At 61.5% G+C, this 112,742-nt stretch carries 103 protein-coding genes, 3 pseudogenes and 1 riboswitch (1 of these 107 running past the window's edge); of the genes and pseudogenes, 47 read left to right on the forward strand and 59 right to left on the reverse strand.

Annotated features, from left to right (window positions below; all coding sequences use genetic code 11):
• The 5 genes and pseudogenes from HJB91_RS23880 to thiC form a co-directional block, all read right to left on the reverse strand.
• Positions 1-162: pseudogene (locus HJB91_RS23880) on the reverse strand (thiamine phosphate synthase); the annotation flags it as partial.
• Entirely contained in the window at positions 159-932 is a 774-nt protein-coding gene (locus HJB91_RS23885; RefSeq protein ID WP_210633789.1) for a thiazole synthase, read from the reverse strand. The gene HJB91_RS23885 and the pseudogene HJB91_RS23880, both read right to left, overlap by 4 nt.
• A gap of 1 nt (position 933) precedes the next feature.
• Positions 934-1,131 carry a sulfur carrier protein ThiS gene (gene thiS / locus HJB91_RS23890; protein WP_210633790.1) on the reverse strand — a complete coding sequence of 66 codons (198 nt, stop codon included), beginning with the start codon at positions 1,129-1,131 and terminating at the stop codon, positions 934-936.
• A complete protein-coding gene (gene thiO, locus HJB91_RS23895) occupies positions 1,128-2,114 on the reverse strand; it encodes a glycine oxidase ThiO (protein ID WP_210633791.1) in 987 nt (328 codons plus the stop codon). The genes thiS and thiO overlap by 4 nt, the downstream gene beginning before the upstream one ends.
• Positions 2,115-2,116: 2 nt before the next feature.
• Positions 2,117-3,949 carry a phosphomethylpyrimidine synthase ThiC gene (gene thiC, locus HJB91_RS23900; protein ID WP_210633792.1) on the reverse strand — a complete coding sequence of 611 codons (1,833 nt, stop codon included), beginning with the start codon at positions 3,947-3,949 and terminating at the stop codon, positions 2,117-2,119.
• Positions 3,950-4,043: 94 nt separating this feature from the next.
• A riboswitch (TPP riboswitch) is annotated at positions 4,044-4,175 on the reverse strand.
• A gap of 647 nt (positions 4,176-4,822) precedes the next feature.
• Between thiC and HJB91_RS23905 the strand changes: the two genes are divergently transcribed.
• The gene (locus HJB91_RS23905; RefSeq protein WP_210633793.1) at positions 4,823-6,862 is read left to right on the forward strand and encodes an SPFH domain-containing protein; all 2,040 of its coding nucleotides are present in this window, start codon (positions 4,823-4,825) and stop codon (positions 6,860-6,862) included.
• A gap of 47 nt (positions 6,863-6,909) precedes the next feature.
• Here the strand turns inward: HJB91_RS23905 and HJB91_RS23910 are convergent, their stop codons facing one another.
• Genes HJB91_RS23910 through HJB91_RS23935 form a run of 6 tightly spaced genes read right to left on the reverse strand, consistent with a single transcriptional unit; the run spans position 6,910 to position 11,953 of the window.
• Positions 6,910-7,218, reverse strand: a complete 309-nt coding sequence (locus HJB91_RS23910; protein ID WP_210633794.1) for a YciI family protein — start codon at positions 7,216-7,218, stop codon at positions 6,910-6,912.
• Positions 7,215-8,063, reverse strand: coding sequence for a dioxygenase (locus HJB91_RS23915; RefSeq protein WP_210633795.1), 849 nt, complete (start codon positions 8,061-8,063; stop codon positions 7,215-7,217). Before HJB91_RS23915 ends, HJB91_RS23910 begins: the two co-directional genes overlap by 4 nt.
• 19 nt (positions 8,064-8,082) lie before the next feature.
• Entirely contained in the window at positions 8,083-9,141 is a 1,059-nt protein-coding gene (locus HJB91_RS23920) for a maleylacetate reductase (RefSeq protein ID WP_221155993.1), read from the reverse strand.
• A gap of 1 nt (position 9,142) precedes the next feature.
• Positions 9,143-10,123, reverse strand: coding sequence for a gamma-resorcylate decarboxylase (gene tsdA, locus HJB91_RS23925; protein ID WP_210633551.1), 981 nt, complete (start codon positions 10,121-10,123; stop codon positions 9,143-9,145).
• Between the two features lie 47 nt (positions 10,124-10,170).
• A complete protein-coding gene (locus HJB91_RS23930; RefSeq protein WP_210633552.1) occupies positions 10,171-11,403 on the reverse strand; it encodes a flavin-dependent monooxygenase in 1,233 nt (410 codons plus the stop codon).
• Between the two features lie 10 nt (positions 11,404-11,413).
• Positions 11,414-11,953 (reverse strand): flavin reductase family protein, encoded by a 540-nt coding sequence (locus tag HJB91_RS23935; RefSeq protein ID WP_210633553.1) that lies wholly within the window; start codon positions 11,951-11,953, stop codon positions 11,414-11,416.
• 204 nt (positions 11,954-12,157) lie between these two features.
• Here HJB91_RS23935 and HJB91_RS23940 point away from each other — a divergent pair, with 204 nt between their 5' ends.
• Both HJB91_RS23940 and HJB91_RS23945 read left to right on the forward strand, forming a co-directional pair.
• A complete protein-coding gene (locus tag HJB91_RS23940; RefSeq protein ID WP_210633554.1) occupies positions 12,158-12,610 on the forward strand; it encodes a MarR family winged helix-turn-helix transcriptional regulator in 453 nt (150 codons plus the stop codon).
• A 181-nt stretch (positions 12,611-12,791) separates the two neighbouring features.
• Complete coding sequence (locus tag HJB91_RS23945) at positions 12,792-14,093, forward strand: aromatic acid/H+ symport family MFS transporter (protein ID WP_210633555.1); 1,302 nt, start codon at positions 12,792-12,794, stop codon at positions 14,091-14,093.
• 45 nt (positions 14,094-14,138) lie between these two features.
• On the opposite strand, the gene HJB91_RS23950 is transcribed toward HJB91_RS23945, so the two are convergent.
• On the reverse strand, positions 14,139-14,417 hold the full coding sequence (locus HJB91_RS23950) for a hypothetical protein (protein WP_210633556.1): 279 nt from the start codon (positions 14,415-14,417) through the stop codon (positions 14,139-14,141).
• Positions 14,418-14,564: 147 nt separating this feature from the next.
• Here HJB91_RS23950 and HJB91_RS23955 point away from each other — a divergent pair.
• The 3 genes and pseudogenes from HJB91_RS23955 to HJB91_RS23965 form a co-directional block, all read left to right on the forward strand.
• Positions 14,565-14,818, forward strand: a pseudogene (locus HJB91_RS23955) (flotillin family protein); the annotation flags it as partial.
• Positions 14,819-14,972: 154 nt separating this feature from the next.
• Complete coding sequence (locus HJB91_RS23960; RefSeq protein WP_210633557.1) at positions 14,973-16,241, forward strand: DNA repair exonuclease; 1,269 nt, start codon at positions 14,973-14,975, stop codon at positions 16,239-16,241.
• On the forward strand, positions 16,241-19,714 hold the full coding sequence (locus HJB91_RS23965; RefSeq protein ID WP_221155994.1) for an AAA family ATPase: 3,474 nt from the start codon (positions 16,241-16,243) through the stop codon (positions 19,712-19,714). The genes HJB91_RS23960 and HJB91_RS23965 overlap by 1 nt, the downstream gene beginning before the upstream one ends.
• Positions 19,715-19,761: 47 nt before the next feature.
• Here the strand turns inward: HJB91_RS23965 and HJB91_RS23970 are convergent, their stop codons facing one another.
• Together HJB91_RS23970 and HJB91_RS23975 are read right to left on the reverse strand one after the other, a co-directional pair.
• A complete protein-coding gene (locus tag HJB91_RS23970) occupies positions 19,762-20,184 on the reverse strand; it encodes a type II toxin-antitoxin system VapC family toxin (RefSeq protein WP_221155995.1) in 423 nt (140 codons plus the stop codon).
• Positions 20,181-20,435, reverse strand: coding sequence for a type II toxin-antitoxin system Phd/YefM family antitoxin (locus tag HJB91_RS23975; protein ID WP_184455494.1), 255 nt, complete (start codon positions 20,433-20,435; stop codon positions 20,181-20,183). The genes HJB91_RS23970 and HJB91_RS23975 overlap by 4 nt, the downstream gene beginning before the upstream one ends.
• 235 nt (positions 20,436-20,670) lie before the next feature.
• Between HJB91_RS23975 and HJB91_RS23980 the strand changes: the two genes are divergently transcribed.
• The gene (locus tag HJB91_RS23980) at positions 20,671-21,585 is read left to right on the forward strand and encodes an acetamidase/formamidase family protein (protein ID WP_210633560.1); all 915 of its coding nucleotides are present in this window, start codon (positions 20,671-20,673) and stop codon (positions 21,583-21,585) included.
• A 16-nt stretch (positions 21,586-21,601) separates the two neighbouring features.
• On the opposite strand, the gene HJB91_RS23985 is transcribed toward HJB91_RS23980, so the two are convergent.
• Together HJB91_RS23985 and HJB91_RS23990 are read right to left on the reverse strand one after the other, a co-directional pair.
• Positions 21,602-22,504 (reverse strand): proline iminopeptidase-family hydrolase, encoded by a 903-nt coding sequence (locus tag HJB91_RS23985; protein ID WP_210633561.1) that lies wholly within the window; start codon positions 22,502-22,504, stop codon positions 21,602-21,604.
• Between the two features lie 98 nt (positions 22,505-22,602).
• Entirely contained in the window at positions 22,603-23,361 is a 759-nt protein-coding gene (locus HJB91_RS23990; protein WP_210633562.1) for a LuxR family transcriptional regulator, read from the reverse strand.
• 129 nt (positions 23,362-23,490) lie between these two features.
• Between HJB91_RS23990 and HJB91_RS23995 the strand changes: the two genes are divergently transcribed.
• Genes HJB91_RS23995 through HJB91_RS24015 form a run of 5 tightly spaced genes read left to right on the forward strand, consistent with a single transcriptional unit; the run spans position 23,491 to position 29,448 of the window.
• The gene (locus tag HJB91_RS23995) at positions 23,491-24,381 is read left to right on the forward strand and encodes a proline iminopeptidase-family hydrolase (RefSeq protein ID WP_210633563.1); all 891 of its coding nucleotides are present in this window, start codon (positions 23,491-23,493) and stop codon (positions 24,379-24,381) included.
• Between the two features lie 51 nt (positions 24,382-24,432).
• Positions 24,433-25,371 (forward strand): ABC transporter permease, encoded by a 939-nt coding sequence (locus tag HJB91_RS24000; RefSeq protein WP_210633564.1) that lies wholly within the window; start codon positions 24,433-24,435, stop codon positions 25,369-25,371.
• Positions 25,368-26,216: an ABC transporter permease gene (locus tag HJB91_RS24005; protein ID WP_210633565.1), complete on the forward strand. Its 849-nt coding sequence runs from the start codon at positions 25,368-25,370 to the stop codon at positions 26,214-26,216. Before HJB91_RS24000 ends, HJB91_RS24005 begins: the two co-directional genes overlap by 4 nt.
• Entirely contained in the window at positions 26,213-27,934 is a 1,722-nt protein-coding gene (locus HJB91_RS24010; RefSeq protein WP_409078122.1) for a dipeptide ABC transporter ATP-binding protein, read from the forward strand. Before HJB91_RS24005 ends, HJB91_RS24010 begins: the two co-directional genes overlap by 4 nt.
• Positions 27,934-29,448 carry an ABC transporter substrate-binding protein gene (locus HJB91_RS24015; protein ID WP_221155996.1) on the forward strand — a complete coding sequence of 505 codons (1,515 nt, stop codon included), beginning with the start codon at positions 27,934-27,936 and terminating at the stop codon, positions 29,446-29,448. The genes HJB91_RS24010 and HJB91_RS24015 overlap by 1 nt, the downstream gene beginning before the upstream one ends.
• 84 nt (positions 29,449-29,532) lie before the next feature.
• Here the strand turns inward: HJB91_RS24015 and yghU are convergent, their stop codons facing one another.
• The 7 genes from yghU to HJB91_RS24050 all read right to left on the reverse strand — a co-directional run bounded on the left by yghU (position 29,533) and on the right by HJB91_RS24050 (position 35,871).
• The gene (gene yghU, locus HJB91_RS24020; RefSeq protein ID WP_210633567.1) at positions 29,533-30,408 is read right to left on the reverse strand and encodes a glutathione-dependent disulfide-bond oxidoreductase; all 876 of its coding nucleotides are present in this window, start codon (positions 30,406-30,408) and stop codon (positions 29,533-29,535) included.
• Between the two features lie 156 nt (positions 30,409-30,564).
• Positions 30,565-30,945, reverse strand: coding sequence for a cupin domain-containing protein (locus HJB91_RS24025; RefSeq protein ID WP_210633568.1), 381 nt, complete (start codon positions 30,943-30,945; stop codon positions 30,565-30,567).
• Positions 30,946-30,960: 15 nt separating this feature from the next.
• Entirely contained in the window at positions 30,961-32,052 is a 1,092-nt protein-coding gene (locus HJB91_RS24030) for a Gfo/Idh/MocA family protein (RefSeq protein WP_221155997.1), read from the reverse strand.
• 2 nt (positions 32,053-32,054) lie between these two features.
• Complete coding sequence (locus HJB91_RS24035) at positions 32,055-32,882, reverse strand: carbohydrate ABC transporter permease (RefSeq protein WP_221147510.1); 828 nt, start codon at positions 32,880-32,882, stop codon at positions 32,055-32,057.
• Entirely contained in the window at positions 32,879-33,814 is a 936-nt protein-coding gene (locus HJB91_RS24040; protein WP_221156041.1) for a carbohydrate ABC transporter permease, read from the reverse strand. Before HJB91_RS24040 ends, HJB91_RS24035 begins: the two co-directional genes overlap by 4 nt.
• 59 nt (positions 33,815-33,873) lie before the next feature.
• Positions 33,874-35,127 (reverse strand): extracellular solute-binding protein, encoded by a 1,254-nt coding sequence (locus tag HJB91_RS24045; protein WP_221124353.1) that lies wholly within the window; start codon positions 35,125-35,127, stop codon positions 33,874-33,876.
• Positions 35,128-35,205: 78 nt separating this feature from the next.
• Complete coding sequence (locus HJB91_RS24050; protein ID WP_221124352.1) at positions 35,206-35,871, reverse strand: GntR family transcriptional regulator; 666 nt, start codon at positions 35,869-35,871, stop codon at positions 35,206-35,208.
• Between the two features lie 130 nt (positions 35,872-36,001).
• On the opposite strand from HJB91_RS24050, the gene HJB91_RS24055 reads away from it, so the two are divergent.
• Entirely contained in the window at positions 36,002-37,198 is a 1,197-nt protein-coding gene (locus tag HJB91_RS24055) for a Tm-1-like ATP-binding domain-containing protein (RefSeq protein ID WP_210633573.1), read from the forward strand.
• Positions 37,191-38,033 (forward strand): phosphoenolpyruvate hydrolase family protein, encoded by an 843-nt coding sequence (locus HJB91_RS24060; RefSeq protein WP_210633574.1) that lies wholly within the window; start codon positions 37,191-37,193, stop codon positions 38,031-38,033. The genes HJB91_RS24055 and HJB91_RS24060 overlap by 8 nt, the downstream gene beginning before the upstream one ends.
• A 41-nt stretch (positions 38,034-38,074) precedes the next feature.
• Here HJB91_RS24060 and HJB91_RS24065 read toward each other — a convergent pair whose 3' ends face one another.
• A complete protein-coding gene (locus HJB91_RS24065) occupies positions 38,075-38,938 on the reverse strand; it encodes an NAD(P)-dependent oxidoreductase (RefSeq protein ID WP_210633575.1) in 864 nt (287 codons plus the stop codon).
• A gap of 209 nt (positions 38,939-39,147) precedes the next feature.
• Here HJB91_RS24065 and HJB91_RS24070 point away from each other — a divergent pair, with 209 nt between their 5' ends.
• From HJB91_RS24070 to HJB91_RS24080, 3 genes are all read left to right on the forward strand, one after another.
• Positions 39,148-39,615, forward strand: a complete 468-nt coding sequence (locus tag HJB91_RS24070) for a universal stress protein (RefSeq protein ID WP_210633576.1) — start codon at positions 39,148-39,150, stop codon at positions 39,613-39,615.
• A gap of 131 nt (positions 39,616-39,746) precedes the next feature.
• Positions 39,747-40,661 (forward strand): DnaJ C-terminal domain-containing protein, encoded by a 915-nt coding sequence (locus HJB91_RS24075; RefSeq protein ID WP_221124348.1) that lies wholly within the window; start codon positions 39,747-39,749, stop codon positions 40,659-40,661.
• 2 nt (positions 40,662-40,663) lie between these two features.
• Entirely contained in the window at positions 40,664-40,987 is a 324-nt protein-coding gene (locus HJB91_RS24080) for a chaperone modulator CbpM (protein ID WP_210633578.1), read from the forward strand.
• A 21-nt stretch (positions 40,988-41,008) separates the two neighbouring features.
• Here HJB91_RS24080 and HJB91_RS24085 read toward each other — a convergent pair whose 3' ends face one another.
• Both HJB91_RS24085 and HJB91_RS24090 read right to left on the reverse strand, forming a co-directional pair.
• The gene (locus tag HJB91_RS24085) at positions 41,009-41,938 is read right to left on the reverse strand and encodes a phosphatidate cytidylyltransferase (protein WP_210633579.1); all 930 of its coding nucleotides are present in this window, start codon (positions 41,936-41,938) and stop codon (positions 41,009-41,011) included.
• Positions 41,935-42,612 (reverse strand): 1-acyl-sn-glycerol-3-phosphate acyltransferase, encoded by a 678-nt coding sequence (locus tag HJB91_RS24090; protein WP_247241822.1) that lies wholly within the window; start codon positions 42,610-42,612, stop codon positions 41,935-41,937. Before HJB91_RS24090 ends, HJB91_RS24085 begins: the two co-directional genes overlap by 4 nt.
• A gap of 236 nt (positions 42,613-42,848) precedes the next feature.
• On the opposite strand from HJB91_RS24090, the gene HJB91_RS24095 reads away from it, so the two are divergent.
• Genes HJB91_RS24095 through HJB91_RS24120 form a run of 6 tightly spaced genes read left to right on the forward strand, consistent with a single transcriptional unit; the run spans position 42,849 to position 50,081 of the window.
• Positions 42,849-43,835, forward strand: coding sequence for a BMP family protein (locus HJB91_RS24095; protein WP_221155998.1), 987 nt, complete (start codon positions 42,849-42,851; stop codon positions 43,833-43,835).
• A gap of 8 nt (positions 43,836-43,843) precedes the next feature.
• Positions 43,844-45,256, forward strand: a complete 1,413-nt coding sequence (locus HJB91_RS24100) for an amidase (RefSeq protein ID WP_221155999.1) — start codon at positions 43,844-43,846, stop codon at positions 45,254-45,256.
• Positions 45,253-46,785 (forward strand): ABC transporter ATP-binding protein, encoded by a 1,533-nt coding sequence (locus tag HJB91_RS24105; RefSeq protein WP_221156000.1) that lies wholly within the window; start codon positions 45,253-45,255, stop codon positions 46,783-46,785. Before HJB91_RS24100 ends, HJB91_RS24105 begins: the two co-directional genes overlap by 4 nt.
• Positions 46,775-47,824, forward strand: a complete 1,050-nt coding sequence (locus HJB91_RS24110) for an ABC transporter permease (protein WP_221147515.1) — start codon at positions 46,775-46,777, stop codon at positions 47,822-47,824. Before HJB91_RS24105 ends, HJB91_RS24110 begins: the two co-directional genes overlap by 11 nt.
• A complete protein-coding gene (locus tag HJB91_RS24115) occupies positions 47,821-48,765 on the forward strand; it encodes an ABC transporter permease (protein ID WP_221147516.1) in 945 nt (314 codons plus the stop codon). The genes HJB91_RS24110 and HJB91_RS24115 overlap by 4 nt, the downstream gene beginning before the upstream one ends.
• A gap of 26 nt (positions 48,766-48,791) precedes the next feature.
• Entirely contained in the window at positions 48,792-50,081 is a 1,290-nt protein-coding gene (locus HJB91_RS24120; RefSeq protein WP_210633585.1) for an amidohydrolase family protein, read from the forward strand.
• A 20-nt stretch (positions 50,082-50,101) separates the two neighbouring features.
• Here the strand turns inward: HJB91_RS24120 and HJB91_RS24125 are convergent, their stop codons facing one another.
• Positions 50,102-50,881 carry a class I SAM-dependent methyltransferase gene (locus HJB91_RS24125; RefSeq protein WP_210633586.1) on the reverse strand — a complete coding sequence of 260 codons (780 nt, stop codon included), beginning with the start codon at positions 50,879-50,881 and terminating at the stop codon, positions 50,102-50,104.
• A gap of 130 nt (positions 50,882-51,011) precedes the next feature.
• On the opposite strand from HJB91_RS24125, the gene HJB91_RS24130 reads away from it, so the two are divergent.
• Positions 51,012-51,872: an alpha/beta fold hydrolase gene (locus tag HJB91_RS24130; protein WP_221156042.1), complete on the forward strand. Its 861-nt coding sequence runs from the start codon at positions 51,012-51,014 to the stop codon at positions 51,870-51,872.
• 69 nt (positions 51,873-51,941) lie between these two features.
• Here the strand turns inward: HJB91_RS24130 and msrA are convergent, their stop codons facing one another.
• From msrA to HJB91_RS24170, 8 genes are all read right to left on the reverse strand, one after another.
• Positions 51,942-52,451, reverse strand: coding sequence for a peptide-methionine (S)-S-oxide reductase MsrA (msrA, locus tag HJB91_RS24135; protein WP_210633589.1), 510 nt, complete (start codon positions 52,449-52,451; stop codon positions 51,942-51,944).
• Positions 52,452-52,529: 78 nt separating this feature from the next.
• Entirely contained in the window at positions 52,530-53,363 is an 834-nt protein-coding gene (locus tag HJB91_RS24140) for an inositol monophosphatase family protein (RefSeq protein ID WP_221147518.1), read from the reverse strand.
• A 106-nt stretch (positions 53,364-53,469) separates the two neighbouring features.
• Positions 53,470-54,546, reverse strand: a complete 1,077-nt coding sequence (locus tag HJB91_RS24145) for an ABC transporter ATP-binding protein (protein ID WP_221147519.1) — start codon at positions 54,544-54,546, stop codon at positions 53,470-53,472.
• A 61-nt stretch (positions 54,547-54,607) separates the two neighbouring features.
• Positions 54,608-55,495, reverse strand: a complete 888-nt coding sequence (locus HJB91_RS24150) for a carbohydrate ABC transporter permease (protein WP_210633594.1) — start codon at positions 55,493-55,495, stop codon at positions 54,608-54,610.
• A gap of 3 nt (positions 55,496-55,498) precedes the next feature.
• Positions 55,499-56,407: a carbohydrate ABC transporter permease gene (locus HJB91_RS24155; protein ID WP_210633596.1), complete on the reverse strand. Its 909-nt coding sequence runs from the start codon at positions 56,405-56,407 to the stop codon at positions 55,499-55,501.
• 66 nt (positions 56,408-56,473) lie between these two features.
• Positions 56,474-57,736, reverse strand: a complete 1,263-nt coding sequence (locus HJB91_RS24160; protein WP_011427579.1) for an ABC transporter substrate-binding protein — start codon at positions 57,734-57,736, stop codon at positions 56,474-56,476.
• Positions 57,737-57,842: 106 nt separating this feature from the next.
• The gene (locus HJB91_RS24165; protein WP_210633598.1) at positions 57,843-58,742 is read right to left on the reverse strand and encodes a sugar phosphate isomerase/epimerase; all 900 of its coding nucleotides are present in this window, start codon (positions 58,740-58,742) and stop codon (positions 57,843-57,845) included.
• 1 nt (position 58,743) lies between these two features.
• Positions 58,744-59,787, reverse strand: a complete 1,044-nt coding sequence (locus HJB91_RS24170) for a Gfo/Idh/MocA family protein (protein WP_210633600.1) — start codon at positions 59,785-59,787, stop codon at positions 58,744-58,746.
• A gap of 135 nt (positions 59,788-59,922) precedes the next feature.
• Here HJB91_RS24170 and HJB91_RS24175 point away from each other — a divergent pair, with 135 nt between their 5' ends.
• Positions 59,923-60,966 (forward strand): substrate-binding domain-containing protein, encoded by a 1,044-nt coding sequence (locus tag HJB91_RS24175; RefSeq protein ID WP_221156001.1) that lies wholly within the window; start codon positions 59,923-59,925, stop codon positions 60,964-60,966.
• A 134-nt stretch (positions 60,967-61,100) separates the two neighbouring features.
• Entirely contained in the window at positions 61,101-61,970 is an 870-nt protein-coding gene (locus HJB91_RS24180; protein WP_221156002.1) for a glycerophosphodiester phosphodiesterase family protein, read from the forward strand.
• On the opposite strand, the gene HJB91_RS24185 is transcribed toward HJB91_RS24180, so the two are convergent.
• The 7 genes from HJB91_RS24185 to HJB91_RS24215 all read right to left on the reverse strand — a co-directional run bounded on the left by HJB91_RS24185 (position 61,960) and on the right by HJB91_RS24215 (position 69,164).
• Positions 61,960-62,784, reverse strand: a complete 825-nt coding sequence (locus tag HJB91_RS24185) for an inositol monophosphatase family protein (protein ID WP_221156003.1) — start codon at positions 62,782-62,784, stop codon at positions 61,960-61,962. The two genes, HJB91_RS24180 and HJB91_RS24185, sit on opposite strands and share 11 nt — an antisense overlap.
• Entirely contained in the window at positions 62,784-63,788 is a 1,005-nt protein-coding gene (locus tag HJB91_RS24190) for a LacI family DNA-binding transcriptional regulator (protein ID WP_221156004.1), read from the reverse strand. The genes HJB91_RS24185 and HJB91_RS24190 overlap by 1 nt, the downstream gene beginning before the upstream one ends.
• Entirely contained in the window at positions 63,781-64,551 is a 771-nt protein-coding gene (locus HJB91_RS24195) for a glycerophosphodiester phosphodiesterase (RefSeq protein ID WP_210633609.1), read from the reverse strand. The genes HJB91_RS24190 and HJB91_RS24195 overlap by 8 nt, the downstream gene beginning before the upstream one ends.
• On the reverse strand, positions 64,551-65,606 hold the full coding sequence (locus tag HJB91_RS24200) for an ABC transporter ATP-binding protein (protein ID WP_221147524.1): 1,056 nt from the start codon (positions 65,604-65,606) through the stop codon (positions 64,551-64,553). The genes HJB91_RS24195 and HJB91_RS24200 overlap by 1 nt, the downstream gene beginning before the upstream one ends.
• Positions 65,606-66,448, reverse strand: coding sequence for a carbohydrate ABC transporter permease (locus HJB91_RS24205; protein ID WP_221147525.1), 843 nt, complete (start codon positions 66,446-66,448; stop codon positions 65,606-65,608). Before HJB91_RS24205 ends, HJB91_RS24200 begins: the two co-directional genes overlap by 1 nt.
• 2 nt (positions 66,449-66,450) lie before the next feature.
• Positions 66,451-67,752, reverse strand: a complete 1,302-nt coding sequence (locus HJB91_RS24210; protein WP_221156005.1) for a carbohydrate ABC transporter permease — start codon at positions 67,750-67,752, stop codon at positions 66,451-66,453.
• A 65-nt stretch (positions 67,753-67,817) separates the two neighbouring features.
• A complete protein-coding gene (locus tag HJB91_RS24215) occupies positions 67,818-69,164 on the reverse strand; it encodes an extracellular solute-binding protein (RefSeq protein ID WP_221156006.1) in 1,347 nt (448 codons plus the stop codon).
• Between the two features lie 247 nt (positions 69,165-69,411).
• On the opposite strand from HJB91_RS24215, the gene HJB91_RS24220 reads away from it, so the two are divergent.
• The gene (locus HJB91_RS24220) at positions 69,412-69,870 is read left to right on the forward strand and encodes a YbaK/EbsC family protein (protein ID WP_210633617.1); all 459 of its coding nucleotides are present in this window, start codon (positions 69,412-69,414) and stop codon (positions 69,868-69,870) included.
• A gap of 84 nt (positions 69,871-69,954) precedes the next feature.
• Complete coding sequence (locus HJB91_RS24225) at positions 69,955-70,968, forward strand: Tim44 domain-containing protein (protein ID WP_221156007.1); 1,014 nt, start codon at positions 69,955-69,957, stop codon at positions 70,966-70,968.
• 52 nt (positions 70,969-71,020) lie between these two features.
• Here HJB91_RS24225 and HJB91_RS24230 read toward each other — a convergent pair whose 3' ends face one another.
• Positions 71,021-72,052: a hydroxyacid dehydrogenase gene (locus HJB91_RS24230; protein WP_210633620.1), complete on the reverse strand. Its 1,032-nt coding sequence runs from the start codon at positions 72,050-72,052 to the stop codon at positions 71,021-71,023.
• Positions 72,053-72,326: 274 nt separating this feature from the next.
• Here HJB91_RS24230 and HJB91_RS24235 point away from each other — a divergent pair, with 274 nt between their 5' ends.
• From HJB91_RS24235 to cydX, 7 genes are all read left to right on the forward strand, one after another.
• The gene (locus HJB91_RS24235) at positions 72,327-72,926 is read left to right on the forward strand and encodes a HupE/UreJ family protein (RefSeq protein WP_210633622.1); all 600 of its coding nucleotides are present in this window, start codon (positions 72,327-72,329) and stop codon (positions 72,924-72,926) included.
• A gap of 275 nt (positions 72,927-73,201) precedes the next feature.
• On the forward strand, positions 73,202-73,780 hold the full coding sequence (locus HJB91_RS24240; RefSeq protein WP_210633624.1) for a GbsR/MarR family transcriptional regulator: 579 nt from the start codon (positions 73,202-73,204) through the stop codon (positions 73,778-73,780).
• 4 nt (positions 73,781-73,784) lie between these two features.
• A complete protein-coding gene (gene cydD, locus HJB91_RS24245; RefSeq protein WP_221156008.1) occupies positions 73,785-75,515 on the forward strand; it encodes a thiol reductant ABC exporter subunit CydD in 1,731 nt (576 codons plus the stop codon).
• Complete coding sequence (locus HJB91_RS24250) at positions 75,512-77,203, forward strand: amino acid ABC transporter ATP-binding/permease protein (RefSeq protein WP_221156009.1); 1,692 nt, start codon at positions 75,512-75,514, stop codon at positions 77,201-77,203. Before cydD ends, HJB91_RS24250 begins: the two co-directional genes overlap by 4 nt.
• A gap of 77 nt (positions 77,204-77,280) precedes the next feature.
• A complete protein-coding gene (locus HJB91_RS24255; protein WP_221156010.1) occupies positions 77,281-78,861 on the forward strand; it encodes a cytochrome ubiquinol oxidase subunit I in 1,581 nt (526 codons plus the stop codon).
• 6 nt (positions 78,862-78,867) lie between these two features.
• On the forward strand, positions 78,868-80,022 hold the full coding sequence (gene cydB, locus HJB91_RS24260) for a cytochrome d ubiquinol oxidase subunit II (RefSeq protein ID WP_210633631.1): 1,155 nt from the start codon (positions 78,868-78,870) through the stop codon (positions 80,020-80,022).
• A 13-nt stretch (positions 80,023-80,035) separates the two neighbouring features.
• Complete coding sequence (cydX, locus tag HJB91_RS24265; RefSeq protein WP_210633633.1) at positions 80,036-80,158, forward strand: cytochrome bd-I oxidase subunit CydX; 123 nt, start codon at positions 80,036-80,038, stop codon at positions 80,156-80,158.
• A 45-nt stretch (positions 80,159-80,203) separates the two neighbouring features.
• Here cydX and HJB91_RS24270 read toward each other — a convergent pair whose 3' ends face one another.
• From HJB91_RS24270 to HJB91_RS24290, 5 genes are all read right to left on the reverse strand, one after another.
• On the reverse strand, positions 80,204-82,207 hold the full coding sequence (locus tag HJB91_RS24270) for an aldo/keto reductase (RefSeq protein ID WP_221147531.1): 2,004 nt from the start codon (positions 82,205-82,207) through the stop codon (positions 80,204-80,206).
• 37 nt (positions 82,208-82,244) lie between these two features.
• Positions 82,245-83,327 (reverse strand): ABC transporter ATP-binding protein, encoded by a 1,083-nt coding sequence (locus HJB91_RS24275; RefSeq protein ID WP_210633636.1) that lies wholly within the window; start codon positions 83,325-83,327, stop codon positions 82,245-82,247.
• 13 nt (positions 83,328-83,340) lie between these two features.
• Positions 83,341-84,177, reverse strand: coding sequence for a carbohydrate ABC transporter permease (locus tag HJB91_RS24280; RefSeq protein WP_064806618.1), 837 nt, complete (start codon positions 84,175-84,177; stop codon positions 83,341-83,343).
• Positions 84,174-85,034: a carbohydrate ABC transporter permease gene (locus HJB91_RS24285; RefSeq protein WP_221147532.1), complete on the reverse strand. Its 861-nt coding sequence runs from the start codon at positions 85,032-85,034 to the stop codon at positions 84,174-84,176. The genes HJB91_RS24280 and HJB91_RS24285 overlap by 4 nt, the downstream gene beginning before the upstream one ends.
• Before the next feature lie 86 nt (positions 85,035-85,120).
• Positions 85,121-86,395 carry an extracellular solute-binding protein gene (locus HJB91_RS24290; protein ID WP_221156011.1) on the reverse strand — a complete coding sequence of 425 codons (1,275 nt, stop codon included), beginning with the start codon at positions 86,393-86,395 and terminating at the stop codon, positions 85,121-85,123.
• A gap of 86 nt (positions 86,396-86,481) precedes the next feature.
• Between HJB91_RS24290 and HJB91_RS24295 the strand changes: the two genes are divergently transcribed.
• Positions 86,482-87,402, forward strand: a complete 921-nt coding sequence (locus tag HJB91_RS24295; protein ID WP_210633642.1) for a helix-turn-helix domain-containing protein — start codon at positions 86,482-86,484, stop codon at positions 87,400-87,402.
• 68 nt (positions 87,403-87,470) lie between these two features.
• On the opposite strand, the gene HJB91_RS24300 is transcribed toward HJB91_RS24295, so the two are convergent.
• Positions 87,471-88,565: a Gfo/Idh/MocA family protein gene (locus HJB91_RS24300; protein WP_210633644.1), complete on the reverse strand. Its 1,095-nt coding sequence runs from the start codon at positions 88,563-88,565 to the stop codon at positions 87,471-87,473.
• Positions 88,566-88,575: 10 nt separating this feature from the next.
• Positions 88,576-89,586 (reverse strand): Gfo/Idh/MocA family protein, encoded by a 1,011-nt coding sequence (locus HJB91_RS24305; protein WP_221156012.1) that lies wholly within the window; start codon positions 89,584-89,586, stop codon positions 88,576-88,578.
• 366 nt (positions 89,587-89,952) lie between these two features.
• On the opposite strand from HJB91_RS24305, the gene HJB91_RS24310 reads away from it, so the two are divergent.
• Positions 89,953-91,113 (forward strand): fumarylacetoacetate hydrolase family protein, encoded by a 1,161-nt coding sequence (locus tag HJB91_RS24310; RefSeq protein WP_210633647.1) that lies wholly within the window; start codon positions 89,953-89,955, stop codon positions 91,111-91,113.
• Positions 91,114-91,158: 45 nt separating this feature from the next.
• Here HJB91_RS24310 and scpA read toward each other — a convergent pair whose 3' ends face one another.
• The 5 genes from scpA to HJB91_RS24335 all read right to left on the reverse strand — a co-directional run bounded on the left by scpA (position 91,159) and on the right by HJB91_RS24335 (position 97,554).
• Positions 91,159-93,297, reverse strand: a complete 2,139-nt coding sequence (gene scpA / locus HJB91_RS24315) for a methylmalonyl-CoA mutase (RefSeq protein WP_221156013.1) — start codon at positions 93,295-93,297, stop codon at positions 91,159-91,161.
• A 101-nt stretch (positions 93,298-93,398) separates the two neighbouring features.
• Entirely contained in the window at positions 93,399-94,052 is a 654-nt protein-coding gene (locus HJB91_RS24320) for a methionine ABC transporter permease (RefSeq protein WP_210633650.1), read from the reverse strand.
• Positions 94,033-95,121 carry a methionine ABC transporter ATP-binding protein gene (locus HJB91_RS24325; protein ID WP_221156014.1) on the reverse strand — a complete coding sequence of 363 codons (1,089 nt, stop codon included), beginning with the start codon at positions 95,119-95,121 and terminating at the stop codon, positions 94,033-94,035. Before HJB91_RS24325 ends, HJB91_RS24320 begins: the two co-directional genes overlap by 20 nt.
• An 89-nt stretch (positions 95,122-95,210) precedes the next feature.
• Complete coding sequence (locus tag HJB91_RS24330; RefSeq protein ID WP_210633654.1) at positions 95,211-96,050, reverse strand: MetQ/NlpA family lipoprotein; 840 nt, start codon at positions 96,048-96,050, stop codon at positions 95,211-95,213.
• Positions 96,051-96,351: 301 nt separating this feature from the next.
• Complete coding sequence (locus HJB91_RS24335) at positions 96,352-97,554, reverse strand: MFS transporter (RefSeq protein ID WP_210633656.1); 1,203 nt, start codon at positions 97,552-97,554, stop codon at positions 96,352-96,354.
• Positions 97,555-97,897: 343 nt separating this feature from the next.
• Between HJB91_RS24335 and HJB91_RS24340 the strand changes: the two genes are divergently transcribed.
• The 6 genes from HJB91_RS24340 to HJB91_RS24365 all read left to right on the forward strand — a co-directional run bounded on the left by HJB91_RS24340 (position 97,898) and on the right by HJB91_RS24365 (position 105,488).
• Entirely contained in the window at positions 97,898-98,350 is a 453-nt protein-coding gene (locus HJB91_RS24340; RefSeq protein ID WP_221147537.1) for a helix-turn-helix domain-containing protein, read from the forward strand.
• 395 nt (positions 98,351-98,745) lie between these two features.
• Positions 98,746-99,960: a plasmid partitioning protein RepA gene (gene repA / locus HJB91_RS24345; protein WP_210633659.1), complete on the forward strand. Its 1,215-nt coding sequence runs from the start codon at positions 98,746-98,748 to the stop codon at positions 99,958-99,960.
• Positions 99,961-100,002: 42 nt separating this feature from the next.
• The gene (repB, locus tag HJB91_RS24350) at positions 100,003-101,052 is read left to right on the forward strand and encodes a plasmid partitioning protein RepB (protein WP_210633661.1); all 1,050 of its coding nucleotides are present in this window, start codon (positions 100,003-100,005) and stop codon (positions 101,050-101,052) included.
• A gap of 149 nt (positions 101,053-101,201) precedes the next feature.
• Positions 101,202-102,494: a plasmid replication protein RepC gene (gene repC / locus HJB91_RS24355; protein WP_221156015.1), complete on the forward strand. Its 1,293-nt coding sequence runs from the start codon at positions 101,202-101,204 to the stop codon at positions 102,492-102,494.
• Between the two features lie 273 nt (positions 102,495-102,767).
• Positions 102,768-103,334 (forward strand): sugar transferase, encoded by a 567-nt coding sequence (locus tag HJB91_RS24360; RefSeq protein ID WP_221147539.1) that lies wholly within the window; start codon positions 102,768-102,770, stop codon positions 103,332-103,334.
• Positions 103,335-103,457: 123 nt separating this feature from the next.
• Positions 103,458-105,488 carry a nucleoside-diphosphate sugar epimerase/dehydratase gene (locus HJB91_RS24365; protein ID WP_210633667.1) on the forward strand — a complete coding sequence of 677 codons (2,031 nt, stop codon included), beginning with the start codon at positions 103,458-103,460 and terminating at the stop codon, positions 105,486-105,488.
• Here HJB91_RS24365 and HJB91_RS24370 read toward each other — a convergent pair.
• The 3 genes and pseudogenes from HJB91_RS24370 to HJB91_RS24375 all read right to left on the reverse strand — a co-directional run bounded on the left by HJB91_RS24370 (position 105,485) and on the right by HJB91_RS24375 (position 107,779).
• The gene (locus tag HJB91_RS24370) at positions 105,485-106,759 is read right to left on the reverse strand and encodes an O-antigen ligase (protein WP_221156043.1); all 1,275 of its coding nucleotides are present in this window, start codon (positions 106,757-106,759) and stop codon (positions 105,485-105,487) included. The two genes, HJB91_RS24365 and HJB91_RS24370, sit on opposite strands and share 4 nt — an antisense overlap.
• A 332-nt stretch (positions 106,760-107,091) precedes the next feature.
• Positions 107,092-107,341, reverse strand: a pseudogene (locus HJB91_RS30910) (hypothetical protein).
• Between the two features lie 36 nt (positions 107,342-107,377).
• Positions 107,378-107,779 (reverse strand): DUF2934 domain-containing protein, encoded by a 402-nt coding sequence (locus HJB91_RS24375; RefSeq protein ID WP_210633670.1) that lies wholly within the window; start codon positions 107,777-107,779, stop codon positions 107,378-107,380.
• A 188-nt stretch (positions 107,780-107,967) separates the two neighbouring features.
• Here HJB91_RS24375 and HJB91_RS24380 point away from each other — a divergent pair, with 188 nt between their 5' ends.
• Together HJB91_RS24380 and uxuA are read left to right on the forward strand one after the other, a co-directional pair.
• Positions 107,968-108,690 carry a GntR family transcriptional regulator gene (locus tag HJB91_RS24380; RefSeq protein ID WP_221156016.1) on the forward strand — a complete coding sequence of 241 codons (723 nt, stop codon included), beginning with the start codon at positions 107,968-107,970 and terminating at the stop codon, positions 108,688-108,690.
• 44 nt (positions 108,691-108,734) lie between these two features.
• Positions 108,735-109,922 (forward strand): mannonate dehydratase, encoded by a 1,188-nt coding sequence (gene uxuA, locus HJB91_RS24385; RefSeq protein ID WP_221147541.1) that lies wholly within the window; start codon positions 108,735-108,737, stop codon positions 109,920-109,922.
• 57 nt (positions 109,923-109,979) lie between these two features.
• Here uxuA and HJB91_RS24390 read toward each other — a convergent pair whose 3' ends face one another.
• Positions 109,980-110,627 carry a TetR/AcrR family transcriptional regulator gene (locus tag HJB91_RS24390; protein ID WP_210633676.1) on the reverse strand — a complete coding sequence of 216 codons (648 nt, stop codon included), beginning with the start codon at positions 110,625-110,627 and terminating at the stop codon, positions 109,980-109,982.
• A gap of 136 nt (positions 110,628-110,763) precedes the next feature.
• On the opposite strand from HJB91_RS24390, the gene HJB91_RS24395 reads away from it, so the two are divergent.
• Complete coding sequence (locus HJB91_RS24395) at positions 110,764-111,948, forward strand: HlyD family secretion protein (protein ID WP_221156017.1); 1,185 nt, start codon at positions 110,764-110,766, stop codon at positions 111,946-111,948.
• A gap of 24 nt (positions 111,949-111,972) precedes the next feature.
• Positions 111,973-112,742, forward strand: partial view of a DHA2 family efflux MFS transporter permease subunit gene (locus HJB91_RS24400; protein WP_210633680.1) — the 5' end (the start) only. Its footprint extends 814 nt past the window's final position; 770 of the gene's 1,584 nt are visible here — the first part of the coding sequence; it begins with the start codon at positions 111,973-111,975; its stop codon lies beyond the right edge, outside the window.

Below are 112,742 nucleotides of genomic sequence, written 5' to 3' on the forward strand. Positions count from 1 at the left end.
ACCCGCGGCCGCGCAGGCAGCCTTCGAACGCCGGATCTGCTCGCGAAGCACGGAGTCCGGGCAATCCTTGATGCGCAGCTGGACGAGTTTGACGCCGAGTGGCACGAGACGCTCGACCCATTCGGCGCTGTCGACGATGAGATAGAAGGGATCGAGCTTCATGAGAAGACGGCCTTGCCGATGACGGGCGTGGATGGGAAGGCGACGTCGCGTGGCTCCAGCGGTATGGCTCCATGCGCCAGGCGGCCGGCATCGATGGCAAGCGCGAAGGCCTCGGCAATGCTGGCGGGATCGCCTGCGCCGGCAACGGCGGTGTTGAGAAGGACGGCATCATAACCATATTCCATGACGGTGGCGGCATGAGACGGGCGGCCGATGCCGGCATCGATGATCAGCGGCACATCCGGAAAGTGCGCCCGGAACGATCGCAGCGCCATCGGGTTCAGCGGCCCCTGAGCGGACCCGATCGGCGCGCACCAGGGCATCAGCACGCGGCAGCCGGCTTCCAGCAGCCTTTCCGCGACGACAAGGTCGTCGGTCGTGTAGGGGAAGACCTGAAAGCCCTCGCCAGTGAGGATGCGGGCCGCCTCGACAAGGCCGAAGACGTCAGGCTGCAGCGTATCGTGATGTCCGATGACTTCGAGCTTGATCCAGTCGGTGCGGAAGACGTCGCGCGCCATTTTCGCCGTCAGCACGGCCTCCTGCACGCTGTGGCATCCGGCCGTATTCGGCAGCACGCGCACGCCAAGTTCGCGGATCAGATCGAAGAAGGCGCCGCCCGCTTTGCCGCCGACGGCTTCGCGGCGAAGCGAAACGGTGACGATCTCGGTCTTCGAGCGCTTGACCGCTTCTGCAAGGACAGCTGGAGACGGATAGCGGGCGGTCCCGAGTAGCAGTCGGGAGCGGACTTCAACATCATAAAGTTTCAGCATCTCAGCCTCCTTGCATGGGTGAGAGAATTTCGATGCGGTCGCGTTCGCCGAGCCTGAAATCGGCGCGGTCCTCGCGGTGCACCAGCTCGCCGTTGACTGCGGTTGCCAGCCATTCGCCTTCGTAGTCGAGAGCGAGGAGAAGATCTGCGAGCGTCGCGGCCGCGACCTCCTGTTCCTCACCATTGATGATGAAGGTCATGATGCCCTCCTTTCCGGTTGATTGCCTTCGCCAAGAAGAAGCCGCGCCACCTCGCCTGCCATGGCAGGCGCCAGCAGAAAACCGTGGCGGTAGAGACCATTGACATGGACTGTGCGCCCTTCCTGCGTCACACGCGGCAGATTGTCGGGATAAGCCGGCCGCACGCCTGCGCCCGTTTCCGTCACCCGTGCCTCGCCGAAGGCAGGATTGAGGGTGTAGGCGGCATTCAGCAACTCCATCAGCGAACGCGCGGTGATAGGGCCGGTATCGTCACTTTCGATCATCGTCGCCCCGATCATGAAACGATTTCTTTCGCGCGGCACGATATAGATCGGATAGCGCGGATGCAGCAGGCGAACGGGGCGAGAGAGAGTCACTTCGTTCGTTTCGACGCAGAGCATCTCTCCGCGAACGCCGCGCAGGCCGGGCAGAAGGCCGATCTGAGCAGCCCCGGTGCAGTCGATCACCCGATCGTAATGGGCAAGGTCAGCATCGCCCGTGGTGCCGAATGTGAGACGCATGCGGGCTTCTTCAAGTCCGGCGGCCAGCCCCGCGAGTGCCTGCCGTGGATCGAGATGCGCTTCCTGCGGAAAGAACAATGCCCTGCGGAAGCGGCCGGCGAGATCCGGTTCAAGAGCCGCGATCGCCTGCTCGTCCAGCCATTCCCATCCGCTTGTCCGGCGACAAAAGCGGTCGAGTTCGCCGGCATCGCGCCCGGCCGCCACGACAAGCGTTCCCCGACGATTGATATGGCCGGGTAGTGCTGCCTCCCACCAATCGGCGGCAAGACGGCCGAGCGCCAGGACCGGCTCCTCCGCGCTTTCCCTTTCGCACCATGGGGCCAGCATGCCGCCGGCAAAGCCGGAAGCGCCTGCACCGATCCGGTCGGCTTGATCAGCGACGCTGACCCGGAAACCATGTCGATAGAGCTGCCAGGCAACGGTGAGGCCGGCAACGCCGGCCCCCTTGACGAGAATATGCATCGTCATTCTCCGGCAGGCGTTTTCGCGGCCTCGGCGACCGGCATGTAGAGATCGCCGCCATCACGATACCTGGCAGCCATCGCTTCCAGTCCTTCTTTCTGAGCTTCGGCGCGAATGTCGTGGGAAATGCGCATGGAACAGAATTTCGGGCCGCACATCGAACAGAAATGCGCTACCTTGTGCGCCTCTTTCGGCAGGGTCTCGTCATGGAAGGAACGCGCCGTATCCGGGTCGAGCGAGAGGTTGAACTGGTCTTCCCAGCGAAATTCGAAGCGCGCCCGCGACAGTGCATCGTCACGGATGCGGGCGGCCGGATGGCCCTTGGCAAGGTCGGCGGCATGCGCGGCAATCTTGTAGGTGATGACACCGGTCTTGACGTCGCTGCGGTCGGGCAGGCCCAGATGCTCCTTCGGCGTGACGTAGCAGAGCATCGCCGTTCCGAACCAGCCGATCATTGCGGCTCCGATGCCGGAGGTGATGTGATCGTAGCCGGGGGCGATATCGGTCGTCAGCGGTCCGAGCGTATAGAAGGGAGCCTCGCCGCAGACCTTGAGCTGCTTGTCCATATTCTCCTTGATCTTGTGCATCGGCACGTGGCCGGGGCCTTCGATCATCACCTGGCAATCCCTGGCCCAGGCGATCTTGGTCAGTTCGCCGAGGGTTTCGAGCTCGGCAAATTGCGCGGCGTCGTTGGCATCGGCGATCGAGCCGGGGCGAAGACCATCTCCAAGCGAGAAGGATACGTCATAGGCGCGGCAGATGTCGCAGATTTCCTCGAAATGCTCATAGAGGAAGCTCTCCTTGTGGTGATGCAGACACCACTTGGCCATGATCGAACCGCCGCGTGAGACGATGCCGGTGACACGATTGACGGTGAGCGGGATATAGGCAAGCCGCACGCCCGCATGAATGGTGAAATAATCGACCCCCTGCTCGGCCTGTTCAATCAGCGTATCGCGATAGACTTCCCACGTGAGATCCTCGGCTATGCCGTTCACCTTTTCCAGCGCCTGGTAGAGCGGCACCGTTCCGATCGGAACCGGCGAATTGCGGATGATCCATTCCCGGATGTTGTGAATGTTGCGGCCGGTGGAAAGGTCCATGACCGTGTCGGCACCCCAGCGGATTGCCCAGACCATCTTCTCCACCTCTTCCGCCATCGACGAGGTAACGGCCGAGTTGCCGATATTGGCGTTGATCTTCACCAGGAAATTCCGGCCGATGATCATCGGTTCGGCCTCCGGATGGTTGATGTTGGCTGGAATGATCGCCCGGCCGGCTGCCACTTCCTGCCGCACGAATTCGGCCGTCACGAAATCGGGAACGTCAGCGCCAAAGCTCTCGCCGTCGCGAGCGAGCGCCTCCTTCGTGGCCTGCCGGCCAAGGTTTTCGCGGATGGCGATGAACTCCATTTCCGGCGTGACGATGCCGGCACGCGCATAGGCGAGCTGGGTGACGGCGCGGCCGGCCTTTGCCTTCAGCGGCGTGCTGCGAAGGGGGAATTCCGGCGTCAGCCGTTCGCCTGTGGCAAAACCATTGTCTTCAGGCTTCACCACACGGCCTTCATAGGCTTCGACGTCGCCCCGCGCCCTGATCCAGCTCTCGCGCAAACGCGGGAGCCCGGCGTCGATCGAGACCGTATGTGTCGGGTCGGTATAGGGGCCGGAGGAGTCATAGACCGTTACCGGCGGTTCGCCCGAGGTCGGGTGAAGGCTGATTTCGCGCATCGGCACGCGCAGATCCGGATAGAGCGTTCCGGGCTTGGCGATCTTGGTCGAGCCCGGAAGCGGGCCGGTGGTGACGACCGGAGTAAGCTTGGGTGCAACAATATTCATGGGTGAGGCTCCAAGGTTTGACGTTTGGAGACCCAGTTCCAGAGTTGGAATGATGAAAAGACGCCTCAAGCAACAAAGCGAAATCCGCCCGACAGCCGCAGCGTCCGCACCGTCCCTACGCCAGTATGAACTGGATCAGGTTCAACGGGTCACTGCGCCACAACAGGCAAAGCCGTATTGTTCAGCAGAATCTCAGCCCCTTGCCGGGACACCCCTGGTGAATGCTCGGCATCAAAGACCGGAGTGGCCCTGATGTCAAGCCGACCCTCACGCGTTCTCATCCGCCGGCTTTGAGTCCGCGGCAGACATCATTCCGCGTCCTCACGCGAGCTACGGCTCTCGCCAAAGGACTACCGTCAGCCGATCTCGGAAACTTGCGGCTTAGATAAGCGGGGATCGGTGTATCGACCCGACTGTACAAGAAATGCGCCACACCAACAGCAGACAAGACGTGGATAGCGAGCGTGCCTGACCTTGCAGAGGGCCTGCCAACGCAATTTTCCAGACCCCGGCTCAACGGCCCGGTATGTAAGTCAAGCGGCAATATTTATTCAGCTGAATTGAATGTTCGAAATAGCAAAATCACTGGAAGTACTTATCCGATTTCAGCATTGAACATCTTTACACCGATAGCTGTTGTCCTTACTTCCTCTATCGTTATGTCTAGCAAGGCAACACCGATGTGAGACCACTCACGACGCGCCGTCCCCCAGCGGGACTCGCGGTCATTCTCCCTGACAATCAGCAGCCTTAAGCGTTCGACAGGTTCTTAGCGCGTCGCGCAAAAAGGCGCGCCATTTCCCCGTCATATCAACCAACGCCAACCGGGCGGTCATCGGGTGGACGAACCCGTGCGCCTATGCGAGAGAAAAGATGGAAACCCTCCAATACCTTAGCCCGATGGGATGGAAGGCGATCGAAATCGCTGTCACCCTCATCATACTGGCCATGCTGTTCCGGTGGAGCGGAGTAATCCGCTATATCCCCAACGACAGGCTCGGCATCCTCGAAAAGCTGTGGAGCTTTCGCGGCTCCGTCGACAATGGCTTCATCGCGCTCTATGGCGAGGCCGGCTTTCAGCCGGATGTCGTGCGCGGCGGTCTGCATTTCTTCATGCCGTTCCAGTATTCGATGCATCGCGCCAACCTCGTGACCATTCCGCAGGGCCAGATCGGCTATGTCTTCGCCCGTGACGGCGAGCCGTTGCCGCCGACCCAGACGCTGGCCTCGAATATCGATGCCGATGATTTTCAGGATGTGCGCAGCTTTCTCACCAAGGGCGGCCAGAAGGGGCCGCAACGCAAGATCCTGCGCGAAGGCACATATGCCATCAATCTCGCGCAGTTCATCGTGTTGACCGCGCAATCAACTTATGCAGTCAACCTGAACGCGTCGGAACAAAGACTGTTTTCCGACATGTCCACTTTGATCACTGAGCGGAATGGCTTCGAGCCCGTCCTCATCCACGACGCCGAGGACCTGATCGGGATCGTCACCATCCATGACGGTCCGGCGCTGCCGGATGGCGAGATCATCGCGCCGACCGTTGCCAACAACCCGAAGGATCCGAACTTCCACAATAATTTCCAGGATCCGGAGAAGTTTCTCAATGCCGGCGGTTATCGCGGCCGGCAATTGCAGGTGCTTGCCGACGGCAGCTATTTCCTCAACCGCATCTTCGCGACCGTCGAACTGGTGGAAAAGACGATCATCGACGTCGGCACGGTGGGTGTCGTCGTCTCCTATACCGGCCGGCGAAGCGCGGATATTTCAGGTCAGTCTTATCGCCACGGCGAACTGGTCGAGACGGGCGCACGCGGTGTCTGGTCGACGCCGCTTCTGCCGGGCAAATATGCGTTCAACACCTATGCCGGCAATATCATCATCGTGCCGACCACAAACTTCGTGCTCAAATGGACGAAGGAACAGTTCGGCGAGCACCGGCTGGACGAAAACCTTTCAGAAGTGTCGCTGATCACCAGGGATGCGTTCGAACCGGTGCTGCCACTCTCGGTCGTCGTGCATATCGACTATATGAAGGCGCCGCTCGTCGTGCAGCGTTTCGGGGACATCAAACGGCTGGTCGAACAGACACTCGATCCGATGGTCTCGGCCTACTTCAAGAATATCGCTCAGACCAAGACCTTGATCGAACTGCTGCAGGAACGCAGCGAAATCCAGCGCAGATCCGGTGACGAAATGCGGGAGAAGTTTTCGTCGTATAGCCTCGAGCTGCAGGAGGTGCTGATCGGTACGCCTCGCGCCAGTAATGGCCAGAACAGCATCGAGCAGATCCTCATCCAGCTGCGCGAACGCCAGATCGCCGTCGAGAAGGTCGAGACTTATAAGTTGCAGGAAGCGGCGGCGATCCAGGAGCGCACATTGCGCGAGAAAGAAGCACTGGCCGAACAGCAGGCCAAGATCACGACGTCGGCGCTCACCATCGAGATCAGCGAGAACGAAGGCAAGGCGCAGCTCGCCCGCACCCGCCAGCAGGCCGAAACCATTCAGGTCACCGCCAAGGCAGAGGCCGAGAAGGTGCGCCTGGCCGGCCTCGGCGAAGCCGACCGGATCAAGGCGATCGCACTTGCAGATGCCGAGCGTATCAAGGCGACCGGCCTTGCCGATGCCCAGAAGGTACGCGCCGTCGGTCTGGCGGAAGCCGAGGCGACCGAGAAGAAGGTCGCGGCCTTCGGCGGTCCGGACTATCAGCTCCACTCGCAGGTGCTGATGCGCTTTGCCGAAGCGATCGAAAACGGCAAGCTGCCGCTCGTGCCGCAGATCCAGGTCGCCGGTGCCGGCGGCGACAAGGGCGGCGCCAACGGCCTGGTGGAAATGATGCTGTCGATGCTGGTCGCCGATCGGCTTGGACGACAGGGTGCCCCGGCTGTGGTGCCAGCGCCGGCCGAATAACATTGATTGTGGATGGGCCGGTCATGCCGGCCCATTTTTCTTCCTGCCTAAAACGCCGGTCGGAAACTCTCGCGCAGAATTCCGAAAGTGGGCCGCCATTCGAATAGATCGACGCTCGTGTAGACGCCGGAGCCAACGAAGGGATCTCCCGCGCTGAACGCCTCGAACTCGGCCAGCGTTTCGACTTCCGCAATTACGACGGCGGTAGAAGCCCTGCCCTCGGCCGGCGGTGCAGACGGGCCGGAAAGCATGATGCGGATCGTCGCGCCGCGCAGATAGGCCTTGTGTTCCTCGATCAATCGGGAACGTTCGGCCGCCTTGCCGGGGTCGCATACGGCATAGCGGACAACGATCATTGTTTATTCCAGATCGGCGTCAGCACGAAATCGAAATCGGAGCGCCAGACCGTCGGACGATCGATACGCTCGAAAGGCGCGACCAGGCTGTTTTTGACACCAAACACCGTATCGGATTCCAGATAGGGATCGTTGCCGACAAAAGTGTGGGTTACGAGCTTCTGATAACCTGGAGCCGTGATCAGGTAATGGGTATGGGCGGGACGGTAGGGATGGCGACCGAGCGAGGCCAGCATCTGGCCGACCGGACCGTCATCCGGGATCGGATAGGAGACCGGCTTGATGCCGACGAAGCTATAGGCGCCATCTGCACCGGTGATGAAAATGCCCCGGTTGTTCCATTTCGGCTGGATATCCGGCTGCTGGACGTCGTAGAAGCCATCGGCATTATCCGACCATACGTCGATCCGGGCTCCCTCGATCGGATGACCATCGAGATCCAGCACTCGCCCGATGAAGAGGCAAGTCTCACCCTTGCCGTCGAGCGAGATGTTTTCGCCCATCTGGCGGACGGGCGCCCCTTCGATGTGAAACGGTCCAAACACGGTATTTTCCGTGGCGCCCGGCGGACGCCGGTTGTTGATCGCATCCACCAGCATCGAGAAACCCAGCGTATCGCTGAGCAGGATGAATTCCTGTCGCTGGTCATGACAGCGATGACCGGTGCGGGTCAGGAAGCCTATGGCCAGCTCCCATTCCTCCTGGGTCAGGCTTATATCCTTGGCAAAGGCATGCAAATGCTTGACAAGCGACGCCATGACTTCGGCCAGACGTGGATTGATGTCCGGCCCCATCCGCGAATTGACGGCTTCCGCGGATCTCTCTTCGCTGAAATATTCAGGCACCTGGCCTCCTCCTAATGCGTTAACGCGGCCGTGCGCCCTCCCAGGCGCTCTGCAGCAAAGCCCGGATCACTTTTCCTTCGATCGGGCGCGGGTTCCAGTAGGGATTCCCAGCGGCAAGTTCTGCCGCATGATCCAGATCGGCTTCCTTCATACCCAGATCCCGCAGCGCCATCGGGGCACCGATCGAAGCGGCAAAATCATAAAGACCGCTGCCCAGCGAGCCGCCGAAAAGATCGGCAGCGGGCTTGAGCGCATCCGTTGCGGCTGCGGCGTTGTAGGCAGCGGAATGGGGCAGAATGACCGCATGGGTTTCTGCATGCGGCAGATCGAAGCTGCCGCCCAGCGTATGGCAAAGCTTGTGATGCAGGGCCATTCCAACGGCTCCGAGCACCGTGCCGCACAGCCAGGAGCCGTAAAGCGCTTCGCTTCGGGGTTCGATGTCCCTCGGGGCATTGACGATTTGCGGCAAAGCCTGCTTCAGCGCGCGCAAGCCCTCGACCGCCATCATCGACGAAATGGGATTGCGATCCTGCGCATAGAGCCCTTCGACCGCATGCGCCATGGCATTGAGCCCGCTGCTGACGCTGATGTTGACCGGCAATCCCAATGTCAATTCAGGATCGTAGATCACCACCTCAGGCAGGATGCCGGGGCCGCGGACCGTGGTCTTCTGTCCGTTCTCCGTCTGGCCGAGGATCGGTGTAACCTCCGATCCAGCATAGGTCGTCGCCACCACGATCTGTGGTGCGTCGTTGCGATAGGCGATGGCCTTGCCGAGACCGATCGTCGATCCACCGCCGATCGCGACCACGCAATCGGCACCGGCCTTCTCGTATGCCGCGATCGCGCGCTCGGTCACATCGACCGGCGTGTGCATGACAGCACCGTCGAATAGTCCCGCCGCAAGCGGGCCGAGGGAAGCAGCGATGCGCTGAGCGTCGGCTTTCTGGTGCGGGGTCGAAAGGATCAGGGCGCGCTTGCCGCCCTGCCCTGTAATCGCCTCGGCGAGGCGACTCACCGAGCCGCTCCCGAAGATGACCTGGGCTGCGCTGACCGTGTATCTGAAAGGTGCGACCATGTTATCGATCGAGCTTGAACAGTGAAACTGCATTGGTGCGACCGATTTTCAGACGGTCGGCTTCGGAGATGGTGGCGCTGTCGAACCAGTTTGCAGCGTGGTCGACGTTTTCGAATGGCCAGTCTGTCGAAAACAGAATTCTGTCCGCGCCGATTTCCAGCATAGCATCGATCAGCGATTGCGTGCGGAAATTCCCCGACGTCGTAATGTAGAAATTCTCGTTGAAATAATCGGCAATCCGGCGTTTGGCCGGATAGTTCTTTTCCACCCTGACCCACGCATTCCGGTGGTCGATGCGCCACATCATGTACGGCAGTCCCTCGCCCATATGACCGACGATGATCCGCAAAGCCGGGTGCTCGTCAAACAGGCCGGATCCCATCAGGCGCAGCGCATGCACAGCGGTCTCCTGCGCGAACGCCCATGTCGGACCCATCAGCCAGGAATGGCCGGCATAGATCCGGCTGTCCTGCGGCAGCGGGTTGCGCGGGTGCAGATAGAAAGGAATGTTGAGTTTTTCGACTTCGGCCCAGAACGGACGGTATTGCGGCAGATCGTAGTAGAGCGGCGTTGTTCCGTCGCCTTCCTGCGAGAAGCCGTTGACCAATGCGCCGACGAAACCCATCGTCGTCACGCAGCGCTGCAATTCCTGCGCAGCGGCATCCGGATCCTGCAGCGGCAAAGCTGCAAATCCCAGGAAACGGTTCGGGTTTTTAGCGCATTGCTCGGCCAGAAAGTCGTTGGCGCGTCGGGAAATCTCCAGGGCCTTGGCCTTGTCCGGGATCGCTTGCACGGCTGGTGCGTTCAGCGACAGGATCATTTTCTCGATGCCGTGAGCATCCATCAGCCGCAGACGCTTGTCCTGGATATCCAGAAGACGGGCGGACAGTTCCGTCCAGTAGTCGCCCGGCACGAATCCGGCCGAATCCTGCAGCGTCTCGGGAATGGCGAAATGTTCTTCAAGCGCGATCTTGCCTTGCACGATATGCTCTCTTTCCTGTCTTCAATCGAAATAATGAGGATGGCGGATCAGAATTGTCCCTTGGGCGGAAGACCGAGCAGTTGCTGGCCGACCATGGTTCCGACGGCATCCCAGTTCATGGAAATGTGGCGCCCGACGGCATTTGCATCGCGCCATGCCCGCTGCACGGGATTGGACATCTGGAGGCCGAGGCCGCCGGTCGATGCATTGAGTGCTTCGACGGCCCGAAGCGCCAGGCTGACCGCAAAAGACTGGCTGCGGCGGGCAAGAATCCGATCTTCCTCGGTGATCTCGCCGGTGCCATCCGCGCGGGCCTGGGCCAGTTGCTGCGCCCTGGCAATATCGCGCAGAATGATTTCGCGGGCAGCATCCACGGATGCGGAGGCTTCCGCCACGCGGAGCTGGATCGTCGGAAATTCGGCGATCTTGTTGTTGCCGCCGGCAACCGCACCCCGTGTCACCCTGGTGCCGATGTGGTCGATATAGCTATCCAATGCGCCCTTCGCCGCACCGACGGCCGCGCTGCCGAGGCAGAACGGAATTCCCATAAGGAGCGGCATGTTGAAAAGGCCGACACCCTTATAGAAGCGCCCGCCCGGCGTTCTGCCTGAGGTCGCGTCCGGAAAGCTCAGTATGCGATATTGTGGAACGAAGACATCCTTGAGGATCAGGCTTTTTGAGCCGGTACCCGCAAGGCCGACCACATCCCAGGTCTCGGCAATGGTATAATCGCTGGCGGGAACCAGAAGGAACGCCGGCATAGGACGCTCCTCCTCGCCGTTTGGTGGAATGATCGCCGCACAGAGGGCCCACTGGGCATTTTCGCATCCGCTCGCAAAGGCCCAATCGCCGGATATACGGAAACCGCCCTCGACGCGTTCAGCCATTCGGACCGGCGCGTAGGAACCGCAGAGCAGCGCATCCGGATTGCTGCCCCACACGTCCTGCTGGACCCTTTCCTCGAACATGGCGAGGAGCCATTGATGTGCGGAAAGGAGGCCGGCGACCCAGCCGGTGGAGGCACAGGCCGCCGACAGTACGATATTTGCATCGACAAGCTCGGCAAACGATCCTTCGTTGCCGCCGAAACGGGCGGGCTTGACGATATCGAAATAGCCGGCGGAGCGCAGCAGATCGATATTGCGCGCCGGCACGCGACCGGATTTTTCGGTGTCGCGGGCGCCGGCACGGATTTCGTCCAGCACCGAGGCGATGCGATCTGCAAGACATGCGTTCTCGACCCGCGTTGCGGCGGGAAACAGGGCAGCTGTATTGTTCATGGAACGACCTTCAGTTCTGGGATGTGGGAAGCGCGTGCTGTGGTGCGCAATATTTCGAGTTTTCGTACATCAGCGGGATCGTGTCTTGGGAAAGGCGTGTATCCACCACCTGCCCGATGAAGATCGTGTGCGTCCCGTAGGGAACCGCACCCATGCGGCGGCAGACAACCGAGGCATGAGCGGAATCAAGCACCATCATGCCGCGCTCATGGCGAACCCAATCGGCAGCCTCGAACCGACGTTCAGGCGCAATCTTGCCGCTGAAACCTTCCGACAGGGCGACCTGCCTGTCGGTCAGAATGCTGACTGCAAATTCCGGCACCTCAAGCAGCATGCCATGCAGGTAGGTACGATTGTTCAGGCAGATGAGGAGAGATGGCGGATCCATCGAAAGTGATGTGACGGCAGTTGCCGTCATTCCATGGTCCGTACCGTTGCGGCAGGCGGAAATGATCGTCACTGTCGCCGGGAAACGGCGCATGGTCGATCGAAACGCATCGCTGATCGGTGCAGGGGCCGGCACTATGCCGAGAGCAGCAGTGGCAGACATGATTTCCTCCCGTGTTTCCCGCTGCCAAATTATTGCATCTGCAACTGTTGTCAACGCAAATCTATAAGTCAGGCGGGAAAAATGTTTGATCTACCCCGCCATTGTCGGCGGCTGAAAGCCAATCATGTTGTCATCCCGGTCATTTAGGTGCATGTCGGAGAGAACGTTCAGCAAGCGCCCCGAATCCCGCCAGCAGACAGAGATATGTACAAACTTACCGATTCCGTTCCGTATCTTCTCAATCGCGCCGGCGTGCGGATAGCCGAGGTGTTCGCGCAGAGAATTGCCGAAGATGATCTCAGCGTGGCGATGTACAGGGTTCTGGCGATGCTCAAGGAGCGCCGGGAAAGCACCCTGGGGGATCTCGCCGACGTCGTATCTGTCGAGATTTCGACGCTTTCGCGCCTGGTCGGCACGCTGGCCAAGCGCAAGCTGGTGTCGAGAACACGTCCGGAAGACAATGGCCGGATCGTCATCGTCAGGCTGACCCCGCAGGGCGAGGCGCTGACGGAAAGGCTCATGCCGCTTGCCGTGGAGCTTGAAAGCACCGCGGTTCAGGGCATGTCGGCCGAGGAAGTCGCAGCCCTGAAGAATGCGCTGCGCCGCATGCACAGCAACCTGCCGGCAATATCCGCAAAGGGAAAAGTTGCCGGCTGAGAAGTTTGCAGTTGCAAATATTTTATTCGCAAGTATTTAATGGCGTGTCATCGTTGTCTTGACATCGCCCGCTCGCGGGTGAGTCTGGCGCTGGGAGGAACCTCGCCGGCAATGATCCAGGAGGATTTGTACATGGATCGGTGCGGGCCTGCCGCTGGCAGGAGCGTGCTTCCTGTACTCAATGTATGGGGAGGGAAAATTGGCCATACAAGATCTCGCTATTATCAACGAACGTGTTCGCAGCCCGAATATCATCATCGCCCTTTGCGGTCTGCTGATCCTGTTTGACGGTTATGATCTGATCGTTTACGGGGCAGTCGCGCCGGCGCTGCTCGGTGAAGCAAGCTGGGGCCTGACGCCCGGCATGGTCGGACGAGCTGCTTCCATCACCCTGTTCGGCATGCTGCTCGGCGCGCTCGTTGCAGGAACACTCGCCGACAGGATAGGCCGTCGCAAGGTCATCATCGGCAGCCTGCTGAGTTTCTCCGTTATGATGATCGGCAGCGGTCTGGCGCCCAACTTTCTCGTTTTCGAGGCAACCCGCTTTCTCGCCGGTCTGGGCCTTGGCGCTCTTTTTCCGACAGTAACCGCATTGATCATCGAGTTTTCCGCGCCGAGACGGAAGGCGATCGCCTATTCGATTGCTCTTCTCGGTTATCTCGCCGGCGGCATCATCTCGGGTATGCTCGGAATGTTGCTGATACAGAAATACGGATGGCGTCCATTGATGATCATCGGCGGCGCACCGATCCTGCTTCTGCCTTTCTTTATCCACCTCATCCCGGAGTCCCCCGAATGGCTGGCAACGAAAAACCGCCAGGCCGAAGCCAACCATTTCGCAAACCAGTACAGACTGCCCAATCCCCTAGCCAGGCCCGTTGGACAACGCCAGGTCGGCATCCGGTCACTGTTTTCCGAAGGTCGCCTGCTGCCGACCTTGAACGCATGGGGCATCCACTTTTGTTCGCTTCTGCTGACATTCGGAATGGTCAACTGGCTCCCGACCATTATGAACAAGTTGGGCTACGACCTCGGTTCTGCCCTGCTCTTCTCCGTGACGCTCAATCTCGGAGCCGCAGTCGGCCTGCTGATTGGCGCAAGGATTGCCGACCGTGGAAATGTCAAAATCGTCGTGGCAGGTCTGTTTCTTCTTGGAGCCTGCTCGATCTGGTTGCTGACGCAGGTGGATCAGGGACTCCAGGTTTACGCTCTCGTCGCACTTGCCGGGACGGGAACGATCGGCACGCAGATCCTCGCCAATATTCTCGTTGGAAACCTCTATCCGGTCGAGATCCGCGGAACCGGCCTTGGCTTCTCGCTCGGCATCGGCCGTATCGGAGGCATGATAGGACCGGCCATCGGCGGTGCGGTTCTGGGTGCGGGCCTTGCTCCGCAGTGGAACTTCTACATCTTCGCTTCGGTCGGTGCCCTGGGATGCGTCCTCGCACTCATGACATTGCTGTATCGCAAAAAGGCTGAGTGATGCCGGATTGTCGGCAGGTTCCCCATCCGGAACCTGCCGACAATACTAATGAACCATTCCAGGTTTCGCCCTGTTGGCGAACTGGTGGACGAGCATGATGCCCTGCTCAAGCAGCAGTTCGGCCGCCCGCAGATTGTGTGGCGCAAGCTCCCCCGAAAGTCCGCGGATCGTATTGGCGATGCAGACGGAGTTGACGACGAAACGGGCGTCGCCCTCCTCTTCGGCCTCCTCGGCGGTCGCCTCCAAGGCGTCGGCGACAGTGTCGAGCAGGCTCGACCGTTCAACAAGCGTCATGTCGTTCAGAGTCTTCGAAATACCGTTCATGATTGTCTCCTCGCGCGAGCCCGAGGCGGGCCACAGCGCCGATTTTCTCGATGTGCGTCAGATGGCTGTGACTGTCAGATGGAGATCCATGTCTTCAGAAGCAACGCATGGCTGCCGCGCGCTTCACGCATGCGTGCAGCGCGGCTCAAGGCCCCCGAGAAGAAGGTGGCGGCCTTTGGCGGGCCGGACTATCAGCTCGATTCGCAGATCCTCATGCGCTTTGCCGAAGCGATCGAAAACGGCCGGCTGCCGCTCGTGCCGCAAATCCAGGTCGGCGGCGCCGGCGCCGAAAAAGGCGTCACCATGGTCTTGTGGAAATGATGCTGTCGATGCTGGTCGCCGATCGGCCTGGTCAGCAGCGGGCGCCGGCTGCAGTGCCGGCGCCGATCGAGCAGCATTGATTGTGGATGGGCCGGTTCCGCCGGCCCATTTTACTCGCCAGGACGCTGCCGCCATGCTCTGAATATTTCATGTTTCGCTGACGGGCGATAACGTCCGTTTATTTGTCAGACGGCGCCTGCTGGATCACTCTATCGCAACACCATTCTTGCATTCATGGCCTATCGTTTCGTCCACACTGCCGATCTCCATCTCGACTCTCCCCTGCGCTCTCTCGCGCTTCGCAACGCAGAGCTGGCCGACCTCGTGAGTGACGCCAGCCGGCAGGCGCTGGTCGCGATCGTCGATCTTTGCCTTGAGGAACAGGTCGACGCGCTTGTCATCGCCGGCGATCTCTACGACGGCGAGCAGACGTCGATGAAGACGGCGCGCTTCCTGGCAGGAGAGCTCGAACGGCTGCACCGAGCGGGCATCTCAGTCTTCAAGATCCGGGGCAATCATGATGCGATGTCGAAGATCGCCAGGGAACTGGTGATGCCCCATACGGTGAAGATCTTCGGCGGCCATGCCGAGATTGTGGAGGCCACGAAGGGCAGCTTGTCGGTCGCGATCCACGGCCTGAGCTTTGCGAAACCGCAGGCCCCGGACCCGCTGCTGCCGAAGTTCAAGCCGCCGGTAACGGATGCCGTCAATATCGGCATCATGCATACGAGCCTGGCCGGATCGGTCGGACATGATGTCTATGCGCCCTGCAACGTGCTCGACCTGCATGCCTCGGGTTTCGATTATTGGGCACTCGGGCATCTCCACCAGCGCAGCCAGTATCCCGGCACGGCGACGGTCGTCATGCCCGGCATGCCTCAGGGCCGCGACATCAATGAAGCGGGCGTCAAGACCGTGTCGCTTGTGACCGTGGCGGACGACCGGACCGTGACGGTTGAGGAGCGGCGCACCAGCATCGCGCAGTTCGAGCGCGTCAATGTCGACCTCACTGGTGTCGATGATTGGCGTGAGGCGGCCATGCTGGTCGAGACGGCGCTGATGGCGCAGCGCGACCGCACGGCTTCGCCCCATCTTGTCGCACGCCTCAGGCTTTCCGGCCGCACGCCGCTCTCCTGGCAGCTCCGGCGCGATGTTGACCTCATGCAGGCGGAAGCCGAGCGGCGCAGCGACCTGATCGGCTGTACCTGGATCGAGAAGCTGGAACTCGCCTTCGAAGCGCCCTCGATGCCCGCAGACGCGTCCGCCGCCGATCCCGTCATCGAACTCGGCACGCTGATGCGGGACGAGGTCATCGCGCGTAGCGGATTTCGCGACGATGTCAGGGAGATGATCCGGGACCTGCTCGCCGACCTGCCGCCCGAGAGCCGGGCATTTGCCGGTGATAACGAGGCGGGTTTTGAACGCTTCATCGACAGCCTTCTCGCCGATGGCGCCGAGGACATCGCCGCCCGGATGAAGGCGGTGGATCGGGGAGACAGCTGATGCGTCTGCGCCGCCTCGATCTCACCCGTTATGGCAAGTTCACCGATCACTCCATCGATTTCGGCGCGGCCCGTCAAGGTTCGCCGGACTTGCACATTGTTTATGGCCTGAACGAAGCGGGCAAGTCGACCACCTTCGCCGCCTACCTTGATCTGCTCTACGGCATTGGTGAGCGCAGCACCTATAATTTCCTGCATCCCTACAATACGATGAAGGTCGGTGCGCGATTGGAATTTGGTGGCTCGGAATACGAGCTCGCGCGGCTCAAGCTGCGGACCGGCAGCCTTGTCGATGATCGGGGACAAGCTGTGAACGAGGCGCTCCTGGCCGGCGCCCTTGGAGGCGTCGGTCGCGAGGCCTATCGCACCATGTTCTCGCTCGACGATCAATCGCTCAAGGAAGGCGGCAACGCCATCATACAAAGCAAGGGCGAACTCGGCGAATTGCTGTTCTCGGCCAGCTCGGGTCTGGCAGGCCTGAGCCGTTCGCTGGTGACCGCGGCCGACGAAGCCAACGCAATCTACAAGAAGCGGTCGTCGAGCACCAAGCTCGCGGAACTCAAGCGTTCGCTCGAAGCGCTCAAGGCCGAGCGCAATGCCATCGACACGCTTGCTTCGGCCTATGCGGGCCTGAAATCGACCCATGAGCAGGCCGAGCGCGCCTATGGCACGACCACACGGGAATTGGCCGAGGCCAAGTCGCGGTATCAGGAGCTGACCCGCCTTCTCGGCGCCTTGCCTGCAGCGCTGGAGCTCCGGCGGCTGGATGCAGATGCAGCCGCCATGAGCGATCTGCCGCGGCCGCCGTCCGAATGGTTCGCGCTCCTGCCCCAGCTTTCGCGCGACGAGACGCGGCTGCAGGCGCTTGTCGAGACCGCCGACCGCACGCTGCGCCAGCTTGCGGACCAGATCGAGGCGATCGCGATCGACGACAAGGCTCTGGCAGTCGCCGCGCATATGGACCTGCTGGATCAGGGTCGGGCGCGCTATCTTGCGGCTGAGAGCGATCTGCCGAAGCGCCGGCTGGCGCTGGCCGAACAGGAGGGTGAGTTGGTCCGACTGCTGGCCGATCTCGAACAGCCCGGCCATGCGAAACCCGAGGCCCTGCTGCTGCCCGCTTCGCTGATCGGCATCATCCGCGATCTTATCGAACGGCGTTCCGGCGTCGAGGCGAAACTGGCAGCCGCTGATCGGGAACTGTTGCGAGCGCGGGAGAATCTCGAAAGGCTGGACAGGGAAGGCGGCTCGCGAGATGGAGCTGGGGTCCTGGATCCCGAGCTTTTCGGCCGCATCGAGATCGCCCTGAGCCGGCTGGCGGGATCTGATCTCCCCGTGCGGCTTACCATGGAAGAACGGACACTTGTCCAGGCGAAGCGAACGCAGGAGAACCGGTTTGAACAGCTCGCACCCTGGAGCGGCAACGCCGCCGCTCTGCAGCAAATGGCCGTGGCAGAGCCTCGACAGATCGAAGCCTGGCGTGGCCAAGCGGCCGCTATCGACAAGCGGATTGGCGATCACGAGGGAAGGCTGCGCGATCTCGGCACCGAACAGGCGCTGACCAAAGCCCGGATCGCGGCCTTCGTCGCCGGCGGTTCGATCGACGATACCGAGGCCGCGCGGCTGCGCGATGAACGCGATGCCGCCTGGCAGGCGCATCTTACCAGCCTGAATGCCGCCACGGCTCGGATTTTCGAGGAGCGGATGCGGCAGGACGACGTGGTATCCGCCGGCCGGCTGTCGCGGGCGCAGGAACTGGCCGAGCTGCGTCAACTCCGCCAGGCGGAAGCGGCAACGGCAGCAATGATCGAGCGGCAAAGGGAACTGCTTGGCGAAGCGCGCGCCGAACATGATGCGCTTGCCGAGCGCATCGGTGATCTGCTGCCTGAAAGCATCGAACATGACGCCGAAGCCGCGGCGCGCGTGGCCGCACTCGAGACTTGGAGCACCAAGCGAGCCGCGGCGCTCGCCGCCTGGGACGATCTGCAACACGCAGAAGACACGGTGCACGCACTTCGCCTCGAACTGGATAGGCATGTCGCAACGCTTGCGGAGAGCCTTGCAGAAGCCGGTCTTGATGACGCAGGCCAGCGACCGGTCGCCGAGCTGATGCAGGCTGCAAATAATATAATCGTCGCCGGCAGAGCCGAGCGGGCGACGCGGCAGGCGCACGAGAAGGCGGTCGGTGACCTCAGCCACGATCTCAGGGAACGCGAGCGCGACCGGCAGGAGGCGGAAGCCGCCATGGCGGCTTGGGAGCGGGAATGGGCAGAGGCGCTGTCGCGAACCTGGTTTGCCGATAAGGCCGGTTCGATGGCCGCTGTCCGCGCGATGCTGAATGCGCTCGCTACACTGCCCTCCATCCTGAAGGAGAGGGATGACCTCGCAAGTCGTGTTGCCGCGATGGAGCGCGACCAGCAGCAATTCCGCGAGCAAATTGCCGGTCTCCTCAGAGACTGCGGTCTCAGCCAGTCGGCGGTGGATACGCTCGCCTCCGCAAACGCGCTTGTGGAACGTCATGAGGCGGCGCGGCATGCGGCTCAGCTTCGGGCAGACCGGCAGGCGGATCTCGAAAGACAATTGGAAAAACGGCGTGCGCTGGAGGAGGAACTGGCCGTTCACAATGCCCGCAAGGACGAATTGACCGGCTATTTCGCTGCGGACTCGCTTGCTTCGGTCGAAGCATTCCTGAACCAGTCCCGAGAGCGGGACCGGCTGGAGGAGCGAGCCGCCGCGTTACGCCACCAGATCACCGAGGCATTGCGTGCTGCGAGTTTTTCCGAAGCCGAACGGCGCCTCGACGCTGTCGACGCCGCTGCGGTCGAGCGCGACGCCATGGAGCTTGGCGCCCGGATCGAGGATCTCACCGAGCGTGCGAAACTTCTCTATTCCGACGTGTCGCTGGCGCGGCAGAAGCTCGAGGCCGTCGGCGGAGACGACTCCGTGGCCCGGATCGAGGCCAAGCGCAGAACCATTTTCCTTGAAATCGAGGAACTGGCCGTGCGGCATCTGACGCTGCGCGCGGGCACGCTCGCGGCTGAACAGGCGCTGCATATCTATCGGGAAAAACATCGTAGTTCGATGATGAACCGCGCATCGGAGGCCTTTCGCCTGATCACCGGCGGCAATTATTCCGGCCTGACGACCCAGCCCGACCGGGACAAGGAGATATTGATCGGCGTGTCGCGCGACGGTGGTTCGAAGCTTGCGGACGCGATGTCGACCGGCACCCAGTTCCAACTCTACCTCGCGCTGCGGCTGGCGGGCTACGAGGAATTCGCAGCGTTTCGCCGGCCCGTACCCTTCGTCGCCGATGACATCATGGAGAGCTTCGACAATCCTCGCTCCGAAGAGGTCTTCCGCTTGCTCGGCGAAATGGCAAAGGTCGGACAGGTTATCTACCTTACCCACCATTGGCATCTCTGCGAGATCGCGCGAGACGTTGTTCCGAACGTGACCATACATCAACTGCCGTGACAACGCGCAAAGAAACGCCGCGCCACCACTGCGTTTCGGCAGGGAAATCAATCTTGCCACGGGTCCAGCACGACAATGCCCGCGCCTTCGAAATCCCGGGCATTGCGGGTGACGACGGTGAGGCCGTGAACCAGGGCCGTCGCGGCAATCAAGACATCGGCTTCATTGCGCCGGTCTGGAACATGCAGATGCGCGCAGCACGTCGCGACCGCATCGTCGATCGACAGGATACGGTCGGCGAATGCTGGCCGAACCTGATTTTCCAGCCATGCACGCAGACGAGCGCCCTGCGCTGCATCGCGGCGCTGCACGCCGAGTATTCCACGTTCCAATTCCAGGATCGTCATGGCGGAGATGCATAGGCCTGTTGCATCTTGCGCTCCAGCCCATGCGACCACATTAGCATTGGCCTTGCCGTCTCCGACCTTCCGCAGCTCGGAAACAACATTGGTGTCCAGCAGATATTTCAAGATAGATCGACTCCACGGGGGGCGATCTCAACTCGAGGCAGATCGAAGTCGATATCCGACAGGCCTGGCATGGAGAGAGCATCGACGAGACTGCGGGGCTTGCCGGTTAGCCGCTCGAATTCGTCATAGGTCATCAACACGTGGGATGGCTTTCCACGATCCGTGATGATGACCGGACCATTTTGCGCCGCCTTCTTTGCCCTGCTCACGTCGTGATTTAGTTCGCGGCTGGAAAGATGTGTCACGCTCATAATCCACCTCCGATGTAGGCACTTACCTACATATAACATTCGGAGAATGAAAGGCAAGATCAGCCGGCCGTTTCGCGGCAGGAGACGTCGGGTCACGATCGCGAAATCGATGCGGGGCTACACGAGCGATGTCGGGATATTGGCTTCCCAGATCATCTCTGATCTAGTCTCGATTCTCAGCCGGCAACGCAGCCTGGGCTGACGGTATTTGAAAAAAAGCGAGAGCCGTATTCTCATGACCACTCACCGCTTCATTCCGACGACCTTCCACAATGTCATCGGCTCTCTTCCGCCCGCCTTGCACATCGCTGACGGCGACACCGTCGTCACGGAGACACTCGACGCCATCGGCTATGACAAGGACGGCATCCGGCGGACATCTGGTCCCAACCCGATGAACGGCCCGATCTTCGTGGAAGGCGCGGAACCCGGAGATGCGCTGAAGGTCGAGATCATCAGCATGATCCCGACGAGGGACACTGGTTTTACGCGCAGCATCGTCGCGGCCAATGTCATCGATCCTGAAACGGTTCGCGACCTGCCGCCGCGCGACATGGCGATCTGGGCGATCGACCGCGAAGCATTGACGGTCCGATTGTCCGAGCCGGTCTCCGGCCTCGACAGTTTCGTTCTGCCTCTTGCGCCGATGATCGGCTGTTTCGGGGTTGCGCCCAGCCTTGGCCAGGCAATCTCGACGGCGACCAGCGGCGAATATGGCGGCAACATGGATTATCGCCTGTTCGGTCCGGGCACGACCGTTCGCTTGCCCGTATCGGCGCCGGGCGCCCTTTTCTTTTTGGGCGACTGCCATGCGGTGCAAGGAGATGGCGAGATCGTCGGTACCGGCGTCGAGACCACTTTCGACGTCACGGTGCGGCTGACGGTGGAAAAGAAGGCCGGGCTGATCTGGCCACGCGGAGAAACCGCTGAAGACATATTCACCGTCGGCAATGCGAGACCCCTCGACCAGGCGCTCCAGCATGCGACGAGCGAAATGCTGACCTGGCTGGCGTCGGATTACGGCCTGGACCGGACAGCGGCCAGCCATCTGCTCGGCCAGGTCGTGCGTTACGACGTCGGCAACGTCTTTGACCCGGCCTATACGATGGCCTGCCGGGTCGCCAAGAAATGGCTGGTTCGCCAGTCATGACGGACCAGCATATGCGTCAGTCGTGCCGCGACAGGAAGCGGGAAACGGTCGCCAGGCAAAGCTGCTTTTCCTCGACATGCGGCATATGGCTGGAATTTTCGAAGAGCACCCATTCGCAGCCCGGGACGCGTTCGAGATAGGGCCTTACGACGAGGGGCGTCGCCTCGTCATGTTTGCCCGAGATCAGCAGCGTCGGTGCTTCGATGCGGTCGAGCCTGTCTTCGATCGTCCAATCCTTCATCGTTCCGATGACGTGGAATTCCGTCGGGCCGTTCATGTTGCGATAGACGGTGTTGTCTTCGTCCATGATGGCGAATGTCCGCGCCACATCGGGCGGCCATGGCGCGACGCGGCAGACATGGCGATCATAGAAGACGCGGGAGGCGGCGATATAGTCCGGATCGGTAAGGCTTCCCGCCCGTTCGTGCTTCAGCAGCGTGTCCTGCACCTCCTTCGGCAATTCCTGCCGCAGCCGATTGGCTTCGGCAACCCAGGTGTGCATGTTGGCCGGCGAGTTGGCGATGACAAGGGCCTTCAGGCCTTGCGGCCGGCGCACCGCATGTTCGGCGCCGAGCATGCCGCCCCAGGACTGGCCGAGGAAGGCGTAACGATGCTGGATGCCGAGATGGGCAAGCAGTGCGTCGAGCTCTTCGAGGAACAGGCCGACCGTCCAGAAATCCGGGCCCTTGTCCGGAAGGCGGGTGGAATTGCCGTTGCCGAGCTGGTCGTAGTGGATGACCGGGCGGCCGTCGAGGGCGGCGATTTCCTTGAAGGAATCGACGTAGTCATGCGTGCAGCCGGGCCCACCGTGCGCAACGACGAGAGGCAGCTTGTCGCTTTTCAGCGAACCGGTGACGCGGTACCAGGTGCGATAATCGCGAAAGGGCAGATAGGCTTCACTTGTTGCGACTTCGGCCACCGACATCTCCATTCCTCGGAAGTTTGGAAACCATAACGCGGCAACCGCGGCGAAGGCAGCTATCACAAGTTATAGGATGGCAATGATCGGCCGCGCTCTTAGAGCAGGCGGTAATGAGTGGCGCGTACGACGGCCTGCGTACGGTTGCGGGCGCCGAGTTTCTTGGCCGCGGCGTTGAGATGCATGACCACGGTCGGGACGGAACGGCCGATGATGCGCGAGATTTCCTTGGCGGAATAGCCTTCCGCCGAATGGCGGAGGCATTCGCGCTCCCGCTCGGTCAGGCGAATGGTGCCGACGCTTCGAGCCTTCGTGTCGAAAAGCGAATAGGCGGTCTCATGGAAGACGTGGGCAAGCAGGTTGAAGTCAGCGATAGCGCGCAACGCATGCCGTTCGAAATCGCGGTCGCCGCGGAAACGGATGCCGGTGACCGTCGCATAATCGCCTCCCGGCATATGCACCGGCACGGTGACACCGGTCGACATGTCGCGTTCGAGGAGATAGCGCGTCACCGGTGCGGTGTCGTCACTCATGAAGCGGTTGATCAGCGTGTCCGCATTCGTGTCGTAATTCCAGAAGAACGGCGCGGTGCTGCGCAGCGCCACCTGCTGGACCGGGTCGATGCGGAAATAACCGCGATCGAACCAATAGTCGTGCATATCGTCGGCGATGTTCCGGAGCTTCAGCAGCGACGGGATCATGATCGCGCCGTCGAGGTCGTAGGGCACCGGCGTATAGTCGTAGATGAGAGCCTCGAAGCCCAGCTGCTTCATCGCCTCGAAGGCCTGGTCGATCCGGCCGTCCAGCGTCTCATGCGCCGTAAACTGCCGTCTGATCGTTCCGATGTCGTCAAGCATGGGCTGCTCCCGGTTTCGGCGTGGCGCCCTACCCTATCACTTCTTATAGCTGGCACGGAACGCGATTTACGGTAAAAAATTAACCACGCCCAAATATTGAGCAAGGGGTATTTTCTGCTGGAGCAATCAATGTGGCGTGAAATACAGCCGGACGCGCGATTTGAGATCGATGCCGGTGGCTATCGCGTCGTCGCCTATAGCTTCGGGACCGGCAACGAGACGGTGTTCTGCCTGAACGGCGGTCCCGGTCTGCCCTGCGATTACCTGCGCGAGGCGCACTCCTGCCTGATCGACAAGGGCTACCGCGTCGTCGCCTTCGACCAGCTCGGCACCGGCGCCTCCGATCGGCCGGACGATCTCTCGCTCTGGACGATCGGCCGCTATGTCGAGGAGACCGAAACGGTGCGCAAGACGCTCGGACTCGGAAAGGTCCACATGCTCGGCCATTCCTGGGGCGGGTGGCTGGCGATCGATTATGCCTTGACCTACCCCGAAAACCTCAAGACGCTGATCCTCGAGGATACCGTCGCCGACATGCCGCATCTGATCTCGGAACTGGAACGGCTGCGGGCAGCGCTTGGTCCGGAAACAGTCTCGATGATGCAGAAGCATGAGGCGCAGGGGACCTACGATCATCCGGAATATATCGCCGCCGTCACCATCCTCAACTACCGCCATGTCTGCCGCCTGGCCGAATGGCCGGCGCCGATACGCCGTTCGCTCGACGACTGGAACATGGCGCCTTACGCGACGATGCAGGGCCCGAACGAGTTTCTTTACATCGGCAACCTCAAGGACTGGAACCGCATCCCGGATCTGCCGCGGCTGACGCTGCCCGTGCTGATCACCACGGGAGAGCATGACGAGCTGACGCCCGCCTGCGCGCTCAGGATGAAGCTGGCGCTGCCGAATGCCGAGCTCCGGGTGTTCGCCAATGCCAGCCACATGCCCTTCTATGAGAACCCGCAGGACTATTATCCGGCGCTTCTCGATTTCCTCGACCGGCACAAGGCAGCCTGATGAAAATGAAAGCGGCTCAAACCGGACGAGGACAGAGGGGCGGCCGTGCTCATGTATCGCTATAAATTCGTTCTGACCCGACCGCTTCAGTTCCTGCCCGTCATCTTCGGCATCAGCGTCATCACCTTCATTCTGGTTCGGCTGATCCCCGGCGATCCGGCGCGCAACATCCTCGGTACGCGCGCCACACCGGCTGCCCTTGCCAGCATCCGTGCCCAATACGGTCTCGATCAGCCGATGTGGCTGCAATATGTCTATTTCCTCAAAAATCTCGCCAATGGCGAGATGGGCAAATCGATCCTCTACAAGATCGACGTGCTGAAGCTGATCGTCACCCGCATCGAGCCGACGCTTGCCCTCGTCGCCGCAAGCGTCGTGCTGTCGGTGCTGATCGCTGTGCCGATGGCGGCGATCGCCGCACGCAATGCCGGCCGGGCGCCGGACCATGCGGTGCGCATCGTCTCGACCTTCGGCATCGGCTTTCCGCCCTTCTGGTTGGGGCTGATGCTGATCATCCTCTTCAGCGTCGAACTCGGGCTGCTGCCGGTTTCCGGCTACGGCGCGACGCTCGGCGACAAACTTGCGCATCTCGTGCTGCCGAGCCTGACGGTGGCGCTGTCGCTCTCGACCGTTTTGACGCGCAGCCTGCGCGCCGCGATGATCGAGTCGCTGAAATCAGATGTCGCGACGGCGGCGCGCGCCCGCGGCATGCCCGAAGGCATCGTCTTCTGGCGGCACGTGCTGCCGAATTCGCTGGTGCCGACGATCAACCTGCTTGCCGTCAACATCGGCTGGCTGATCGGCGGCACGGTTGTGGTTGAGAGCGTCTTCGCGCTGCCCGGCATGGGCCAGCTCCTCGTCAGGGCGATCTTCTCGCGTGACTATATGGTGGTGCAGGGCGTCGCGATGGTCTTTGCCTGCGCCACCGTGCTGATCAACTTCATCGCCGATATCGTCACCGTTGCCGTCGATCCGAGGGTGAAGCTATGAGCGTCGAGGTGACAACACCCGCGTCCCCTGGCCGCCTCCTCCTCGGCCGGCGGCCGATGTTTGCCGTCGGCGCCGGCGTGCTGTTGTTCTTCATCCTGCTGGCGCTTGGCGCGCCTCTTCTCGCGCCCTATGACCCGATCATGCAGAATGCCGAGGTGCGCCTGCAGGCGCCTTCGCTGCTTCACCCCTTCGGCACCGACAATTTCGGCCGTGACATCCTCTCCCGCGTCATCTGGGGTGCGCGCATCGATCTGCAGATGGCGCTGATCGGCGTCGTCTTCCCGTTCCTGATCGGCACGACGGTCGGCACCATCTCCGGCTTCTTCGGTGGAATCGTCGATGCACTGTTCATGCGTCTGGTCGATATCATTCTTGCCTTTCCCTTTCTCGTGCTGATGCTGTCGATTATCGCGATCCTCGGCCCAGGACTCGGCAGCTTCTACATCGCCATGGCGCTGGTCGGCTGGGTCTCCTATGCGCGGCTGATCCGGGCGCAGATGCTGGTGCTGAAGAGCAGCGATTACGCAGTGGCCGCCGTCAGCCTCGGCTTCAGCCGCAGGCGTATCATGTTCCGGCACCTGCTGCCGAACGCGATTGCCGGCTCGATCGTCTTTTCCATGTCCGATGCGACTCTGGTGCTGCTGAGCGGTGCGGCCGTCAGCTATCTCGGCCTCGGCGTCCAGCCGCCGATCGCCGAATGGGGCGTCATGGTCGCGGAGGGGCAGAGCTTCATCACCACCGCCTGGTGGATCACGCTGTTTCCCGGCCTCTCCATCGTCTGCCTTGCCTTCGGCTTCAGCATGCTGGGCGATGCGCTCGGCGAATTGCTGGGAGTGCATGAATGAGCGGTCCTGTGCTCTCCGTTCGCGATCTCACCGTCAGAGCGCATCTCGATTCCGGCCCGCGCACGCTGCTTGATGCAGTCTCGCTCGATCTCGGTCGCGGCGAAATTCTCGGTCTCGTCGGCGAGAGCGGCTCGGGCAAGAGCCTGTTCTGCCGCTCGCTGGTGCGCCTCTTGCCCTCCTCGCTGCTGAAGATCGAGAGCGGTTCCATGCTGCTGGAAGGACGCGACCTGACGCGGATCCATGACGTTGAGATGCTGAAGGTGCGCGGCGGTGAGATCGGCATGATCTTCCAGAACCCGACCAGCCATCTCGATCCGGTCATGCGGATCGGCAATCAGATCGCCGAGGGCATCCGCTATCATCAGGGCCTTGGTGCCCACGAAGCTCGCGCCGCGGCGTTGGAAATTCTCGCGCAGGTCGGCTTTCCCGACCCCGGCCGGCAGTACGACAGCTATCCGCATGAATTTTCCGGCGGCATGCGCCAGCGGGCGATGATCGGTGTCGCCCTGTCCTGCAATCCGAAAATCCTGATCGCCGACGAACCGACGACGGCGCTCGACGTCACCATTCAGGCGCAGATCCTGCGGCTGCTGATCGATATTCGCGACCGCCGCGGCCTGTCGATCATTCTCATCACTCACGATCTCGGCATCGTCGCCCAGACCTGCGACCGCATCGCCGTAATGCGTGGCGGCAAGCTCATCGAAGAGGGGCCGAAGCGGACGATCCTCGCACAGCCGCAACATCCCTATACGATCAACCTGATCGACAGCCACCCGTCGATATCAGGCGGGATGCCGGCGCCGGCGCTCGAGATCGCCGAGGCACGCGCGCCGGCGAGACCCTTGCTCGAAATCGATGATCTGCACGTGCGTTTCAGAGCCGGTGGCAGCCTGGTCAAGGGTGGCGCCAAGACGGTCAGCGCCGTTGCCGGCGTCAGCCTGCAGATCATGCCGGGCGAGACGGTCGGCATCGTCGGCGAATCCGGCAGCGGCAAAAGCACGCTTGCCCGCGCCGTGCTCGGTCTCACGCCACTTTCCTCGGGTCATGTCACCTTCGACGGTGTCGATCTCACGCTGCAGAAAAGCGCTGGCCTGGCAAAGCTCAGGCGCGAAACGGCGATGGTGTTCCAGGACCCCTATAATGCCCTCAATCCCCGGCTGACGATCGGGCAGATGCTGGCCGAGGTGCTGAAGGTGCAGGGCAAGGTCGCCAAGGCTGATATTCCGGCGCGCATCGGCGAACTGCTCGATCTCGTCGGCCTCGAGCGCGAATTCGCTGAGCGCAAGCCGCGCAGCATGAGCGGCGGTCAGTGCCAGCGCGCCGGCATCGCCCGCGCGCTTGCCGTCGAACCGAAGCTGATTATCGCCGACGAATGCGTGGCGGCCCTCGACGTCACCATCCAGGCGCAGATCATCGAGCTTTTCCGCCAGCTCACCGCGAAGATGAACCTGACGCTGGTCTTCATCGCCCATGATCTGGCGATCGTGCGCAATCTCTGCGAACGCGTCGTCGTGATGTATCGCGGAGAGATCGTCGAGGAGGGCCGCTCCGACGAGGTCTTCGCGCGGCCGAAGCATGCCTATACCGCGGCGCTGATCGCTGCCATTCCCGACATCGATCCTGACAAGCCGCTGCTGCAAGGGCACCGGCCGCAGGGACGAGGCGCAATCCATATCCATCAGACGCATGCCATAACAAAGAAGGGAACGAACTGATGCCAAACAGGTGGAAATCAATCGGGCTTGCCGCCATGCTCGCTGGCCTGACATTGAGTGCAAGCTATGCCGAAGCCGCCGGTGTGCTCACCATCGGCCGCCGCGAGGATTCGACGACATTCGATCCGATCAAGACGGCGCAGAACATCGACAACTGGGTGTTCTCGAACGTCTACGATGTGCTGATCCGCGTCGACAAGACAGGCACCAAGCTGGAGCCGGGCCTTGCCGAAAGCTGGACCGCCTCCGATGACGGGCTGACCTACACCTTCAAGATCCGCGATGCGAAATTCTCGGACGGTTCGCCGCTGACGGCGGAAGACGCGGCCTACAGCCTGCTGCGCATCCGCGACGACCCGGCCTCGCTCTGGAGCGATTCCTACAAGGTGATCGACACGGCGGCTGCGACCGACGCGCATACGCTGACGATCAAGCTCAAGAATCCGTCGGCGCCGTTCCTGTCGACGCTGGCGCTGCCGAACGCTTCCGTCATTTCGAAGGCGGGCATGGAAGCGCTGGGCGCCGATACCTATGCCGAAAAGCCGGTCGCATCCGGCGCCTTCACCGTCGAGGAATGGCGGCGTGGCGACCGCATTATCCTTAAGAAGAACCCAAACTTCTGGCAGGCCGACCTAGTCAAGCTCGACGGCGTCGAGTGGATCTCCGTGCCCGACGACAATACCCGGATGCTCAACGTCCAGGCCGGCGAGCTGGATGCGGCGATCTTTGTACCGTTTTCCCGGGTCGAGGAGCTGAAGAAGGATACAAGCCTCAACGTCGACATCGATTCCTCCACTCGCGAGGATCATCTTCTGATCAACCATGCGCATGGCGCGCTCGCCAAGAAAGAAGTCCGCCAGGCGCTCGATTTGGCAATCGACAAGAAGACGATCGTCGACGCCGTCACCTTCCGCCAGGGCACGGTTGCCAACTCTTACATTCCGAAAGGCGCGCTTTATTATTTCGCCGATAATTTGCAACGGCCCTACGATCCTGAAAAAGCAAAGGAGATGCTGCTTGCTGCTGGCGCTTCCGACCTGACGCTCAATTATCTGATCCGCGCCGGTGACGAGGTCGACGAACAGACGGCCGTGCTGGTCCAGCAGCAGTTGCAGAAGGCCGGCATTACCGCCAACCTGCAAAAGGTCGACCCGAGCCAGGAATGGGACATGACGGTTGCGGGCGACTACGACATCTCCGTCAACTATTGGACGAACGACATCCTCGATCCGGACCAGAAGACAACCTTTGTTCTCGGCCACGATTCGAACAATAATTACATGACCAACTACAAGAATGAGGCGGTGAAGGAGCTGGTCGCCAAGGCGCGTCTCGAACTCGACCCGAAGAAACGCGAAGAGATGTATGTCGATCTGCAGAAGATGGCCAAGGACGACGTCAACTGGATCGACCTCTATTACAGCCCCTACATCAACGTCTCGCGCAAGAATATCGAGAACTTCCACCAGAACCCGCTCGGCCGCTTCTTCCTGGAAGACACGGTCAAGAACTGAGTTCGGGCAGCTCGCAAATGCTCCGCCGCCGTAGGGGCGGCGGAGCCTGATTTATTGCTGAAACAACCAGCTGGCACGGCTTGCTTATTCGGCAGCCGCCAGCTTGTCCTGCGTTTTGGTCTCGAAATCGCTGGCGTCGTGGCGCTCGTGCAACTGGCTCGACGGGTCGCCGGAGAGGCGGTTGACCATCCGGCCGCGCTGCACCGCGGGCCGGCTATAGATATTGTCGGCCCAGCGCAACACGTTTTTATAGTCCCCGACTTGCAGGAATTCCGCGGCCTCGTAGCTCCAGCCCTTCACCAGGCCGCCGTACCACGGCCAGATGGCAATATCGGCGATCGTGTATTGACTGCCTGCCACATATTCGCTTTCGGCAAGACGGTGATCGAGCACGTCGAGCTGACGCTTCACCTCCATCGCGAAGCGGTCGATCGCATATTCGATCTTGGTTGGTGCATAGGCGTAGAAATGGCCGAAGCCGCCGCCGAGATAGGGCGCGCTTCCCATTTGCCAGAACAGCCATGACAGGCATTCGGCACGCTCACTCGGCTCGGTCGGCAGGAAGGCGCCGAACTTCTCGGCGAGATAGGTGAGGATGGCGCCGGATTCGAAGACGCGGACCGGCTTCGGGCCGCTGCGGTCCATCAGCGCCGGGATCTTGGAGTTGGGATTGACGGCGACGAAGCCGCTGCCGAACTGGTCGCCCTCGCCGATCCTGATCAGCCAGGCGTCATACTCCGCACCGCCATGACCGAGCGCCAGCAGTTCCTCGAGCATGATCGTGACCTTCTGGCCGTTCGGCGTTCCGAGCGAATAGAGCTGCAGCGGGTGGCGGCCGATCGGAAGCTCCTTCTCATGTGTCGGTCCTGCGATCGGGCGATTGATGTTGGCGAATTGGCCGCCATTCGCCTTGTTCCAGGTCCAGACCTTCGGGGGGATATAGTCGGAGGTACCGCTCATCTTTTAAACTCCTGGCATTGATCAGACAGAGTGCGACGCCGGTTGGGTCGTCGCATTTTTCCTGACATAGCAGAGGCGATGAGGTTTTGTCACAGCTATCGGAGCGGCTTCACGCAATCGTCAGAGCCTTGGCAAGGTTGATGAAAATCTGCCGATTCAGGCCGCACCCTCGCCTTCATGATTGACCGCCGTCCGGGTACCGGAGGAGAACATGATCAGCGCGAAGAGCGGTTCGGTGCCGAGCGCGCGCGCCCAGTGACGGATATTGCGGGGAATGCGGATCGCATCGCCAGGTTCGAGCCGATAAAGCGCATCGCCGAGCTTGTGTTCGCAACTGCCGGAAACGACGTAGAGGATCTCCTCGCAGTCGGGGTGCGAATGCAGCTGGTTGCGTTCGCCGGGATTGATGCGACAGGTACCGAAGGTCATCTCGGCGCCGGGCGTGCCGTCGCCGGTGATCTTCCAGTTGAGTTCGCCCCAACTGGTCGGCATGAATTCACCGCCAGCTTTCCTGAAAATCACATCGGTATCGCTCAAGGCTGTCCCTCCCTGTCAGAGATTGGTGGTGACGCCGGCATTCGTGCGTCTGTAGAATTCGAAGAGCTTCATGATCTCGCGGGCGATTTCGAGCGTGCCCCTTGATATCTGGGTGCCGGCAAGGATCGCATCCGTCAGATGCAGGATCTCGGGCACATAGCCGAGATAAAAGAGATTGTTGTTATAGAGCTGGCCGAGCGAATGCTCAGGCTCATAGAACAAAGCGGCATTCTCGTCCGGCTGGATGAAGCTTGCGGCGCGGCCATAGGACGGCAGGTCCGCCTTGCGGAAATACGTCAGACGGCTGCCGTTTTCGATGATGGCGTTGGCGCCTTCGCCGATGATCTCCACGCGCTCGAAGATGCTGCCGCCCGACTGGCCGGCGGCGAGGTGCAGCGTTCCGATCGCGCCGGAGCGGAAGCGCAGGCTGGTGACGCTTGCCCCGGCCAACGGCTCCCACTCATAACTGGCACGCTCTATCTCGCCGCCGAGGAAATTGAGGATCGCGCCTGGATGGTAGATATGGTCGAGAAAGCTCTGCATCTTGACGAGATCGGCGCGGTCTTCCGGCCTCGGCAGGCTCTGGGGATAACGGACATTGATCGAGGTCAGCCTGCCGAAACCCGGCGAGCCGATCAGATCCTTGAGTTTCTCGATCGTCGGAAAGAAGGTCTTCTTGAGACCGGTCATCACCATGCGGCCGGCCGCCGCACTTGCCGCCTGCAGCATTTCGATATCGTCGATGCTTGCCGCTGTCGGTTTTTCCATCCAGACGTGCGCGCCCGCTGCAAGGGCGTCGAGCGCCAGATCGGTCGCCTGGACCCGGCCGTCGGGATGATAGGCGGTGACGAGAAAGACCAGCTCCGGCTTTTCTCGCTCCAGCATCTCGCGATGATCGGTATAGGCCTTGCCGGCGCCGAAGAGTTTTGCGAATTTCTCGGCGCGGCCGAGATCGAGATCGCAGATGCCGGCAAGTTCCACCGGCGCATACCGCAGCGCCGGATAGACATTGCGATAGGCATGGCCGCCGGCGCCGATGAAGCAGGCCTTGATGCGATGGTCGAATTCGAAATTGTAGCGGATTTCCCGCTGGACGTGATGCGACATGGTCAGCCCTTGATTGCCCCCTGCGTCAGCCCCTCGGTGAAGCGGCGCTGCATCAGGATGTAGAGAAGAATGATCGGCAGGAACGAAATGACGGTGCCCGAGAAGACCAGGCGATAATCGGAGGCATAGGTGCTGGCGAAACGGACCAGCCCGAGCGGCAGCGTCTGTACCTCGGGGCTGATCAGCACGATCAGCGGCAGGAAGAAATCGTTCCAGGTGGAAAGCGCGCTGATGATGACGAGCGCTTGCACCGCGGGTGTCGAGATCGGCAGAAAGACCTTGGTGAGGATCTGGAAATGCGAAGCGCCGTCGATCTTGGCGGCCTCGATCAGATCGTCCGGCACGCCGATGAAGAAGCTCCGCATCAGGAAGATGCCGAAGGGAATGCCGTTGCTGACCTGCACCAGCACGATACCAGCAAGCGTGTTGACGAGATTCAGTCCGAAGAGCACCTGGTAGAGCGGGATGACGATCGCCTGGACCGGCACGGTGAGCCCGAGGATGAAGGCGTAGAACAGCCATTCCCGGCCGGGGAATCGGATCTTGGCAAGCGCATAGCCGGCCGGCGCGCAGGTGATGAGCGACAAGGCGACGACGCCGACGAGGTTGATGAGGCTGTTGCCGACGAGGTCCCCGAAGCCGCCGATCTGCCAGGCGTCGAGATAATTCCGCCACATCAGGTCGGCGGGCCAGGTGAAGGGATCGGCCTGGCCAATCTCGGCCTCTGTCTTGAAGCTCGAGATCACCAGCCAGACGAAGGGAGCGAGGATCAGAATCAGGACCGGGGTTAGCGCCAGCGCCACCGGCCATTCGCGATTGCGCACACTCATTGGGAAAGCCTCGCGCGCCAGCGGTTGAAGACGATGGTGATGGCGATCGCAAGCAGGCTGAGCAGGATGCAGAGCACCGCCGCAAGCCCGTGATCCTGGGACTGGAAGGCAAGCCGGTAGATGTAGGTGGTGATCAGTTCGCTCTGATAGAACGGGCCGCCATTGGTCATGACGAAGACCGTGGCGAAGCCTTTCAGGCCATTGATCATCGCCAGCGAGACGACGAAGGTGGTCACCTCGCGAAGCCCCGGCAGCGTGACATAGATCAGCTTCTGGAAGGCGTTGGCGCCGTCCACTTCCGCCGCGTCGTAAAGCGAGTGGTCGATATTCTGCAGGCCGGCGATGAAGAGCAGCATGTAGAGGCCGAAGCCCTGCCACGAGCTTGCGACATTGACGGAGAACAGCACCAAAGCGGGATCGGAAAGCCATCCTCGCGTGAAGGCGCCGAGCCCGATCCGCGTCAGGGCCGTGTTCAGCAGGCCGAAAAACGGGTCGTAGATATTGGCCCAGATGACGCCGACGACGGCGAGCGACACCAGATGCGGCAGGAAGAAAGCGGTGCGGAAGAAGACTTGTGTCACTCTCAGTCTGCTGACGGCAAGCGCCAGCAGCAGACCGAGGCCGCCGGCCATCACCACATGATAGGCCAGCCAGAGGAAGGTATGGACGAGGCTCTTCCAGACGATCGGATCCTGCGCCGCCTTGGCGTAATTGTCGAGGCCGACGAAGCTCGCGGAGGTATTGAAGCCGGCGGAACTGTTGAAGCTCAGCCAGAAGGTGGCGGCGATCGGCAGCAGCGTGAAGACGGCATAAAGGGTGAGCGCCGGCGCCATCAGCCACAATGCGGTGCCGGCATCGCCATCGGCTGAGCCGGACCCGGCTACCCGGCGTTTGGACATACGGGCGGATGTGCCACCCGTATGTCCCCCCATGGCGGGGACGGTGCTGAGAGGAGCCACGACCTTGCCGCCGGGCGTTTCTGGGATGACCACTATTTCGCCTCTGCCATCTTCGCCTGGATCTGCTTCATGCCGTCCTCGCCGCCGATCTGGCCGGAGATCAGGCCCTGAATGACCTGGAAGTAGGTGTCGAGCACGGGGCCTGGCAGATAGACGCTCGGATTGTAGCCGACGCCGCCTGCGGCAGCCGCGAAGATGTCCTTCAGCACGGGAGTCGGCGGCTCGACACCGGGAATTTCGCGCGGATAGATCATCGTGCTTGCCGGATCCTGCGCGCGCTTCTTCATCACGGCATCCGAAAGCATGAAGTCGATCCACTTCATCGCAAGCTCCGGCTGCTTTGAGTTGACCGGAACGAGCCAGCTCCAGCCGACGCCGCCGGTGGGAATATCAGCACCCTTGATGTCAGAAGGCATGGGCGCATAACCGGCGTTGGCGAGGTCGTAGCCGGCCTTGCGGGCATTGGCGGTGAACCAGGGACCGGCAACGAACATGGCCGCACGCTTGTTGAACCAGAGGCGCGAGGCGCCGTCGAGATCGAGGCCTGCCATTTCCTTCTTGATATAGCCCGCCTCGATCAGCTTCTGCAGCCGGACGGCGCCGGCGGCGACCGATGGGTCGTCGAAAGCGATCTCGCGGCGCAGCGCCTTGCCGATCACTTCCTTGCCGCTCGCCGATTGCAGTAGGTTGCCGAAGAGGTGGCCGGCGCTGCCCGGTGTGCGCGGACCGATGGCGATCGGCTGCAGCCCGGTTTCTTCGATCGCCTTCATCAGCGTTTCGAACTCGGCCCACGTCGCCGGCATTTTCCAGCCCGCCTGCGCGAAGAGATCTTTGTGATACCAGATGCCGAGAGCATCGAGCCCATCCGGAACCTCGTAGATTTCCCCGCCGAACTGGCCCTTCAGCTCGGTGTAGAGCCAGGGATAGATCTCATCCTTCCAGCCGCGCTTTTCATATTGTTCGGTGAGCGGCACGACCTGCTTGGCGTTTTTGACGACGCTGATGCGGCCGATACCGGAATTGGTGAGGATTACGTCAGGCCCGGCATCCGACTGGATCGCCGCCTGCACCGCGCCGTTGCTGATCGTGCCGGTCGGCGGCATGAATTCAACCGTTACACCGGGATTGGCCTTCTCGAAATCGGCCTTGATGCCGTTCCAGAGCTGCGCGACCAGTGGTTCGGTGATCTGCTCCGGACCCCACATTTTCAGGGTCTCGGCATGCGCCGGCAAGCTTAAGGCGATCATCGCCGCCAGTGCCGTTGTCCGGGCCAGAAATTTCAGCATTGTTCCCTCCTCCGGGCCGCTCCTTGGCCACGTTTTCCGCTCGTTGAAAGGAGACCTCCCTCTCCTTCATTCACCCGGCTAACGCGCCGGATTTTCTTTCTGAAAGCGCGCCATGACGGCCTGCTGGACGTCGCTGATATGCGCGTGCATCAGCGCCTTGGCGCCGGCGATGTCGCGCGCCCGGAAAGCCTGCAGGATCTGATCGCGCTCCTCGGCGGCCCTTTCGGCCAGGTCACGACTCTCATTGGCGATCGAGCGGCAGATCTGGATCTGCAGCGCGAGCCGCGCCAGCGTTTCGACCAGCGGCGCGCTTCCCGAAAGGTCGGCGATGGTCTCGTGAAATTCCTTGTCGCGGATGCCATAGGTCGCCATGTCGCCGCGGCGCAGTGCCGCCACCGCCTCATCCAGGATGCGCTCGAAGTTTGCGATATGCCGGTCGCTCATCTCCGGAACGGCGAGCTCGACGGCGAAGCATTCGAGAGTCTTGCGCAGATTATAGAGGTCGTCGATCTCCTTCGGCGTGAAGCTGCGCACGAAGAAGCCGCGATACGGCCTGATCTCGATCAGTCCTTCCTTGGCAAGCGTTCCTATGGCCTCGCGGAACGGCGTGCGGCTGACCTGCAGGCGCTCCGTCAATTCCTTCTCATCGATCGAGACGCCGCTCGGCAGTTCGCCGGAGACGATCAGGCGAACGATCTCCTCGTAGATCCGTTCACGAAGGGTGAGGTGGCGAGGTGCGTTCATGATTTCTGTTTCCGTCTGGCGTTCATGATTTAAGTATGCAATATGCGAAATAATATACAATATGGAAAATACAAAAAGCAGGAACTTTATCGAAGTATGTGAAAATTGATCGAAAAGAGGAGGAAAAACAATGGGAAAGGTCTATATCGTCGGTACCTGCGACACCAAGGGCGCTGAATTGAACTATGCCAAGGAGGTGGTTCTTTCGGCCGGAGCCGATGCGGTGCTGGTCGATGTCGGCACGCTGGGGGACGGCGCGGACGCCGATATCAAGGTGCGCGTAGTCGCCCAATTTCATCCCGCCGGTGCGGCGGCCGTCCTTGGACAAACGGACCGGGGGACAGCGGTTTCGGCCATGGCCAAGGCGTTGACGGCTTTTCTCAATTCGCGTGGCGACATCGGTGCCGTGCTCGGTCTTGGCGGAACCGGTAATACCGCACTGGTCACGGAGGCGATGCGGGCACTGCCGATCGGGGTGCCGAAACTGATGGTCTCGACGGTCGCCTCAGGCAATGTCGCGCCCTATGTCGGGCCGAACGACCTCACCATGATGTATTCGGTCGTCGACGTCGCCGGCCTGAATGCCATCTCGCGCAAGGTGATCGGCAATGCCGCCAATGCGGCGGCCGGCATGGTCCGCAACCCCATTCCCGCCTCGGCGGATGACCGGCCGGGCATCGGCATGACCATGTTCGGCGTCACCACTTCCTGCGTCACCCAGGTTCGCGAGATGCTCGGCGAGACGCATGAAATCTACGTCTTCCATGCCACCGGCGTCGGCGGCCAGTCGATGGAGAAGCTTGCCGATTCCGGTCTGCTGCAGGGCGTGATCGACGTGACGACGACGGAGGTTCCCGATCTCCTTGTCGGCGGTGTTTTTCCGGCGACCGAGGATCGCTTCGGTGCCATCGTCCGCACCGGCCTGCCCTATGTCGGCTCGGTCGGTGCCGTCGACATGGTGAATTTCGGCGCGCGGGAAACGGTGCCGGCAGCCTTCCGCGACCGCAGGCTCCACATCCACAACGCGCAGGTGACACTGATGCGAACCACGCCGGAAGAGAACAGCAGGATCGGCGCCTTCATCGTCGACCGGCTCAACCGGATGCAGGGGCCGGTTCGTTTCCTGCTGCCGCTTCAGGGCGTTTCGGCAATCGACGCCGCCGGTCAGCCGTTCCACGATCCCGAAGCCGACGCGGCACTGTTTTCCGCCATCCGGACCGGCTGGCACGACGCGCCGAACAGGCGCCTCGTCGAGGTCGATGCCCATATCAACAGCCCGGAATTTGCCGTCGCACTCGTCGCCGGCTTCCATGAGATCCATGCCTGAGGAGAGAGTTTTGACCCGTATCGATAGAAACGACATATTGACCAAGCTTCGACGGAAGATCGCCGAGGGCCGGCCGATCATCGGCGGTGGCGCCGGCACCGGCCTTTCCGCCAAGAGCGAGGAAGCCGGCGGCATCGACCTGATCGTGATCTATAATTCCGGCCGTTACCGCATGGCCGGGCGCGGCTCGCTGGCCGGCCTGCTGGCCTATGGCAATGCCAATGAGATCGTCAAGGAGATGGGCCGCGAGGTGCTGCCGGTTGTGCGCCATACGCCGGTGCTTGCCGGCGTCAACGGCACCGACCCCTTCATGCTTCCCGATCACTTCCTCGACGAATTGAGGGCAATGGGTTTTGCCGGCATTCAGAATTTCCCGACCATCGGGCTGATCGACGGCACCTTCCGCGCCAATCTCGAAGAGACCGGCATGGGCTTCGATCTGGAAATCGACATCATCGCCCGCGCCCACGCCAAGGACATGCTGACGACCCCTTACGTCTTCAGCAGCGACGACGCCGTGGCCATGACCAAGGCCGGCGCCGACATCGTCGTCTGCCATCTCGGCCTGACCACCGGGGGCGCGATCGGCGCCGAAACGGCGCTGACGCTCGACGGCTGCGTGGAAAAGATCAACGCGTGGTCGGATGCCGCAAGATCGGTGCGCAACGACGTCATCGTGCTCTGCCACGGCGGGCCAATCGCCATGCCCGCGGATGCGGCCCATGTGCTCGCCCGCTGCAAGGGCTGCAACGGCTTTTACGGGGCAAGCTCGATGGAACGCTTGCCGACCGAGGTCGCGATCAGGGCGCAGGTCGAGGACTTCGCAAAGATATAGGCGCGGCTTCGTCCGGCTGCACGCCAACGGCCGGCGATGAGCTATGGCATGACCATCGCGCCAGAGGCTTGCTGGGAGCGAAGGATCTGGTCCAGCTGTGCGACGAGGGCGCGGCTGCCTTCCACATCCTCCGCCAACCTGGAGAAAACATCCGCCATGCCGCGGAAGATGGTTGCCGCCGGATCGCCCTCTCCGAGGAAATCGGCAATCTCCTGCATTTCGGCAACCCAACGATAGGCCTTGGGATACATGTCTGGAATGGATTTCGACAGCTTGCGGTCGAAATCGGGAAGGCTTTCGGAGAGCTCGGCCTTCAGGCTCTCAACCGCGCCCGAGCGCGATGCGGCAAGCAGCATGGCAGCGCCAAGGCCGATAAATCCCTTGTTGATGCCGGCATAACACATTTTCAGCGCCGAAGCTGCGCCGAGCGGTCCGTCCAGCCTGCGGACCCGTAAGCCGTAATCTTCGAGCAGTCTGCTTCGCTCCGCGCCGTCGCCGCTGACATAAAGGGTCGGACCTGATTTTCCGGCAACCGGCGGCCCTCCGATGATAGCGCCGTCCAGCACCGTCACGCCGATGCCGTCGAACCGGGCTGCAAGCGTCTGCATTGTCTTCGGTGCAATTGCATTGAGGTCGATGAAGGGCGGCGCCGGCGTCCTCGCCGATATGTCGGCAACCAGTTCGGCGACTCTGAGTGCCTCAGCTGGCGGAACGATCGACAGGATCAGCTCGGCTTCGGTCAGCTCTTGGCGGCCGACCGGCACCATGCCGGTTGTCTTGGCTCGCACGATCGTCTGCTCGCTTCGGCCATCGAGGCAAGTCAGCACCGTAGCGCCATGCTCGATCAATCGTTTGGCGACCGCGCTTCCCATTGCGCCCGCTCCGATAATGGCAAAGCTCGGCATCTGAAACCTCGATGTTGTGACGGCACCCGCATGAGAGTTACCGCCGATCGGGCGGTCGTCAACTGCGACAATGCGGCTGAATTCTCGCCTTGAGGCGGCCGATGGTTGCCAATATGCCGGCGGCAGTCCGGCTTGACTTTAGTCAAAGCAGACGCTGTGGATAGCCTTATGATCAGGCAAATGACTCGCATTCGAGGATATTGATCTCAATGTATCGCACGATCATCTGCTGCATCGGCATGGGCTCGAGACAGACGGCCAACCGTCTGCTGCGCCGGGCCGCGGCGCTGGTGGATGAAGGCGGAACGATCGTCGTCATGCATGTCATCGAGAATATCCCGCGCCACCACCTGACCGGTGTCCCCGAGGAATTCGAGACGGCTGCCATTATCGACGCCGAACGGAAACTTGCGTCGCTGTGCAAGGAGCTGGACATCCCGGCGATGATCGAAGTTCGCATCGGCGTTGCCGCCTCGCTGCTCGTCTCGGCCGCAAGGGAGAGAGCAGCCGATCTCATCCTGCTGTCATCCCACGTGCCCGATATCACCGACTATGTCTTCTCCTCGATCGTCGAGAAGGTCGTGCGCCATGCAGGGTGCTCGGTTCTCATCGACCGGCGCCTCGATCATGCCGGAGAAGATTCTGCGGCTCAAACAGAAGACGTCGTTTCGCTCTGATCCTGGCGAGCCTCCGCCGATCATGGCATGACGGGATTTTGACGCTTGGCATCCCCTCCCCTGCGGCGGACCGGCAACCTATATCAATCCCAACCCAACCAGCAGTATTCACTGCCCGACCGGAGATATGCATGAGCCAGGATCCTTATGAGCTTCTGGGCGTGAAGCGAGATGCGACGCAGAAGGATATTCAAAGCGCCTTCCGCAAGCTCGCCAAGAAACTTCACCCCGACCTCAACCCCGGCGACAAACACGCCGAGGACAGGTTCAAGGAAATTTCGACCGCCTACGAGATTTTGAGCGATGAGGAAAAGCGCGGCCGCTTCGACCGCGGCGAGATCGATATGTCGGGCGCCGAGCGGGCCCAGCGCAACTATTATCGCGATTATGCCGCGGCCAGCGGTCCCAACGATCCCTATCACAACAGCGCCGGCTTCGCCGATTTCGGCGACGCCGATGACATCTTTGCGAGCTTCTTTTCGCGCCGCACCGGCGGTGGCCGGTCGCGCAGCCAGGGTCAGGATCGGCGGTTCTCCATGGAGGTCGATTTTCTCGAGGCCGTCAACGGCGCCAAGACCGAGATCAAGTTTCCCAATGGCCCCGCGCTCGAGGTGCAGATCCCGCCGGGAACCCGCGACGGCCAAACCTTGCGGCTGCGCGGCAAGGGTGAACCGGGCATTGGCGGTGGGCCAACGGGCGATGCGCTGATCGAGATTCGCGTGCGGCCCCATCGCTTCTTCACGCGTGACGGCGACGACATCCGCCTGGAACTGCCGATTTCGCTCAGCGAAGCCGTGCTCGGCGGCAAGGTTCGGGCACCGACGCCGTCCGGACCGGTCAGCCTGACGCTGCCGCCGCATTCCAACACCGGCAAAGTGCTGCGTCTCAAAGGCAAGGGTGCTCCGAAACGCGGCGGTGGACACGGCGACGTCTACGTCACCCTGAAGATCGTATTGCCCGACCGCCCCGACGAGCGGCTCACGTCTCTGGTGGAGGAATGGGCGGCCGCACATCCATACGATCCGAGAAAGAACATGGAGGCCTGATCATGGATGATCTCGAATTCCGTCTTTACTTGAAAATCGATGTCGTCCAGCTCGACTTCTGGATCGAACACGGCTGGCTGATCCCGGAGACGTCGAGCGGAGGGCGGCAGTTTCGCGAAGTTGACGTCGCCCGTGCCCAGCTCATCCTCGATCTCATCGGCAATATGGGTGTCAACGAGGCCGGCGTCGACGTCGTCATGAACCTGGTCGACCAGCTCCACGGCCTGCGAGGAACGATGAGCAAGCTCATGACGGCGATCAGCCGCCAGGAGCGCGAGGTCCAGCAACGGCTGTTCGATAGTCTCCAGAATATCGACCGGCTTTAGAAATTGGCCACGTGCGTCTCTTCAGGTTGTGTACCAGTAGCGGACGATGTGGAAGAACAGCGGCGCGGCGAAGGTGATAGAGTCCAAGCGGTCGAGCACGCCGCCGTGACCCTCGATTACATAACCCCAGTCCTTGGCGTTGAGGTCGCGCTTGATCGCCGAGAGTACGAAGCCGCCGAAGAAGCCCGCGACGACGATGACCGTGCTGACGGCCGCCGCCTGCAGCGGCGAGAACGGCGTCAGGCGATAGAGCAGCGTTCCGACAAGGATGGCCGAGGCGCCGCCGCCGAAGAGGCCTTCGAGCGTTTTCGATGGGCTGATATTCGGCGAGAAACGATGTTTTCCGAGAAGCTTGCCCCAGACATATTGGAAGACGTCGCTGAGCTGCACGACGATGACGAGATAGACCAGGAGAAGGGCCGAGGGCGTGCCGGTCTGCAGCATCAGAAGTGCGGGAGCATGGCTGATCGAATAGACTGTCAGCATCAATCCCCATTGCACCCTGGCGGTGCGCGCCAGGAATTCGTTGACGTCGCCTGTCAAAGTCGCCACTGCTGGCAGGATCAGGAAGGCATAGACCGGGATGAAGATCGCGAAGAGGCCGTACCAGAGTGTCCCGAGTAGCACATAGTGCACCGGCAGCACGACGAAGAAGGACAGGAACAGCGCCAGGTGATCGCCGCGCCGCGATGGCGTCAGCGTCCAGAATTCGCGAAGCGCCATGAAGGACAGGAATGCGAAGAGGACGACCACCGCAGTATCGCCGAGCAGTATCGCACCGCCGAATATTGCCACCATGATCCACCAGGAGCGGATTCGGGCATTGAGATTGTGGACGGTCGCGACGGATCCGGGCTCGGTCGCGCGCCGCTGAAGGATGAAGCCGATGGCCGAGGCGACCGCCAGCAGACCGAGGATTGCGGCAAGCACGATGGAGAAAAAGCTGCTCATGCGATGTGCTTTCCGTCCGCCAACTCGATGACTGCTGCACGGGCGCGGGCCAGGAACACGTCCTTTGCTTCGCCCGGTTCGATGCGCAGCGGCTTGCCGAAGCGCGCCGTGCAGGTGATCGGCACGATGAGCCAGCTTCCCTTCGGCAGGATGCGCTGAAGATTGTCGAGATGGATCGGCACGAGATCGACATCGGGGAAACGGCAGGCAAGGCGATAGATGCCGCTGCGGAACGGGGCGATCTCCTCGCTGGCGCTTCTCGTGCCTTCCGGGAAGATCAGGACCGAGCGCCCCTCCTCGAGCAGGCGCTCGACCGGCTCCAAGGGGTTGCTCTCGGGCAGAGGCTTGCGGTCTATCAGGACGGCGCGCAGGCCTTTCTCGGCAATGAAACGCCGAAAAGCGCTCGTTCCCCAGTAATCGCGCGCCGCGACCGGGTGGGTCAGCCGCCGCACCGGCCACGGCAGCGCAGCCATGACGGCAACGGTATCGACATGGCTGTTGTGATTGGCGAAATAGATGCGGCGGCGGGGGTCGGGCGTACAGCCCCGCCACTCGCTTCGGGCGCCGACCATGATCCGGACGAACAGCACGAGAAGGCGACGGACGAGCGCGACCGGCCAGGACGACGACCGGCTCGCGATCGGCCGCCCCGAGGCGTCTTCTTCTTCACCCATTTCAATGTCCCCAACCCAATTGATCTATGCATAGCCTGCCGGAGTCGTCGCGCCAAGCCCTGCAAACCCGGCCCGAGAAGCACGGCGGCACCGCGCGTGCAGCCCTGCCATATCTCGTTCTTTCAGCCAGGTCGTGGCGACCGATCAGCCTGATTTTTAAGCTCATTCGTTGCTTGACACATTTTTGGGCGTTGCTATGATTTTTGAACCAAATGGTAAAAAAAGGGGAGCAATCAATGACCAAAGACATCCTGATTTCACGCCGGGCAGTCATCGCATCGGGCATTGCGCTTGGCGTCAGCGGCTTCGCCCCGCTGGCAAGGGCTGCTGCGCCGTTGAAAGTTGCCGGCATCCATGCGTCGCCGGTTGAAAATGCCTGGAACTCCTGTCTGCACAAGGCCCTCCAGGATGCGGCCAAGGACGGCGTCATCGAATATGTCTTCTCCGAGGGCGTCTCCGGCACCGATTATCCCCGCGCCATGCGTGAATATGCCGAACAGGGCAACAAGCTGATTATCGGCGAGGCCTATGCGGTGGAAAAGGAGGCGCGGCAGGTCGCGGCCGATTATCCCGATACCGCTTTCGTGCTGGGTTCAAGCGGCGAGCAGGCCGGCGACAATTTTGGCGTCTTCGGCACCTGGAACCATGACGGCGCCTATCTCGCCGGCATGCTGGCGGGCAAGATGACCAAGTCGAACATCGTCGGTTCGGTCGGCGCCATTCCGATCCCCGAGGTCAATATGCTGATCAACGCCTTTGCCGCGGGCGTCAAGGCGGTCAACCCCAATGCCAAGCACCTCGTCTCGTTCATCGGCACCTTTTTCGATCCGCCGAAGGCCCGTGAAGCCGGTCTTGCCCAGATCGACGCCGGCGCCGACATCCTGTTCGGCGAGCGCATCGGCACGGCCGACGCTGCCAAGGAACGCGGCATCAAGTCGGTCGGCTCGCTGGTCGATTACACGCCGCGTTATCCGGATACGGTGTTTGCCAACGCCATGTGGTATTTCCGCCCGATCCTCAATGCCGCGATCGCCGATGTCGCTGCCGGCAAACCAGTCGGGAGGAACTACACGCCTTACGGCCTGATGAAGGAAGGCGGCAGCGATATCGTCTTCGTCAAGGGCGTGGCGCCTGCCGAGGCGGAGGCCGCGATGGAAGCCAAGCGGGCGGAGATCAAGGCCGGCACCTTCGAAGTTCCGAAGTTGATGGAAGAGCCGAAGTAGTTCGCCCCATGCAGGGCGATGCGACGGAACTGGCGGCAGCGATCAGGCATGGCAGCCTGAGTGCTGCAGAAGCGTTGCAGATCTCCCTCGAGGCCGCCGCACGGCATGAGTCGCTCGGCGCGATCGCCTATCTCGATGCCGCCATGGGTTTCGCCGCGGCGCACGCCTGCGATCGGGAGCGGCAGAGCGCGCCCGGCGATTTTGCCGCCCGGCCCTTTCCCGGCGTGCCGACCTTGGCGAAAGATCTTGGCGGCCCCTTTGCCGGGTTGCCGGTGACGGCTGGTTCTCGCCTCTTCGAACGAAAGGGCGGCGAAGCCGATTCCGATCTTGCTTCTCGGTTCCGCGATGCTGGCTTCTGCCTGTTCGGCTTGACGACGAGCCCGGAATTCGGCCTTTCGCTCGCCAGCGAACCGGCAATCGGGCCTGTCTGCCGCAATCCGCTCGATCCGGCCCGCACCGCCGGCGGCTCCTCCGGCGGCGCTGCGGCGGCGGTTGCGGCCGGGATCGTCGCGATCGCCCATGCCACCGACGCCGGCGGCTCGATCCGGGTGCCGGCCGCCTGTTGCGGCCTCGTCGGACTGAAGCCGACCCGCGGCGCCGTTCCGGGCGGACCATCCTTCGGCAACCACCTCGCCGGCATCGCCAGCGAACTCGCGGTCTGCCGCTCGGTGCGGGATACGGCACTGATTTTCAGCCGGCTGACCGGTCATGCGCGCGGCCCTGTTGCGGATCCCTCCCCTGTCGATACCGGCGCTGGCCGTTTGCGGATCGGCCTGCTGACCGATACTGGGTCGGCCTACCCGACCGAGGGCGATCGGCTCACAGCCGTCGAGGCGGCGGTGCGCGTGCTCGAGAACGATGGACATGTCGTCGTCCCGCTCGCCTGGACCGACTTCGAATGGAGCGTCATCGCCAGCAGCCGCGCCTTCGCCGATATCGTTTCCGTCAACCTCGCCGCGCTCATCGAGGCGGCAGTGCTCGATGAAAGCAGGGCCGAGCCTCTCACGCAGGCTTTCGCGGCGCGCGGGCGGGCACTGTCGGCCATTATGCTCTGGAACACCCTGAGCGACGCCGTCCTGGTGAGCCATCGTCTCTGGTCACTGTTCGACAGGGTCGATTGCATCCTGATGCCGATGCTCGCCGCCGCGCCCCTTGCGATCGGCTCCTTTCCGTCCGATCATGCCGACACGGAACTGCATCTCGAACGAATGGCGGCATTCGCGCCGCTTGCCTGCCTGGCCAATATTTCGGGTTTTCCTGCTTTGACGCTCCCTTTCGGACAGGATCAACAGGCTATGCCGCTGCCGCTGCAGCTCTTGGCGCCTATGGGCCACGAGCCACGCCTTCTGTCGCTTGCCGCACGCCTGGAGGCCGAGGGGCGATGGCAGCACCGGTTTCCGGTGGCGGGATTGTTGTCATGACCGGGTCTGTTCTCGAGATTGTCGGCGTCAGCAAACGCTTCGGCGCCAATCTCGCCAATGACGATATTTCCATGACCCTCGCCAAGGGCGAGATCGTGGCCCTGCTCGGCGAGAACGGTGCCGGCAAGACCACGCTGATGAGTATCCTTTTCGGCCATTACGTGCCGGATGCCGGCCGAATTCTAATCGACGGCGCCGAGCTGCCGCAGGGAAAGCCGCGCGCGGCAATCCGCGCCGGCGTCGGCATGGTGCACCAGCATTTCTCGCTCGCCCCCAATCTGACGGTCCTTGAAAATGTCATGACCGGCACGGAGGGACTATGGTCCTGGCGTTCGGCAACGTCAGCGGCGCGCAAGAAGCTCCTTGCCATTTCCGAGCGCTTCGGCCTCACGGTTGATCCCGACGCTCGCCTTGGCGATCTGTCGGTCGGCGAGCAGCAGCGAGTGGAAATCCTCAAGGCGCTCTACAACGACGCCCGCATCCTCATCCTCGACGAGCCGACGGCGGTGCTGACCAACATCGAGGCCGAGCGGCTGTTCACGACGCTGAAGGAAATGGCCCGCCAGGGCCTGTCGTTGATCTTTATCTCGCACAAGCTCGATGAGGTCATGGCTGCGGCCGACCGCATCGTCGTCTTACGCGGCGGCAAGATGGTCGCCGAACGCAGGTCAGCGGAAACCGGCAAGGCGGAACTCGCCGAACTGATGGTCGGGCGGCGCGTCACACGGCCCGTGCGCGAGCCGTCGACACCCGGGGCCATTGCCCTCGAAGCGGACGGCGTGACGGTGCGCACCGGCGGCGTCGATCGGCTGAAATCGGTCAGCTTTCGGCTGCATCAGGGCGAAATCCTCGGCATCATCGGCGTTTCGGGCAATGGCCAGACGGCGTTGGCGCGCCTTCTGTCCGGCACGCTGGCGCGCAGCGGCGGCGACCTCAGGCTGTTCGGGGAAGCGGTCGGTCATCTCGGCGTCGCCGATGTCGTCGAAGCCGGCATTGGCCGCATTCCCGAGGACCGCAACCATGAGGGCGTGATCGGCGAAATGGCCATCTGGGAAAATGCGGTGCTGGAGCGCATCGCTTCGCCCACCTTCTCGCGCCGCGGGCTCGTCAACCGCAAGGCCGGCATGGCCTTTGCCCGCGAGATCATCGACGGCTTCGACGTTCGCGGCGGCGGCCCGGCAACCCGCGCGCGGCTGCTGTCCGGCGGCAATATGCAAAAGCTCATTCTCGGGCGCAGTCTATATCGGCGGCCGCGCATCCTGATCGCGGCGCAGCCTGCGCGCGGCCTCGATGAAGGTGCGGTTGCCGCCGTGCATGCGCGCCTGCTGGAAGCTCGTCGGCAGGGGACTGCGGTGCTGCTGATCTCGGAGGATCTTGACGAGGTGATTGCGCTTGCAGACCGCATACAGGCGATCGTCGGCGGCCGGCTGTCGCCGCCCGTCGACGCCGATGGCGCCGACGCCCGCAGGCTGGGGCTGATGATGGCCGGCGAATGGCAAGAGACCCGCGAGGCCGATCATGCGATTTGAGCGCCGCGAGCACCGCCCGCTTTACCTGCTGATCGCCACCCCCGTCATCGCCATCATCGCGGCGCTGGCGCTGGCGGGCATCTTGATCTCGATCGCCGGCGCACCTGTTCTCGACGCCTATTGGCGCATTCTGACCGGCGCCTTCGGTTCGCGGCTTTCGGCGACCGAAACGCTGACACGGGCAACGCCGCTGATGCTGACCGGGCTTGCTGCCGCCGTCGCCTTCCGGGCGCGGCTCTGGAATATTGGCGCCGAGGGCCAGTTCTATCTCGGCGCCATTGCCGTTGCGGCAGCAAGTTCGAAACTGCTGGGCAATCTTCCCGCGCCCATCCTCGTCCCGCTCCTGCTGCTGATCGGCGCCATCGCCGGCATGGTGCTGATCCTGGTTCCGCTATGGCTCAGGCTGCGCTTTTCCGTCGATGAGGTCGTCACCAGCCTGCTCATCAACTTCATCGCCGTGCTTTTCGTGTCGATGCTGATCGACGGGGTTCTCAAGGATCCGCTCGCTTTCGGCTGGCCGCAGTCGCAATCCGTCAGCGATCACGCCATGCTGCCGAAGCTGATCGCCCGCTCGCGCCTGCATATCGGCTTTGCGATCGCCATCGTTCTTGCCGTCGTCGTCCATTTCGTTCAGTCCCGTACGGTGTTCGGCATGCAGTCCCGCGCTGCGGGCCTCAATCCCGCCGGCGCGGTCTTCGCAGGTGTGCCCCTCGGCAGAACGCTGGTGAAGGTCGCCTGCCTCTCGGGCGGGCTTGCGGGGCTTGCAGGCGCGATCGAGGTGATGGGCGTCAAGGGTTACGTGACGACCGATCTGTCGCCCGGTTTCGGCTACGCCGGCATCGTGGTGGCGATGCTTGCCAATCTCAATCCGCTCGGTGTCGTCTTCGCCGCCATTTTCACGGCCACCATGTTCGTGGGCGCCGACGGCATGAGCCGGGGTCTCGGCATCCCGACCTATATCGCCGATGTCACAGTGGCGCTGTCGCTGCTGACGATGCTGATCGCGTTGTTCTTCACCCAGTACAGGATCCGGCGATGATGCAGCTGTTCGATATCATCGCCTCCGCCGGCCTCTGGGCGGCAATCCTGCGGATCGCCACGCCGCTGATTTTCGGCACGCTCGGCGCCCTGCTCTGTGAACGGGCGGGTGTGCTCAATCTCGGCATCGAAGGCATCATGACCTTCGGCGCGATGATCGGCTGGCTTTCCGTCTATCATGGCGCCGATCTCTGGACCGGCCTGCTGATTGCTGCGATCGCCGGCGGCGTCTTCGGTCTGCTGCATGCGGGGCTGACGGTGACGCTCGGCCTCTCGCAGCATGTCTCCGGTCTCGGCGTCACGCTCTTTGCATCGAGCTTCAGTTATTATGTCTTCCGGCTGATCGTGCCGCTTGCCAATACGCCGCCGACCATCGTGCCGTTCCAGCCGATCGCCATTCCCGGCCTCTCGACGCTGCCTTTCATCGGCCCGGCCTTCTTCACGCAGACCGCGCCGACCTATCTTGCGATCCTGATCGCCCTGTTGATGGCCTACATCATCTTCCGCACGCCCATGGGGCTTGCGATCCGCATGACCGGCGAAAACCCGCATGCTGCGGAAGCCCAGGGCGTCAATCCGATGAAGGTGCGTTACGGCGCGGTCATCGCCGGCAGCGCGCTGATGGGAATGGGCGGCGCCTTCCTGACCTTGTCGGCGTTCAACAGCTTCTTCCCGACCATGGTGCAGGGGCGCGGATGGATCTGCATCGCGCTCGTCGTCTTCGCCTCCTGGCGGCCGGGCCGGGCGCTTTTCGGCGCCCTGCTCTTCGCGTTCTTCGATGCCTTTCAGCTTCGGCTGCAAACCGTGCTGAGCGGGCTTGTGCCCTATCAGCTCTTCCTGATGACGCCCTATATTCTCTCCATCGCCGCGCTTGCCGTCATGGCCCGCCGCGCCCGCGTTCCGCAGGCGCTGATGCAGCCCTACCGCCGCGGCGAGCGCTGAGACCGTCCACATCCAACGAGGCTCCGATGTTCGATCTGATCGTCAGAAACGCAAATCTCCCCGATGGCCGCACCGGCATCGATATCGGCATCGAGGGCGGCAGGATCTTTGCCGTCGAGCCCAATCTCCAGGCGCAGGCTGGCGAAGAAATCGATGCAACCGGCAGGCTGATCAGCCCGCCTTTCGTCGATCCGCATTTTCATATGGACGCCACCCTGTCGCTCGGCCTGCCGCGCATGAACGTCTCCGGCACGCTGCTCGAAGGCATCGCACTTTGGGGCGAGCTGCGCCCCATCGTGACGAGGGAAGAACTGGTCGATCGCGCTCTGCGCTATTGCGATCTGGCGGTGACGCAAGGCCTGCTTTTCATCCGCAGCCATGTCGATACCAGCGATCCCAGGCTGGTGACGGTCGAGGCGATGATCGAGGTCCGCGAGAGGGTCGCGCCCTATATCGACCTGCAATTGGTCGCCTTCCCGCAAGACGGCTATTACCGCTCGCCGGGCGCGATCGACGCGCTCAACCGTGCTCTCGACATGGGCGTCGACATCGTCGGCGGCATTCCGCACTTCGAACGGACGATGGGCGAAGGGACGGCCTCGGTCGAGGCGCTCTGCCGTATCGCCGCCGATCGCGGCCTGCCGGTCGACATGCATTGCGACGAAACCGACGATCCGCTCTCGCGCCATATCGAGACGCTGGCCGCGCAAACCATCCGCTTCGGACTGCAGGGACGTGTCGCTGGCTCGCATCTGACCTCGATGCATTCGATGGACAATTATTATGTTTCCAAGCTCATCCCGCTGATGGCAGAGGCTAAGATCAACGTCATCCCCAATCCGCTGATCAACATCATGCTGCAAGGCCGGCACGATACCTATCCGAAACGCCGTGGCATGACCCGCGTGAGGGAGTTGATGGATGCCGGGCTCAACGTTTCCTTCGGGCATGATTGCGTCATGGACCCGTGGTATTCGATGGGATCAGGCGACATGCTGGAGGTCGGCCATATGGCGATCCATGTCGCGCAGATGGCCGGCATCGAAGACAAGAAGAAGATCTTCGATGCCCTGACGGTCAACTCGGCAAAGACGATGGGCCTTTCAGGTTACGGCCTGGAGAAGGGATGCAACGCCGACCTCGTCATCCTCCAGGCGCGCGATACGCTGGAAGCGCTGCGGCTGAAGCCGAACCGACTGGCCGTGATCCGCCGCGGCAAGGTTATCGTCCGCTCGGCGCCGCGCATCGGCGAGCTTTTCCTGGACGGGCGTCCGGCCCGGATCGATGGTGGTCTGGATTACGCGCCGCGCTATTGAGACGCGACGACGCCTGCGCGCTATCTCGTCGCGCGGCGGGCTGTGATGATCCAGGCGCGGGAGTCGAAAAACACACCCTCCGGCGCCATATGCGCCGCCAGCAAATCGCGCAGACGCTGCAGCGGTTTGCCGGGCGGCTCATCGGTGCGTGCGAGCGCGTCCTTCACAAGATAAAGGCCGGCGAGCGCCTCGGACGCCGCATCGACGTCCGGTCCATAGAAGACCGGCTCTCGCACGTCGGCAAAATCGATCGACGTAAAACCTGCGGTACTCAAAAGGTCCTTCGCAATGGGAGGATTGCCAAGCGAAAACGGATTGGGACCACCTGCCGAAACCGTAGTTGCGGGCGCCAGGGCCTGCCGGATGGCGCCAGACCACTCGTTATGCTCCCGGCTTTGCCACACCATCCACACAAGGCGGGCGCCCGGACGCATCGCCCTGCCGATATTGGCAAATGCCGCCGCCGGATCGGCAAAAAACATCACGCCGAACCGGCTGATGCAGAGGTCGAAGCCGGCAGCCGGAAAGGCATGGAATTGCGCGTCTGCCTGCTCGAATACCACATTTCGCAAACCTTCCGCAGCACTCCGTCGCCTTGCGACTTCGAGCATCTCGGCTGATGTATCCACTCCGACCGCTTTTCCTTGCGGCGCGGCGCGGGCGGCCTCGCGCGTCGTCTGTCCCGCGCCGCAGCCGATATCGAGCACCAGGTCACCGGGGGCAACGCCGGCAGCAATACGCAGGTGCCGATTGTGTCTCGCCAATTCCGCGTCGTAAAAGTCGGCACGATCCAACGCCATAACACTCACTTTGCTTTGTTCGAGGATCAATCTTCAGTCTGATGGGGATTCGCGTGCCAAAACAGATTGCATATGAGGATCAGTTATGCAAGATGAAGACTGGTTGCGAATTGCAATCGGAAAGATGGGTATGGAAATGACCGGGTCAACTCCCGAAAAGATCGTCGCATTCGAAAATGTGCAACTGCACACCCAGGCCTTCGGCGATCCGGCCCACCCGCCCGTATTGTTGATCATGGGGGTGATGTCTTCGATGCTGTGGTGGCCGGAAAGGTTCTGCGAGGAACTCGCCGCACAAGGGCGCTACGTGATCCGCTACGACCAGCGCGACACCGGCCTTTCCACGTGTTATCCGCCGGGCGAGCCGGACTATTCGTTTAGCGATCTGGCCGACGACGCCATCGCCGTTCTCGACGGTTATGGAATTGAGGCCGCGCATCTGGTGGGCATGTCGATGGGCGGTTTCGTGGCGCAAGAGGCCGCATTGCGCCACCGCCGGCGCGTGCGGACACTTACCGTGATCAGCTCGTCGCCGGTCGGAGTCGACGGCCTGCCTTCTTCGACCAAAGCTTACAAGGAACATTCCGCCGCTGCCGAAAGTCTCGACTGGTCGGATCTTGGGACCATCGCCGATTTCCTGCGCCGCGATTCAGCCATGCTGGCCGGCACCAGGCATCCGCACGATGCCGAGGCGGCAACCGCCCTCATCGCACGCGACATGAGCCGCGCCGCGTCCTTTGTCAGCGCGATCAACCATTTCATGCTGTTGAGCGAGGATGGCGCCGCCACGTTGCATGCGTCCGGTATCGATGTGCCGGTTCTCGTAATTCACGGGACGTCGGATCCGCTCTTCCCGATCGAACACGGAGAGGCCTTCACCCGTGTCGCGCCGAGCGCTGAGCTGCACCGGCTTGTTGGTGGCGGGCACGAAATTCACGATCGGGACATCGACGAAATGGTGCGTATCATTGCCGATCGCACCGGGTTCTGACCCGCCTGCCGAGCGGCTGGACGCGCCATGCATGCCGGCATTGTTTCCGGCATGCATGCGCCAATTGCGTCAGGCAATCTTCTGGCGGGCCGGCAGCTTCCAGCCGGGCCGGATGAAATGGCAGGTATAGCCGTTCGGAATCCGTTCCAGATAATCCTGATGCTCTGGCTCGGCCTCCCAGAAATCGCTCACCGGCACGACCTCAGTGACGACCTTGCCGGGCCACAAGCCGGACGCGTCGACATCGGCGATCGTATCGCGGGCGACACGCTCCTGCTCCGGGCTGGTGTAGAAGATCGCCGAGCGATAGCTCGTGCCGACGTCGTTGCCCTGGCGGTTGCGCGTGCTCGGATCATGGATCTGGAAGAAGAATTCGAGGATTTCGCGATAGCTGATCCGGGCGGGGTCGAAGATGATCTCGATCGCCTCGGCATGGGTGCCGTGGTTGCGGTAGGTGGCATTCGGCACATCGCCGCCGGTATAGCCGACGCGGGTCGAAATAACGCCATTATAGCGGCGGATGAGGTCCTGCATGCCCCAGAAGCAGCCGCCGGCGAGCACTGCACGTTCTTCGGTCATTGGGTGTCTCCTTGTTTCCCGAGAGATAGTGTCTCGCACCTTAGATTTCCATATCTCGAGTCCGGCGACCGGCCTGGTTCACGCGTTGACCAGGAAGCCTTCCTTGAGCCAGGGATGCAGCGCCTTGCTGGCCGCGAGGATATCGCCGCGCCCGTCGACTTCAGCGCCGGAAAACCGCGTGACGATGCCGCCGGCCTCTTCGACCATCAGCGCCGAAGCGCCGAAATCATGGATCGAGAGCCCATCCTCGAAAAAGCCGTCCAGCCGGCCGCAGGCGACATAGGCGATCGACAGCGCCGCCGAGCCCAGGCGGCGCACGCCCGCCGTGTTGGCCATCAGGCGTTTGATGGCATCGAAATAGGTCTCCTCCGCAACCGCCTTCACCTGGCCGGGAATGGGCAGCCCGGCGCCGATCAGCACGTTTTCGATGTCGGCGACATCGGCGCAGCGGATGCGCTCGCCATTGAGATAGGCGCCGCCGCCGATCTCGGCGCTGAACAGTTCATCGAGCATGGCATCGTAGACGACACCGGCGACCAGTCGGCCGCCTTCGGCAATTGAAATCGTCATACCGAAATGCGGAACGCCCCAGGCGTAATTGGTCGTGCCGTCGATCGGGTCGATGTAGATAATCGGGGTCTCCGGCCCAGCCGTGCGGTTACCGACGGCCTCCTCGCCCTGGATGGCATATTCAGGGAAAGCCTTGGCCATCTCATCGACGATGATACGCTCGATGGCGACATCGATTTCAGTCTGATAATCGCGCGGCGCCTTGGCCAGTATTTCCCCGGATGTCCGCCGCCGCAGGGAAGCCCGGGCCGTCTCGCCCGCCTTCAACACCGTTTCGGCAAGCACGATGAGGCGGGGCGACGCGTTCGGGGAAAGGCGCGCTGAAGTCGGGGAGGATGCCATGAAAAAAATCCGGATGCTGTAGATATGAACGAAGTGAATCGTGCGGAGCCACTCCCTTCGCAGAGACCGATGATGGTTTTATGAAGCTGCCCGCGCCCGACAGGTCTTATATCAGGCGCTCGGTCGATGCGTCAAAAAGATGGACCTGGGCCGGATCGACCGAAAGTCCGATCATCTCTCCTGGTCTGACCTTGTCGCGCCGCGTCTCGACGATCGTCAGTTCCGGCTGCGTCGCCGCGACGATGAAGGTCGAGGAGCCCGTGGATTCGACGAAGGCGATCGGCACGTCGAAGCTGCCCTGCCCGGGCGCGACAACCTCGATATGCTCCGGCCGGATGCCGGCGACGAGCTTGCGTCCAGGTTCGATCGCGCGTGCCAGTGCAAGCTTCTGTTTTACCGCGCCGAAATCCAATACCAGGCTCTTGCCGTCTTCGGCGGCGATCGCTGGAATGAAATTCATCGCCGGAGAACCGATGAACCCGGCGACGAACCGGTTCGCCGGCCGGTCGTAAAGGTCAAGCGGCGCGCCCTGCTGTTCGATGATGCCGTCGCGCATCACCACGACATGGTCGGCCATCGTCATCGCTTCGACCTGGTCATGCGTGACGTAGACGAAGGTGGCGTTCAGCCGGTCATGCAACGCCCGGATTTCCTTGCGCATCGAGACACGCAACGCGGCATCAAGGTTGGAAAGCGGCTCGTCGAACAGGAAGGCTTGGGGGTTGCGGATAATTGCGCGGCCCATGGCGACGCGCTGTCGTTGGCCCCCGGAAAGCTGGCGCGGATAACGGTCGAGCAGTCTGGAAAGGCCGGTGATGGCAGCGACCTCCTCGGCTTTCTGTTTTGCCTCAGCCTTGGGGACGCGGTGCATCTTCAGCGAGTAGGTCAGGTTCTGTTCCACCGTCATATGCGGATAGAGGGCGTAACTCTGAAAAACCATGGCGATATCGCGTGCTCGCGGCGGCACGTCGTTCATCACCTTGCCGGCAATCTTCAGCGTGCCGCCGGTAATTTTTTCCAGCCCGGCAAGCGAACGGAGCAACGTCGACTTGCCGCATCCTGACGGACCGACCAGCGCCACGAATGTGCCCTTGGGAATTGATAGGTTGACGTTCTTAAGCGCGTGAAAGGCGCCGTAGTGCTTCTCGACGCCCGAGAGTTCGATTTGGATGTCCTGGCTCATACCGAAAACCTTGCAGGTCCCCAACCGGGACCGATGAGATGGTCAAGGGTGAAAAACGTCGTCACTTGACTGCTCCAGCGGCGATGCCGCGCGTCAGCGTGCGCTGGAAGATCAAGAAGAAGATCACGGTCGGTATTATACCCAGGAAAGCCGCCGAGGCCTGCAGCACCGGGTCCGACATGTTCTGACCGCGGGTGAGGCCCATGGCGACCGAGACCGTCTGGTTGTTATTCGATACCAACATGACGAGCGGGATCAAGAATTCGTTCCAAGTCCAAATGAAAAAGAAGGTTCCCAGGACCATGAGCGTCGGCCTCAGCATCGGGACGACGACAAACCACAGCGTTTTCCAATGGGTCGAGCCATCCATCTCTGCCGCTTCGAGGATTTCCTTGGGAAAGGTACTCAGCACGGTCGAGAGCAGGTAAGTCCCGAAAGCGCTTTGCAGGACCGCGAAAATGATGATCACGGAAAGCTGCGTATCATAGAGGCCGCTCGCTTTCGCCATGTAGTAAAGCGGGTAAATGATGGACTCCTGCGGCACCATAATGCCGAGAAGAAAGACCACCAAAATCACGCGCGAACCCGGCACCTTGCCGACCCCTATCGCATAGGCGTTGAACAGGCTTATCAGTACCCCCAACACCGATACAGCCAGACTGATCACCACGCTGTTGAGCAGCTTGCGGCCGAAATCAGACACCGTCCAGAATTTCTCGATCGCCGTGAGATCGATCGACCGAGGAATCGAAAGCGGTCCGCCGACCGCGTATTCGGCGCTCGCCTTGACGGCGTTGAGCAGAGCAAGGAAAAAGGGAAAGAGCGTAAAGGCGAGGAGCAGAATAAGGATGGCCAGCACCACCCACCGCATGGGATCGCGTCGGGCGCGATCGGCAGGTGCGGTCGCTTTTGCCTTGGTGGTACCGTCGCTGAGAACTGAGTAAGCCATGATCTACTCCTTCGCCTCCTGCTGGGACTGGAAACGTAGGAAAATCACGGCCAAAGCGATCGTCAGGGTCGTCTGCACGACCGCGATGGCTGCGGCATAGCCGACGCGTTGTGTTGTGAAGAAGTGGTAGTAAGTCAGATAGGATGGCACGAGGGTGGAATTGTCGGGGCCGCCGGCGGTGATGACAAAAATTGGCGCAAAGACTTTAAGCGCTGCGATCAGTGTGGTCAGCACAACGACGAAAATCTCCGGCGCCAGGAGCGGAATGGTGATCGTCACCAGCCGGCTCCACCAGTTTGCGCCATCGAGCTCGGCAGCCTCGTAGAGGGAAGGGTCGATGCGCGAAAGACCGGCCATGAAAACCACCAGACAGTAGCCGACCTGTATCCAGACAATGACGAGCGAGACGGCAGCAAGCGCGTATGTCGCATCGCCGATCCAGTTCTGGGCGAGGTTATCAAGGCCGATGGCCTTCAGCGTGATGTTGATGACACCGACGGGATTGAGAATCCAGCCCCAGAGCACGCCCGCGACCGTTACGGGCAGAATCTGCGGTAAGTAAAAACCGGCCCTGAAGAAGCTCGAAACCCATTCCCCGAATTGGTCCCTGACGTAGTCGAACAGCAGAGCGGCGAGCACCAGGCCGATACACACGGGTATCACGGTCATCGAGACGATGAACAGTAGCGTGTGATACATCGATCCCCAGAATTGATCGTCCGTAAGCAGGCGATGATAGTTCTGCAGGCCGACCGGTCGCGGCGTGCCAACGCCCTTCCATGCCGTGAAGCTCAGCCCGATATTGGCGAGCTGCGGTATGAGCACGATCAGAATGAAGCCGATCACCCCCGGGATGAGGTAGAGGCTATAGCTTCGTGAACCGTCGCTCGATCGCTGGCTGGATATAGCCATATCATTCTTCCTTCAGCCTACCACAATGGGCTGCGCCGGAGGCGCAGCCCAGCGTTCAAGGTCGCGCTACTGGTTCTCCTGCGCGTCGTCGTAGACCTGCTTGATCTCTTCGACGAACTGCTCCGCAGTCAGACTGCCCTGGAAAAGGCCAGTGTCTTTCTGATTGAGCACGTCGTAGTAGCCGGGGACCGGCCAGTCAGGATAGAAACCGAGGCCGTTTTTGTCAGAGATCTGCTTGAAAACCGCTGCGGCGTTCTTACCGATGGGATTGGTGATGGCGGAAAGATCAGCGGCGATCGGGACGCCGCCGGCATTGCCGAGTTCAGCTTGGTACTTCGGCGACAAGGTCAGGCTGATCCACTCGGCGGCGAGGTCGGGATTCTTGCTACTTTTGGGAACGACCCAGAGATTGCCTGTCGAGCCGACAGAATATTTCGGCGTCGGAATCACGAACTGACCCCACTTGAAGTCCTTGATGGTCGAGGCAAAGGTGCCGAGATTCCACGTGCCCGAGACGTACATCGGTGCTTTGCCCGAGGTAAAGAGCAGAGCTGCATCCGGGTCCTTCATGCCCGTGGAGTCCTTGCTGATGTAGCCCTTGCTGACCCAGTCGACCAAGGTCTGGGCCGCATAGAGGTAGGGCGCGCCGTCGAGAGGTGCCTTCAAACCCTGATAATTCTGGATCCAGGCGTCATCGGCCTTGGTGTAGGCGAGAGAGGCAAGCAAGTGCTGGCCACTGGTGTCGATGGCGCCGAGCGCGAGGGGCGTCAGACCTTTCTGCTTGAAGGCTTCCAAGTCAGCGACCCACTCTTCAAGCGTGGTCGGCGGCTTGAGGCCTGCCTTTTCGAACATGTCAATATTGTAGAAGCACGAAACATATTCGCCGAAGACAGAAACGCCCCAAACAGGGCCAGAGCCATAGATTCCCTTTTCGTCATAACGGCTGAGGACAAAATCGCCTTCGTTAAGGATCTTGTCCCAGCCCTCCTTCTTCACGTAGGCATCCAGATTGGTCAGCAATCCCTGGCTTGCAACCAGGCCAGCGGTCGCATTGCCCTTATTGTACTCAAGCACGTCGGGGGCCTGATCGGAATTGAGGATCATGCCGCCCGAGGCCTGCAACTGCTGAAATGTCTTTTGCTCAAAGCTGACGTTGATGTCCGGATGTTTCGCCTTGAACTCCTCGAGCGCCTTCTTCCAGACAATGCCCTGAGCCGTGGTCGGCTCCTCGAACCACCATATCTTGAAGGTCTTCTGTTCGGCATGGCCGATCGATGTCATCAGCATCGCCGTGCCGAGCGCTAGCGCAAGTGTCGCAATTCTTTTCATGCCTTCCTCCCAAAAAAGCGGCTGCGCCGCGAAAAGACGAGTTAGTCAGTCATGGCGCCCCGCCCCGGGCCTCCCAGCCCGGCGGCGCTCCATTTTAGTCGGTTGATCAGGGATCAACAATGAAATCTCCGCCCCGGCACTTCTTCAGATAGTTGAGCCCGTGAACCTGGCCAGTCATTTCGAGCTCGTCGCGATAGACCGGGTCGTGCCAGCCTTCGATGTCGATCGAGCCGGACCAGCCGGCGAGGCGCAGCTCGGAGATGATGTCGGTCCAGTTGCTGTCGCCGAAGCCCGGCGTGCGCATGAAGACGAATTTCTCCTTGCCGAAGATGCCGTGTTCCTTGATGACCTCCCAGCGGATGGTCGCGTCCTTGCCGTGGACGTGGAAAAACTTGTGCGCCCATTTGCGGATCTGCGGCATGGGGTCGATCAGATAGACCATCTGATGGCAGGGTTCCCATTCCAGCCCGATATGATCATCCGGCGTTTCGTTGAAGATCAGCTCCCAGGCATCCGGATTGTGGGCGATATTCCAGTCGCCGCTCGCCCAGTTGCCGTCCATGGCGCAATTCTCGAAAGCGATCTTGACGCCCTTGTCGGCCGCCCGTTTGGCCAGCTCGCTCCAGATTTGTCTATAGCGCGGCAGGCTGTCGGTCAGCGGCTTGCCGCGGACGCGGCCGGTGAAGCCGGCAACGCAGGTGGCGCCGAAATGATGGGCATTGTCGATGCAATCCCTCCAGCCCTGCAGCGTCTCGAGATCGATTGCGCTCTCTTCCAGCGGATTGCCGAACATGCCGAGCGTCGAGATGGTGATGTCGCGGTCGCCGATCGCATCAAGGCAGCGCTTGCCGAGCTCGGCGAGGTTCTGCCCCTTGGTCGTCTGCCAGAAGAAAGGTTCGAAGCTTTCGAAGCCGAGGTCGGCAATCTGACCGATGCGCTGGGCGGCATCGCCCTTGTTGCCGCTGACCATGGTGCCGATGCGAATGGATTTTGCAGGGTTGCTCACGTCACGTCATCCTGTGCTGAATTTCGATGCGCCGGCCGGTCCTGGCGCTTTCGATCGCGCCGAAGACCATGGCAAGGCTCCTGATGTTGTCGGAATTGACGGTCTCGGGCTGCTTGCCGGTGCGGATCGCCGCGATGAAATCGGCGATGACGCTGGCGTGGCCGTGGGTTTCCTCGTGGTGTTCCGGACCGGGAACGTTTACGGAAGCAAAGCCGTGCAGAAGACCGGGCTCTTCACCGGCGACGGCGGCCTTGAAGCTCTCCTCACCGTCCCAGGTCAGCATTCCCTTCGAACCGACGAGACGCCACTGGCTTTCCCAGCTGGTGCGCTCGCCTTCGGCACACCAGGAGCCGCGATAGGTGAAGACGATGTCGTCGGAAAATTCGAAGATTGCGTTTGCCGACGCGCCGTGCCGGTACCAGGAACCCTTCGGGTTGCGCTCGACGCAATAGACGGCGAGCGGCTTCCTGTCCGCGACGTAGCGGGCAGCATCGAAGGTGTGGATCGCCATATCGAGAAGCAGCACATTGTCCATCTCCTCGCGAAAGCCGCCGAAATGCGGCGCGAGGAAGAAATCGCAGTGAATGGCGGTGAGTTCGCCGATCGCACCACTGTCGACGAAACGGCGCAGGCGCCTGACCCCCGAAATGAAGCGACGGTTCTGGATGACGGCGTGGATGCGGCCGGTCTCTGCAGCGAGATCGATCAGCGCCGCGCCTTCGGCCAGCGAGGCCGCCATCGGCTTTTCGCTGAGCACATGGCAGCCGGCCTTGAGCGCGGTCGAAACGACATCATACCGGGCGGGCGGAATGACGATGTCGAAGACGAGATCGGCTTTCGTGGCGGCAATCATCTCCGACAGGTCAGAGCCGATGACGGCGTCTTCCAGACCGAACTCGGTGGCGAGCTTTTCCGCCGTCTCCCGGTTCAGGTCGACGAGGCCGACGATGGCGATGGAGTCGGCGAGTTGAGGGTGGGACGCGATGGCGCGCAACCAACCTTTGGACATAGCTCCGCACCCGCACAGAATGGCACTGAATTTCACGATTTCCTCCGAGGGAATGGCGCCAACTCTCCTCGTGACACGCATCCCGTAAACGTTTACGACTGTAGGCGAAAACATTTTACGCTGTCAATAGAGGCAAAATGCGAAAATGCGGACGGAGGAAAAGCGTCAGCCATGAAAGGGATTCGCCAGCTTGCCGAGCACCTGGATATCTCGATCGGCACGGTCTCCCGTGCGCTGAACGGCAAGCCTGACGTCAACGAGGAAACCCGCCGGCGCGTGCTGGCGGCGGCCGAGGAGCTCGGCTATGTCGCCAATCAGTCGGGGCGAAGCCTCCGGCAAGGAGAGACAAAGGTCATCGGCCTGATGATCGAAGCGAGCCGGGAAGCAGTGGAAAATGCCGATAACTTCTTCCTCGGCGTCACAAGCGGCCTGCAGCATGTTTTTGCCCGGCACAAGCTCGACCTCCTGATGCTCCCCTGCCCTGCCGACGAGGATCCGTGCGAATATCTGAAGCGCATGGTGGCGCGGCGCGTCGTCGATGCGATGATCATCTCCAACACGCAGCGCATCGATCAGCGCATCAATCTTCTGTCGCGAGCAAAGATTCCCTTCGCCGCCGTCGGCCGCAGCCTTTCGGCCGGCAATTTTCCCTGGATCGACCTCGATTTCGAAGGCGTTGCCGAAGGTGCTGTCGAAAGGCTGGTCGCGCGCGGCCATCGCCGGATCGCGATCACGGCGCCCTCAAGCGAAGTCAACCTCGGCTACGTCTTTGTCGAGAGCTATCGCCGCACGCTCGAACGGCACGGCATTCCCTTTGACCCGTCGCTCGTCATTCGCGTCCAGTCGAGCGAACAAGGCGGGTATCAGGCAGCGCACGAACTGCTGCAACTTGAAGATCGGTCGACCGCAGTCATCCTGATTTATGAGCTGATGGCGATCGGCCTTTACCGACGCCTGGGGGAATCGGGCGTCTTGCCTGGCCGCGATCTCGCGGTGATCGGCTTCCGCGACGCCCCCCGTGCCCGCTTCCTGCAACCCTCGCTCAGTTGCTTCCGCATGTCGCTCTACGATCTCGGTATTGCGCTCGGCCAGATGCTGCTCGCCAACATGCCGGCCTATCGCGAATTCTATCCGGATGGCGGCGGCAACATCATTTGGCCGCTGGAACTGGTACCGGGGCAAAGCGATGCCTTTGAGGTCGAGAACCAGGCCTGAGCGCTGCGGCGGCCGTTCCCCTCACGTGATCGAACCGTAGGGAAGGGGCATGCCGGCATCTCGTCGCGAAGGTCATATTCGGCCCTTGATAATCGCGGCCTGGCAAGGCAGGAGAGTGACATCACGGAGATTAGATGCAGATGACGAGATTGGCGGATTCGAAAGGCCTGGAGATTTCGCATGAGGGGCATCGCACCCGTCTGAAATGGCACCGGCTGCGCAAGCGGTTTGCCGATCCCCTGTTCTCCGCCGAGGTGATGGCGGAGGGTTTTGCGGCAGGCGCCTCGATGGAACTCGATCTGCGCGTGCGCGCCGACGGCGGCTTCGTCGTGCTGCACGACAGGGAGCTTGAAGGTGAGACGACGGGCCGTGGACCAATCGCTGCAAAGAACGCTGCCGACCTCCGCGATACCAGGATGAAGGACGGCACCCGGCCGCTGATCCTCAGCGAGGATCTCGCCGATATGATGCGGGCAACGCATCCGGCCGCATTGCTGCAATTCGATATGAAGGACAATTACGAAGCTGTCGGCACCCGCGGCATCGAGCATCTTGCCAGGCATTTCCGCAATATCGCCGCCTCGGTGATTGTCAGCGGCGGCAGTCTCGACCTCATCGTGGCAGTCAAGGAAAAGCTACCGCATCTGCTGCGCGGCATCGATCCGACCGACAAGCTCTACGACATCAGGAAGGCCGGCGGCTGGAAAGCTGTCGAAACAGAATTGCGCGCCGATCTAAACGGCCCGATCGAGCCGGACACGGTCTATCTCCACTGGCCGCTGATCCTCAACGCCGCTAAAGAGGGGCTGGATATGATCGCGCTCTGCCAGGACCACGGCAAGCGCGTCGATGCCTGGACCTTCACGCTGAAGCAGCCGGAGGCTGGCTTCAGCGAAGAGGAGTGGCTGAATTTTTTGGCACTGATGGCACTCAAGCCGGATCAGATCACCACCGACGAAGCGCCGGCGACCGAGCGCGCCTGGCGCCGCCGCATTAACGGGTAACGGGTGCCAGTCCTTCGATGTCGAGGATGAAGGCGAATTCGTCGGCAAGCCCCGGCGAATAGGCGATGACCGGTCCGCCTTGCGCAAGCGATTTATCGACCGACGGCATGGCCACGATCGCGCCGGCCTCTTCGGCGATCAGCGCCCCTGCGAGCATGTCCCAGGCATTGAGGTGGCGTTCGTAATAGAGGTCTGCCGCGCCTTCGGCGACGCGAAGGAGGTCGAGGGCGGCAGCGCCCATGCGGCGATAGTCCATTCCGCGCTCATGAAGTCGCTTGGAGAGCGCGAGATACTCATCGAAGCTCGTCTTGCGCGAATGACCGAGAATGACGAGCGCATTGGCCGGATCGGCAGTCGTCGCCGCATGGATCGCCAGTCCATCCTTGAAGGCGCCGCCGCCGCGTACCGCGTGAAATACTTTGTCCTCGGCAGCGTCGTAGACGACGCCGATCTCGACCTTGTCGCCGACGACAAAAGCGATCGAAACGCCCCAGTGGCGGAAGCCCCTGATATAGTTGGTCGTGCCGTCGATCGGATCGACGACCCAGGTGCCGGCCCCTTCCGATTGCCCGCCGCTCTCCTCTCCCATGAAGGTATCGTCGGGAAAGCGCGAGATGAGCCCGTGGCGGATCGCCTGCTCGGCCCTCCTGTCGGCGATGGTGACGAAGTCCTGCAATCCCTTGCTTTGGACGGCAAGAGTGCCGGGATCCGACTCGCGCCGAAACCCGGCCGTCTCCCGTCCGACCTCGAGCGCAACGGTAATCGCGGCCTCCGCCCGTGCGCGGATGGCAGCGGCGTCGAATGCGGCGTTCATCAGGCAGTCCTTCTTTTTATCAATGTCACCGGTGTGAATTCGACACGCGCCGTCAGCTCCGGTTCGGCCATCCGGCTTATCAACAGGTCGACGGTCTGTTCTGCCTGGAGGTCACAGGGTTGGCGGATGGTCGTCAGGTCGTAGGCGGTCCAAGCGGCCTGGGGAATGTCGTCATGGCCGATAATGGGGATCGGCGGCGCCTCGTCGCGGCCCCTGCCTTGCATGATGCGATCGATCACGCCGCAGGCCATGTAGTCATTGGCGCAGAACAGCCCATCGATGCCGGATGCGGCCAGGTCGGGCGCCGCATCATAACCGCTCCGGTAGTCATTGATTCTGACCTGCAGGAACTGCGCCTCGACGCCAAGCTGCTTGCAGTCGGCGATGAAGGTCTCGCTGCGACGTCGCGCGGTATAGGATTTGGCCGGGGCAGCCATCACGGCGGGCTTTCGCACGCCGCTGTCGATCAGGTGGCTGGCTGCCAGATGCCCGGCCATGCGGTCGTCAGAAATGATACGGTCGACCAAGGGAATGTCGTCGCCCTTGTTGATCAGTACGATTGGCACGCCTTCGGCCGCACATTGTTCGCAGATTTCGGTCGGCGGTGCGTCGGATGTGACAATGACGCCTGACACGGCGTAATGCAGCAATTGGCCGATGACCGTCGAGGTATCCGCCTCCTGTGAGGTCGGCAACAGGATCGGGCGGAAGTTACGGGCGAGCAGCGCCCGAGACAGATGCTCGATCTGCAGCGTGCGGAACGGGTTGTCGAAACCGGCGGCAACGAGACCGACGAGATCGGAGCGCTTGTTGGTGAGGCTTCGGGCAAGATAGTTCACTCGATAGCCGAGTTGCTTGGCGGCCTGATAGACCTTCTCGCGCGTTTTCGGCGAAACGCTGGCATCCGGCGTGAAGGCGCGCGACACGGCAGCGCGCGAGACGCCGGCCGCCCGCGCCACGTCGAAGGAGGTTGCCTTGCGCGGCCCCTTGTCCTTGTCAGCCAAGTGCTTTCTCCTTAATCGGAGGCGGCCGCATCAGATCGGGCAGATCGGTGCAGATGCCGAGAACCGGCAGTTTCATGAGGTCATCGAGAATGGTCCGCCGCTCCTCGTGCCAGAGCACGATCTCGCGGCCAGCCTCGAAGGCGCGGGCCATCAGCGCCTCGGTCACCAGATCCTGCGGGCGCTCCCCTGCCCTCTCCCAGCAGAGATGCAGAATATCCGCGCGGGCCTCCTCACCGAGAGCATGCGGATCGTGGCCGACACGGATCAGCACCGAGAGCGGAAAATCGCAGGCCGCGTCCCTGAGTTCGCGCACCTGCGCGGTATCGAAGGAACCAAGGCAGGCAAAGCGCTGGTTCATTTCGACAAGGTGCCGCCAGCATCGGATGCCCGTCCCCGGCGCCTTGAGCTCGACATAGAGGCCAGTCCCGGTCTCTCGGGCGAGAGCGGCGACCTCCGAAAAGGTCGGCACGTCGACGCCGTCAAGGCCGGCGAGCTCAGCCGCCGTCATTTCCGATATACGTCTGTCGATGCCATAGACCCGCTGCAGATGGTCGTCATGCGAGACGACCACCACGCCGTCAACGGTCAGCTGCGTGTCGAGCTCCCACATCTCCGCGCCGAGTTCGGCCGCGCGGCGGAAAGCGGCGAGGGTGTTTTCGCGTTCGTGGCCGCTGGCGCCGCGATGGCCGATGCAGAAGGGAAGCCGGCCCTTGGCCGTCGGCCAGCCGTAACGTTGGAAGAAGGCTGAAAAATCGCGGGTCATCAGAGCCTCGTTCCGTTCTCGTCGAAGACGAACACGCCGCGGCTGTCGATGCCCCAGGCGACATCGTCGCCGACGTGAACATCGTTGCGCGCCGGCTGGATCGAGCGCAGCAGCGGCCCGCCGGCAACACGCACGTCGTAAAGGTTTTCTCGGCCTTGTGTTTCGGCGAAGGTGATCTTGCCGGACACGGTGACGTCGCCCGCAGGCGTAAAATGCTCCGGCCGGACGCCGAGCATCAGCTTGGCGCCTTCGGCGGCGCCGATGGCTCTCGGCAACGGGACCCGGATCTCACTTTCCGGGATTGCGAAGGCGCCCTTGTCCATGACGCCGCGCAGGAAGGTGATCGGCGGATTACCGAGGAAGCCGGCAACGAAAGCGGTCTTTGGATCGTTGTACATCTCGGCCGGTGTGGCGATCTGGACGATCTCGCCCTCCTTCATGATGGCGATGCGGTCGCACATGCTCATCGCCTCCACCTGGTCATGGGTGACGAGGATGGCGGTGATGCCGGTCTCTCGCTGCAGGCGGCGGATCTCCGAGCGCATTTCGAGGCGCAGCTTGGCGTCGAGATTGGCGAGCGGCTCGTCGAGCAGCAGCACGTCGGGTTTGCGGATCAGCGCGCGGGCCAGCGCCACGCGCTGCTGCTGGCCGCCGGAAAGCTCGGCCGGCCGCCGGTCCATCAGCTTGCCGATCTGCACGAGGGTCGCGATGCGATCGACCTCTTTGCGGATCTCGGCGGCAGGCATGCCCTTGACCTTCAGGGGGAATCCGATGTTTTCGGCAACCGTCATGTGCGGGTAGAGCGCATAGGACTGGAAGACGACACCGACATTGCGGGCCTGGCTCGGGAGATCCGTGACATCCCGCTCGCCGAAGAGGATGCGCCCGCCGGTCGGCCTGTGAATGCCGCAGACCGCAAAAAGCGTCGTTGACTTGCCGCAGCCGGACGGTCCGAGCAAGGCCAGCATCTCGCCGCCGGCGACTTCGAGCCGCATGTTCTCGATGACCTTGGTGGAGCCGAAGCTCTTCGAGAAATTGTCGAGGAGGATGCGCATCAACCTTTGCTCCCGCCGCCGTAGATGTTCATGAGGTATTTGTTGAAGAGCGCGTAAACGATCAACACCGGAATCAGGTAGAAGAGGCCGACCGCCTTGAACATGTTGAAGTCATAATTGTTATCGTCGGCGAGGAAGCCAGCGAGATAGACCGACAGCACCTGCACCTGATTGCCCGGCGCCAACACCTGCGGCAGGATGAACTCGCCCCAGCCGGAGAGGAAGGAGAACAGGCCGAGGGCCATGATGCCGGGCTTGACCTGCGGCAGCACCAGGCTGCGCCAGACCCTGAAACGCGAAGCGCCATCAACGACGCCGGCCATTTCGATTTCCCAGGGCACGGTATCGTAGAAGCCCTTCATCAGCCAGATGCCGAGCGGCAGGTCGATCGCCGCCTTCACCAGGATGACGCCGATCAGCGAGTTATAGAGGCCGATCATCTGCAGCACGATGAAGATGGCGATGATCAGCGTTACCGACGGAAAGGCGTGCAGCACCATGACGCCGGCAAGGAAGAAGCCGCGTGCCGGCACGTTCAGCCGAGACAGCACATAACCGGCCATCGAGGAGACGAGCAGCACCAGACTGGTGGTGCAGGCCGAAAACAGCAGCGTATTCAGGGTCACGTGCCAGATGTTCGCCTTGCCCGCCGTTGTCTGCCACAGGAAACGCCAATGGTTGAGCGTCAAGCCGGAGGGCAACAAGGCGTCCGGCGGCTTCACCGTGACGGTGTCGAGGAAGAGATAGACATACATCAAGAGCAGCGGCAGGCTGACGATGGTCAGCGCCGTCAGGACAGGCCAGCCGCGATAATTTGCCGAGGGCTGCGAGCGTTCGACCATGGTCAATCCTCGATCAACGGCTTGGCGACAAGCGTGCCATAGTTGAAGACGCGCAGATAAAGCAGCGACAGCACCACGCCGATGACGACGAGCACCAGCGCCATGGCGGCACCCAGTCCGTATTCGAGATTGCCGGCATAGTTTCTGAGTGCGGTGTGATAGGCGGAGAGCGCCCAGACCTCGGTCGCGTTGCCCGGCCCGCCATTGGTGGCGAGCAGGATTTCATTGAAGGAGGCGAGCAGCGACAGCGTCTGATAGCAGGTGACGAAGAGGATCGGCCAGCGCATCTGGGGCAGGATGATGTAGCGGATCTGCTGCCAGCGTGAGGCGCCGTCGACCTCGCTCGCATAGAACTGGCTCTTCGGGATGGCCTTCATCGCCGACGAGAACACCAGCATGCCCATCGAGGCGCCGATGAAGCCGTTGATCAGCACGACGAAGAACCAGGCATTATAGGCGGTATCGAGCAGATAGTTCTTCGGGGGGTAGCCGAACTTGCCCATCAGGATGGAGATGAAGCCGCTGTCCCAGGCGAGCCACTTCCACAGCATGACGTAGATGACGACGGGCGTGATGCGCGGCAGGAGCCAGATGCCGCGAAAGATCGAGGCCGGCGTCGGAGGCATGTAATGCGTCCAGATGGCAAGCAGCAGCGCATAACCGACGTTGAAGAGCATCAATACTAGCGCGACATAGAGAACGGTATTGAAAAGCACACGCGCCATGTCGGGCGAGCTGGCCATGCGTGAGAAATTGTCGGTCGTCCAGGTCCAGCCGGTATAGGTGGTCTTGGCGACGGTTTCCTTCTGCTCCGGCGTCAGCTTGAAACCCAGACCGTCCAGCGACGAAAACAGCTGTTCCTTGCTGTCGAAGCGCGTGTTGAGGACGGAGCGGTTGAACTGTTCGGAGATCTGTTTGACCTCACGCGTCGAAGGGCGTTCTGCAAGATCCTTGATCATGCGTTCGACCTCGCGCCGCGTCGCAAAGATCTCGCCGGCGTGTTTGGCGCGCAACTCCGCCGCGATCGCAGGCGCAAGGCCGAGGCCCTCCACGGCCTTGAGGCCGGCTTCGTCGATCGTGTAGCGCGGCTCGGCCATCTCGGCCGCGATCTCCGGCATCGCCGATTTCAGCGTGATCAGCGAATTAGGTGCGATCTGATAGACGCCCCCTGAAATGCCAGTCGCCGTGGTCATGTTGGTCATGGAGAAGACTGCCGTCAGAACGACCGGCATCAGGAAAAACAGCACGATCATGACCGCCGCAGGCGCGATCATCACCAGTCCGAGCGTTCTGGACGTTTTCATGGAAGCCTCCTCGAAGGGATCGATCGGGCGGCGGGGTTGCCGCCGTCCGGAGGGATGCTTCGATCTCAGCGGATGACGATCTTGTCACCGAGCGTGCTTTTCAGCTCGCTTTCGGCATCGCCGATGGCGGCGTCGACGGTCTTGGCGCCGGTCCAGGAAGCTTCGAGGTTCTTCCACATGATGTTCCAATAGGTGCCGAAATCGGAATTGTTCGGCATCGCATTGGCATGCGGCAGCAGGCGTTCGGTGGCTTCGCGGGTCCAGCGGTCAGCCGAGTAAAAATCCACTTCAGACTCCGCCTCAGAAATGCCGAGATGGGCTGACTTGACCGCATGCAACGCATTGATGCGCGGCTCCGAGGCGATCGTGATCAGCTTGGCGGCGATATCGGTGTCCTCCTTGTCGTGGCCTGCGGTCAGGAGGTAGACGAGCGGATGCGTCAGCGTGTTGGCCTTGCCCCCTTCGCCGGCCGGGATCAGCGTGAAGATCACGTTGCCGAAGAAATCCTTGAGGCCTTCCTGATTGACGAGTCGGGCATAGTGCCAGGTGCCGCCGTCCCAGATGCCGGCCTTGCCGGTGGCGACTTCCTTCCACCACTGGTCGCCCGGCATGCCGATGTGGTTCTTCTTGGTGACGCCTGATTTAACAGCGTCGGCGAAGAACTGGTAAGTGCGTGTCATCGCAGCCTTGTCGAAAACAAGCTTGCCGCCTTCTTCCATCGTGCCGCCGAAGCTGGTGTAGAACTGCCAGTAATCCGGACCGTTGCTGGTGCGCGGATAAAAGCCGTAGCCGGGCTGGACGAGGCCCTTGTCCTGCATCTTCTTGGCGTCTTCGAGCAGGTTCTTCATCGTATACTTACCGTCCTGCACGTTCTGCGGCAGGGCGTCGAGATCGGCGTCACTGTAGCCGATCGCCTTCATATACGGTTTCCAGAAGAACATCGGCCGGGATTCGGCATCCTGCGGGATGCCGTAGACGGTGCCGTTGTAGGAGGCGATCTTCAGAAGATTTTCGTAGATGCCGTTCAGCGGCCAGGAGTCGAGGTCGACATAATCTTCGATCGGGACGATCAGGCCGGATTGCGACCAGGGCGCGATGTCCTCATGGCCGCTTACGACGATGTTCGGGGCGGTCTTGGCTTCTGCGGCAAGGGTGAGCGCCTGTTTGAAGTCTTCCCAGGCGCTATAGGGCTTCTTCTCGACGGTGATTTTCAGGTCTTCGCCCTTGAGGGCGGCTTCGCGCTGCAGCTGCTGCGCCGCGATCTCGATGGCATCGAGACGATAGACGTCGTTCGGGCCGGTGCCGCCGGCCCAGACGCTGATGGTAACATCCTTGGCGAATGCAAATACGGAGGTCGAGGCCAGGATGGCAGCCGCGATCGTAAGGGATTTCAACGTCGGCAAAATGGTCATCTTCTTCATCTCCCCAGAAGAGCAGTGTGAAGCCTCTTGACGGGTCATCACTGGTGTTGACGACCGCTTCGAGAGCCCGCGAAACGTGACAAGTCCCGCTCTATGGGCTTGATGTAACGGTCGAATGACAAAATTGAGCACGTGTGCAAAAATTATTATGACGATGTGCGCGGGACTTGCAAGCGGCAGTGTTCGACGGGCATCTTTTATGCTTCAAATTGCGGCTTTCCTGGTCTAGCATCGCCTCATGAGCCTTGAATCCGTCCGCGCCTTCCTCCGTGCTCACGCACCCGATATCGACATCATCGAAACCGCCGAGAGTTCCTCGACGGTTGCCCTTGCCGCCGAAGCCCATGGCGTCGAGCCCGCCCAGATCGCCAAAACGATCTGTCTGCGCGTCGGCGAACAGATGATGCTGGTGGTCGCCGGCGGTACGGCGCGGCTCGACAATCGCAAGTTCAAGGACACTTTCGGGGCCAAGGGGCGCATGCTCGATGCCGAAGAGGTGGTGGCGGTCACCAGCCACCCGGTCGGTGGTGTCTGCCCGTTCGGCCTGCCCGCGCCGCTGCCGATCTATTGCGATATTTCGCTGAAACGTTTCGATGAAGTGGTACCGGCGGCCGGCTCGACCAATTCGGCCGTGCGCATCGCTACGGGACGGCTGGCCGAGCTCACCGGCGCCAGTTGGGTCGATGTTTGTCAGTAAAACACTCGCAAAACTTCAAACAGAAGAAAGACGACCTATATTCTATCCCGACATGCCGTGATTGTGCATGACAGGAGACCAGGAATGCCGAGTGCCGTTTCGCGTTTTGCCAAGATGGCGGCCATTGCCGTACTGACGAGCGCTACCGTTTTTGCCACGATCAGCGATGCCGATGCGCGACGCGCCGGCGGCTTCGGCGGGTTCGGAAGCCGTGGCACCCGCACTTTCAGCGCGCCTCCGGTTACCCGTACGGCGCCTGCCCCGGCTGCCCCCATCGAACGATCGATGACGCCGCGCCCGCAAACGACGGCACCCTATAGCACGCAGCAGCCCGGCTACGCCCAGCAGCGCCCGGGTTTCTTCAACGGCTTCGGCCGTTCGATGATCGGCGGGCTGATCGCCGGCGGTCTCCTCGGCATGCTGCTCGGCCAGGGTTTCGGCGGCGGCTTCGGCTTCCTCGGCATGCTGCTGCTGATCGCTTTGATCGGCGGCGCCGTCATGCTTGCCATGCGTTATTTCGCCAACCGCCGCCAGCCTTCTTACGGCGCCAGCGGTCAGAGCCGGTCCTACGGCCAGTCCGTTAAAATGTCGCCCACGAACTCTTTGTCGTTCCAGATCCCGGCGATCGGCTCGGGCGCCGGTTACGGCGGACTGCCGCGCGGCAATCGCCTAAGCGACGAGATCGGGCTGGTCCAGGCTGATCTCGACCAGTTCGAGGAGTTGCTGACGAGCGTGCAGACCGCTTACGGCGCCGAAGATTACGGCGCGTTGCGCCGGCTGACGACGCCCGAGGCCATGTCCTACCTTGCCGAGGAACTGGGAGAAAACGCCACCAACGGCGTGCGCAACCGTGTCTCCGACGTCAAGCTGCTGCAGGGCGATATTGCCGAGGCCTGGCGCGAGAACGGCCAGGAATATGCGACGCTCGCTATGCGTTATTCCTCGATCGATGCGATGGTCGAACGCGACAGCGGTCGCGTCGTTTCCGGCGACGACCGCCGTCCGAGCGAAAGCACCGAGATCTGGACCTTCGTGCGCAGGCCGGGCGCGGACTGGAAACTCGCCGCGATCCAGGGCACCGGGCAGCGCGCCGCTTAAAGAAGGCTCTTATTCACGCCGCCCAGGCTGTCAATCAGCTTGGGCGGCATCTTCAATTCACCGCGACCGGCTTGGAGCGCATGCGGGAGACCGTCTCGCGCTCCGCCCGTTTGCAGCGCATCGGCGGCAGGCCGCGATCCATCAGGTCCATGTCCTCGAGCACCATGTCGCCCATCTTCTTGAAGGCGCTGTCGAGCGCTCCGGCCCGGTGCGCCGAGCGGATGAAGCCCTTCAGGCTGCGTACCGGATGATCAGGCGGCAGCGGCTCTTCAGGGTAGACGTCGCTTGCCGCGACGATATGGCCTGACGAAACAGCCGCCATCAATGCGTCGAAATCGACAACGTCGGCGCGGCTGAGCAGGATGAAGGCCGCTCCCCTGCGCATGCTGGAAAAGGCCTCGGTACCGAGAAATCCCCTGTTTTCGCTGGTGACGGCTGCGACGACAAAGACGAAATCGCTCTTCGTCAGGACATCCTCCAGGCTTGCGGGCTCGACGCCGTTTTCTTCGAGGATCGAGCGGGGCAGCCAGGGATCGAAGACCCGGATGCGCGCCCTGAAACCGGACAGCAAGCGGCGCAGCGCTCTGCCGAGATCGCCGAAGCCGACAATGCCGATCTCGGAACCGGCGATCAGCCGCGCGCTCGCATTGCCCTCCCCGCCCCAGAGCTCGCTGCCCTGGCGAAAGGCCACGTCGGCATCGACGATGCCGCGCGCCAGGGCCAGCGCAAAGCCGAGACCGATTTCGGCCACCGGCTCGGCGAAAACCTGGCCCGTCGTCACGACATGGATGCCGCGCTCGAACAGCACGTCATAGGGCATGTTGTTGAGAAGATTGCTCTCGACGTTGAGGATCGAGCGTAGAGCCGGCATTCTGGCGAGCGTTTCCGCCGAGAGCGGCGGCTGACCGATCACATAGCGCGCTCTGCCGAGAATTTCGTCGCCAAGCCCGGCGATGTTCTTCGGATCGGCTTCGACAACTTCGTATTTCGCCTGCAGTTCGGCGCGTGCCTTATCGCTGAAGATCAGATCGAGCGTGCGCGGCTCGGGCGCGCTGATCGCCAGCGGTCGTTCGGCATTTGTCATCGGCATCTCCTCCGTCGCGGCGGCTTGCGTTGCCGGCTGGAGAATTGATAACCTCCGACTGCGGTCGTTTCCAGTTGGCTGACGAGAAATTGCAGAGCGAACCGCGCACCGGTGCTGATCATGAGTGGCCGAAGCAATGGAAAGCGGCATTTGCCTATCAGATAAGCAATTGAATTCTCTGGCTATTCGTGGCTTTTTTGTTGACGGTCCGAACTGCCTGAATTAGCTTGAGGCATCCCGGCAGGAAGTCGAAGAATTGCAAAGGAAACGAACCATGAAGTCAGTACTTAAGAGCGGCCTGCTTGCCTTGGCTGCCGCAGCGCTACCGGCTGTCGCTTCCGCCCATCCTGCCGTCGGCGACGCTGCCGGCTTCAGCCACGGCTTTGCTCATCCGATCTCCGGCCTCGATCATGTCCTTGCCATGGTGATGGTCGGTGTGGTTGCTTTCCAGCTCGGCGGTCGCGCCATCTGGCTCTTGCCGTTGACCTTCGTCCTGATGATGGCATTTGGCGGTGCTCTCGGCGTTGCCGGCGTTGATCTTCCCTTCGTTGAGACAGGCATTGCGCTTTCCGTCGTCGTTCTGGGGGGCATGATTGCAATCAATGTCAGGGCGCCGCTGGCTACGGCGCTCGGCATGGCGGGTCTCTTCGCCATCTTTCATGGCCATGCGCACGGCGCCGAAATGCCGGACGACGCTGCCGGCGCCGCCTATGCTGCCGGCTTCATGATGGCAACCGGACTGCTGCATGGCGCCGGCCTCGCGCTTGGCTGCGTGATCGGCCGCGCCGGCGAACGCCAGGGCGTTTTCGTCACGCGGGCGGCCGGCGGCCTTGCCGCCATCTCGGGACTGGGCATCCTGGCCGGTCTGATCTGATCTGTCCGCATTTCGGCAAGAAGCCGATACGCAGCTGACGCACCTCGCTCGGACAATTACGCTCGGCATGCGCGATGCAATGCCGGACATAGTTTTCGCATTATTGCGCTGACGAACCGCGGAGTTGCGCCGCGTAATCCGCTGCGGCCAATCCCACGCGTGAATTGACAATATCCAAATTGACGCAGGCACCTCTTGCTGATTGTCGGCGGGAGGTAAAGCTCTGTATAGTGATTTCAGAAATTTCTGAAATCACAGACTCAACGGAAATTGACATGAACCTTCCGCCTCTCGTTCAGTCCTTTGTTCTCCATTTCGGGGAAATGGGATCGCGCTGGGGGATCAATCGCACAGTCGGTCAGATCTACGCCCTGCTATTCGTCTCCCCCGCCTCGCTCTGCGCCGAGGAGATCGCCGATTCCCTCAGCATCTCGCGCTCCAATGTGTCGATGAGCCTGCGCGAGCTGCAGGCCTGGAATCTCGTCCTTCTCAAACACAAGCCGGATGATCGCCGCGATTTCTTCACCACACCCGATGATGTCTGGCAGATATTGAGGACGCTTGCCGAGGAGCGGAAGAAACGGGAGGTCGACCCGACGCTGTCGGTTTTGCGCGAAATCCTGATGCAGCGCCCGGCAAGCGAAACCGAGCGCTATGCGCAGGAACGCATGGGCGAAATGCATACGCTGATCGAACAGCTGACGCATTGGTATGAAGACGTAAAACAACTTGAAACGGAAAGGCTCGCGACGCTACTCTCGCTGGGCGCGAAAGTGACAAAGCTTCTGGAGGCCAAGGACCGAGTCATCTCGCTCGGCCGCAGCCGCCGGCCGAATCCTGCGAACAAGAGTTAGCGGCATGGGCACTGCTTTCTTCGACGCGACAAACGAAGCGGATGGACGGCCGCGGGCTGGAAAGGTCGCGACACCACGCGCCGATGCGGGCAAAGGCCGGCTGCGCAATGCGGCGATGCTGCAGGCGCTGGCCGCCGTCATCTGGATCCCGCAGGCTGCGCTGCTGGCCGTCTCGGTTGGCCGTCTCGCCGGCGGCGGCGGGCAGCATGACGTTCTCTGGCCGGCCTTTGGCATTCTCGTTCTCGGATTGGTAAGAAGCTGTCTCGACGCGGCTGGGGGGCGCCTGGCCTTCCGCGCCGCGCGGAGCGAACTCAGCCGAAAGCGGCAGGCGGCGGCCGCTTCCCTCTCCTTGGCGTCGCCGGTCGACCGCGGCCGGCCGGCATCCGGCAAAGCCGCGAGTGTCATCGGCGAACAGGCTGAGCTCATCGTGCCCTATCTCGCCCGTTTCCAGCCGGCGCGGGTGAAAGCGAGCCTTGTGCCGCTCGTCATCCTTGTCTTTATCCTCGCCGTCTCCTGGATCGCCGCGCTGGTCCTGCTGTTTGCCGCGCCGCTGATTCCGATCTTCATGGCGCTGATCGGTTGGCGCGCCCAGGCGGCCAGCGAAAAGCAGCTTGTGGCGACCGGCGATCTCAACGGCTTCCTACTCGACCGCCTGCGCGGACTGACGACGATCCGTGCTCTGGATGCGGTCGATACAACGGCCCTGCGGCTGCGTCGCGAGGCGGAATCGCTGCGTGCGCGCACTATGTCCGTGCTGAAGATCGCCTTTCTGTCCTCGGCCGTGCTCGAGCTTTTGGCAGCGCTCGGCGTGGCTATGGTTGCCGTCTATGTCGGCTTCAGCCTGCTCGGCGAAATCCGTTTCGGCACTTGGACAGGACGGCTTGACCTGACAGAGGGACTGTTCATGCTGCTGCTGGCGCCGGCCTTCTTCGAGCCGCTGCGCGAACTCTCGGCCGTCTGGCACGACCGGGGGGCGGGGGAAGCGGCGCTGAAAGGCCTGGACGCGCTTGCCGCCGAAGGTCTGTCCATTCGAGGATTGGCCGAACCGGCGGCTCTCGCCAGCACCGAGGCGCCCGGCATCCGACTTGAAAATCTCGCCTTTGGTTACGGCGCCGACGAGCCGCTGATCCTCGACCGCTTCAACCTCGATATCGCCGCCGGCGAACATCTGGCGCTGCTTGGTGCCAGCGGCTCCGGCAAGTCAACGCTTCTTTCGCTGATAGCGGGACTGGCGCCCTGCGTCGGTGGCCGCATCGTCATCGGTGGCATCGAGCTTGGGGATGACACCGTCGCCACGCTGCGGGGCGCGATGGCTTGGATCGGCCAAAAGCCGCATATCTTTGCCGGTACCATCGCAGGCAATATCGCACTCGGCAGGCCTGGTATCTCGCGCGGCGACGTGGCGGACGCGCTTGCCGCCGCCAGCCTCGGAAAGGTTGCCGACGCTTATGGGGGCCAGCCGCTCGGCGAAGGCGGGATCGGTCTTTCCGGCGGCGAGGCGCTGCGGCTTGCGATCGCACGCGCTGCTTGCAATCCTGATCTGAAGATCATTCTGGCCGACGAGCCGACCGCGCATCTCGACGCGGACACGGCGGCTGATGTGACCGAGACCTTGCTCGCGCTGGCGCGGGGTCGTACCCTCATCGTCGCGACACATGATCCGCTGCTCGCCGCCCGCATGCACCGCGCCATCCGCATCGATGCGGATTTCGCCATGAGGGAGGCGGCTGAATGAGCTTCTTTGTTGCAGACATCAAGCCGATCCTTCGTCTGTTCTTGGCCGAACGTCGACGCGCGTTGTTTGTCGGCGCCGTGCTTTCGGCGGCAACGGTGACGGCAGGGGTCGCGCTGCTCGGACTCTCCGGCTGGTTCATCACCGCCACTGCCCTTGCCGGGCTATCGGCCGCGGCCGCCATGACCTTCGACGTTTTCGCACCGGCCGCGGGCATCCGCCTGCTCGCCGTCGTCAGGACGGCGGCACGCTACGGCGAGAGGCTTGCGACCCATGATGCAACACTCGGCGTGCTTGCCGCGCTGCGCGAAAGACTGTTTCGCGGCTTTGCCGAACCAGGTGCTGCCCGTGCTCTGGCGCACCGTCCGGCGAGACTGCTGTTCCGGCTGACGGGCGATATCGATGCGCTTGATTCCCTCTATCTCCGAATTCTCGTGCCGGCTGCTGTCGCGATCGGCGCAACACTGACTGCGAGCGTGGTGCTGGGCCTGATGCATCCCCCGTTCGGCCTGTGTTTCGGCCTCTTTCTCGCCGGAGCCGGCCTTGGCCTGCCATTGATCGCGGGCCGCGTTGCGCGCAAACCCGCCCGCAGGCGTGCCCATGGCATCGAGGCGCTGCGGTCACGGACGATCGATCTCGTCGCCGGCCAGACCGACCTGCTGATGGCCGGCCGGCTCAAGGCGCAGAGGAGCGCCATCGCGGATGCCGACAGTTACGCGGCTCAAGCCGATGATCGGTTGAACCGTGTCGAAACCGGTCTGACATTCGGTTTCGGCCTCGTCTCCACGCTCCTGCTGACGGCATCGCTGCTCACGGTGGCCGCGCTTGCGGAAACGAAAGCGATTAGCGCGCCGGTCGCAGCCCTCGGCCTGCTCGTCGCCTTCGCGGCGGTCGAACCCTTCGCGGCGCTCCGCCGCGGGGCTCTGGAACTCGGCCGAACGCTGCTGGCCGCAAAGCGGATCGCACCGCGGCTTGCCGTCGCTGATGAGACCCAACCGCCAGCGACGCCGCTGCCGGGACACGCCTTTTCTCTGGCTGGCGTGTCCGCCTTCCATGAGAATTCCGCCGTGCCGGCGCTGGAGGACATCGACCTGGTGCTCAAGCAGGGCGAACGCCTTGCCGTCATCGGCAGCAGCGGCGCCGGCAAGTCGAGCGTGCTCGCTCTGCTTTCCCGCGAGTTGCCGGCAAGCGCAGGAAGCGTCGCCGCGATGAGGGCGACCTTGCTGACGCAACGGACGGAACTCTTCGAGGATAGCCTGCGCGGCAACCTTCTTCTTGCGAACCCGGATGCGAGCGAGGACCGCCTTCGCGAAGCGCTCGCCGCCGCCGGCCTGCTTGCCGATATCGAGGCCATGCCAAAGGGGATCGACACAAGGCTCGGCGAGTGTGGGCTCGGACTTTCGGGCGGCCAGTCGCGCCGGCTGGCGCTTGCCCGGCTGTTCCTGCGCGACACGCCGCTCTGGCTGCTCGACGAGCCGACCGAAGGCCTCGACGGCGCCACCGCTCGCGATGTGCTCTCACAGCTGTCGTTAATGGCGGCAGGCCGCTCGCTGGTGATCGCCACGCATATCCGCCGCGAGGCTGCGGTTGCCGACCGCATCGCCGTCATCGAGGGCGGCCGTATTTCGGAAGTTTCGCGCCGTGGGGAGGCGGCGTTCGAAAAGGCGCTCGACCGGCTTCGATCGGACTGAGCAAGACCCGCATGCCCTCACCCGCCGGCCGGCGCTGAGGAACGCTCCGTACCCCGTGGGACCGTGGGAGAAAGACAATGGAACTAGATATCGTAGCACTTTCGCGCTTCCAATTTGCGCTGACGGCGCTTTACCACTTCCTGTTCGTGCCGCTGACGCTCGGCCTGTCCGTGCTCCTGGCGATCATGGAAACCGTCTATGTGATGACCGGCCGCCAGATCTGGCGGCAGATGACAAAATTCTGGGGCACGCTGTTCGGCATCAATTTCGTGCTCGGCGTCGCCACCGGCATCGTCATGGAATTCCAGTTCGGCATGAACTGGAGCTATTACAGCTATTATGTCGGCGACATCTTCGGCGCGCCGCTGGCGATCGAAGGCTTGATGGCCTTCTTCCTGGAGGCCACCTTCGTCGGGCTGTTCTTCTTCGGCTGGGACAAGCTGTCGAAGGTCGGCCATCTCGTCGCCACCTGGGCTGTGGCGCTCGGCTCGAATTTTTCCGCCCTTTGGATTCTCATAGCCAATGGCTGGATGCAGAACCCGGTGGGATCGGCACTCAATCCGCAGACGATGCGCATGGAGATCACAAGCTTCTTCGACGTCGTCTTCAACCCGGTCGCCCAGGCGAAATTCGTTCATACCGTGTCGGCAGGCTACGTCTGCGCTTCGATCTTCGTGCTCGGCGTCTCGGCCTGGTATGTGCTGAAGGGCCGGCATATCGAGCTTGCCAAGCGTTCGATGACGGTCGCCGCCTCCTTCGGTCTTGCCTCGGCGCTGTCCGTCGTCGTGCTGGGTGACGAGAGCGGTTATCTGGCAACCGAAAACCAGAAGATGAAGCTCGCCGCGATCGAAGGCATGTGGAAGACGGAGCCGGCTCCGGCCGCCTTCACCGCCTTCGGCTTTCCGGATCAGGAAGCGCGCGAAACACATTTCGCCGTGCATATCCCCTGGGTCATGGGCTTGATCGGCACACGATCGCTGACGACGGAAATACCCGGAATCGATAAGCTCGAACAGCAAGCCGAAGCCCGCATCCGCGGCGGCATCAGAGCTTACGATGCGCTTATGCAGATCCGCGCAGCGCCGACGCAGGATCAGGTTGCGCAGGAAGTGCGCACCTCCTTCGAGGATCTCGGCCATGATCTCGGTTATGCCCTTCTGCTGAAGCGTTATGTCGACGATCCCCGCCAGGCGACCGACGCGCAGATCGTTCAGGCGGCGCGTGATACGATCCCGCATGTGCCGACCCTCTTCTGGTCCTTCCGCATCATGGTTGGGCTCGGCATCTTCTTCATCCTGCTGACATCAACCTTCTTCTGGCTATCGGCGCGGCGCCATCTCGACAAATATCCGCTGCTGCTGCGGATTGCCGTGCTGGCGATCCCGCTTCCCTGGGTCGCCATCGAGCTCGGCTGGGTCGTCGCCGAATTCGGCCGCCAGCCCTGGGTGATCGAAGGCGTGCTGCCGACGGCGGCAGCCGTCTCCAGCCTCGGCGCCGGCACCGTGCTTCTGACGATCATCGGTTTTGCCGCGCTCTACACGGTTCTGATCGTCATCGAGATGAGTCTGATGATCAAGGCGATCCGCCAGGGACCGGAACCGGACGACGCGCCGCAAGCCGTGCTGATTTCCGAAACCCTCGTCCCGGCCGCGGAGTGACCTGTCATGATCCTTCACGAACTCCTCGATTATGAAACCCTGCGCGTCATCTGGTGGCTGCTGCTCGGCGTCTTGCTGATCGCCTTTGCGACGACCGGCGGCTTCGACCTCGGCGTCGGCACGCTCCTGCCCTTCGTCGCCAGGACCGATACGGAACGGCGCCTGGCAATCAACACCATCGGCGCAACCTGGGAAGGCAACCAAGTCTGGTTGATTCTCGGCGGCGGCGCCATCTTCGCCGCCTGGCCGCCGCTTTATGCAGTCTCCTTTTCGGGCTTTTATCTCGCAATGTTTGCGATCCTCTTCGCACTCATCCTGCGTCCGGTCGGTTTCAAATACCGGTCGAAGCGGGAAAGTGTCCGCTGGCGCTACGGCTGGGACTGGGCGCTCTTCATCGGCGGCTTCGTGCCGGCGCTGATCTTCGGCGTTGCCGTCGGCAATGTGCTGCAGGGCGTGCCCTTCCGCTTTGCCGACGATATGCGGATCTTCTACGAAGGCTCGTTCTTTGCCCTGCTCAACCCCTATGCTTTGCTCTGCGGCCTGCTCTCCGTCGCCATGCTGACGATGCACGGCGCGGCCTGGCTGGTGTTGAAGGCGAGCGGGCCGGTTGCGGAACGCGCCAGGAGTTATGGCAGCATCGCCGCCCTGGCGGCCATCGTGCTATTTGCCCTCGGCGGGCTCTTCCTATGGGTCGGCGTCAGTGGCTATCGCATCAGCAGCGATATCAGCCCGATCGGGCCTTCCAATCCGTTGCTGAAGACGGTGGTGCCTGAGAACGGCGCATGGCTTGCCAACTACACCGCCCATTCATGGATGATCGTCGCGCCCGTCCTCGGCTTTGCCGGTGCGGCATTGGCCTTCATCGCCATGCGGGCAAGGCGCGAGGTGATGACACTGCTTTTCAGTAAGATCGCGATACTGGGGATCATCTCAACGGTCGGCCTGTCGATGTTCCCGTTCATCCTGCCCTCCTCCCTCGATCCGCGCTCGAGCCTGACGGTTTGGGATGCATCCTCCAGCCACATGACGCTGTTCATCATGCTCGTGGTATCGGCGATATTCCTGCCGATCATCTTTGCCTACACCGCCTGGGTCTATAGGGTTTTGTGGGGCAAGGTCGACGAGAAATCGATCACAGACAAGAACAGTCACGCTTACTGAGGGAGACGAAACGATGTGGTATTTCGCATGGATTCTCGGCCTGCCGCTGGCAGCCGCCTTCGCTGTCCTCAACGCCATGTGGTACGAGCTGATGGACGACGCAGCCGGAAGAAAGGCGTCCGAAACGCGCAAATAAATATGCGAAGGGCGCGGCTTCGAACCGCGCCCTTTCCCTGTTTTATCAGCCTTCCAGCCACTTCACCTGATCGGGTGTCAGCTTGATGTCGAGCGCCGAGAGGCTGTCCTCCAGCTCGGCGATGGTGCGCGGCCCGATCAATGGAATGACCGGGAAAGGCTGGGCGATCACATAGGCGAGCGCGATGTGGATCGGGTTGCGGCCGAGCTTGTTGGCAAGCTCGATGGCGCGGTCGCGGCGCCCGAAATTGCGCTCGGAATACCAGACCCGCACGATCTCCTCATCGTCCCGCTTGTCGCGGCCAGCGCGGTCGGTGAAGAAGCCGCGGCCCTGGCTCGACCAAGCGAAGTTCGGGATCTGCTTGTCGTTAAGCCACGTCTTCCAGTCGTCGTCGGAGGCGGCGACGCAGCCGGCCCAGATCGGATCGAGCATCTCAGCAAGCGAGAAGTTGTTGGAGAGCGCTGCCGGTGCCCTCTTGCCGGTCTTTTCGGCATAGGCGATCGCCTCGTCGAAACGTGCGCGCGTCCAGTTCGAGCCGCCGAAGATGCCGCGGATGCGGCCGCGTTTGACCTCGGCATCCATGGCATCGACGAATTCGCCGACAGGCACGTCGGTATTGTCGCGATGCATGAAATAGATGTCGACATAGTCGGTCTTCAGCCGGGCGAGCGACTGGTCGAGCTGCTTTGCAATCATGTCGGGATAGCAGAGCGGCGAATGCGCGCCCTTGCCGATCAGCACGATCTCCTCGCGCGGCACCTTGCGGCTGGTGTGCCAGTCCCCGAAGATCGCCTCCGTCTTGCCGGCGCCATAGACAAAAGCCGTATCGAAGGCGTTGCCGCCGGCTTCGTAGAAGGCGTCGAGCGTCAGGGAGGCGGCGGCAAAGTTCGGGAAGAACTCGAAGCCGAGGGTCACGACCGAAGCCGGCTTGGAGATGCCCGGAATCTGTCGCTGCGGAATGCTGTTGCCGCGCGTGACCGCGCCGCCTGATATATTGGCCGTGCGTTTGGCGGCTTTTTCGACGCCATATTCGAGCCCGACCGAGGCGCGCCACTGGTCGAGCACGCGCAGGTTTCCGATCGAATCGGCCCAGCTCATGCCTGGAGAACTGAACTCGGTTCTGCCGGCCCGGATCGCATCGCCCGCCGCGTCCGCTTCGAAGGAATAGAGCCAGCGCTCTTCCTTGACCTCTACCGTCTCCTGTTTGCCGCCCTTGAAGATCTCGATCTTGCCGACGCCGCCCTTGTGGCCGGAGGCGAACCAGAAATCCGCGACCTCGATCCGGCCTTCGGAGCCGATGATGCGCAGCACATTGTCCTGCTGAGCCATGATCGAGCAGGAGACTTCGGCGATGATCTCGTTCGGGAACTTGAGCACGGCCGACGCCCATTCGTCGACGCCGCTCTCTCCGAGATGGGCGACGCCCGACACCTTCTCCGGCTCGAGGAAGGCTTTGCCTTCCGCGGCGCCAGAGATCAACCGCGCCATGGAAACAGGATAGCCGCCGACATCGAGAATGCCGCCGCCGGCGGTATCATTGGCGAAAAGCCGATGCTCCGGCTTATAGCTGCCCATGTTGAAGCCGAAGCTCGAACGGATGATGCGGATCGTGCCGATGACGCCGCTCTTGATGAGCTGAACCAGCTTTTCCGTCTGCGGATGCACCCGGTACATGAAAGCTTCGCCAGCAAAGACGCCGGCTTTCTTGGCTTCGTAATAAACGGCTTCGGCATCATAGGCCGAAAGCGCGATCGGCTTTTCCACCAGGATGTGCTTGCCGGCGCGCGCCGCCTTGATCGCCCATTCGGCATGGCCGGTATGGGGCACGGAAATATAGACCGCATCGACTTCGGGGTCGGAAAGCAGCGCCTCGTAACCATCGACGATGCGGGCGCCCGGGAAGTTTTCGGCAAGTCCCAGCTTGGAAGGGTTGCGGGTGGCGATCGCGACCAGTTTGCCGGTGCGCGAGTGGGCAACGCCATCGGCAAAGGTGCGAGCGATGGTGCCGGGGCCGATGATGCCCCAGCGGATCGGTTGATCTGAAGTCATGGAAACCTCTTTCGTCTTTCTGCCTTGGGATTGCGGTTTAGCGGAGCCGTTTGCCAGCGCCGTCGAAAAGGAATGTGCGGCTGGCGGGAAGGCCGACGGTCAGCGTCTCGCGATTGCCTGATGTGCGCGATTCCGGCCGCTCGATGATCAGCTGTTCGTCGCCGACGGCGGCATAGATGTAGCTGGTATTGCCGAGGTGTTCGGCGACATCTATGGCAACGGTAAGATCGGTATCGCCGGCACCTGCATCGACGAAATGTTCGGGCCGGATGCCGAGGGTCACTTTCGCACCGGTTTCGATGCGATCGGCGACGGACAGCGGCAGGCGCGTCGCCGGATTGCTCTCCAGCGCGATCACCGCCCTGCCCGGCTGCGCCTCGACGACCGCGGCTTTCAAGAAATTCATCTTCGGCGAGCCGACGAAACCGGCGACGAACTGGTTGGCCGGATCGTCATAGAGGTCGAGCGGCGCGCCGATCTGCTCGATGTTGCCGGCGCGCAGCACGACGATGCGGTCGGCGAGCGTCATCGCTTCCGTCTGATCGTGGGTCACGTATATCATCGTCGTGCCGAGCTGTTTGTGCAGCCTTGATATTTCCACACGCATCTGCACGCGCAGCTCTGCGTCGAGGTTCGATAGGGGTTCGTCGAACAGGAAGACCTCAGGTTCGCGCACGATGGCGCGCCCGATGGCGACGCGCTGCCGTTGACCGCCGGAAAGCTGTTTCGGCCGCCGTTTCATCAGTTCGGTGATCTGCAGGATATCGGCGACATGGCTCACGCGCCGCTCGGTATCGGACTTCGGGTTGCCGTTCATGCGCAAGCCGAAGCTCAAATTCTCCTCGACCGTCAGATGCGGATAGAGCGCATAGGATTGGAAGACCATGGCGATGCCGCGATCGGCCGGCTCGACGTCGTTGACGACCTTGCCTCCGATCCGAAGCTCGCCCGATGTAATATCCTCGAGACCGGCGATCATCCTCAGCAGCGTGGACTTGCCACAGCCGGAAGGGCCGACGAAGACGACGAATTCGCCGTCCTTCACCTCCAGATTGGCGCCATGGATGATCTCGAAGCCGCCGAAGCGTTTGACGATGTTGGTCAATGAAAGCTCTGCCATTCGGCTTCCCCGATTACTTGATTGCGCCGGCCGCGATGCCGGCGATGAAATGGCGCTGGAGCGCCACGAAGACGACGAGGATCGGCGCCGTCAGCAGCACCGCGCCGGCCATGATGCCGCCCCAGGACACCTTGGTGAGGCCGATCAGCGTTCCCAATGCCACCGGCGCCGTCATCATCCCCGGTCTGGAATTGATGAGCAGCGGCCAGAGGTAATTGTTCCACGAATGCAGGAAGAGAATGATCGCCAATGCCGCCATGGTCGGACGCGCCAGCGGCAGGGCGATGCGCAGGAAGATCTGCCATTCCTTGACCCCCTCGACGCGGGCCGCGTCGAAGAGCTCGCCCGGCATCATCGAGAAAGACTGCCGCATGAATAAGACGCCGAGGGAATTGAAGAGCGGCGGCACGATCAGTGCCACCCAGGTGTTTGCCAGCTTGAACTCGCGCGCCACCATGATGAATTGCGGGATGACGACCACGGAGAACGGCAGTGTGATCGTACCGAGGATGATGGCGATGACGACGGAGCGGCCGACAAAACGGTAACGTGCCAGTGCCCAGCCGGCCATCGACGTCAGCATCACCGAGAGCACGGTATAGATAAGCGCCACGCCGATGGAGATCACCATTGCGCCAACGAAATCGGTATCGGCCTGCAGATTTTTGAAATTCTCGACGAAGTTGGTCGATGGCCACAGCACGATCTCGGGATTGAAGATGCCGTTGTCGGGCATTGTCGAGAAAACGAACATCATCCACAGCGGAAACAGCCAGATCAGCGCCAGCGGCGCCAGCGCGGCGTGCAGCGCGATCTGACGGATGAGAAGGGATTGCGACTTGGATCTCATTTCGGGTCCCTCCCGATCCAGAGATTGAAAAAGGAGATCACCACGGCGAGAGCGGCCATCGTATAGGCGATCGCCGAGGCATAGCCGAAGTTCAGCGAGGTGAAACCCTGGCGGTAGAGGAAGAGGCCGAGTGTCTCCGTGCCGCCGCCCGGACCACCGCGATTGGTGATGAGGAAGGGTTCGGTAAAGAGCTGCATGGTGCCGATCACCGAGAGCACCACACAGAAGAGGATGATCGGCTTTAAGAGCGGCAGGGTGATGTGGAAGAATTGTTGTGCCTTGTTCACCCGGTCGAGCGTCGCGGCCTCGTAGACATCGTCGGGGATGGCCTGCAGGCCGGCCAGGATGATGATGGCGTTATAGCCGGCCCAGCGCCATGTGACGGCGAGGATGATTACGCCCATTGCGGCATTGGCGTTGTCGAACCAGGAGATCGGGCTGAAGCCGACCGCTGAGATCATCTTGTTGACGATGCCGAAATCGAGGCTGAACATCAGCCGGAACACGGCCGCGTAGGCAACCTCACCGACGACGACGGGGGCAAAGAAGGCGAAACGGAAAAGCGGGCGCGCTTTCAGGAGCGGCGAATTGAGCAGTACGGCCATGACGGTGGCCAGCGCGATCATTACAGGCACCTGGATCACCAGGATGATCAGCGTGTTGTACAGAGCATTATAGAAGGCAGGGTCGTAGAAGAGCCGGCCCCAGTTGGCCTGGAAACTGTATTTCCACGGATTGATGCGCGTGTTCTGAAAGGAAATCAGGAACGAGTCGATGATCGGCCAGACCCAGAAGGTGGCGAAAACAAGCAGATAGGGGGCGAGGAACGCATAGGCGCTCCGGGTTCTGAACGGCATCGAGCCTCCTCCTCACGAACGAATGAATGACCGGGCGGTTGCAAGCCGGGAGAAAGCCGGGCGCGGGAAGCGCCCGGCATCGTCATTCATTGCGCGATCGGAAGTCCGGTTGCGGAAGCGATCTGCTTGGCGGCATCGTCGAGAGCCGCTTTCGCGTCGGGGTAGCCGCCCGCGAAGAATTTCGCCTGCGTTGCCTTGAAGATGCCTTCGGCATCGCTCTGGAAGGCGGTGCCGCGGCTCGGCACGATCTTCGGCAGTGTCGCGAGGATGTCGGCCCAGACTTTCTGGCCGCCCCAATAGGGCTGCGCCTCGTTGACGAAAGAATCCTTTTCGGCAGAAAGCAGCGACGGCACCAGACCGAATTCCTTCAGCATGGTGACCTGACCTTCATTCGTGCCGAGGGCGTAATTGACGAATTTCCAGGCGGCATCCTTGTTTGCGGAAGTCGCCGAAATGGCGAGCGAGGAACCGCCGAGGTTGGCGGCATGCGGACCATCGGCCGTCAGGCTCGGCATTCTGTAAACGCCCCACTTGCCCTTGAGGTCAGGCGAGGTCGAGCGCACGGTGCCTTCATACCAGCCGCCATAGAGCTGGCTTGCGGCCTTGCCGGCGGTATTAGCCTGGATCTTCTCGTCCCAGTTGGCCGCCGTCAGCGTGCCCGCATCCTTCATCTCTTTCACCTTTTGCAGCGCGGCGACGCAGGCCGGCTGATTGATGGTGATGTTCTGGCCGTCGGTCGAGAAATAGCCGCAGCCCTGTTCGTTGGCGATCATGCGGAACCATTCGCTGTCGCCGTTGAAATCCGCCTGCGCCATGACGACGCCGGGATTGGCGGCGGAAATCTTCTTGCCGGCCGCGATGAAATCGTCCCAGGTGCTGATCGTGCTCGGATCGACGCCGGCCTTTTCATACATGTCGCGGCGGTAGAAAACGGCGACGGGGCCGGAATCCCACGGCATGGCATAGGCGACATCGCCGACCTCAAGTTCGGTGCGCTTGAAGTCGGGGAACTTCGCCTGGATATCGGCCGTGTAGCCGAGCTCCTTCAGATTGGCGAAGCAATCGGGGAAACGGCTCCAGAAGATTTCAGCCTCGAAATTCTCGATGCTGACAATGTCGGGCAAGCCGTCGCCGCCGGCAGCGCAGGCCGCGAGCGTCTTGTCGAAAACCTGGCTGTTGCCAAGGTCTTCGACGGTGACCTTGATATCGGGGAATTGTTTGTTGAAACCGGGCAGCGTGGATTTCAACGCCGATGCGGCGACATTCCAGCTCCAGATTGTGAGATTGGCCGACTCAGCGAAGGCGGAGCCGGAAGCAAGCAGTGCGACAGCTGCGGTCGCAGCGAGAAGTTTGAAGCGCATTGAAAATCCTCCCTTTTCAATTGCCGATCTTTCACGAACGCGGTTAGACTATCCGCAAGGGAGCGGCTGTCTCCTAAAAAGGGAATATGGATTTGGCGGAAAGTAAGGTCGGCACGGCTGCAATCTATCAGCCCGGCGCAAGCAGCATCGAGGGTTCGCCGACGGCGCTGCAGATGTTTCATGCCCATCCGCTCGTCATGGCCATGCCGCACTGGCATGCGCAGGTCGAGGTCAATTACGTCATGCGCGGCACTGTTCATTATCGGATGAGCGACCACGAATTCCGGCTGAGCGCCGGTCAAATGTGCCTGTTCTGGGGCGGGCAGCCGCATCAGATGGACGAATCCTCGGATGATTCGCTCTATGCCGGCGCCCATCTGCCGCTCATCTATTTCTTCCGGCTGCGTCTGCCGATCAGCATTTCCAGCCGGCTAATGAAGGGCGAGACGCTGTTGACTTCGGCAACCGATGCCGCCGACAACGAGAACTTCGCCCGCTGGTCTCGCTATTCCAAGTCTGGCGATTCCGCCAAGGCCCAGCACGCAGTCGACGAACTGCTGCTGCGCATCGAGCGCATCGCGCTCGAACCCTATTCGATGACGACATCGAAAACGGCCGTCAGCCTGGAAGGCGATCAGCCGCAACCCAACTCCTCGCGCAGCGTCGCGCGCATGTGTGATTTCATCGCCGCCAATTTTCTGCAGGACATCGATTCGGTCGATATCGCCCGCGCCGCCGATCTGCATCCGAAATATGCGATGAACCTTTTCAAGCGATCGACCGGCATGACGCTCAGCAAATATGTGACGCTGCTCAGGCTGTCGCGCGCCCAGGCGATGCTGATGAGCGAAGGTGCCAACGTTCTGCAGGTGGCGATGGACAGCGGCTTCGGCTCGATCAGCGCCTTCAACAAATCCTTCCGCCACATCGCCGGCATGTCGCCGTCCGATTTCCGCCGCGACATCCGGCTGGTGACGACGATGCCCGCCGGCGCCTTCCGCAATTAACGCACGCTCCGCCTCATCGCCCGTCAGGGAGGATGCCAAGCGCCGCCCGGCATCCTCCGCTTGATCATTCAGCGGCTGCCAGCCGCGCGCTGTTCTTCCGGAAGCCAGGAGCGATAGAGCGGATGATCGGCGGCGATCGGCATCGGCGTCGGCTGGCCGGTGCGCTGGGAGAAATAGGCAGCCGTCACCAGCTCCAGCGAATTGCGGGCATCCTGCAACGTCACCGGCGGTTCCGTGTCCTCGACGATCGCCTTGTGGAAGAGCTCGAACTGGCGGGTATAACCATCTTCGCCCGGCACATAGGCGGCGAGCGCCGCATCGACCCGCGCCTGGTGTTCTTCGGTTCCGGCGGTAAAGACCCAGGGATCGCGGCCCATCGTATAGGGTTCGAGGATGCTTTCGGCGACGAGATCGCTGAAGCAGAAACGCAGCCGCGAGATTTCCTTGCGTGAGCCGAGCGTCATCGACAGCGTCGCCAGCGAACCGTTCTGCATCTTCACCGAAAGAGCGGCCGTATCCTCGACCTCGATCGGATTGACCAGCGTCGCGCCATAGGAAAACACCTCGGCGCAAGGGCCGTGCACGTAGTTCAGCATGTCGTGGGCGTGGATCGCGTGGCCGAGAAGGCCGCCGCCGAGTTCACTCGCCCATTTGCCGCGCCACGGCACGGCATAATAATCCGGACCGCGCCACCAATGGGTCTCGATCGTCGTCAGGAACGGCTTGCCGGCGAGGCCCTTCTCGATCAACAGTTTCAACTTCTGCAGGCCGGAGCCGTAGCGATACTGAAAGATCGGCATCAGCTTCCGGCCGGGGAAGCTGGTGAGGATGCGGCCCATCTCGTCGACCTCGGCAATCGAGCCGAAGAGCGGCTTTTCGCAGATCACATGCTTGCCTGACACAATGCCTTTGCGGCAGAGCTCGAAATGCGAACTCGGCGGCGTCGAAATGTCGATGATGTCGAGATCGTCCCGGGCAAACAGCGAATCCGCATCCTGCGTATATTCCCGAATGCCGAATTCGTCGCACAGCGCCCGGCCGCGATCCTCGTCCAGCGAGCAAAGGACGGGAACCTCGAAGAGATCCTTGTTCCAGCCGAAGCCGGTCAGGTGCCGCGCGGCGATGCCTGCGCCGATGACGCCGACGCGTAATTTTCTGGCCATGATATCCTCCTCAGCGGGCGCCGATGCGCGCGGCCTTCGTCTGGGCTTCGAGCGAAAGGCGGCAGACTTCGAAAACGTGATCCTGCGTCATCGCCGTCTGCGTGCGGTTCGCGACATCGGCAGTGAACGCGTCGAAATAGTCGAGCTTCTCACCGCTGCAATCGATATGGGTCATTTCCTTGCCATTGACGAGGAAGAGGTGATCCTTGCCCGGCCGGCCGGCAATATCGATATATTTGCGAAGCTCGATATAACCCTCTGTGCCCAGGATGGTAAGACGGCCGTCGCCCCAGGTCGGCAGCGCCTCCGGCGTGAACCAATCGACGCGAACGTAGCCCGCCGCCCTGTCGGAGCGCAGCAGCACCTCGCCGAAATCCTGGAAGGCGGGTTTATCGGGCATGCCGAAGTTGCCGATCGAGCTGGCGATGACTTCGCCCGAGGTCGAGCCGGTATAGAACAGGAATTGATCGACTTGGTGCGAGGCGATGTCGACGATAATGCCACCGAAGGCTTCGGGCTCGAAGAACCAGTCGGGACGTGTCGGCAGCTGCAGCCGGTGCGGACCGACGCCAAGCGTCTGAATGACCTTGCCGATCGCGCCTTCCTTTACCAGCTTGCCGGCCTTGACGGCGGAGCGCACGCAATGGCGCTCGGAAAAGCAGATGGAGAAGATTTTGCCGGTCTCGGCAACGGTGCGCTTGACCTCTTCGAGCTGGGCAAAGGTCGTCACACCAGGCTTGTCGGTCATCAGATCCTTGCCCGCTTTCATCGCGCGGATGGCAAGCCCGGCCCGGTCGCGCGGAATGGCGGAAATGCAGATGACGTCGATCGACGGATCGTCGAACAGTTTCTCTCGGTCGATCTGCGGTGCATCGGGATAGGTCTTCTCAAAGGCTTCCCGCAACGCCGGCACGGAGGTCTGCGGGCAATAGCCGACGAACTCGCCGCCTGCGGCGAGCAGTCCCTTCACGTGATCGAACGTATGCCCATGGTCGATTCCGACGACGGCAAATCTCAACATCGCTGCAATATCCTCCCGGGATTTTCGTGCGGCCGGCTGATGCCGGCGTCCTCCATCTCGGCCAAAACAGATAACGAAAGCGGGCTGCTGTCAAGGCGAGTTGCGGGATGAAATCGTTGGTGCTCATATCTAAATGTTTGTAAAATAACGACTATTATGTATCTAAATAGTTATTTGTGGCCTTCGTTCGAATGGATGCAGGCAGTTCCTCTTTTCGATCCAATCCGGCAAAAGTCTTTTTCCCCCGCCTATCTTGCTCCATTCGGCCGAATGTGATCGATTTCGGCCGCCGCCGGGATGGAGGGCGGCAATGATCTCGGAATTCTTTCAAGAGCGCTCGCCGCTTGCCTGTGACGGAGGATCACCATGACTCATCCCCTTCTCGATGCTGCCGTTTCCGGCGGAATTTTTGTTGGCCGCGTCTGGAATCCCGAAGTTGCCGGCCCGAGCATCGTGACCCTTCGCGACGGGATGCTCGTCGACATCACCTCGCACGAGGCGCCGACACTGAGCGCCCTCTTCGAGACGCAGGATGCTGCGGGCTTCGTCCGAGCCGCAAATGGCAAGGCGATCGGTTCGCTGGAGGAGATTGCCGCCAACAGCACCGGAAAACCGGATGCTGGACGGCCCTGCCTGCTTGCGCCCGCCGACCTGCAGGCGGTCAAGGCCTGCGGCGTCACCTTTGCCCAGTCGATGATCGAGCGCGTCATTGAGGAGAAGGCGGCCGGCAATCCCGATCGCGCCGCTTCGATCCGCGAGCGCGTCAGCGCGCTGATCGGCGGCAGTCTCACCAATCTCAAGGCCGGTTCGCCCGAGGCCGCCAAGGTCAAGCAGGCGCTGATCGACGAAGGCATGTGGTCGCAATATCTCGAAGTCGGCATCGGTCCCGATGCCGAGGTCTTCACCAAGGCACCGGTGCTCTCTTCCGTCGGTTGGGGTGCCGATGTCGGCCTGCATCCGATCTCGACCTGGAACAATCCGGAGCCGGAAATCGTGCTCGCGGTCAACAGCCGCGGCGAGATCAAGGGTGCGACGCTCGGCAATGACGTCAATCTTCGCGATGTCGAAGGCCGCTCGGCCCTCTTGCTCGGCAAGGCCAAGGACAACAATGCCTCCTGCTCGATCGGTCCGTTCGTCCGGCTGTTCGATGCCGGTTACGGGCTCGACGAGGTACGCAAGGCCGAACTCGATCTAAAGGTAACCGGGCAGGATGGCTTCGTGCTGCATGGCAAGAGTTCGATGTCGCAGATCAGCCGCGACCCGACCGATCTCGTCAAACAGACGCTTGGCCCTCATCATCAATACCCCGATGGTTTCATGCTCTTCCTCGGCACGTTGTTTGCGCCGACGCAGGACCGTGACGCGCCGAAGCAAGGCTTCACGCACAAGATCGGCGATGTCGTCGAGATTTCGTCGGCCGGGCTCGGCGCGCTCGTCAATACCGTGCGCCTCTCCACCGAATGCCCGCCCTGGACGTTCGGCATATCGGCGCTGATGCGCAACCTTGCGACGCGCGGGTTACTCTAAGCAAAGTGCGCAGCGGTTTGCCTCCGGCTGCGCAGATTTTATGAATTACTGGTTTCGCCGTTTGCCCTCGAGCAGGTCGAGAACGGAGTTCGCCGCTTCCAGAACGTTCGTGCCTGGGCCGAACACGGCCGCAACGCCGTGTTCGTGGAGGAATTCATAGTCCTGCCGCGGAATGACGCCGCCGCAGACGACGATGATATCGTCACCACCCTTTTCCCTGAGCCTGTCGACCAACTGCGGCAGCAGCGTCCTGTGGCCTGCGGCGAGCGACGAGACACCGACGACATTGACCTTGCGATCAAGCGCCAACTCGACAGCCTCGTCAGGCGTCTGAAACAGTGGACCGGCGAGCACGTCGAAGCCGATATCGCCGAAGGCCGAGGCGATTACCTTGGCGCCCCGGTCGTGCCCGTCCTGACCGAGCTTGGCGACCATGATTTTCGGCCGGTATCCCATCGCTTCCGTCACCTCTGCCATACGCTCCCTCAGGACGGCAAGTTCCGGCTCGTTGTCATAGGCCTCGCCATAGACGCCCTTGATGACATCAGGTGTCGCGGCGTGATCGCCAAAGGCGGCGCGCATCGCATCCGATATCTCGCCGACAGTGGCGCGGGCCCGTGCCGCCTCGATGGCGGCGGCCAGCAAATTGTCTTTGCCGCTGCGTGCGGTTTCTGCCAGGGCGGCCAGCGTTTCGCGCACGGCGCTGCTGTCACGCCGCCGCTTCGTCTCCTCGATGCGGCGGATCTGCGCGGTGCGCACCGCGCTGTTGTCGATTTCCAAAATGTCGATCGGCTGTTCGTTGTCGAGCCTGTAGCGATTGACGCCGACGATGACCTCCTCGCCCTTGTCGACGGCCGCCTGGCGGCGCGCCGCTGCTTCCTCGATTAGCCGCTTTGGCAGACCTTCGTTGACAGCCTTCGTCATGCCGCCGATCGCTTCCACCTCCTCGATCAGCGCCCAGGCCTTGTCGGCAAGTTCCTTCGTCAGGCTCTCGACATAATATGAGCCGGCCAGCGGATCGACCACCTTGGTCACGCCGGTTTCATGCTGGAGGATCAGCTGGGTGTTGCGGGCGATGCGGGCGGAGAATTCCGTCGGCAGCGCGATCGCCTCGTCGAAGGAATTGGTGTGCAGCGACTGCGTGCCGCCAAGCACGGCCGACATCGCCTCGAAAGCGGTGCGAATGATGTTGTTGTAGGGATCCTGCTCCTGCAATGAGACGCCGGAGGTCTGACAATGGGTGCGAAGCATCAGCGAGGATGCCTTCTTCGGCTGGAACTCCTCCATGATACGGGTCCAGAGCAGCCGGGCGGCGCGCAGCTTTGCCGCCTCCATGAAAAAATTCATGCCGACCGCAAAGAAGAAGGAGAGTCTTCCGGCAAAATCATCGACGTTGAGACCCTTGGCGATCGCCGCCCTGACATATTCGCGGCCGTCGGCCAGCGTGAAGGCAAGCTCCTGGACCAGTGTCGCGCCGGCCTCCTGCATGTGATAGCCGGAGATCGAGATCGAATTGAATTTCGGCATCTCCCTTGCCGTATAGTCGATGATGTCGGCAACGATCCGCATCGAAGGTTCGGGCGGATAGATATAGGTGTTGCGGACCATGAACTCCTTGAGGATGTCGTTCTGGATGGTCCCCGACAGCTCGGCCCTCGGCACGCCCTGCTCTTCGCCGGCGACGATGAAGGAAGCGAGGATCGGAATGACGGCGCCGTTCATGGTCATTGAAACCGACATGTCGCCAAGCGGAATACCGTCGAACAGGATTTTCATATCCTCGACGCTGTCGATCGCGACGCCCGCCTTGCCGACATCGCCCTCGACGCGAGGATGGTCGCTGTCATAACCGCGATGGGTGGCAAGATCGAAGGCGACCGACAGGCCCTTCTGGCCGGCTGCGAGATTGCGGCGATAAAAGGCGTTCGATTCCTCGGCTGTGGAGAAGCCGGCATATTGGCGGATCGTCCATGGCCGGCCGGCATACATCGTCGCGCGCGGTCCGCGGGTAAAGGGTGCAAAACCGGGCAGCGAGCCGAGATGCGCGGCGCCCTCGAGATCCTCGGCGGTATAAAGCGGCTTGACAGCGATGCCTTCCGGCGTCTGCCAGGTCAGTGTCTCGGGTGAGGCGCGCAGTTCCTTCTGCGCAAGCTCCGCCCAATCCGACAGCGTCTTCTTCGTCATGCGTTCCTCCGGCTGCTTCATCGCCACCTTATCACTTCACAGGTGGCTGATGCGATACGGCCTTAGGACAATTAAAGCAGCCGCACGCCTGCGGTTTTGACCTATCTGTGGTCGAGCTTGGCGACCAGTCGGTCGCCGAGCCACTGGATGCCGCAGACGAGGATGACGAGGACGGCGACCACTGCGATCATGACATTGGTTTCGAAGCGCTGATAGCCATAGCGAATGGCAAGGTCGCCGAGGCCGCCGGCGCCGATCGCGCCTGCCATGGCCGAGGCGCCGATCAGCGTCACCAGCGTGACGGTGAAACCGGCGACGATGCCAGGCAGCGCTTCAGGCACCAGCACCTCGCGGATGATGGTCCAGCGATTGCCGCCCATGGCGCGGACGGCATCGATCAGCCCGCGGTCGACCTCCCGCAACGATACTTCGGCGATGCGCGCGTAATAAGGTGTCGCGGCGATGGCGAGCGGCACGATGGCCGCTCCGGTGCCGAGCGCGGTGCCGACGATCAGCCGCGTCAGCGGGATCAGCGCCACCAGCAGGATGATGAATGGCACCGAGCGGAAGCCGTTGATGACGGCGCCGAGCATGCGATTGATCCAGAGATTTTCGGCGATGCCGCCGCGCGCCGTGACGACGAGGGCAAGGCCGAGCGGCAGCCCGGCGAAGAGCGAAATCACCCCCGAGGCGACAGTCATCAGGACCGTCTCCCAAAGCGAGCGAAGAAGCAGTTCAAGCATGATCGGTGTCATAACCAAGCACCTCCACCCGGGCAGACCGGGCTGTCAGGAATTGTTCGACCTTTCCGGCGAGCGCGGGGTCGCGCGCGGGGACGGCGATGAAGAACCGCGCCACCGGCTGGTTCTGGATATGGTCGATGCCGCCATGGACGAGGCGGAAGGAATGCGGCAGCATCGCCGAGAGTTCCGCAAACAGCGCCCCTTGCGCTTGCGGCCCGGCGAGATCAACACTGAGGATCACTTCGCTGCCTGTCTTCGCCGACAGCCGGCCGAGAATGTGATCGGGAAGTTGCGGGCGGATGCCGCCCAGCAAGCTCCTGGTGATGTCGGTCTGCGGATTGGCGAAAACCGACCAGACCTGGCCCTCCTCGACGATCCGCCCGGCATCGATGACCGCGACCCGATCGGCAATGCCGCGCACCACTTCCATCTCATGGGTGATCAGCAGAATGGTCAGTCCGAGCTTACGGTTGATATCCCTGAGCAGCGCCAGAATCGATCGTGTTGTCTCCGGGTCGAGGGCCGATGTCGCCTCGTCCGACAGCAGCAGTGCCGGGCGTGCTGCCAGGGCCCGAGCGATGCCGACGCGTTGTTTCTGGCCGCCGGAGAGTGATGCGGGATAGGCTTGCGCCTTGTCGGCAAGCCCGACGAGCTCGAGCAGTTCGTGGGCCCGCTTCACGCGTTCGGCCTTGGCAACACCCTCGATCTTCAGCGGCAGCGCGACATTGTCCTCGACCGTTTTGGCGGACAGCAGGTTAAAGTGCTGAAAGATCATGCCGATGCGGCGGCGCAGCGACTGCAGCTCCTGCTCCTGAAGTCGGGTGATATCGCGGCCCTCGATGCGGATCTCGCCGCTGTCGGCGCGCTCCAACCCGTTCAGGCAGCGGATCAGCGTCGACTTGCCGGCGCCGCTGCGGCCGATGATGCCGAGGATCTCGCCCCTCTTTACGCTCAGCGAAATACCGTCGAGCGCCGGCGTGGTGCCGAACCGCCGCTTCACATCGATCAGCCTCACCACCTCTTCGGTCACCGTCGTCTGCGGCTGCGCCGCGACCGCAGTGGTGGAAACAAACGAATTCATGTGCTTTTCCTTGCAAACGCCGAAGGCGGTCCGAGCGGGGAATGCCCGAACCGCCTTTAGGCAGGCCTTAACCCCGGCCTTCTCTCGGATCAATAGGCGCTGAGACCGGTCCCTTTGTAGACCTTGTCGAACTCGGCCTTGACGGTGTCGTTCTGGTAGGACGACACCAGCGTCTTGACCCAGTCCGCATTCTTGTTCTCTTCCTTGACGGCGATGAAGTTGCGGTACGGGTTATCGGCGGTCGGCTCCTGCGCGATGCGCTCGGCCGGAGAAAGACCGCTTTTCAGCGCCCAGTCGGTATTGACGACGCCGGCATCGAGATCGTCGATCGAACGGCCGACGATGCCGGCATCGAGCTCCTTGATCTCGATCTTCTTCGGATTGTCGCTGACGTCAGCAACTGTCGCAAGAATGCCGGTGCCGTCCTTCAGCTTGATCAGGCCTTCATTCTGAAGAACTCGCAGCGCCCGACCTTCGTTCGAGGGATCGTTCGGCACGCCGATGACGGCGCCTTCGGGGATCTCAGCGACGGCCTTGTGCTTCTTGCTATAGAGACCGATCGGCCAGACGCCGGTATAGCCGACGGGGACGATGTGATAGCCGTGCTGCTGGATCTGGTTGTCGAGATAGGGTCGGTGCTGGAAGGCATTGGCGTCGATTTCGCCGCGCTCCAGCGCTTCGTTCGGCTGAGTATAGTCGTTGAAGGTGATGGTCTCGATCGTCAGGCCCTTCTTGGCCGCCTCGCTGGTCACCACGCGCCATACATCCTCATCCTCGCCGGCCATGATGCCGACCTTGATCGACTTGTCCTCGGCAAAGGAAAGTGCGGGTGCCGCAAGGGTAAAAAGTGCAGCCGCGGAAACAGCGACGGCCGCAAGAGCCGCGCGGCGCGAAAGGTGGAAGCCGTGAAGATTTTTGTTCTTGGTCATTTTATATCCCGTCTGACTGAATGAGGCCGAACGCCCCGAGCTGGTCGATCATGGCAAATGGCTGGGTCGCGGGCGAAGCAAGAAAGTCTGATGTGGAGGAAAGGTCGGAAAAACTCTTGCCCCGTCATCAATACCGGCAGGATAAATTTTCCATCAAATTTATGGATTAATTGCGGCTTGTGAGCATCCCCTAAAAAAGGAAAACGTCGCCTGTGGCCGCCGTTTGCAACCACGGCGGCCAAAGGGACGACGGACTTCTCAGACCCGCTCCGATACGGCAATCGTGACGTCCCGGATGGCCTCAGGCCGGCTTCTGCTTCGGAATGCGCGGCAGGAAGATCGTCAGCAGGCCGAGCAGCGGCAGGTAGGAGCAGATGCGGTAGACGAAGGCGATGCCGTGAGTGTCAGCAAAATCGCCGAGCAGCGCAGCCCCTAACCCCCCTGCCCCGAATGCAAAGCCAAAGAAAACGCCGGCAATCAGCCCGACGCGGCCGGGCACCAGTTCCTGCGCGAAGACGACGATCGCTGAAAAGGCCGACGCGAAGACCAGGCCAATGACGATGCTGAGCACGCCTGTCCAGAAAAGATCGGCATAGGGCAGCAGCAATGCGAAAGGAATGACGCCGAGGATCGAAAACCAGATGACGAAACGGGCACCGAAGCGATCGCCGATCGGCCCGCCGAGGAAAGTGCCGACGGCGACCGAACCGAGGAACAGGAACAGCATCAGCTGCGCCTGCTGCACGCTGAGTTCGAACCTGTCGATGACATAGAAGGTGAAGTAGCTCGACACGCTCGCCATGTAGACATTCTTCGTCGCCGTCAGCAACACGAGGATCAGCAGCGCCCGGACGACCCGGCTCTGCGATAACGGCAGAGTTCGACTCGCGGCCGGTTTGCTGGCGTTTTGTCGCCTGTGGCTCATATACCAGCTGCCTACCCAACTCAGCACGATCATGCCGATCATCGCGATGGCGGCAAACCAGGAGACGCTGTGCTGCCCGAGCGGCAGCACGATGAAGGCGGCGAGCAGCGGACCGATCGCCTGGCCGGCATTGCCACCGACCTGGAAAAAGGACTGCGCGAAACCGTGGCGGCCGCCGGAGGCAAGACGGGCAACACGCGAGGATTCCGGATGGAAGACGGCCGAGCCAAACCCGATCAGGCTTGCCGCGACCAGCAGCAGCGCGAAATTGCCGGCATTGCCGAGCAGAATGAGTCCGCAAAAAGTGCTCGCCATGCCGACCGGCAGCGAATAGGGCATCGGCCAGCGATCGGTGACGATGCCGACCGCCGGCTGCAGCAGAGACGCCGTGACCTGGAACGTCATGGTCAGCAGGCCGATCTGGACAAAATCGAGATCGTAATTTGCCTTGAACAGTGGATAGAGCGAGGCGAGCAGCGACTGCATGATGTCGTTCAGCATATGGCAGAAGCTGACAGCCATCAGAATGGACATCGTTGTCTTTTCGAAACGGGGTGCGCGCTCGGCAACGCTTGCCATCAACATCCTCCTGCACAGGCACGATCAGTGCCGTCGTTTTCGATGGATTTTGGGCGATCGGGGCTGGCAAGACTATCAAGCGACGGTCGCTGAAAGATACTTAACGCAGGTCGGCCAACGATCACCAGCCCGGTTTGGCCAGGATCGGTACGGCTTTTGTCTGATTTTCCCCACCGCCGATCGGTTCCTGCGTCGCTGGCGTTTGCCGGATGGGGGTTTTCATATCACAGTCAGCCGTGATCATCGCAGATATGCTATGCTACATGGAAACAACCGTGGAAAACTGCTGGCAGGGGTACTACAGCTGCGCCGATTGAAATCCGATCGAGGCTGAAAACACGCGATGAATGTCAAGACACCGAATGCCATAGACAGCTACGTCGGAGCGCGCATCAGAACACGCCGGCAGCTGCTTGGAATGAGCCAGGAGCGGCTTGCCGAGCAGATCGGCGTGACTTTTCAGCAGGTTCAGAAATACGAGAAGGGCATCAACCGCATTGGTGCGAGCCGCTTGCAGCGAATCGCCGAAGTGCTTCACACCTCACCGAGCTTCTTCTTCCAGCAGAACGAGTCACAGCCATTGAGCCTGCAAGGGCTGGATCTGCCGGACCGCGCCGACCCCGTCGCTGAATTCCTGCGGACGAAGGAAGGGTTGGTGCTTAATCGGGCCTTTCTGAAGATTGCCGATCCCGATATCCGTGAAACGATCATCGCATTGGTGAAAGCGATGGCGCAGGCGGAAAGCGGCCCGGCTTTGCCTTCGATAGCGAATATCACACGTCCGCCTCTCGAGTAACGGGCCGGCGGGCAATTCTCCTGCGAGCTCAGCCTCGCGTGATCTGGCAAGTTGCGGCTGATCGGCCAGAGCCCGGCACCTTACCGCCGCGCCGTGCTCTATGCCGACGAACCGGTGGCTTGCCGCTGCGGACATGCCGCAAAGCGCTTTGCCCACCCGACATTGCGATTTGGATTATCATGCCGGTGTTTCCAGCCGACCTCGTCCGATTCGGCCCGTGAACGTGCGATTGCACCGGCCAGCGACAGGCGCGGCCTGCGCAACCGCTTGAAAAAGATTGGACAACCTTTTGATAGGGTCTTGTTAACCCTATTTGCCTTGCCACTCCTCCAGAATCGGCGCTAAATGCGGTTTCTCAGCGCGTAGAGCTTTTAAATCGCATTTTCGAGATTTCCATGAATATGGCACCGCAAATAGACAAAGCAATTTCCGATGTCGATCAGCTGATCATCGGTCAGGCGCAGGAACTCTCCGACAAGCTGAAGCAGCATCGGCTCGAAATGTTTCCTCCGCGCGCGCTGAAGGGTCTGCGGGAATTTCAGCTCGCCGAGGTGGCGCGGTTTCTCGGCGTGACCAGCGGCTATCTTCGAAATCTCTCGCTCGAGGGCAAGGGTGCCCTCCCCCAGGTCACGCCGTCCGGCCGCCGATCCTATACGGCGGAGCAGATGGAAGAGATGCGCGGCTTTCTCGAGCACAATGCGCGGGCCGGAACGCATTATATACGTCATCGCCGCGGCCACGAACATCTGCAGGTCGTCGCCGTCGTCAACTTCAAGGGCGGCAGCGGCAAGACGACGAGTGCCGCGCATCTTGCCCAGCATCTTGCCCTGACCGGTCACCGCGTCCTTGCCGTCGATCTCGATCCGCAGGCGTCTCTTTCCGCCATACACGGCTTTCAGCCGGAGTTCGACGTCAACGAAAACGAGACGCTCTACGCCGCCATTCGCTACGACGATCAGCGGCGTCCGCTGCGGGACATTATCCGGCCAACCAACTTCCCGAACCTTCACCTTGTGCCGGGCAATCTTGAACTGATGGAATTCGAGCACGATACGCCGCGGGTCCTCGCTCAGGGTAAAGCGAGTGATTACGGGCGCGTTTTCTTCGCACGGCTGGATGAGGCACTCGCTTCGGTCGCGGACGATTACGACGTCGTCATCATCGACTGCCCTCCGCAGCTCGGCTTTTTGACCATGAGCGCCATTTGCGGTGCGACGGCGGTGCTGATCACCGTTCATCCGCAGATGCTCGATGTCATGTCGATGTGCCAGTTCCTGCAAATGCTTGGCGAAGTGCTGAACACCCTGAAGGGAGCCGGCGGCAACATGAACCTCGACTGGTTGCGTTATCTCGTGACCCGCTACGACCCGCAGGACGGGCCGCAGACGCAGATGGTCGCCTTCATGCGCTCGATGTTCAAGAGCCATGTGCTCACCAACCCGATGCTGCGCAGCGTCGCGATCTCCGATGCGGCGATGACAAACCAGACACTGTATGAGGTCGAGCGAAGTCAGTTTACCCGCGCGACCTATGACCGCGCCATGGAGGCGATGGAGGCGGTCAACACGGAAATCGTCGATCTCATTCACAAGGCATGGGGCCGGAAATGAGCGGGAAGTTTACTGCGGTAAACCCGGGCAAGGAGCTGGCTGATGGCGCGTAAAAATCTTCTGTCGGGCCTGATGGATGATTCCAAGAAGTTTACCGCGGTAAACAATGAGGATGAGCCGGCCCATCGCGACGAGAGGCAGCATATCACCTATAAAGGGATTGGCGCACTCGGGGCGGTCACCCGCAGCATCGATGCCTTGGCCGCCAAGGCCGATGCCGCCAAGGCGATCGAAGAGCAGCTGGCGAGCGGCGAGACGGTGATTGATCTCGACCCGGCGCTGATCGAAGATTCCTTCGTGAGCGACCGGCTCGCGCATACCGACGAACAGTTCCGGGAACTGGTCGAGGCGATCCGCCTGCGCGGCCAGGATTCACCGATCCTCGTGCGCCCGCATCCCGAGAGGGAGGGGCGATACCAGATCGCTTTTGGCCATCGTCGCGCACGGGCGGCAAAGGAGCTCGGCCGACCTGTTCGGGCGGTGGTCAAGAAACTCGACGACCGCGACCATGTTATTGCGCAGGGCCAGGAGAATTCGGCGCGCGCCGATCTCTCCTTCATCGAGAGGACGATGTTTGCCGACAAGCTCGATACATTGGGTTTCGATCGGGAAACGATCATGTCGGCACTCAGCGCCGACAAGACGACGGTGTCCAAGATGCTGTCGGTCACGAAGCGGATTCCGGCCGAAGTCCTGACCGCGATCGGCGCAGCCAAGACGACCGGTCGCGATCGCTGGCATGATCTTTCGGTAAAATTCGAGACGGAAAACATTGCCGCCCGGGCGATTGCGTTCACCAGATCGGCGGAGTTCGAGACGGCGGAGCCGGACGCCCGCTTCGACATGCTCGTCGCCTTCATCAGCAGGAAGCAACAGGCTTCGTCCGCCGCCGCAATTCAGCCCGTGGCTCACGCCTGGCAGCGCCAGGACGGAGCCGTCAAAGCGAAGATCAAGGATGATGGAAAACAGTTCACCATCGCGCTGAAGGCGGAGAAGGCATCTGCCTTTGGCGCCTACATCGCCAGCAATCTGGATCGTCTCTACGAGGCGTTCGAGAAGACACAGGATTTGACGAAGAACGGAGATCAATAAGCAAAAGAAAAGGCCCCCGAACGTTGCCGCCGCGGAAGCCCTCTCTGATCTAGACACCCAGAGAATCACATTTCCGCGAATCATAGTCAAGAGTCTTTGGCACCGAATTTGGTGAGCCGTGATCTTTTGCCTTGAAGAAGGCGAAGAAAATGGAAAGCGGAAGTGTGACGACGCCCTTCGGGCGGCGGCCGATGACGTTTGGCATGTTGGCAAACCAGGCCGCTGCCCGAAGGATCGAGCCGGGCCGATCGATTGACAAGTGGAAACTCTATCGCGCCCTGTGCGAGGCCAGACCGCTGCTCGGCATTACCGATCGGGCGCTCTCTATCCTGAACGCCTTGCTGAGCTTTTATCCCAAGGGAGAGCTCTCCGAGGACAATGGCCTGGTCGTCTTTCCTTCGAATGCGCAGCTCTCTTTGCGCGCGCATGGAATGGCGGAGCAGACGATCCGCCGCCATCTGGCGGCGCTGATCGAGGCCGGATTGCTGATCCGCAAGGACAGCCCGAACGGCAAGCGTTACGCCCGCAAGGAGCAGGGCGGGGAGATCCGTGAGGCATTCGGCTTCTCGCTGGCGCCGCTGCTTGTGCGCGCTGACGAGATCGAGCGGCTGGCGGCGGAGGTGGCAGCCGAGCGATTGCAACTGCAGCGGCTCAAAGAGCGCCTGACGCTTTGCCGGCGCGACATCGCCAAGCTCATCGAGTTGGCCGTGGAAGAGGGGGCCTCTGGTGATTGGAGCGGGGTTCACCTGCATTTTCGAGGCGTCGTCGAACGGCTGCCGCGGTCGCCATCCTTCGAGAAGATCGCCGCCGCGCTCGACGAACTGGAACTGCTGCGCGAAGAAATCACCAATCAGTTGGAAATGCAGGTCAAAGCTCCAAATCAAAGCGGCAATGCCCGACATTCTGAGCGGCACATACAGAATTCAAACCCACACTGCATTACTGAACTTGAACCAGGCTTCGAAACGAAGCAGGGAGCAACGGCAGACGACCAATCGGAAGGTTGGGCCGAGCCGATGGCCAGAATAGCGACACATGAAGGGAAGGGCAGGTCCGTGCCGGCTGCAAGCTCAGCCTCGACTGCCGGCGGCGGGCTCAAATCCTTCCCGCTGGGCCTGGTGCTGCAGGCCTGCCCAGAGATCACTGCCTATGGACCGCAGGGCTCGGTGGGCACATGGCGCGATCTGATGGCGGCAGCTGTCGTCGTGCGCTCGATGCTCGGAGTGAGCCCCTCGGCCTATGAACAGGCCTGCGAGATCATGGGGCCTGAAAATGCGGCTACCGTCATAGCGTGCGTGCTTGAAAGGGCAGGGCACATCAATTCCGCCGGTGGTTACCTCCGTGATCTGACCCGCCGCGCCGAAAGAGGCGAATTTGCCATCGGACCGATGCTGATGGCGCTTGTCCGCACCAATTCGCCAATCAGGGGTAAGACTGGATGAGATTGCCATGCGGTTTGCCCGCGTCGGCTTATGGTTAACGAAAGGTGACGGAAATAAACGGGGAGATAACTTCCCGTTAAGTTCTTCTTCCTTTAAGATCAAGAGGTTACAAGATTTTTGATCGGCAAGGCGAGGAAAGGATCTGATCGACGATCGGCTGTCGTTCTCTGGAGAAACGATGCGGTTGGAGTTGACGTGAAATGCCTTTTTGACGATACGGCGCGGTGGCGTATGGCGAAAATCCGCTGAAGAGGCAATGGAAGAAGTACGGCGATGGGCTTGAAACGGGCAGTGGATTTTTTGCTGGCTTTGGTGGCTTCGGTCATCCTCCTCGTTCCGATCCTTGTTGTCGCTCTTTGTGTCCGGCTAACGTCGCCAGGACCGATCCTCTACTGGTCAAAACGGATCGGGCGTTTCAATCAGATCTTCCTGATGCCGAAATTCCGCAGCATGCGCGTCGACACGCCGACCGTCGCGACGCATCTACTCGAAAACCCCGAGCGGTTTCTGACGCCGATCGGGTCGTTTCTACGCAAATCCAGTCTCGACGAACTGCCGCAGCTCTGGTGCATTCTGGGCGGCAAAATGAGTTTCGTCGGGCCGCGGCCGGCGCTCTACAACCAGTATGATTTGATCGAATTGCGGACGGTCCATGGGGTCGACCAACTCCTGCCCGGATTGACCGGATGGGCGCAGATCAACGGGCGGGACGAACTGCCAATTCCGGAGAAGGTGAAATTCGATGTCGAATATCTTGAGCGGCGCTCGATCGGCTTCGACATGCGCATCCTGTTTCTGACGGCCGAGAAGGTCATCCGCCGTAGGGGAATAAAGCATTAAGTTACCTACTTCTGATAGATAAGAGGTGCGGAACACCTTGATTTCCGATTATTTCAGTTGCGCTCGTTGTAGAAAATGACAAGAAGGTGGTTGTCTGTTTGATCCGCGAGACGCTGGGAAGCAATGCCTGAAAATACCCCCACTGAGACGCCACGCTCGGGATGGTTCTTAGTGCCGATGCAGGCGCTTGTCGCCCCTTTGCTGGCCATGCCGCGTGCTGCTAAACGCGCGCTCGCCCTGCTGGTGGATTCCGGCCTTTGCGTTCTGACGATCTGGCTGGCTTATTGCTTCCGCCTGAACGAATGGACGGTGCTAACCGGCGTGCAGTGGTTGCCGGTCTTGGTTTCCCTGTGCATGGCCCTTCCGATCTTCATCGTCATGGGCATGTATCGGGCGATCTTCCGTTACGCCAACATGGCCGCTTTCATTGCCGTTCTGAAGGCCATTGCTATCTACGGCGTCGCCTTCATGACGATCTTTACGGCGCTCAGCGTCCCGGGAGTTCCGAGAACCGTCGGCATTCTTCAGCCCTTCCTGCTGCTGATAGCGATCGGCCTGTCACGGTTGGGGATCCGTTATTGGCTCGGGGATACCTATCAGCGTATTCTTCACCAGAATACGCTCGCCAAGGTGCTGATCTATGGGGCGGGAAATGCCGGACGGCAACTCGCCGGCGCTCTGACGAGCAGCGCCGAACTCAATGTGGTCGGTTACCTCGATGATGATCCGCGCCTCAAGGGCGGCATCATGGGCGGTTTGCCGATCTATGACCCGTCGGATCTTCCGGTGCTCGCTGAAGCACTTGGCGTGCACAACGTGCTTCTTGCTCTTCCATCCGCATCGCGGCAGCGTCGCAATGAAATTCTCGAGCATATCCGTAAAGCCAGGGTGAACGTCCGGACATTGCCGGATCTCACAGCGCTGGCTCAGGGACGAGTCGCCGTTTCCGATATTCGTGAGCTGGAGATCGAAGACCTGCTGGGCAGGGAAGCGGTTGCGCCGCGGCAAGAGCTGCTCGACAAGGCGATGCGCAACAAGGTGGTGATGGTCACGGGCGCCGGCGGCTCTATCGGCGGCGAGTTATGTCGCCAGATTCTGCGCAATGCGCCTTCGAGCCTCATCCTCATAGATCAGAACGAGTTTGCGCTTTATAATATTCATGCCGAATTGCTGAAGCTGGCCGAAGCTTACAAGCATGAGAGCCTGCAGATCGTGCCGATCCTTTGTTCCGTCCGCGACCAGGATCGCATGGAACATATCATGCAGAGCTGGCGGCCTCAGACGCTTTATCACGCCGCCGCTTACAAGCATGTGCCACTCGTCGAACACAATGCCGTGGAAGGCATCAAGAACAATGTCATGGGGACATTGATCACCGCACGTGCGGCAAATAAATGCGGCGTCTCGAATTTCGTGCTGATCAGCACCGACAAAGCCGTGCGCCCGACAAATGTGATGGGCGCCAGCAAGAGGCTGGCGGAGATGGTGCTGCAGGCGCTCGCGGCAGAGCTGACCGCTGATAGACTGCGGACAAACTTCTCGATGGTCCGCTTCGGAAATGTTCTCGGTTCCTCCGGATCCGTCGTGCCGCTGTTCAGGCAGCAGATCAAGGAAGGCGGCCCGGTTACCCTGACGCATCCGAAAATAACTCGCTACTTCATGACCATTTCGGAAGCCTCGCAACTTGTCATCCAAGCGGGTGCCATGGCCGAGGGTGGCGATGTTTTCCTGCTCGATATGGGCGAGCCCGTCCGCATTGCGGATCTCGCCCGCAAGATGGTCGAACTGTCCGGATTGACCGTCCGGGACGTGGATAATCCAGAAGGGGACATCGAGCTAGCCGTTACCGGCCTGAGGCCCGGCGAGAAGCTTTATGAAGAACTGTTGATCGGGGATAACCCCGAGACAACTGAACATCCGCGGATTATGAAGGCGCGCGAGGATTTCCTGTTCTGGGCGGAACTTTCGAAGAAGCTCAACTCGCTCAATGCGTCCTTGGACCGAAACGACATGGTCGCGGCACGGGCGACCTTGGCAGAACTCGTTTCCGGCTATTCCTCAACGGGTGAGGTTTCAGATCTTGCGTTCACCGGCGCCGAAACCAATCCGGAGCAAGAAGATATCAACGCGCTAGCCTCAGGCGCAGGAAATTAGCTTCGAACGACAGCTGCATAGCGTGTACTGCCCCGATCCGCGCAAATAAGAGCGACCATATAGGCGAAGATCGGATCCAGTGCCTTTTGGTTGAACATGATGCCGAAGCTGCCGGTAATAATGTAACTGGTGGTGAGCAGAAGAGCGATCGCCATGGCTAGATCCCGGCCAGGGCCGGGTTCCTTTTTCCACGCACCGATCACGGGCGTCAGCAGCAGCAGTGAAAGCGCCGCGATGCCGACAAGGCCGGCGTCGATTCCCGCTGTGAGAAAGCCGTTATGGACATGGGAATAGGGCAGTTGCGGCCTAAGGCCCTCAGGGACTTCTGCCAGGACAGCAGCCATCCGGTTCTGCGGGCCATAGCCGGTCAGCGGATCCTTGGTGATTGCGGATAAGGCGCCCTTGTAGAGGGCAACGCGCGCGCTCAGCGAGGTGATATCACCATTGGTGCTTTCGAGCGACGACAGATTGTCCTGGAGCTCACGGACGCGATAGACAACCTGGTCGCTGCCCAGGGCGAGAAGTCCCAGCAGCAATACCGAGCCGGTGATGGCGAGGCTGCGCAGACTGATATGAAATCGGTTTTTGGGAAAATACCAGAGAAAGATGACGAGCTGGACGGGGATGACCAGCCAGGCCGAGCGCGTTCCGGAAAGCAGCGCGCAGCCGAGACCCGCGGCATACCCCAATATCGCGATCTTTTGCTCCATGCTTTTGGGAGATTGAATATTGAGTAGCGCGACGCCGCCGAAAAGCACGCCGATAACGCCGAGCAGCGCCGCGTTCGAGGTTCCCGCCTCCGCCCTGGGCATCAGGAACAAGACTTGAAGCAGGCTGAAAAGGAAAGTAACAATCATCCCGAGGCCGGCGGCGAGGATAAAGAGCGGCACAAGGCGGCCATCGGGAGATTGACGCATACGCGGCAAAATCAGCCAGATCGAAAAGAACGGCAGGAGCCGGAAAATCCAATCCAGTTCTTCCGAGAAAGGCGGATTGACGAATATGCTGACGATCATCACCACCGGGTAAATCGTCATGCAAATGGCAACCACCAGATCGGACTTCGACAGGTTCAGAGGACAGCGGGCTCTTGCCAGACAATAGAGGCCCGATAGCATCGACCCGAGGAGAATGAAGGAATTGAAGTTCGGCGAAAGTCCGGGCAGGATTGCAAAGAGAACGACCGCAATGCCGTTGGTTCGATCAAGCGCGCTTCCAGATCCGTTTCCAGGATGAAGTACCGCAATCACGAGTTGCCTGAAATAGTTCACTTTGGTAGCCCTGAGGTGTTGCTTTCCAGCCTCGCTAAGGACGGTTGCCACCACTGTCAAGCCGTGAACGCGGGCAGAACCCGTGCTTTTTGCACTGTCGTATTCCGGCAACAGCAAGCCCGGATGCACTTTGCTCACTTGGCAATGGGCCGCAATAGCTTGCTATAGCAAAGCCGTGCCGATCGGAAAACACGTTTGAAGTGCGATCGAGAAGCTTTGTCATCGTGCGGCGCGATCCGGCCCATGGGGACACCTTTCGAGCACGACCTTGACCTCCCATCATCACCGAGTATCGGGCGATTTGTCAAAACTAACATCGTTGAAGTCTGCAGCTACCGCCAATATAGGCGCGAGTTTTCCACCGATGACCGGCCGAGGAGATAACCGAACCCGAATGCGACAATACCTATAGTGAGCAACAATGCGCTTGCGGTCTGCGGGTGGTTTCTTGCCCCGGCCGTGACTGCATAGACCTCGCGTTTCACCCCGCTGGCCGCCGATTGGGCAACCTTGGCCAATCCTTCCGGGCGGCTCGACGGGTGTGCCGGTGAATCCGGCGTCCAAGTCTCTTTTATCGACCATGTCGGGACCTTTCCTGCATTGACTCAAGACTGCAATTTAATCCTGCTCGCGTGTGCCGGGTGAGGCTTCGCGTTGATCGGCGTCTTCGAGATCCGTCTTGACCAGGAACGTATCGCTATGTTCGCGCGAGGCCTCTCGCAACGCTTCGAGCTTGGGAGGATTGTCGGCCTCGCCATGCCGCGTATCGAGCTCTTGTTCGGCGCGGGTCCAATGATCCTGATGCCTGCCCTCCGGCCTGCCGTCCTTCTCCCACAGCACGTATGCTCTTTTGCGGATCTCCTCCTCGCGGCCAGCGGCCGGAGAATCGGTGCGCTGCCCGACGGTCTGGTGTGCCGCTTGCCGCGCCATCTTCCCTTTCCGCGCACCGGCGGGGGAGGAATCCTTCAGCCGCGTGTCGTCAGTCGTGCCTTCACTTCTTTTGCGTACCGGGTTCTTCATCGGCGCCTCCTTGATTGGATCTCAACCAATTCGGCTGATCTAAGTTCCAACCAAGAGACGCGGCCAGCATCGAAACGGCGGTTGAAACGACGCGGAACCTCAAAATGTAAGCCAGTTCCTCCGCAGCTCTTGGCAAGGCGCTGAGGCTGATATACTAGTATGTCAGAACGCCACCACCGGTCTTGAGTATGCGGCAGTCCCCAGAAGCCGAAGCGCCTGCTGTTCCGATTTCCCAAGGAGTCGGTCCGAAGTTGCGACGCGTCACCACGGCCGGCGCCATCTACGAACGGCTCTATGCCGACATCGTCTCGCTCAGGATGCCGCCTGGCCTGTTGCTGCAGGAGAAGCGGATTGCCGAGGATTTGAGGGTCAGCCGCACGCCGGTGCGCGAGGCACTGCTCAGGCTCTCCGAAGGCGGGCTGGTCGACATCTATCCGCAGTCGGGCACGGTCGTATCGCGTGTGCCTGTCGCGTCGATCCCGGAGGCGGTGGTCGTGCGCAAGGCGCTCGAAGGTACAACCGTCGAGGCTGCGGCCGAAACCGCCAGCGCTGCCGATATTGCCCATCTGGACGCCATCATCTCCCGGCAGCGGTCGCATGCCGCGGTCGGCAACGCCTCGAACTTTCATGAGGAGGACGAGGCCTTTCACGAAGCGATTGCTGAGATAGCAGGTTATCCCGGCATCTGGGCGATTCTGAAGACGGTCAAGGTGCAGATCGACCGGGCGCGGCGGCTGGCGCTGCCGGCGCTTGGGCGGATGGACAATGTGATCCGCGAACACATCGTCATTCGCGACGCGCTCGTCGCCCATGATGCCACGGCTGCGCGCGGCGCGATGATCCATCACTTGAGCGCCGTCATTCCCGATGTCGATGAGCTACGCTCGCGTTACCCCGATTATTTCTGCTGACGGCAGGATCACCACGAAACGAAGAGTCGAGGGAAGGAAGAAAGATGCGACAGGGTTGGAGATGGTTCGGACCGGAAGCGCCGGTGACGCTGGATGATGTCCGCCAGACGGGCGCCACCAATATCGTCTCATCGCTCCATCAGGTGCCGATTGGCAGGGCCTGGACGGAGAAGGAGGTGCGCGAACGCCAATCGCTGATCGAGACGACGCCAGCCGACCGCTCGCCGCTCGTCTGGTCGGTCGTCGAAAGCATTCCGATCCCCGATGCCATCAAGCGCAGGGGCGGGGAGGCGAAGGCCGAAATCGAGGCGTGGATCGCAAGCCTCGAAGCGGTCGCCGCCTGCGGCATTCCGATCGTCTGCTATAATTTTATGCCCGTCGTGGACTGGACCCGCACCGAACTCGATTTCGTGACGCCGACCGGGGCCACCGCGATGCGCTTTGATCATGAGCGTTTCGCGGCCTTCGATCTTTTCATTCTGGAACGGCCGGATGCGGCACGGGACTATGCCGATGCAGATCGGGAACGGGCGCGCATCGTCTTCGAGGCGATGTCGGAGGAGGAGATCGCCGAGATCACCCGCATCATCACATCGGCTCTGCCGGGTTCGACCACCGAACCTCTGACCATTCCGGCCTTCCGGGAAAAGCTTGTCGCCTATCGCGGTATCGATGCCGCAAGGCTGCGCCGGCACCTGATCGAATTCCTCGAGGCGGTGACGCCGGCCGCCGAAGCACGCGGCGTCAAGCTGACGCTGCATCCCGACGATCCGCCGCGGTCGCTGTTCGGTCTGCCGCGCATCGCCTCGACGGCCGATGATTATGCTGCTCTCTTCGATGCGGTGCCGTCGAAGGCGAACGGCATGTGCTATTGCACCGGCAGCCTTGGCGTGCGCGCCGATAACGATCTGCCGGCGATCGCCCGCCGTTTCGCCTCACGGATCTATTTCGCCCATCTTCGCGCTACGACGAGAGAGGGCGATGGCCGAACATTCCATGAAAGCGCGCACCTGGAGGGCGATGTCGACATGGTTGCCGTTCTCCGGGAACTTGTCACGGAAGACCGCCGCCGTGGCGCTCAAGATACCATCGTCTTCCGCTCGGACCATGGCCACCGCATGCTCGACGATCTCGACAAAACAGTCACGCCCGGCTACCCCGCCATTGGCCGCATGCGCGGCCTTGCCGAGCTTCGCGGCATCCTGCATGCACTGGATGCCCCGCCGACCTGAGGGCATTGGCGTCGCTTGGCATAGAAAATCATTGCGCTCTGGAGCCCAAGCGACACTTCAGAGCGCGCAACCCTTCAGGAACAGATCCGTGCACATCTTCGCCCTTGCGGCGATCTCCTTGATCCCCGGCGGCTGTTGCTGGCGCAGCATCGCTGCACGCTGTGGCTCCATGATCATCATCCCACGGAGCATCCCGCAGGCGGCATGTGGATCGTCGAGTGCGATCAGCCCGCGATCGATCTGTCTACGCAGCCAGTCCTCCATCAGCGCGTTGGTCCTGACGATCGCTTTCTCATAGAAGGTCGTGGCGATCTCGGGAAAGCGGTCGGACTCGCTGATGACGAGCCGAGTCACGGTGATCGTGTCCAGCGAGAGCGTCAGCATGCCATAGGCCATCAGCATGCGCTCCAATCCTTGCCTGAGGTCCAATACCGCAAGCGTTCCGGGATCGAGCGACATGAGGAAGCGCCCCGTCCGCTCGATGATCATCTCGGAAAACAGATCCGCCTTGGTCGGAAACAGCCGGTAGAGTGTCTTGGTCGAGACACCAGCCCCTTGCGCGATCGCGGCGATGCTTGCCGCGGCATAACCATTCTCGTGGAACTGCCGGTTAGCCGCCTCGATGATCACGCTTCTCGTATCGTCGTCGCAGCGGACTTGCGGTCGTCCTCGCGGTCTCTTCTCGATTTCGTGATTTTGGACCATGACTATTTTCCAAATTCTTGTTGACACCGATTTTATAAAGCATATTTTGGAAAATAACAAGTTTCCAAAAGTGGAACTGACATGAATTTAGAGGCCGCAGCCGGTAGCGACAGCGACCAGTAATAGGAGAAAGGCAATGTCCATCAGTACGCTGCAGGCCCTGAACAACAACGCGCCTGTCACCGAAACCACGGCGGAGGGCGCGCCGGCAACCCTTGATAACGGCAACACGTCACGCATCGTCGAAGCTGCCGCCGTTTTGGAGCATCCCGCCCCCAAGCGCCGTGGCCGCGGACTGTTGCTGGGCGCGACCGCCATCGCCCTGATCGCCGCCGCCAGCTATTACGGCCATAGTTACTGGACCTTCGGCCGCTTCGAGATTTCCACCGACGACGCCTATGTGAAGGCCGACAATACGACTGTCGCACCAAAGGTTTCGGGCTACATCGCGGAAGTGCTCGTCGGGGACAACCAGGTGGTCAGGGCGGGTCAGCCGCTCGCACGCATCGATGATCGCGATTTCCGTGCCGCTCTCGATCAGGCCAAGGCCGATGTCGCCGCCGCCGAGGCGACGCTCAACGCCAAGCAGGCGTCGCTGGATATTCAGCAGTCGACGATTGCCGCAGCCCGCGCCACGGTCGAGGTCGACAAGGCAAACGAGACCTTCGCCGAACAGAACAACAGGCGTTACGCCAATCTCGCCACCAATGGTTATGCGCCAGTTCAGACGGCACAACAGGCCGCTTCCGCCATTGCCGCCGCCCAGGCAACCATTGTTCGCGACAACGCTGCGCTCGACGCCGCCGTCAAGCAAGTCGACCTTCTCAATGCCGAACTCGCCCAGGCGAAGGCGACGCTCGCCCATGACCAGGCTGTCCAGCATCAGGCTGAACTGAACCTCTCCTATGCAGAGATTACCGCCCCTGTCGACGGCACCGTCGGCAACAGGACGCTGCGGGTCGGCCAGTATGTGCAGGCGGGCACCCAGCTGATGTCGGTTGTACCCACGAGCGCGATCTATGTGATCGCCAACTACAAAGAAACGCAGCTGACCGATGTTCGCGCCGGCCAGCCGGTGGATATCGAGGTCGATACTTTTCCAGGCCGCATCTATCGGGGCCATGTCGATAGCCTTGCTCCGGCAAGCGGCCAGGAATTCGCGCTTCTGCCTCCCGACAACGCGACCGGCAACTTCACAAAGGTCGTTCAGCGCATTCCGGTCAAGATCGTGCTCGACGGCGAAGCCGCCAATGGCGACTTGCGACCCGGCATGTCCGTTCAGCCGAGCATCGACACCAAGGCCGATGCCGGCCGCAGTTAGGCGCGGGGATTAGGAGATCGCGTCATGTCCACTACCGCAGCAACAGCCGCCCCCATATCGCAGCCGGGCGCCGGCACCAAGGAATGGATCGCCGTTCTCGCCGGCATGATCGGCGCCTTCATGGCGATCCTCAACATCCAGATCACCAATGCCTCCCTCCTCGACATCGAGGGCGGCATCGGAACGGGCGTCGACAACGGCGCATGGATATCGACCTCCTACCTGATCGGGGAGATCGTCGTCATTCCGCTGACGGCCTATTTCAGCAATGTCTTCTCGTTTCGCCGCTATATCCTCGTCAATTCCATTCTCTTTCCGCTATTTTCGATGGCTTGTGCCTTCGCGCATGATCTCGGCACGATGATCCTGCTGCGCGGCCTGCAGGGCTTTGCCGGTGGCGTATTGATCCCCATGGCCTTCACCATGGTGCTAACCAAATTGCCGAAGACCCAGCAGCCGCTGGGGCTCGCGATCTTCGCGCTGTCGGTCACTTTCGCCCCGGCCATCGGCCCGACGATCGGCGGCTATCTGACGGAGAATTATGGCTGGCAGACGATCTTCTTCATCAACACGATCCCGAGCCTCATTATGGCGGCCGCTCTCGCCCTGACGCTGGAAAAGCAGCCGATGCAGCTCCACCTTCTGAGGGAAGGCGACTGGGCCGGCATCTTCACCATGGCCGTCGGCCTCTCGGCGCTGCAGACCGTGCTGGAGGAAGGCAACAAGGAAGACTGGTTCTCTTCGCCCTTCATCGTCAAGCTCAGCCTTGTCGCCTTCGTCTTTCTCGCCGTCTT

The organism is Rhizobium sp. NLR10b (genome assembly GCF_019685435.1).
GTDB lineage: Bacteria > Pseudomonadota > Alphaproteobacteria > Rhizobiales > Rhizobiaceae > Rhizobium.

What these genes read in the sequence shown, in the direction of transcription:
- HJB91_RS23885 (WP_210633789.1), bottom strand. Translation starts at nt 932, where the DNA reads ATGCTGAAACTTTATGATGTTGAAGTCCGCTCCCGACTGCTACTCGGG.
- thiS (WP_210633790.1), bottom strand. Translation starts at nt 1,131, where the DNA reads ATGACCTTCATCATCAATGGTGAGGAACAGGAGGTCGCGGCCGCGACG.
- thiO (WP_210633791.1), bottom strand. Translation starts at nt 2,114, where the DNA reads ATGCATATTCTCGTCAAGGGGGCCGGCGTTGCCGGCCTCACCGTTGCC.
- thiC (WP_210633792.1), bottom strand. Translation starts at nt 3,949, where the DNA reads ATGAATATTGTTGCACCCAAGCTTACTCCGGTCGTCACCACCGGCCCG.
- HJB91_RS23905 (WP_210633793.1), top strand. Translation starts at nt 4,823, where the DNA reads ATGGAAACCCTCCAATACCTTAGCCCGATGGGATGGAAGGCGATCGAA.
- HJB91_RS23910 (WP_210633794.1), bottom strand. Translation starts at nt 7,218, where the DNA reads ATGATCGTTGTCCGCTATGCCGTATGCGACCCCGGCAAGGCGGCCGAA.
- HJB91_RS23920 (WP_221155993.1), bottom strand. Translation starts at nt 9,141, where the DNA reads ATGGTCGCACCTTTCAGATACACGGTCAGCGCAGCCCAGGTCATCTTC.
- HJB91_RS23930 (WP_210633552.1), bottom strand. Translation starts at nt 11,403, where the DNA reads ATGAACAATACAGCTGCCCTGTTTCCCGCCGCAACGCGGGTCGAGAAC.
- HJB91_RS23935 (WP_210633553.1), bottom strand. Translation starts at nt 11,953, where the DNA reads ATGTCTGCCACTGCTGCTCTCGGCATAGTGCCGGCCCCTGCACCGATC.
- HJB91_RS23940 (WP_210633554.1), top strand. Translation starts at nt 12,158, where the DNA reads ATGTACAAACTTACCGATTCCGTTCCGTATCTTCTCAATCGCGCCGGC.
- HJB91_RS23945 (WP_210633555.1), top strand. Translation starts at nt 12,792, where the DNA reads ATGTATGGGGAGGGAAAATTGGCCATACAAGATCTCGCTATTATCAAC.
- HJB91_RS23950 (WP_210633556.1), bottom strand. Translation starts at nt 14,417, where the DNA reads ATGAACGGTATTTCGAAGACTCTGAACGACATGACGCTTGTTGAACGG.
- HJB91_RS23960 (WP_210633557.1), top strand. Translation starts at nt 14,973, where the DNA reads ATGGCCTATCGTTTCGTCCACACTGCCGATCTCCATCTCGACTCTCCC.
- HJB91_RS23965 (WP_221155994.1), top strand. Translation starts at nt 16,241, where the DNA reads ATGCGTCTGCGCCGCCTCGATCTCACCCGTTATGGCAAGTTCACCGAT.
- HJB91_RS23975 (WP_184455494.1), bottom strand. Translation starts at nt 20,435, where the DNA reads ATGAGCGTGACACATCTTTCCAGCCGCGAACTAAATCACGACGTGAGC.
- HJB91_RS23980 (WP_210633560.1), top strand. Translation starts at nt 20,671, where the DNA reads ATGACCACTCACCGCTTCATTCCGACGACCTTCCACAATGTCATCGGC.
- HJB91_RS23990 (WP_210633562.1), bottom strand. Translation starts at nt 23,361, where the DNA reads ATGCTTGACGACATCGGAACGATCAGACGGCAGTTTACGGCGCATGAG.
- HJB91_RS23995 (WP_210633563.1), top strand. Translation starts at nt 23,491, where the DNA reads ATGTGGCGTGAAATACAGCCGGACGCGCGATTTGAGATCGATGCCGGT.
- HJB91_RS24000 (WP_210633564.1), top strand. Translation starts at nt 24,433, where the DNA reads ATGTATCGCTATAAATTCGTTCTGACCCGACCGCTTCAGTTCCTGCCC.
- HJB91_RS24005 (WP_210633565.1), top strand. Translation starts at nt 25,368, where the DNA reads ATGAGCGTCGAGGTGACAACACCCGCGTCCCCTGGCCGCCTCCTCCTC.
- HJB91_RS24010 (WP_409078122.1), top strand. Translation starts at nt 26,213, where the DNA reads ATGAGCGGTCCTGTGCTCTCCGTTCGCGATCTCACCGTCAGAGCGCAT.
- HJB91_RS24015 (WP_221155996.1), top strand. Translation starts at nt 27,934, where the DNA reads ATGCCAAACAGGTGGAAATCAATCGGGCTTGCCGCCATGCTCGCTGGC.
- yghU (WP_210633567.1), bottom strand. Translation starts at nt 30,408, where the DNA reads ATGAGCGGTACCTCCGACTATATCCCCCCGAAGGTCTGGACCTGGAAC.
- HJB91_RS24030 (WP_221155997.1), bottom strand. Translation starts at nt 32,052, where the DNA reads ATGTCGCATCACGTCCAGCGGGAAATCCGCTACAATTTCGAATTCGAC.
- HJB91_RS24035 (WP_221147510.1), bottom strand. Translation starts at nt 32,882, where the DNA reads ATGAGTGTGCGCAATCGCGAATGGCCGGTGGCGCTGGCGCTAACCCCG.
- HJB91_RS24040 (WP_221156041.1), bottom strand. Translation starts at nt 33,814, where the DNA reads ATGGGGGGACATACGGGTGGCACATCCGCCCGTATGTCCAAACGCCGG.
- HJB91_RS24045 (WP_221124353.1), bottom strand. Translation starts at nt 35,127, where the DNA reads ATGCTGAAATTTCTGGCCCGGACAACGGCACTGGCGGCGATGATCGCC.
- HJB91_RS24050 (WP_221124352.1), bottom strand. Translation starts at nt 35,871, where the DNA reads ATGAACGCACCTCGCCACCTCACCCTTCGTGAACGGATCTACGAGGAG.
- HJB91_RS24055 (WP_210633573.1), top strand. Translation starts at nt 36,002, where the DNA reads ATGGGAAAGGTCTATATCGTCGGTACCTGCGACACCAAGGGCGCTGAA.
- HJB91_RS24060 (WP_210633574.1), top strand. Translation starts at nt 37,191, where the DNA reads ATGCCTGAGGAGAGAGTTTTGACCCGTATCGATAGAAACGACATATTG.
- HJB91_RS24065 (WP_210633575.1), bottom strand. Translation starts at nt 38,938, where the DNA reads ATGCCGAGCTTTGCCATTATCGGAGCGGGCGCAATGGGAAGCGCGGTC.
- HJB91_RS24070 (WP_210633576.1), top strand. Translation starts at nt 39,148, where the DNA reads ATGTATCGCACGATCATCTGCTGCATCGGCATGGGCTCGAGACAGACG.
- HJB91_RS24075 (WP_221124348.1), top strand. Translation starts at nt 39,747, where the DNA reads ATGAGCCAGGATCCTTATGAGCTTCTGGGCGTGAAGCGAGATGCGACG.
- HJB91_RS24080 (WP_210633578.1), top strand. Translation starts at nt 40,664, where the DNA reads ATGGATGATCTCGAATTCCGTCTTTACTTGAAAATCGATGTCGTCCAG.
- HJB91_RS24085 (WP_210633579.1), bottom strand. Translation starts at nt 41,938, where the DNA reads ATGAGCAGCTTTTTCTCCATCGTGCTTGCCGCAATCCTCGGTCTGCTG.
- HJB91_RS24090 (WP_247241822.1), bottom strand. Translation starts at nt 42,612, where the DNA reads ATGGGTGAAGAAGAAGACGCCTCGGGGCGGCCGATCGCGAGCCGGTCG.
- HJB91_RS24095 (WP_221155998.1), top strand. Translation starts at nt 42,849, where the DNA reads ATGACCAAAGACATCCTGATTTCACGCCGGGCAGTCATCGCATCGGGC.
- HJB91_RS24100 (WP_221155999.1), top strand. Translation starts at nt 43,844, where the DNA reads ATGCAGGGCGATGCGACGGAACTGGCGGCAGCGATCAGGCATGGCAGC.
- HJB91_RS24105 (WP_221156000.1), top strand. Translation starts at nt 45,253, where the DNA reads ATGACCGGGTCTGTTCTCGAGATTGTCGGCGTCAGCAAACGCTTCGGC.
- HJB91_RS24110 (WP_221147515.1), top strand. Translation starts at nt 46,775, where the DNA reads ATGCGATTTGAGCGCCGCGAGCACCGCCCGCTTTACCTGCTGATCGCC.
- HJB91_RS24115 (WP_221147516.1), top strand. Translation starts at nt 47,821, where the DNA reads ATGATGCAGCTGTTCGATATCATCGCCTCCGCCGGCCTCTGGGCGGCA.
- HJB91_RS24120 (WP_210633585.1), top strand. Translation starts at nt 48,792, where the DNA reads ATGTTCGATCTGATCGTCAGAAACGCAAATCTCCCCGATGGCCGCACC.
- HJB91_RS24125 (WP_210633586.1), bottom strand. Translation starts at nt 50,881, where the DNA reads ATGGCGTTGGATCGTGCCGACTTTTACGACGCGGAATTGGCGAGACAC.
- HJB91_RS24130 (WP_221156042.1), top strand. Translation starts at nt 51,012, where the DNA reads ATGGAAATGACCGGGTCAACTCCCGAAAAGATCGTCGCATTCGAAAAT.
- msrA (WP_210633589.1), bottom strand. Translation starts at nt 52,451, where the DNA reads ATGACCGAAGAACGTGCAGTGCTCGCCGGCGGCTGCTTCTGGGGCATG.
- HJB91_RS24140 (WP_221147518.1), bottom strand. Translation starts at nt 53,363, where the DNA reads ATGGCATCCTCCCCGACTTCAGCGCGCCTTTCCCCGAACGCGTCGCCC.
- HJB91_RS24145 (WP_221147519.1), bottom strand. Translation starts at nt 54,546, where the DNA reads ATGAGCCAGGACATCCAAATCGAACTCTCGGGCGTCGAGAAGCACTAC.
- HJB91_RS24150 (WP_210633594.1), bottom strand. Translation starts at nt 55,495, where the DNA reads ATGGCTTACTCAGTTCTCAGCGACGGTACCACCAAGGCAAAAGCGACC.
- HJB91_RS24155 (WP_210633596.1), bottom strand. Translation starts at nt 56,407, where the DNA reads ATGGCTATATCCAGCCAGCGATCGAGCGACGGTTCACGAAGCTATAGC.
- HJB91_RS24160 (WP_011427579.1), bottom strand. Translation starts at nt 57,736, where the DNA reads ATGAAAAGAATTGCGACACTTGCGCTAGCGCTCGGCACGGCGATGCTG.
- HJB91_RS24175 (WP_221156001.1), top strand. Translation starts at nt 59,923, where the DNA reads ATGAAAGGGATTCGCCAGCTTGCCGAGCACCTGGATATCTCGATCGGC.
- HJB91_RS24180 (WP_221156002.1), top strand. Translation starts at nt 61,101, where the DNA reads ATGCAGATGACGAGATTGGCGGATTCGAAAGGCCTGGAGATTTCGCAT.
- HJB91_RS24185 (WP_221156003.1), bottom strand. Translation starts at nt 62,784, where the DNA reads ATGAACGCCGCATTCGACGCCGCTGCCATCCGCGCACGGGCGGAGGCC.
- HJB91_RS24195 (WP_210633609.1), bottom strand. Translation starts at nt 64,551, where the DNA reads ATGACCCGCGATTTTTCAGCCTTCTTCCAACGTTACGGCTGGCCGACG.
- HJB91_RS24200 (WP_221147524.1), bottom strand. Translation starts at nt 65,606, where the DNA reads ATGCGCATCCTCCTCGACAATTTCTCGAAGAGCTTCGGCTCCACCAAG.
- HJB91_RS24205 (WP_221147525.1), bottom strand. Translation starts at nt 66,448, where the DNA reads ATGGTCGAACGCTCGCAGCCCTCGGCAAATTATCGCGGCTGGCCTGTC.
- HJB91_RS24210 (WP_221156005.1), bottom strand. Translation starts at nt 67,752, where the DNA reads ATGAAAACGTCCAGAACGCTCGGACTGGTGATGATCGCGCCTGCGGCG.
- HJB91_RS24215 (WP_221156006.1), bottom strand. Translation starts at nt 69,164, where the DNA reads ATGACCATTTTGCCGACGTTGAAATCCCTTACGATCGCGGCTGCCATC.
- HJB91_RS24220 (WP_210633617.1), top strand. Translation starts at nt 69,412, where the DNA reads ATGAGCCTTGAATCCGTCCGCGCCTTCCTCCGTGCTCACGCACCCGAT.
- HJB91_RS24225 (WP_221156007.1), top strand. Translation starts at nt 69,955, where the DNA reads ATGCCGAGTGCCGTTTCGCGTTTTGCCAAGATGGCGGCCATTGCCGTA.
- HJB91_RS24230 (WP_210633620.1), bottom strand. Translation starts at nt 72,052, where the DNA reads ATGACAAATGCCGAACGACCGCTGGCGATCAGCGCGCCCGAGCCGCGC.
- HJB91_RS24235 (WP_210633622.1), top strand. Translation starts at nt 72,327, where the DNA reads ATGAAGTCAGTACTTAAGAGCGGCCTGCTTGCCTTGGCTGCCGCAGCG.
- HJB91_RS24240 (WP_210633624.1), top strand. Translation starts at nt 73,202, where the DNA reads ATGAACCTTCCGCCTCTCGTTCAGTCCTTTGTTCTCCATTTCGGGGAA.
- cydD (WP_221156008.1), top strand. Translation starts at nt 73,785, where the DNA reads ATGGGCACTGCTTTCTTCGACGCGACAAACGAAGCGGATGGACGGCCG.
- HJB91_RS24250 (WP_221156009.1), top strand. Translation starts at nt 75,512, where the DNA reads ATGAGCTTCTTTGTTGCAGACATCAAGCCGATCCTTCGTCTGTTCTTG.
- HJB91_RS24255 (WP_221156010.1), top strand. Translation starts at nt 77,281, where the DNA reads ATGGAACTAGATATCGTAGCACTTTCGCGCTTCCAATTTGCGCTGACG.
- cydB (WP_210633631.1), top strand. Translation starts at nt 78,868, where the DNA reads ATGATCCTTCACGAACTCCTCGATTATGAAACCCTGCGCGTCATCTGG.
- cydX (WP_210633633.1), top strand. Translation starts at nt 80,036, where the DNA reads ATGTGGTATTTCGCATGGATTCTCGGCCTGCCGCTGGCAGCCGCCTTC.
- HJB91_RS24270 (WP_221147531.1), bottom strand. Translation starts at nt 82,207, where the DNA reads ATGACTTCAGATCAACCGATCCGCTGGGGCATCATCGGCCCCGGCACC.
- HJB91_RS24275 (WP_210633636.1), bottom strand. Translation starts at nt 83,327, where the DNA reads ATGGCAGAGCTTTCATTGACCAACATCGTCAAACGCTTCGGCGGCTTC.
- HJB91_RS24280 (WP_064806618.1), bottom strand. Translation starts at nt 84,177, where the DNA reads ATGAGATCCAAGTCGCAATCCCTTCTCATCCGTCAGATCGCGCTGCAC.
- HJB91_RS24285 (WP_221147532.1), bottom strand. Translation starts at nt 85,034, where the DNA reads ATGCCGTTCAGAACCCGGAGCGCCTATGCGTTCCTCGCCCCCTATCTG.
- HJB91_RS24290 (WP_221156011.1), bottom strand. Translation starts at nt 86,395, where the DNA reads ATGCGCTTCAAACTTCTCGCTGCGACCGCAGCTGTCGCACTGCTTGCT.
- HJB91_RS24295 (WP_210633642.1), top strand. Translation starts at nt 86,482, where the DNA reads ATGGATTTGGCGGAAAGTAAGGTCGGCACGGCTGCAATCTATCAGCCC.
- HJB91_RS24300 (WP_210633644.1), bottom strand. Translation starts at nt 88,565, where the DNA reads ATGGCCAGAAAATTACGCGTCGGCGTCATCGGCGCAGGCATCGCCGCG.
- HJB91_RS24305 (WP_221156012.1), bottom strand. Translation starts at nt 89,586, where the DNA reads ATGTTGAGATTTGCCGTCGTCGGAATCGACCATGGGCATACGTTCGAT.
- HJB91_RS24310 (WP_210633647.1), top strand. Translation starts at nt 89,953, where the DNA reads ATGACTCATCCCCTTCTCGATGCTGCCGTTTCCGGCGGAATTTTTGTT.
- scpA (WP_221156013.1), bottom strand. Translation starts at nt 93,297, where the DNA reads ATGACGAAGAAGACGCTGTCGGATTGGGCGGAGCTTGCGCAGAAGGAA.
- HJB91_RS24320 (WP_210633650.1), bottom strand. Translation starts at nt 94,052, where the DNA reads ATGACACCGATCATGCTTGAACTGCTTCTTCGCTCGCTTTGGGAGACG.
- HJB91_RS24325 (WP_221156014.1), bottom strand. Translation starts at nt 95,121, where the DNA reads ATGAATTCGTTTGTTTCCACCACTGCGGTCGCGGCGCAGCCGCAGACG.
- HJB91_RS24330 (WP_210633654.1), bottom strand. Translation starts at nt 96,050, where the DNA reads ATGACCAAGAACAAAAATCTTCACGGCTTCCACCTTTCGCGCCGCGCG.
- HJB91_RS24335 (WP_210633656.1), bottom strand. Translation starts at nt 97,554, where the DNA reads ATGGCAAGCGTTGCCGAGCGCGCACCCCGTTTCGAAAAGACAACGATG.
- HJB91_RS24340 (WP_221147537.1), top strand. Translation starts at nt 97,898, where the DNA reads ATGAATGTCAAGACACCGAATGCCATAGACAGCTACGTCGGAGCGCGC.
- repA (WP_210633659.1), top strand. Translation starts at nt 98,746, where the DNA reads ATGAATATGGCACCGCAAATAGACAAAGCAATTTCCGATGTCGATCAG.
- repB (WP_210633661.1), top strand. Translation starts at nt 100,003, where the DNA reads ATGGCGCGTAAAAATCTTCTGTCGGGCCTGATGGATGATTCCAAGAAG.
- repC (WP_221156015.1), top strand. Translation starts at nt 101,202, where the DNA reads ATGGAAAGCGGAAGTGTGACGACGCCCTTCGGGCGGCGGCCGATGACG.
- HJB91_RS24360 (WP_221147539.1), top strand. Translation starts at nt 102,768, where the DNA reads ATGGGCTTGAAACGGGCAGTGGATTTTTTGCTGGCTTTGGTGGCTTCG.
- HJB91_RS24365 (WP_210633667.1), top strand. Translation starts at nt 103,458, where the DNA reads ATGCCTGAAAATACCCCCACTGAGACGCCACGCTCGGGATGGTTCTTA.
- HJB91_RS24375 (WP_210633670.1), bottom strand. Translation starts at nt 107,779, where the DNA reads ATGAAGAACCCGGTACGCAAAAGAAGTGAAGGCACGACTGACGACACG.
- HJB91_RS24380 (WP_221156016.1), top strand. Translation starts at nt 107,968, where the DNA reads ATGCGGCAGTCCCCAGAAGCCGAAGCGCCTGCTGTTCCGATTTCCCAA.
- uxuA (WP_221147541.1), top strand. Translation starts at nt 108,735, where the DNA reads ATGCGACAGGGTTGGAGATGGTTCGGACCGGAAGCGCCGGTGACGCTG.
- HJB91_RS24390 (WP_210633676.1), bottom strand. Translation starts at nt 110,627, where the DNA reads ATGGTCCAAAATCACGAAATCGAGAAGAGACCGCGAGGACGACCGCAA.
- HJB91_RS24395 (WP_221156017.1), top strand. Translation starts at nt 110,764, where the DNA reads ATGTCCATCAGTACGCTGCAGGCCCTGAACAACAACGCGCCTGTCACC.